Raw genomic sequence first — 114,447 nt, 5'->3', positions numbered from 1 at the left:
CTGGCCGTCACCGATCTCGTCGCCGATTTCCACGTCGGCCGCGGCATCGATGCGATGGTCCGTCGCCATGACGCCCCCCGTGAGGCGAAACTTGCCCCCGAACGGGTGCCAGTCCAGGAGTCCGTGCACCGTATCGAAGTCGATGCCAGCCTCGTAATCGAGATCATCCTCTTCCCAGTCACTGCTGGTCTTGAAGCGATTGAATCCGAACCGGAAACCGGTGTATGGACTGACCTGGGCATCAATTCCGAGACCGAGACCAAGGGTGCCGAAGTGGAAATCCACTCCGGTCCGGCTGGCCTGGGCCGCGGGCACGGCCAGCGCGCCGGCGAGCGCAAGGACTACGGTCCGGAACGCTACCTGTGCGAATCGACTGGACATCCCTTTTGCTCCCTTCCGTGCAGTGACGGTCGCTCACCGATTCATTCTACTCCGCATCGCGGGGGCATGCGGGCGCGAGTAACCAGCAGCAGCGCGAGCAGCAGCAAAGGCCCGCCGACACTGCCACCGCCACCGTCGCTTTGCACCTCCACCGTGACGCGATCGGAATCCGACAGACAGGCGGCGTCACCGACGCGCAATTCGAAGACGACCGTCGACGGCCTTGCGGGCGCGTCGAAGCGGGTCCGGGCGCCGGCCGGGCTGGTCAGGTCGACCCGCGGACCGGCGACCTGGCGCCATCGGTAGCTGTCGACGAAATTGTTGTCGGTGCTGTCACCGCCATCGAGCGTCACGGTGTCGCCGGCGTCCACGGACCGATCCCGCCCGGCATCGGCGCGTGGTGGGGCATCCCCGGAAAGCAGCGCGGCACCGGCATCCACGAGGCCGCTGCCGGTCACGGCGTCACAGCCCACAGCGGCGTTGCGGCCCGTCACGTCGACTGCAGCGGCCTGGAGCCGGCCGGCGATGCCCGGCGGCGTCAGCGTGCCATCGTCCTCGAGCAGGAGCGCGGCCACGGCCGCGGCATTCGGGGCCGCGGCGGAGGTGCCGAAGAAATTGGGGTGGGTATCATCCTCGCCACCTTCGTCCTCGAGCCCGGTGTTATCCCATGGCGTCCCGAAGAACGAGGTGTTGTTGCCATCGGTCGCGGCGATGACCGGCTGCGGGCCCTGGGTGGCGCGCCGGAAGGTGCCATCCGGGCGGAAATGCCGTTCGAGCGCGCCGCCGAGCGCGGTGTAGGACTGCGGATCGATCCGGCTGGCGCTCGGGCCGGTGTTGGGGGCAGCGAGATACCGCCCCGCGTCGTACCACGGCACCGCACCCACTCCGAATACGCCCGTGGCCACCGTGTGGCCGTACATCGTCGCCGCGGGATCAGGCCCGCCCATCGTGTCGAGGTACTGGATGGTGCTGGACCGCCGCCCGCTCTCATAGAACACGAGGCGGAACTCCAGGCGCGTGCCGCTACCCTGCGGGATCTCGTCCTGGGCCCCGGCCCAGTGGTCGACGGCCAGATAGAATGTGCGCCCGCCACTCCCCCCGTCGAGCCGCACGACTTCGACCGGATCCTGCCCGTCCCGCGCGGTCTCCGCCTTCTGGTCGATCACGCTGCTGAGCGTGGTGTTCACGCTGAATGGCGAGCGGTCGCTGAATGCGAGCAGATCCAGGTCGATGCGCGGACCGTTGCCGGTGTTCGCGGGCACGGACAACGCCGGCTGGTTCCACTGCAGCACGGCGGTAGCCGTCGAATCGGCCGGCACCTCCACTTCGAGATACGGATTGCCGCCCGCCCAGTCATGAAAATCCCGTTCACTGGGCGGAAACAGGGTCTCCCGACCGTCGTCGTCATCGGAGGCCAGCAGGTCGTCATACGTCTCGCGAAAGGCGCGCTGGCCGCTGTTGCCGGCCGCCGAGAAAAACGGAACCCCACGGGCAACGCATGCCTCGGCCGCGCGGCTGATCGGATCGCGCTGGTACATCAGCTCGGCGAGAAAGCCGATGTCGTCGACCACGACGTCGACGCCGCTTGCGGGCGCACACAGCGTATCGATGGCATCGGCGAACCCGGCGATACCGCCGGCCACCGCCGTGTGAAACGTGATACCCGCGCCGGGCGCGATGTCGTGGATGAGTTCCGCCATTGCGGCGCCCTCGTCGACCAATTCCCCGGATGCATCGTCACGCAGGATCTCGACCTCTGCCGGGAGTTCGCCGTCGTCCTGAGGCCGGCTGCCACGCATGGTAACGGGCGAGGACTTCGCTTCCGTGCTGCCGGTATCCTTGCCATCGAACGTGGTGTCCTCATCGACCACCCCCGGATCCCCGGGGGAATTGTCCTCGGTACGGGACATGCTGTCGGACAGGATGCCGACGGTGATCCCGCTGCCGTCGAGGTCCGCACGGCTGCCGTCACTGCCATTGATGGCGTCGACGTTCATGACCTCCACCGCCCGGCTCGGAACCAGGCCGGCGCGCCGGCGGTAGCCGAAGTCCTGCGCGACCATCCGCACGCCGGACATCTCGGCAAGACGGCGCAGGGACTCGCGATCGGATACCGCAACGGTGGCGCGCGCGTGCCCTCGCGACATCGCGATCACCCGGACACCCGCCGCCGCGAGATCGGTCCGTGTAACGGGCATGCCGGGATCGAGGATGACGTCGGCCCGCACTTCGCCGCGCGTATCCGTCGCGCGGCCGCCGCGCCATGCGACGCCGGCGGTCTCCATCTGCTGCAGGATGCCGCGGCTGACGCCGGGTGGCGTGTTCTGGCCTTTCGCCTTGCCCTTCGCGTCCGCGGCGAGGCCGTCGCCCGGCAGGAGCACGGCGAGCAGCAGGGCCGTCGTCATGGGGAGACCCGAACGCATCAGTGCGAAGCTCCGTTGTCGCTCCGTCCGGCGCTGCCGTATTCCGGGGTGATCGCGCGGACCGGGGAGAGCGCCGCCAGCGCATGCAGTGCATCGACATCCCGCACGCTGGCGGCGACGCGTTCGTATTTCACCGAGAAGTGATGCAATCGCACCCCGTCGAATTCGAACCGGACGCGGTCATCGGACCGCAGCCCCGCTGTCTGGATATCCACGCGGACGCCGTAGTCGTCGGTCTGCACGCCGGCCGCCCGGGCCCGTTGACGCAGCTCGGCGTGATCCGCAGCGCCCTGGAACAGATCGAGCAGGCGCCTGGCGATGGTGGCGTCACCGGATTTCCCGGCCTGCGTAGCGCCTGCGCTGCAACCGAGGCTCAGGGCGAGTGCACCGGCGCAGACGAGGAGATAACGGTGGAACATTCGCGTCTCGCGGGTGGGTGGCCGCGTCCCGGCGACCGCAGGATTTACTGTACCGATCCGCCGGTACAGGTCAATTCGGATCGGCCCGTTTGTGACGGCATCATCATCGACGGGCAAGCGGCAGCGGTCATCGCGACACGGTCACTCCCACCGGAACATGGATGCACCGATCGCGAGAAACACGGCCGCCATCGCCAGCAGCAGTGCAAGCTGCGGCGCGATCGCGGCGAGACCGGCACCGTCGATCATCACGGCGCGCGCCGCGTCGATGACATGCGTCAGCGGTAGCCCCTGGGCGACGATCTGCAGCCAGGGGTGCAGACCCTCGACGGAGAACCAAACCCCGGACAGGAACATCATCGGCCAGGTGAACAGATTCAGGAGCCCGCCGGCCAGTTCCTCGCTGGCGGTCCGTGCGGCGACGATCAGGCCGAGGGCGATCAGGCAGATGCCGCCGGCGACCAGGACGAGCAGGAGACCGAACGGGTTGCCGTGGATCGGGAAATCGAGGATCGCGTGGCTGCCGATAAAGATGGCGCTGGTGATGACGACGATGATCATCAGGCGCGAGCCGAGCTGGGCGATCAGGTATTCGGCCGGGCGCAGCGGTGTGGCCTTGAAGCGTTTCAGCACGCCGTTCTTGCGATACCGCACGATCACGAAGCCGACCCCGAACAGGGCCGTGAACATCATGTTCATCGCGAGTAGTCCCGGCACCAGCCAGTCGACATAGCGGATCACGCGCCCGGGCACGGACTGGCGGGTGTATGCACGCTGGTCGGCATTCACGCCACGCAGGACACGTTCGAGCATATAGCCTTTCGGCGACGCGTCGCTGACCCAGTAGCGCCGCTCCCGTGCATCGATCAACAGGTCGAGCTCGTGATGGCGCACCTGCTCGACACCGCGCGACCGGTCACGCACGCGGGCGTATTCGACATGGTCGATCCCCAGCGCACGCTCGGCCACCGCCGGATCGCCGAGCACACCGATGGTGTAGCGCTCGGGCGCGCTGCCCGAGAAGGCGAAGGCGAAACCGAACACGATGGCGACCGGCAGCAGCACACTCCAGGCCAGCGTCGCCCGATCGCGGAAGAACTCGCGATTGCGCGCGACGAAAACGGCCGCGATACGGCGGAGATCGAGGTGCGGACCGATCATGCGCGCATCGTCCGGCCGGTGAGTTCCAGGAAGAGATCCTCCAGCGTCCGCTCGCGGATGCGCAGCCGCTCCAGCGGCACCCCGCGTTCGATAAGCGCGGCGATGGTGTCGGCGACATCGTGGGTCAGCAGCTCAACGCGATCGCCGGCGTCGACAGCCGTGGCCGGCAGCCCGGCCACGTCGCCGAGATCGGCGCGCGGCAGTTCGAGCACGGTCTCACCAAAATGCTCGGACAGCAGTTGCCCCGGCGCACCGCGGGCAATGATCCGGCCGTGGTCGACGATCGCGATCTCACTGCACAGACGCGCGGCCTCTTCCATGTAATGCGTGGTGAGCAGAACCGTCTTGCCGCGTGTACGGATCCGCTCGATCAATGACCAGAAGTTGCGGCGGGCCTGCGGATCCAGCCCGGTGGTGGGCTCATCGAGAAAAACGACATCCGGGTCGTTCACCAGCGCGATCGCCAGCAGCAGGCGCTGGCGCTGGCCGCCGGAGATCCGGTTGCAGTACTGGCCGAGGAAGCCCTCCAGCGCGCACAGACCGATCAGCTCGTCGATGGCGAGCGTGCGCGGATAGAGGCTGGCGAACAGCTCGAGTGCCTCGCGCGCGGTCATGTAGTCGGGGAGCGCCGTTTTCTGGAACTGGATTCCGGCGCGGGCCCGAAAGGTATCGCCACGCGGCGCGCCGCGGAAACGGATGGTGCCGTCCGTGGGTTCGGTAAGCCCCTCGAGCATCTCCACGGTCGTGGTCTTGCCGGCCCCGTTGGGCCCGAGCAGGCCGAAGCAGGCGCCCGGCTGCAGACCGAAGCTCACGCCATCGACGGCGCGCAGCTCACCGTAGTGCTTGACCAGCCCGTCGGCCTCAAGGAGGTAGTCCATGGTCGATTCCGTCCGGCGGCGGCAGGCGGGAACACCCATGGTAGCCTGGACGAGGACCGGTCAGACGAGTCCCCGACGGGTCTCGGCCGCCGGGTTCAGGCGATCCGGATGCCCCTCAGGCGCCGACGAGTTCGGCGTGGAGTGCCCGTGCGCGCTCGAGCGCAGTGGCCGCGTCCATCGCCAGCACGTTGATGTGGCCCATCTTCCGCCCGGGTCGCGGTTCGCGTTTACCGTAGAGATGCAGGTAGGCGCCCGGCGTTGCGAAGACCCGCGACCAGTCGGGATCGCCGTCGTTCCACAGGTCGCCGAGGAGGTTCACCATCGCGACCGGCGACAGCAGATCGGTGGGCCCCGGCGTGAACCCGCAGAGCAGGCGCACCTGCTGCTCGAACTGCGTGGTCGCGGCGGCGTCCAGGGTGTAATGCCCCGAGTTGTGCGGCCGTGGCGCCAGTTCGTTCACCAGGATCTCGTCATCGCCGGTCACGAACAGCTCGACGCCGAGCACCCCGACATAACCAAGCGCCTCGGCGGTCGCGGCGGCCACCGCCCGGGCGCGCTCGGCCATGGCGGCATCGACCGCGGCCGGAAGCGCCGTTGTCGAGAGAATGCCGTCGACGTGTACGTTCTCGCCCGGCGGGTAACACGCGACCGTACCGTCCGCCGCCCGACAGACGATGACCGAGAGTTCCCGCGCCAGCGTCACCCGGCGTTCGAGGATGCACTCGGCCTCGCCGAGCGACGCGAAGGCGTCGGTCGCGGCCGCGGGCGAGTCGACCGGTGCCTGGCCCTTGCCGTCGTAGCCCCCGGAGGCATGCTTCAGCAGCGACGGCGTCCCCACGGCGGCCAGTGCCGACTTGAGATCGGCCGGCGAAGAGACTTCGGCCCAGGGCACGGTCGGCAGACCATGGCGATCGAAGAAGGCCTTTTCGCGCAGCCGGTTCTGGGTCGGCGCGACGGCCTCGCCGGCGGGCCGGACGATGCAGTGCCGGGTCAGCCGTGCCAGCGCCTCGGCAGGCACGTTCTCGAATTCGGTCGAGATCGCGTCACATTCGCCGGCGAGCCGATCCAGCGCGGCGGTGTCGAGGTAACCGGCATGGACGTGCTCGTCAGCCATCGCGCCCGCGGGGCTGAGCGGGTCCGGATCCAGTACGAGAACCCGGTATCCCATCGTGCGGGCGGCGACGGTGAACATACGCCCGAGCTGGCCACCACCGAGCATCCCCAGCGTGGAACCCGGCATGATCGGACGGCCTGCAGCCATCGCGTTTACTCCTCCGGCGGCACGCGCATCGCCATCGCTCGGTCGCGCTGCTTTTCGCGAAAGTCCGCGAGCTGTTGCGCGAGTGCCGGGTCGCCGTTGGCGATCAGCGCGGCCGCGAACAGGCCGGCGTTCGCGGCCCCCGACTCGCCGATCGCGAAAGTGGCCACCGGCACGCCCTTCGGCATCTGCACGATCGAGTAGAGCGAGTCCTGCCCCGAGAGATAGCGCGAGGGGACGGGCACACCGAGTACGGGGACCGTCGTCTTGGCGGCGAGCATCCCGGGCAGGTGTGCAGCCCCGCCGGCGCCCGCGATGATGCAGTGCAGACCGCGCGCGGCGGCCTGCTCCGCATACTCGAACATGAGATCCGGCGTCCGATGGGCGGAAACGACGCGCGCCTCGACCGGCACGCCGAAACCTTCGAGCTGTTCGACCGCATGGCGCATGACGGGCCAGTCGCTGTCGCTGCCCATGACCACGCCGACTTTCGGCTGGGACATGGCGTGCCCTCCCTTGGGCCGCGGAAAACCGGGCATTATGGCGAACGCGGCAGCGCCGTGCTACCCGCCATTCCAGACTGGACCCGGCTCCGGACTGCGATAAGGGGCCAGAAGCCGGAAGACCGGATTCACGCAGAGCCGCGGAGGCCGGGGAGAAAAACGGCCGGCTGTTGATGCAGATGATTCCGGAGATCTGCGCCGGCATCCGGAATACAATTAATGGCATACAGGCTCCGGTTGCCCGTCAGGGCCACCGTTCCGCCGTCCTCCGCGCTCTCCGCGGCTCTGCGTGATCCCGGTTTTGACGCGTCGGCCAAAGTCTCTCCGCCGCATGAATGCTGGCCGGCTCGGGCCACGATATGCGCGGATTCCGGTGAATCGAAATTTTCGGTTGCGAATCATTCGCAACCGCAAGTACACTGCATTTGCGGTCCCGCCGATTCCCCTGACCGCGCGGAGGCACAATTCATGTACGTCTGCATCTGCAACTCGGTGACCGATCACGCGATTCGCCGCGCGGTGCGCGGGGGAACGGTAAGCTTCGAGCAGCTCCGCTTCGAACTCGGCGTATCACGCAGCTGTGGCCGTTGCGAGCAGCACGCCCGCTCGGTGATGGCCGAGGCGATGGCGACCGAACTGCCCGCCCTGCCGAGGGGCGTGATCCTGCCGGACGCGGTCCCCGCCTGACCCCGGCCCTCGTGACTGGCCTGTATCCGGGCTATGCGCTACCATTAGACACAGTCTAAATCGCGGCAGCGTTTCAGGCTGCCCTCCGTCGCGAACACAGGGGACCCCCACCATGCAGGGTGATGCCAAAGTCATCGAATATCTCAACCGCGCGCTCAAGCACGAGCTGACGGCCATCAATCAATTCTTCCTGCATGCCCGGATGCTCGAGGACTGGGGACTCGAGAAGTACAACGAGAAGGAATACAACGAGTCCATCGAGGAGATGCAGCACGCGGACAAGCTGATCAAGCGGATCCTGTTCCTCGAGGGCCTGCCCAATCTCCAGGATCTCGGCAAGCTCCTGATCGGCGAGAACGTCGAGGAGATCATCCGCAACGACCGCCAGATCGAGATCGACGCGCTTGAGCTGTATCGCGAAGCGGTCGGCTACTGCGAGCAGGTGCAGGACTACGCGACGCGCGATCTCTTCTCCACGCTGCTCGCCGAGGAAGAGGAACACCTCGACTGGCTCGACACCCAGCTCGAGCGCCTGCAGTCGATGGGCCGCGAGAACTTCATCCAGTACTGGACGTAAGTTCCGGGCGTACGTTTCCGGGCATTCGGGCGGGCGCTCCCGGATTCCGACTTCGCCTGCATCCTGGCTACGGCCATGCGCATTGATGGCGCCTCTCTGTAGCCCGAAAGGAGCGTCAGCGGAATCCGGGACACGAGTGCCGATTACCGATCAGAAAAGTGCCGGCATCCCGAACAGCAGCAGGGCGGTAGAGGCCACGGTGCCGAGTGTCGCCCACAGTACCGAACGCATTTCCGCGCACCACCAGCCGGATTCACCAGGCGCCGTTTGAGAGACACGTCCGCGCCCATCACGCGTTCTCCGCACCTCCCGCCTTCGTGCGGCCCCTTCTGTCACTGCACCGGTCCGGCCGGCCGGCGAATCGAACGATGGTTCCGCGGTCAGCATGCTCGCACCTCCCTGCCAGTAGATTCCAATGATAACGATTCTCATTCGCATATCAATAGAGGCATAGAGATGCTTCGGGCCATGGACGCCGACGCCGCGAACGTCGACAATCGCCGCTCCACAAAGCCTGCACACACGCCATGCCGACCGAAGACTCGCTTTTCCGACCGCGGATCGAATCGCTGGAGCACCTGCACAGCGGCAAGGTCCGGGAACTCTATGCCATCGACGACGAGCGCATGCTGATCGTCGCCACGGACCGCCTGTCCGCGTTCGACGTGATCCTGCCCACCCCGATCCCGGGCAAAGGGCGGCTGCTGACGACGCTGTCCAATTTCTGGTTCGGGCGGCTCGGGCACGTCATCGGCAATCACCTGCTGGATGTCGATCTCGCGGAGGTCCTCCCGGACGCCGAAGAACGCGCGCAGGTTGAGGGACGTGCGGTCGTCGCGCGCCGGCTGCAGCCGCTGCCGGTCGAGGCGATCGTGCGGGGTTATCTGATCGGCTCGGGGCTCCGCGATTACGAGGCCACCGGCGGCATCGGCGGCATTCCACTGCCCGACGGCCTGCGGCGCGCCGATCGCCTGCCGGAGCCGATGTTTACCCCGTCGACGAAGGCGTCCGTCGGCGATCACGACGAGAACATCGACCTTGGGCGCATGGCGGAGCTGGCCGGTCCGGAATACGCCGAGCGGATCCGGGCGGCGAGCCTGCGCCTCTACGCCGAGGCGGCGGCGTACGCCGCCGAACGCGGCCTGATCATCGCCGACACGAAGTTCGAGTTCGGGATCGCTCCCGACGGCGAGCTGGTGCTGATCGACGAACTGCTGACGCCGGACTCCTCGCGCTTCTGGCCCGCCGACGGCTGGCGTCCCGGCGAGAACCCGCCGTCATTCGACAAGCAGTTCATCCGCGACTGGCTGGAGACCCTGGACTGGGACAAAACCGCCCCGGGACCGGAGGTACCGGACGCGATCGCACGGGAAACGGCCGACAAGTACCGGGAAGCGGTCGACCGCTTGACCGGGCCGCCTGATCGCCCATGACGACCCCGGTGGGCACGGCAAACATGCTTTTGACCACCGCCGCAGTAGCGTACTTCGAGAACCGCGGTTATAAGTTATAAGCAGGGTCAACGCGATCGCGCGCCCGCCGCCGTGCGCGCGACGGCGCAATTCGCGGAACGGTATCCAGCGAGTGCGCGATACATGACGAAAATCGTGAGTGGGAAACCGACATGAATGGGGTATTCATCACGGGGACCGATACGGGGGTCGGCAAAACGGTCGTCGGCTGCGCGCTGACCCGGGCGCTCGCCCGGGCCGGGCACGCCGTGGCCGTACGCAAACCGGTCGAGTCGGGTTGCGCCCGGCGCGCGGGCCAGCTCGAGCCCGCCGACGGCGCCGCCCTCGCGCGCGCGGCGGGCCATCGCGAGACGCTGGAGACCGTCACGCCCATGCGGCTCGCGCACGCACTCTCCCCCGAACGGGCGGCGTATCTCGAGGGCATGCAGTTGACCCTGCATGACCTGATCGCCGCCGTCCGGATCGGCAACGAATCCGACTTCTTCGTCGTCGAAGGGGCCGGCGGATTCCTCTCGCCGCTGGCGAGCGATGCCCTCAACGCGGACCTCGCCCTCGCGCTGGGCCTGCCCGTGCTGGTCGTGGCCGAAGACCGACTCGGATCGATCAATCACACGCTGCTGACGGTCGAGGCGATCGAACGGCGCGGCCTGCGTCTTGCCGGCATCGTGCTCAACGCCCGCGAGCCGGAGGCCGGCGGCGACATGGCCAATCGGGACGATCTGCTCAGCCGCCTCGGCGGCAACGTAATCCCGTTCCCGCACGGGCGCGAGGACCGCGAGACCGCGGACCTGCTCGCCGAGATCGTCGTGCGAGACTTTGAATCGACGACCTAGATCGAGGCAGATCGACGCAGATCAAGGCTTTTCGGGGAAATTAAAAGCGAATAATTGCAGTTAGCCGCTTGTTGGGCATCTGCACCTGGCAGCCGGACTTCGCTTATTCGGTAATGTCCGGCGGCAGGTCGATTTTGCCCTCCGGGCCCACCTCGATGATCTTCATCGAATTGGTCCCGCCGTGCACACCCATCAGGTCACCCTTGGTCACGATCACGCGGTCGCCAGGCGCGACCGCATCGCGCGCGAACAGCACGGCGATCGCCTCCTGGTTGGCCTCGGCCGGATTGACCTGGATGACCGGATAGGGGACCGGGTACACGCCGCGGAAGAGACTGACCTTGCGACGCGTGCGCTCATGACGCGTCAGTGCGTACACGGGGATACCGGAACTGATCCGGGACATCCACAGCGTCGTATCCCCGGACTCGGTGAGTGCAGCGATCGCTCGCAGACCGAGATGGTTGGCCGTGTACATCGTGGCCATGGCGATGGCCTCATCGGTGCGCTGGAACTGACCCTCCATGCGTCGATCGCCGGCCCGGGATCCCGTGTGGCGTTCCGCGCCCAGGCAGATTCGCGACATGGATGCGACCACCTCGACCGGGTACTCCCCGGACGCGGTCTCGGCCGAAAGCATCACGGCGTCGGTGCCGTCGAGCACCGCATTGGCCACGTCGAAGACCTCGGCCCGCGTCGGCAGCGGACTGGTGATCATCGACTCCATCATCTGGGTGGCGGTAATCACCGGCAGATTGGCCATGCGCGCGGAGCGGATCAGCGATTTCTGAACCGCGGGCAGTTCGGCATCACCGATCTCGACGCCGAGGTCGCCGCGCGCGATCATCACCGCATCGGTCGCGGCAAAGATCTCGTCGATCGCCTCCAGTGCTTCGGCGCGCTCGATCTTGGCGACGATCCCGCCCTGCCCGCCGGCCTCCTTGAACAGCCGGCGCGCGAAGTTCAGATCCTCGGCACTGCGCGGGAACGAAACGGCCAGGTAATCGACGTCGAGTTCCGCCGCCAGGACGATGTCTTCGCGATCCTTGTCCGTGATCGCGGGCGCCGACAACCCGCCGCCCTGACGGTTGATGCCCTTGTTGTTCGACAGGGTGCCGCCGACGCTAACCCGCGTGTGGATGCGCGTGCCCTCGACCGACTCGACCTGGAGCACCAGGCGGCCATCGTCGAGCAGGAGCGTATCGCCGGCGTGGACGTCGTTGGGTAATTCGGCGTAGGTGACGCCGACCGCGGTTGCGTCCCCGTCGTCCTGGCCGAGGGCCGTGTCGAGCGCAAACGCCGCACCGTCCTCGAGCTCCACCTCGCCGGCGGCGAACCGCTCGATCCGGATCTTCGGCCCCTGCAGATCACCGAGGATCGCGACGTCGCGCCCCGCATTCGTCGCGATCTCCCGCACCCGTCGCGCCTTTTCCCGGTGCTCGTCGTGCGTGCCGTGCGAGAAATTCAGACGCACGACATCGACGCCGCCGGCGATCAGGCGCTCGAGCACATCGGGGCCGTCACAAGCGGGACCGAGGGTCGCGACGATCTTGGTACGGCGCATGACCGGCCCCTGGCCGAGCTCATCGAGCTCGACGGGAAGGTTGGTGTTACTTGTCGTTGGCGCGCTGTTCAAGGATATCCACTGCGGGCAGATGCCCGTGCTCGACGAACTCGAGGAATGCGCCCCCGCCCGTACAGATATAGTCCATGCGGTCGGTCATCATGAACTGGCGCAGGGCCGCAAGCGTATCGCCGCCACCGGCGATGGAATAGGCACCGGAGGCCGCGATCGCTTCGGCGAGCGCGCGCGTGCCACCGGCAAACTGGTCGATCTCGAACATGCCCACGGGGCCGTTCCAGAAGATCGTACCGGCGTCCTCGAGCAGGCCCGCGTAGCGCGACCGGGTCTCGGGACCGACATCGAGGATCATGTCATCGTCGCTGACATCGGCGACCGGCTTGATCGTCGTCAGGGCGTCCGAATGGGCATAGGGGGCCACCACCACCTCGGTCGGAATCGGAATCGCCGCACCCCGCTCCTCGGCCTTCGCGATGAGCCGCTTCGCGGACTCCACCAGTTCCGGCTCGTAGAGCGACTTGCCGACCGGGTGGCCCTCGGCCGCGATGAAGGTGTTGGCGATGCCGCCCCCGACGATCAGGCGGTCCACCTTGTCCAGCAGGGCGTCGAGGACGCCGAGCTTGGTCGAGACCTTGGAACCGCCCACGATCGCCGTCAACGGGCGGCGGGGGTTCTCGAGCACATGCTTGAGCGTATCGACCTCGCGCGACAGCAGCGGGCCGGCGCATGCCAGCGGCGCATACTCCGCCACGCCGTGCGTCGACGCCTGGGCGCGGTGAGCCACGCCGAAGGCATCCATGACGTAGACGTCGCAGAGGGCGGCCATCTTTTTGGCGAGCTCCGGATCGTTGGCCTTCTCGCCCTCGAGCCAGCGCACGTTCTCGCACAGGACCATGTGACCCGGCTCGATTTCCGGCAGGCCGTCGATCCAGTCGCGGACCAGCTCGACCGGTTTGCCGAGCAGCGCCGAGAGGTGATCGGCCACCGGCTTCAGCGAGGAGGCATCGTCGGGCTGACCTTCCTTCGGCCGGCCGAGATGGGCCATCACGGCCACCCGGGCACCGGCGTCGAGGGCCGCCTGGATGGTCGGCAGCGACGCCTGGATGCGCTCATCGCTGGTGACGCGCCCGTCGGCGACCGGCGAGTTCAGGTCCTCGCGGATGAGCACCCGCTTGCCCGCGAGATCGATGTCCTCCATGCGCAGCATCGACGGCTCCTCAGCTCTTCGCCCAGGCGATCGCGACGTCGAGCATGCGGTTCGAGAAGCCCCACTCGTTGTCGTACCAGGCGACCGCCTTCACCAGCGTGCCGTCGGTCACCAGCGTCTGGGTCGAATCGAAGGTCGAGGACGCCGGGTCATGGTTGAAGTCGACCGATACCAGCGGCTGATCGTTGTAGGCCAGCACGCCCTTGAGCGGGCCCGCGGCCGCCTTGCGGCAGGCCTCGTTGATCTCCTCGATCGTGGTCTCGCGGTTGGCGATGAAGCTGAAGTCCACGAGCGATACGTTGATCGTCGGGACACGAACCGAGTAGCCCTGCAGCTTGCCGGCGAGTTCCGGCAGCACGAGGCCGACGGCCTTGGCGGCGCCGGTCGAGGTCGGGATCATCGAATGCGTCGCCGAGCGCGCGCGGCGCAGGTCGCTGTGATAGACGTCGGTGAGCACCTGGTCGTTGGTGTAGCTGTGGACCGTCGTCATCTGGCCGCAGCGCACACCCACCGTTTCGTTCAGTGCCTTGACCAGCGGCGCGAGGCAGTTGGTCGTGCAGGAGGCGTTGGAGACCACGGTCATGTCCTGCGTCAGGACCTCGTGATTCACGCCGTAGCACACGGTCGCGTCGACATTGCCCTTGGCGGGCGCCGAGATCAGCACCTTGTTCGCGCCGGCGGTGATATGGGCCCGCGCCTTGTCGGCGTCGGTGAACAGCCCGGTGCATTCCAGCACGACATCGACGCCGAGCTCGCCCCACGGCAGCTTCGACGGATCGCGCTCGGCGCAGACGCGGATGCGATCGCCGTTGACGACCATCGCGTCCTGCTCCACCGCCACCTCGCCCGGGAACCGCCCATGGGCGGTATCAAAACGGGTCAGATGCGCGTTGGTCTCGGCATCGCCGAGATCGTTGATGGCGACGATCTGGAGTTCGTCGGTCCGCCCGTACTCGTACAGCGAGCGCAGCACATTGCGCCCGATACGCCCGTAGCCGTTGATCGCAACCTTCGTGGCCATGGCCAGTTATCCTCCTGAGTGTCAGGTAATCAGGGGCGCCCGTCGGTGCCCCGCTAGCAGTGAATCTGATTCACGGAATCCGGCTCGGTGCCAATGGACCCGTGTTTTTGGGGTTCTCGCCAAGACGCCAAGTGCGCCAAGGAACAGAAAAACCGGGCGCGAACTGCCGGCATTGGCCTTCGGCCAAGGCCGGCCTACGATGTACTTTGCATTCCTTGGCGCACTTGGCGTCTTGGCGAGAGACCGCTTTTAAGCGTTCTCGGCCGTCCGGGCCTCGCCGACCACATTACGGGCGGTCTCGACGACGTGGTCGACGGTGAAGCCGAAGTGCGCCATCACGTCGCCGGAAGGCGCGGACTCGCCGAAGGTGTCGATGCCGACCACGGCGCCCTCCGGGCCGACCACGCCCCGCCAGCCACCGGTCACACCGGCCTCGATCGCGACCCGGCGGCCGCCGCGCGGCAGCACGGCATCCTGCCACGCGCGGTCCTGCGCCTCGAAACGATCAAGACAGGGCATCGAGACCACGCGGGCCTGAATGCCATCCGCCGCCAGCCGCTCGGCGGCGCCCGTCGCCAGGTGCACCTCGGAACCGGTCGCGATCAGCGTAACGTCCGGCTCGCCGTCGCAATCCACCAGCACATAGCCGCCGCGGGCGATCGCCGTCTTCTGGTCCGCATCGCGCTGCTGCGGCGGCAGCCCCTGGCGCGAGAAGGCCAGCGCCACCGGGCCGTCGGTCCGCTCCAGAGCGCGGCGCCAGGCGGCGACGGTCTCAACCGCGTCGCAGGGCCGCCAGACTTCCATGCGCGGAATCAGGCGCAACGTGGCGAGCTGCTCCACCGCCTGGTGCGTCGGACCGTCCTCGCCGAGACCGATCGAGTCGTGGGTATAGACGAAAATGCTCGGGATCTTCATCAACGCGGACATGCGGACTGCGTTGCGGGCGTACTCCGAGAACATCAGGAACGTCCCGCCGAACGGCTTGAACCCGCCATGCAGAACGATGCCGTTGACGATCGCGGACATGGCGAACTCGCGCACGCCGTAATACAGATAACCGCCGTCCGCGTGGCGTCGATCGATATCGGTTGCGCCCTTCCAGCGGGTGTTGTTCGAGCCGGTCAGGTCGGCCGAGCCGCCCAGCAGTTCCGGCAGGGCATCGGCGAAACCGCCGATCGCCGCCTGCGAGGCCTTGCGCGTGGCGACCTTCTCGGCCGCCTCGTCGGTGCGCTCGAGCAGTTGCTCGGCATGCTCGGCCCAGCCCTCCGGCAGCTCACCGGCCAGGCGTCGATCCAGCTCCGCGGCCAGCTCCGGACAGGCCTTGCGGTAAGCGGCCATGCGGGCGTTCCAGTCGGCCTCGCGGTCGGCTCCGGCCGTCCGCGCATCCCAGCCGGCGTAGATCTCTTCCGGGACCTCGAACGGCGCGTGCGACCAGCCGATGGTCTCGCGCACCAGGGCGATCTCGTCATCGCCCAGCGCCGCACCATGCGATTCCTCCTTGCCCTGCTTGTTGGGCGAACCCCAGCCGATCACGGTCTTGCAGCAGATGATGGACGGCCGATCGGTCTCGGCCCGGGCCGCCTCGATCGCGGCGCGCACCGCCGCCGGGTCGTGGCCGTCGACATCGGGCACGACGTGCCAGTTGTAGGCGGCGAAGCGGGTCGGGGTGTCGTCCGTGAACCAACCCTCGACCGGCCCGTCGATCGAGATCCCGTTGTCGTCGTAGAACACGACCAGCTTACCGAGGCCGAGCGTCCCGGCCAGCGAGCAGGCCTCGTGGGAAATGCCCTCCATCAGGCAGCCATCGCCGGCGAACGCGTACGTCCAGTGGTCAATGACCTCGTGACCATCGCGGTTGAAGCGCGCCGCCAAAGTCTTCTCGGCGAGCGCCATGCCGACGGCGTTGGCCAGCCCCTGGCCGAGCGGGCCGGTGGTGGTCTCGACACCGGGGGTGTAGCCGTATTCGGGATGCCCGGGCGTCATCGAGTGCAGCTGGCGGAAGCGCTTGATCTCGTCCAGCGGCAGCGCGTAGCCGGTCAGGTGCAGCAGCGAGTACAGCAGCATCGACCCGTGACCGTTGGACAGCACGAAACGGTCACGGTCGGGCCAGTCCGGATTGGCGGGGTTATGCCGGAGATAGTCGTTCCAGAGCACCTCGGCGATGTCCGCCATGCCCATGGGCATGCCGGGGTGGCCGGAATTGGCCTGCTGTACCGCGTCCATGGACAGCGCGCGGATGGCGTTGGCGAGATCGCGACGCGCGGGCATACTGGAACTCCCGGGGTGTTGCCGTATCTAATAAGGACAGGCGTGGGCCGGCGTGGCGGAAACGCGGCGCGGGCCTTGCAGAGCCACGGCGCCACCCCCACTTTCCAGTGAGGCCGAAGGCGGTAATTGACCGCTTTTCGAACTGTACCGACACGCCGCGACCAGACGCGGCGAGGCGCGATTGTCGCCTACCCGGCGGTTGACAGCAAGCCGCCGGGGGCGCACGCCCGGGCAGCCCGTAGTCTGGAACAACGGGCTATCGGCTGTTATACTGGAAGATTACCTTCGCTGCGTGAAATGCCTGCCGGCATCCGGAGACTATGGATCAGGAACAGCAATCCCGCCTGAAAGAGTTGATCGCCAAGGGCAAGGAGCAGGGTTACCTGACCTATGCCGAGGTAAACGATCACCTGCCCGACGGCGTCGTCGAGCCCGACCAGGTCGAAGACATCATCTCGATGATCAACGACATGGGCATCTCTGTGCACGAAGTCGCGCCCGACAACGACACATTGATGCTCGCGGACGAGCCCGTCAACACCGACGACGATGCCGCGGACGAGGCCGCCGCCGCGCTGGCCACTGTCGATGGCGAATTCGGCCGCACGACCGACCCCGTGCGCATGTACATGCGTGAAATGGGCACCGTCGAGCTGCTGACGCGCGAGGGCGAGATCGAGATCGCGAAGCGCATCGAGGACGGCACCTACAAGATGATGGCCGCGCTCGCCGATTACCCCGGCACCGCGGGCAAGATCATCGAGAAGTGGGACAAGATCGAAGCGGGCGAGGCGCGCCTTACGGAACTGATGAGCGGTTTCCAGGACCCCGAGGCCCCCGATACGGCCATGTCGCCGTCCGCCGACGACAGTGCCGACCGCAGCACGGACGAGGAAGAGGCACCGGACAACTCGATCGATATCGAACAGGTCCGCGCGCACATGGAAGAACTGCGGCAGATGCACAACCGTGTGGTGACCGCGCTCGACAAGGCGGCGCGTCAGCGCACGCATCCCAAGTCCGGCGTCCGCGCCCAGAAGCAGCGCGAAGAGATGGCCACGAAGGTCCTCGAAATCCAGCTCGTGCCGGCCTTCGTCGACCAGTGCGTGAAGAACCTGCGCGAACGTGCCGACTCGGTGCGCGCCCAGGAGCGGTCGATCATCCACGCCGTGACCACCCGCGCCAATATGTCGCGCAAGGCCTTCATCGCCTCGTTCACCGGGCGCGAGAGCGACCCGGCGTGGCTGCAGGAACTGATCGACGCCGGCGAACACTACTCGAAGAAGGTCGCCAATCAGAGCGAGACCATCGAGGGCGCGCAGACGCGACTGCAGCAGATCGAGCGGGACACGCACCTGCCCGTTTCCGAGATCAAGGAGTCGAAACGGCGCCTGTCCATCGGCGAGGCCAAGGCCCGCCGCGCCAAGAAGGAAATGGTCGAGGCGAACCTGCGGCTGGTGATCTCGATCGCCAAGAAATACACCAACCGCGGCCTGCAGTTCCTGGACCTCATTCAGGAGGGCAACATCGGCCTCATGAAGGCGGTCGACAAGTTCGAATACCGCCGCGGTTACAAGTTCTCGACCTACGCGACGTGGTGGATTCGCCAGGCCATCACGCGCTCGATCGCCGACCAGGCGCGGACCATCCGTATCCCGGTCCACATGATCGAGACGATCAACAAGCTCAACCGGATCTCCCGCCAGATGCTGCAGGAGATGGGCCGCGAGCCGACGCCGGAGGAGCTGGCCGAGCGCATGGAGATGCCCGAGGACAAGGTCCGCAAGGTGCTCAAGATCGCCAAGGAACCGATCTCCATGGAGACGCCCATCGGCGACGACGAAGACTCGCACCTCGGCGACTTCATCGAGGACGCCTCGGTCCAGTCGCCGGTCGAAGCGGCCACCACCGAGGGCCTGTCGGAGACCACCGAGGGCGTACTCGCGAGCCTGACGCCGCGCGAGGCCAAGGTCCTGCGGATGCGCTTCGGTATCGGCATGAACACCGACCACACGCTCGAAGAGGTCGGCAAGCAGTTCGACGTCACGCGCGAGCGCATCCGCCAGATCGAGGCCAAGGCCCTGCGCAAGCTGCGCCACCCGAGCCGCTCGGAACAGCTGCGCTCGTTCCTCGACGATTGATGACGGCGGACAAGCCGACGCGAAAAGGCCGCATCCGGACGCCGGGTGCGGCTTTTTTCATTTGAGAGATCGGCGTAGACGTGGGTTTGGGTTCTCGCCAAGGCGCGGAGGGCGCCAAGAGTCGCAAAGGAAACCATTGTAGGCGCGTCTTCGGGCGGCGCGGACGAGCGCCGTTCGAATGCGCGCGGCGCGCCCCGAAGATTGTATCCTCGCACTCGCACATCCGCGGCGGAGATCAGATCAACACGCGTACCCGCGCGCATCAGACCGAGTGCCCCGCGCTCCGGCGCTTTGCGGGAGCGTGCGCCGCTGGCCGCCACGGGACAGTACGATGAATCCCGTGCGGTGCAAGCGATGCGCGCGTTCGCCTTCGGCGAAAACGCGCCTACGGGCTTCGTCCGACCACGCGACCGCCATACCTTCGTTTTTCCTTCGCGACCTCTGCGCTCTTGGCGCCTTGGCGAGAACCCGAATGCACTGCCGACCAGAATTCCCCGCCCGGCCTGTGGCAATCTGACAGCGCTGGCGCTATAAATCACACGCGGGCCCCGGATTTCCGGGGCTCGCGTCCATTCCGAGGAGATGCCCATGGCGGGCAACCGCTACCCGCTCGAAGTCCGGCCCGTGATCCCGGAGGCGCTGGCGCGCCTGCACGATCTGTCCGGCAACCTGATCTATTCCTGGGACCGCCGCGTGCGCGGGCTGTTCCGGCGCATCGACAGCGACCTCTGGGATCGCTGCGGCCATAACCCGAAGGTATTCCTCCGGCGCGTGCCACAGGAGCGGTTCGAGGCGCTCGCCCAGGACGCGGACTTCCTCGCCGAGTACAACGCCGCGCTGATGGCGTTCGATCAGTATCACGAGGCGACCAATCCGAAAATCCGACGCGTCGATGGCTTGGATCCGGCCACCGACGCCATCGCCTATTTCTGCATGGAGTATGGGCTGCACGAGAGCCTGCATCTCTATTCCGGGGGGCTTGGCATCCTCGCCGGTGATCACTGCAAGGCGGCCGCGGACATCGGACTGCCCTTCACTGCCGTGGGCCTGATGTACCGCCAGGGGTACTTCACGCAGACGGTGGACGCCGAGGGCTGGCAGCAGGCCCATTACCTGCCGGTCGAGCTGGCCGATGAACCGATCACGCCCGCGCGGGACGCCGACGGCAACGACCTGCGGATCACGGTTCCGTTCCCGAAACGCGACGTCCATGTCCGCGTCTGGCAGGCGCTGGTCGGCCATGTCCGCATCCTGCTGCTGGACACGGAACTCGACGAAAACGCCACCGATGACCGCGCGATCACCTATCAGCTGTACGGCGGCGATACCGGCACCCGGATCGCGCAGGAGATCGTGCTCGGCATCGGCGGCGTACGCGCGCTGCGCGCCCTGGGCCTCGCCCCGAGCGTCTGGCACATCAACGAGGGGCACCCCGCGTTCTCGATCCTCGAACGCTGCCGCGAGCAGGTCGCCGCCGGTCTCGATTTCGACGCCGCGCTCGAGGCGGTCGCCGCGGCGACGGTGTTCACCACGCACACGCCGGTGCCGGCGGGCCACGATCTGTTCCCGCACGACCTGATGACGAAGCACTTCCGCGGCTACACGGACGCGCTCGGCATCAGCCTCGAACGGTTCCTCGATCTCGGCGATTCCCCCCAGGACGAAGGCCACTTCAACATGACCGCCCTCGCTCTGCGTGGCTCGCGGCGGCACAACGGCGTCAGCCGGATCCACGGCGACACCGCGGCGACCATGGAGCGTTACCTCTGGCCGGAGGTGCCGGCCAGCGAGAATCCGATTACCTACGTCACCAACGGGGTCCACATCCCGACCTTCCTCGCGCGCGACTGGGCCGACCTGTTCGACGGCACCCTTCCCGGCTGGCGCAGTCATCTATGCGACGAGTCGTTCTGGCGCGAGGGCATCGACGCCATTCCGAGCCAACGCTTCTGGTCCGTGCGTCAGCTCCTCAAGGGGCATCTGATGACGGCCCTCTCCGAGCGCCTGACCGCGGATTACACGCGGCGCCACGTCAGCCGCGCGCGGATCCGCTCGATGCAGCAGGCGCTATCGCCGGAGAACACCCAGACGCTCGTGATCGGCTTCGCACGGCGGTTCGCGACCTATAAGCGCGCGCTGCTGCTGTTCCGGGATCCGGAACGCCTTGCACGCCTGCTGGGCGATCCCGAGCGCCCGGTCATCATCCTGTTCGCCGGCAAGGCCCATCCGAAGGACGAACCCGGGCAGGGACTCATTCACGAAATCGTCCAGCGCAGCAGCGAACCGGCGTTCCGCGACCGCGTGTTCTTCCTCGAGGGCTACGGCATGACCCTGGCGCGACGCCTGGTCACGGGTGTCGACGTCTGGCTGAACAACCCCGAGTACCCGATGGAGGCCAGCGGCACATCGGGCCAGAAGGCGGCTGCCAACGGCGTACTCAACCTCAGCGTGCTCGACGGCTGGTGGGCGGAAGGCTTCAACGGAGAAAACGGCTGGGCCGTCGAACCGCACGCCGTCGGCATCGACCCCGAGGAACGCGATGACGTCGAGGCCGAGGAACTGCTGGATCTGCTCGAGTACGAGGTGATCCCAAGCTGGTTCAGTGGCGACGGCGGTGTACCGGAGGACTGGATCGCGCGGGCTCGCGCCTCGATCACCAGCATCCTGCCGCGCTTCAACGCCGAGCGCATGGTGTTCGAATACGCCCACCGCCTCTACCGCCCGGCGGCCGAACACGGCCGCCGGCTGGCCGCGAAAGACGGCGCCCGCGCCCGGGCACTGGGCGAGTGGAAACGCCGGATTCGCGAGCGCTGGCGCGGTGTCGGCCTGCACTGGGCGGAAGCGCCACCGGGTGCCGCGCGCACCAGTGAACCCGTGCGGCTCGCGGTCGCCGTACACCTCGGGGGTCTGGCGGCCGAGGATATCCGCGTGGAATGCGTGCTCGACCTGTCACACGATGGCACCGACGCCGAGCCGCGCATCGAACGGTTCACGCTCGCCCCGGACGCGAGTCACGAAACCCGCTTCGAACTGGAACTCGACGATCTGCCGAACGGGCTGCTGCACATGCGCGTGCGCGCCTATCCATGGCACGAGGACCTGGCACATCCCTTCGAGATGGGGTTGATGACCTGGCTGTAGAGGCGGAGGGCGGAGCAGGACCCCGTAGGCCGGCTTTTGCCGAAGGCAACAGCCGGCGCGTGCGCCTATCCAAGCCGCGGCTTTTCCGGGATGCGAAGCGGTAAGGGCAGCAGGCGTAGGCCGGCTTTGCCCGGCGTCCCCAACACGCCCGTTCTGCATCGCCATTCGCCGCCGGGGAATGCCGGCATTGCGCGGTGAGATGCCCGCGCCGATATCCATCTCCACGGACCGCGCAAAGCCGGCCTACTTCCGGCGGACCTCTGACTATGGGGGGTCCTGTAGGTCGGGCTTACAGCCCGACACTCGTCACCCCTTGATCTGTCGGGCTGTAAGCCCGACCTACACCGTCCCCAACGCGCTGCCTGGTTTTGTTCAGGGCTTCCCTGAGTCGGCCGGGTCTCGGTTCAATCCACCCGACCAAAGCGGGCCAGGCGCGCCCGCCATTGGGTGGTATCGGACCGGGTAAAGTCATCCGCTTCGAAGCGCCAGACCCAGTTGCCGTGGCGGCGGCCCGGGACGTTCATGCGGGCCTCGTTGCCCAAGGCGAGCAGATCCTGGAGCGGGATGATGGCGAGGCGTGCGCGTGATGCGAGGGCGGCATCGATCAGGGGCGCGGGCATGGTCTCCCCGGTCGTTTCCAGCACGCTTCGAACCGTATCGCGCGCGGCTTCGTCGAGACTGCGCCACCAGCCCAGTGTCGTGTCGTTGTCATGGGTGCCGGTGTAGGCCACGCACCATTCCGGGTGATTGTGCGGGCGATGCGGATTCTCCGGCCCGTCGTCGAACGCGAACTGCAGGACGCGCATACCGGGTAGCCCGAGCGCGTCGCGCAGCGCATGGACATCGTCGGTGATCACGCCGAGGTCCTCGGCCACCAGCGGCAGATGACCGAGCTGCGCGCGGATCGCGTCGAACGGTTCCCGGCCGGGCCCCGTGATCCAGCGCCCTTCGCGCGCGTCGGCCGCCCCCGCCGGGATCGACCATGCGGCGGCGAAGCCGCGGAAGTGGTCGATGCGTACCAGATCGAAACAGCCCGCCTGCACGCGCAGCCGCCGGCACCACCAGCGCCAGCCATCCGCCGCGTGGGCCGCCCAGTCGTGCAGTGGCTGCCCCCAGTGCTGGCCGGTATCGGAGAATGCGTCCGGCGGGACGCCGGCCTCACCGGTGACCGTGCCGTCGGCAGCGACGGCGAACAGGTGCGGCTCGGCCCAGACGTCGGCACTGTCGAGCGCGCAGTAGATCGGCACATCGCCGAACAGGCCAACGCCGCGCTCATGGGCGTACGCACGCAGGCGCCGCCACTGGCGCGCGAACTGCCACTGGGCCACTTTCTCGGCATGGATCGCACCGGCCAGTTCGGCTCGGGCATCGGCGAGCGCATCCACCGCCCGTTCACGCACGCCGACCGGCCATTCCGGCCATGGGCGTCCGATCTCTCGGCGCAGGGCGGCGAACAACGCCCAGTCCTCCAGCCAGTCGCTTTCCACCTCAACGAAGGCGTTCAGGGCTTCGTCCGAAGGCTCCGGACAATCGGATGGGTCCAGCAGATGGGTTCCGCCGGCGCAGGTCGACGGCGGCTGGTAGGGACAATCCGCCTCATCGACCGGCCCCACCGGCAGCATCTGCCAGTAGCGGAAACCGGCCGCCGCGAGCCAGTCGACGAAACGGTACGCCGAGGCGTCGAGACGCCCGTTCGCGCCCGGCCCGGGCAGCGAGGTCGGGTGCAGCAGCACGCCGGCGGAGCGATTCCCCAGGGCCGATTCATCGAATGCGCCGTCGCCGTTCAACGGATTCGCGAACCGATCGTTTCCGCTCGCGCCGAAGGATCGATCAACGCGATCCCATCCGGCGCAACGCGTTCAGAAGCAGCAGCGTCCCCAGCCCCCAGACACCATTGAGGACCATGCCGACCGGCACCATGCCGAGACCGACATCGATCCCCTTGAGCGGAAACACGACCAGCAGGGCGACCGCGGTCGGCCCGATCGCTCCCACGACGGCGGCCCAGACCCAGCGCTTGAGCCCGTGGCTCGCCCGCACCAGCAGCCAGAGCACGATGCCCCACACGCCGCCCCAGAACGCGAGCGAGATGACCGCCGGGACGCCCAGCGGCTCCGTGGGTGCCAGGTTGTAGGCACTCGCACCGATCACGCCCGTGGCGGACAGCAGTGCGACCAGACCCTGATGGAAAATCAGCGTTGCGAGGAAGCCGGCGATAAAGGATTTCAGGTGAATCATTGGGTTATTCCCGAGGCCTATTCAGAAGTCAAAAGAGCAGCCTCACGCAGAGGCTCGGAGCACGCAAAGAAAAGAAAAACCGGCGAAATGGCGATGATGTCGTATAGCGGGCCTACGAATCGTTTCCACAACAACCATCCTCCTCAGCCCTTGGCCCTTGGCCCTTGGCCCTGCCGCCTGAGTCCTCACTTCCCACCCCGCATCACCCCACCCGCCGCCGGCTGGCCGCTTCCGTGGGCGAAGGCGTGGGCGAGTTCTTCGGGGGGGTCGAGGCCGACGGCAGTGTAGAGGCCGGCGAGCTGGCGCCGGTAGAGGGCGTCGAAGGAGGCGACCGCCTCTTCCGGGTTGTACTCCCCCGGCCACCAGAACCAGTCCGAGCCCTCGCAGACGGCGAGCCGCCGTTCCAGATCGGCCGTACGCTCGGCCCCGTCGGCCAGGGCCTCGTCGACCGCCGCACGGGCGTGCAGCAGCAGTTCCCAGGCGCTGTTCTTCTGTGGATCGCCGATCCAGGTGTTGAAGTCACCGTACACCCAGGAGCCGGCGACGACATGATCCAGCACCGGCATGTCATCACCGTGTTCGTGCACGCACTCGGTAAACGTGCACAGACGCAGCCGTGGGTGCTCATCCAGCATGCGGTAGAGTGCCTCCAGGAAGTGCCAGCCGTTCGCCGGGTAATACTCCCAGGCGTTCTCGCCATCGAGGATGATCGAAACGACCCGACCGGGCTCCGCTTCCGGATCGTCGGCGATGGCCTCGAGATGCGCGACGAAATCCGCGGCGGCGTCGTCGGCGTGCCAGTCCTGGTAGACGAAGCCGATCCGGTCGGAGAGCGCGTCGTCGCGGAAGAAGGTCGGCAGACCCCGCTCACCGGTCCGGTAGGGGCGATGGACGGCGTCACCGGCGGGCTCATCGTCGCCGAGACTGTGGCGCAGGACCTGCTGGCCGGTTGCCGCCCAGGCGAAATCCGCATCGGCGATCGCGTCGAGCGCCGCGTCGGACACCCCGCCCTCCGAAGGCCAGCAGCCGGCCGGAGGCTGACCGAACCGCTCGGCGTGCGTCTCTTTGGCTCGAGCCAGATGCCAGTGGGCGCGTTCGAGCCCGTCGGGATAACCGTCGCCGGCCGGCAAAGCCGTGTCGGGCCGGGCTTCCTGCGCGCTCTCGAAATCGATCAGCAGCGGCAGTATCGGATGGGTGTAGGGATTGCAGGCGAGCTCGACCCGGCCACTTTCCGCCAGGGCGCGCCAGCGCGGCACGATGCCCGCCAACGTATCGCGAACCAGTTCCAGCAGTTCGCGACGATCATCCGGCGAGAGCCCCTCGGTACATTCACGCAGACGGGCCGCACGCGGATCGCTGTCGACCACGCTCTCACCCAGCCAGGCCAGCATGTACCAGGCGACAAGATCTTCGAGAAAGGACTCGCCCAGCCACACCTCCGCCCCCGGGCGCTCGATCGACGCGCGTGCCAGCGCGCTCAGACGGGCGAGCGGCGGGTGGCGCGAGACCATATGAATGGGGTGCGCACGCAGGCAGGCCTTCAGCAGTGCCTGCTGACCTTCCTGGTCCTGTGGAATCCCGTCGGGACACAGCGCCGCGAGGAGCGGATCGGCCGGCGGCGGACCGCCATCGAAATGCGCATCCAGCTGATCCACCAGCGCCTCGAGCTGGTCGAGGACCAGCGGCGAGAAGTTGACGACACTCACCGCCCCCGGGATCCGCTCGAGATGGGCCGCCATGTCGGTGTAGTCCTTGAGCGCATGCAGCAGCAGCCACGGCTCGACGAACGTTCCGTCACGGGGATCGCGATACTCGGGCTGATGCATGTGCCAGCACAGCACCACACGGAGGGTGTCATCGCTCATGGGTGTTGGTGTCTTCCCGGGTGGAGAGGATCAGGTGTCAGGCGTGGCGCGGGCGTCGGCGCCGCCGATCCTGGCCGAGATGCTCCCGCGTCACGAGGACAACGCCGCCACGGCTGACATGGAAACGCTCGGCATCGGCCACGGGATCCTCGCCGATGACCGTGCCGTCTTCGATCCGGCAGTTGGCGTCGATAATCGCCCGACGAATCCGGCAATTACGGCCGATGCGGACATTGGGCAGTGCGAGGGCATCATCAACGGTCGAGTGTTCGTCGACCCATACGTTGGTGAACAGCAGCGAGTGGCGGACGCTGGCACCGGCGACGATGCAGCCGCCGGAGAGCATGGAATCGATCGCCATGCCACGACGTCCATCCTCGTCGAACACGAACTTGGCGGGCGGCCACTGTTCCTGGTAGGTCCAGATCGGCCATTCCTGATCATAGAGATTCAGTTCCGGCGTCACGCCGATGAGTTCGAGATTGGCCGACCAGTAGGAATCGATGTCGCCGACATCGCGCCAGTAACCGGGTTTGTCCTCGGCGGGATCGCGGAAGGGGAAACCATACACTTCGCAGCCCGCCGCGACGGCGGCCGGGAGAATATCGCGCCCGAAATCATGGGCCGAGGTCTCATCGAGCGCGTCCTCCCGCAGGCGCTCCAGCAGCCATTCCGTGCGGAAGATGTAGATCCCCATCGACGCCAGCGCCATATCGGGCTGCCCCGGCATGGGCGGCGGGTCGACGGGCTTCTCGACGAAACCGTTTACGCGACCGTTGTCATCGACATCCAGTACGCCGAAACCGGTCGCCTGCTCACGCGGAACCGGCATGCAGCCGACGGTGACGTCGGCTTCGTGTTCGACATGGAAGCCGAGCATCGTGCCGTAGTCCATCTTGTAGACATGATCACCGCCCAGCACGAGCACGTACTCCGGATCGTGCATCTCGACGATGTCGGCGTTCTGGTACACGGCATCGGCGGTCCCCCGATACCAGATCTCCCCGACCCGCTGCTGCGCCGGCAGCAGTTCGACGAACTCGCCGAACTCACCCCGGAAGAACCCCCAGCCGTGCTGTACGTGCTGGATGAGTTCATGCGCCATGTACTGGGTCAGCACGCCGATCTGGCGAATACCGGAGTTCACGCAGTTCGACAGCGCGAAATCGATGATCCGGAATTTGCCACCGAATGGCACCGCGGGCTTGACCCGATCGGTCGTCAGACCGCCAAGCCGGGTTCCCCGCCCACCGGCCAATACCAGCGCCAGGGTCTCCCGCGTGATACGGCTGACGAAACGCTCCGGCTTACGCGGCCACATACTCTCCCTCCGGGCGATGTCACGCTCCCGCTCCGAGCATAGCTGACAGCGCAGGTGGCGCCCATGCGTGGCTGGGTATTCGGCTCAAAAAACCGATCTCTCGCCAAGACGCCAAGCGCGCCAAGAAAGAAAAATCAAAATCGGAAAGTGGCTTTTCTGAGGTCCAGACCGGATTCGACCATCACGCTCATTCGCGCTCGGCCAGCGTAACGAGGCGGGTTCCCAGTTTTTGTCTTTGCTTGGCGTGCTTGGCGTCTTGGCGAGAGATCGCCTGTACGCCGCGGCCCTCCCACACGCCTCCATGCAAGGGCAAAGTTTCACAAGTGCGCCGCACGCACTATGCTGGTGCACAGCCGGCAATGGATCGGCCCGGGAGTGCATTTGAGCGACCCGCTGGAACAGATCGCCGACGGCCGGCATCCACGGCCGCAGGACGTGCTCGGACGCCAGACGGCGGACGGCCGCGTACGCATCCGTGCATGGCGCCCGGATGCCATCGCGGGACGATTTGCACCGGACGGGCCCGCCCTGCAGCCGAGCCCGGTCGCGGGCGTCTTTGAATGGACCGGCAGCGCCGGCGTGGTGCGCCAGCCCTGGTCGATCGAGTGGCGTTTCCCGGACGGCTCGACCTACACCACGAACGACTTCGCCGCCTTCGCTCAGGAGTTGGACGCCGAAGAACGCCGTGCATTCCACGCAGGCGAACATACCAGCGCATGGCGCATGCTCGGCGCGCATGCGCGTCACCGCGAGGGCGTCGATGGCATCCGTTTTGCGCTCTGGGCGCCCAACGCGCAGCGCGTCAGCGTGGTCGGCGAGTTCAATGACTGGGACGGCCGCCGCCATCCGCTGACGCGGCACGAGGAAGGCATCTGGGAGGCCTTCATCCCCGAGGCCGGTATCGGCGACCTGTATAAGTTCGAACTGCTCGACGCCGCGGGCGTCCTGCGGACCAAGTCCGATCCCTTCGCTCGCTCGACCCAGACGCGCCCGGAAACGGCATCGCGCATCACGCCGGAGACGGTGTACCCCTGGGCGGACAGCCAGTGGATGAGCGCCCGGCCCGACTGGCGCGAGGGCCCGCTATCGGTCTACGAGGTCCATCTGGGGTCCTGGCTGCGGGACAGCGATGGCGGCTTTCTCGGCTATCGCGATCTGGCCGCGCGGCTGGCGCCGTATGTCAGCGAACTCGGCTTTACCCATATCGAGCTGCTGCCGGTGATGGAACACCCGTTCGACGGTTCCTGGGGCTATCAATGCACGGGCTGGTACGCGCCCACGCGCCGCTTTGGCGAGCCCGACGATTTCCGCGCGTTCGTCGACACGCTGCACCGCCATGGCATCGGCGTGATCCTCGACTGGGTGCCCGGCCACTTCCCGCGTGACGAACACGGCCTCACCTGGTTCGACGGCACCGCCCTGTTCGAGCCGGCGGACCCGCAGCGCGCGAGCATGCCCGACTGGGGCACCCTCGCCTTCGACCTCGGGCGCCCGGAGGTGCGCAGCTTCCTCATATCGAGCGCGCTCTACTGGCTGCACGAATTCCACATCGATGGTCTGCGCGTGGACGCCGTCGCCTCGATCCTCTATCTCGATTACGGGCGCAAGGCGGGCGAGTGGACGCCGAACCGCCACGGCGGGCGCGAGAGCCTGGAGGCCATCCATTTCCTCCAGCAGCTCAACGTTGCCACCCATGGCGAATGCCCGGACAGCTTTACCATCGCGGAGGAGTCCACCGCGTGGCCGGGCGTGACGCGACCGACCGATGTCGGCGGCCTCGGATTTTCCATGAAGTGGAACATGGGGTGGATGCACGACACCCTGACGTACCTTCGCAACGATCCGATCCATCGGCGCTTCCACCACGAGCATCTCACCTTCGGGCTCGTCTACGCCTTCAGCGAAAACTATGTCCTGCCGCTGTCGCATGACGAGGTCGTGCACGAAAAAGGCTCGCTGCTGGGCAAGATGCCCGGTGATGACTGGCAGCGGCGCGCCAACCTCCGCCTGCTGCTGTTGTGGCAGTTCACCTATCCGGGCCACAAACTGCTGTTCATGGGCGGCGAGTTCGGCCAGCCAGGCGAGTGGGATCACGACCGGGCACTCGACTGGGGCTGCCTGCAGGACGCCGGCCATACCGGCATCCTGCGACTGACCGCCGATCTCGCGCGGCTGTACCGGGATACACCGGCCCTCCACGCACGTGATTTCCGGCCCGACGGCTTTGCGTGGATCGACTGCGATGACGCGGAACAGTCGACCCTGGTCTTCCGGCGGCTCGACACGGGGAGCGAGGTGGTGATCGCGCTCAATTTCACGCCGGTGGTCCACGGCGATTTCCTGATCGGCCTTCCGGCTGCCGGCGGCTGGCGGGAGTGCATGAATACGGACAGCGAGTACTACGGCGGCAGCGGCCAGGGCAATCTCGGCCGCGTCGAGGCCGAACTCGGCGCCCATCAGGGGCAGCCCGCGTCGGCGACCATCACCCTGCCGCCGCTCGGCGGCGTCATCCTCGAGCGCGAGCCCGACGATGTCTGACCACCATCGTGTCCTGCACGTGGCCGCGGAAGTCCAGCCGCTGATCAAGACCGGCGGCCTCGCCGACGTGGCCGGCGCCCTGCCTGATGCCCTGCACACGCTCGGCGAAGACGTCCGCATCCTCATGCCCGGCTACGGCGGGGCGATCGAGCGCGCCCGCGCGACCGCCCGCCTCGACACCATCGCCGAATGGCCCGACGCGCGCCTGCTCGAGACCCGCCTGCCCGGGGGCTGCCGCATCTGGCTCTACGAGACAGCAGCGTTCCGGCGCCGCGCCGGCAACCCCTACGACGATCCGCAGGGCGTTCCCTGGCCGGACAACGCCGAACGCTTCGACGAATTCGCCCGGGTGGCCACGGCGATCGCCGACGACACCCTGGGGCTCGACTGGCGCCCCGACATCGTGCACGCGCACGACTGGCACACCGGCATGGTGCCGGTGCACATGCAGCTCGCGCGCGTACCCGCCGCGACCGTATTCACCATCCACAACCTGGCCTATCAGGGCCTGTTCCCGCTCGCCACGCGCCATGCGCTCGGCCTGCCCGGCTGGCTGGACCACTGGGAGGCTCTCGAGTTCGACGGGCGCATGTCGTTCATCAAGGGCGGCATCGGCTTCGCCGACCGGGTGACGACGGTGAGCGAGACCTACGCGCGCGAGATTACGACCCCGGCATTCGGGGCCGGGCTCGAGGGCCTGCTGGCGTGGCGTGGCGCGGATCTGGTCGGTATCGCGAACGGCATCGACACCCATCGCTGGAACCCGGCCCGGGACCCGGCGCTGCCCGCGCCGTACGACGCCGACCAACCGGAAGGGAAACGCGAGGCACGCAGCGCCCTGTTGCGCGAGACCGGCCTGCAGGCCGAGGAGACGATGCCGGTCATCGCCTACATCGGGCGGCTGGCGGAACAGAAAGGCGTGGATCTGCTGGTCGACGCACTGGCACGCATCATCGCCCAGCCCGCCGTGGTGATCGTCCTCGGCAGCGGCGACCCGGTGCTGCGGAACGCACTCCGGCGGGCCAGCAAGGCGCGGCCCGACCGCGTGTACGCGCGATTCGACTTCGACGAGGCCTTCGCGCATCGCATCTACGGCGGCGCCGACATGCTGCTGATGCCCTCACGCTTCGAGCCCTGCGGCCTCTCCCAGCTCAACGCGATGCGCTACGGCACCATCCCGATCGTCCGGCGCACCGGGGGCCTCGCCGAGACCGTGGTCGACACCGACCGCACCACCCTGGCGGACGGCACCGCGACCGGATTCCAGTTCGACGCCGACGACGCGGACCTGCTCGGCGAGACCGTCCAACGCGCCTGCGACTGCTTCGCGCAACCGGATACCTGGCGCACCCTCGTAGACCATGCCATGCGCCGCAATTCCGGGTGGGCGCGCAGCGCCGGCGCCTACCGCACCCTCTACCGCGACACCCTGAACGCCCGCCACCGCTACCTCCCCCCATACCTGTAGGAGCGAGCTTGCCCGCGAACCGCCACGATATGCGGCAGGCGACCAATCGGTACCGGGAACCGACAACAGAGGGCTACAACCGCTCCGGCAGATGCTTCCGGATCTCATCCGCGCGCATCCCCACGAAATCCTTGTCCCACGTCTCCACGATCCGCGCGGCCGTATCGGCATCGAGCTCCTGGCGCAACGCGCCGAGGAAATGCGGCGATGCCGCCAGATACAGCCTCCGGAAACGGTCTTCCTCTCGCGCCTTGCGCAGGAAGTCGGCGACCTCGGCAGCGAAGCGCCGCGCCTCGTTCTCATGCTTGCCGTCTTCGCCACCGAGTGCATGCTGTTGACCGCCGGGCCCCCGGACACGCCCGGGATCATCCGCGCCGAGTTTGCCCTCCGACAGCCGCTCCTCCGGGTGCACCAGGTCCGCCTCTTCAATCAGCGGCCCCCGCGGGCGCTCCACCCGAAACTGCCGCGCCCGGGCGGCATCAGCGATCAGGATCCACGTTGACTCCATCGCCATCTCCATCCACTCGTCCGATCCATCACCACAGTGGTAACCGTGCGCCGCTTCGACAAGAGCCACGCCGCCACGCCGCCACGGCGCCATCAGCGCAAACAAGGCAGCGGGACACGGGCAAAACACCCCGGCCGGACACCGCCGGCCGGGGACCGAAAGCCACCTCACAGACGGTACGGGAGATGCGCACGGATGCCTTCCGGCTGCTCGCGGACGACGTCCTTGGCATAACTCGCCACGACACAGTTGGCCGTGGGCGGATCCATCACGTGGCGCAGCGCGCCCAGGAAATTCGGCGCCGCCAGCACATACAGGCGAGCGAACTTACCGCCGGCTCGCCCCTTGCGGAGCACATCGGCGATCTGCTTGGCGAAGCGGTCGGCGTAATGGGCCTTGGTGCCGGTGTCGCCCCCCATGGCGTAGTGGCCGCCGCGGCCGGGGGCATCGGTCTCGAGATCCTGCTCGCGCAGGCGGTCGGCGGGGTTGGTGTAATCGGAATGCTCGGCCAGCGGGCCCCGCGGGCGGTCCACCCTGAACAGGCGGGCACGGGCGCTGTCGGCCACGAGAATCCAGGTCGGTTCCATCGCAGCCCTCCACAGAGGATTGGCGGCGCCTCCGGCGCCTGGGAATGGCGTCCTCAGCGGAGTGTAGGCAGCGATCGCGACGCCCTCTACGGCGCCGCGCCCCCATCCGACAGACGGTAACCACCGACCACCTGCCCGCAACCCGTGACGTCGCCCCACCGCCGCCGCTATAGTACGCGGGGCCTGCGCCGGACCCGGGCGCCGCCGCGACACGCGGCCGACGCCGACCGCCCGGACAGGCACCGGGGCCGCAGGGCCCGACCACCCCCGCCGGGCCCGTAGCTCAGTGGTTAGAGCAGGGAACTCATAATTCCTTGGTCGCTGGTTCGAATCCAGCCGGGCCTACCATTAATCCACAAGCTGATGCCCGCACCGCGTCGGGGAAGCTGTCCGGGTATTCCCCTGCGCCCGACCGTCACCGCCACATATCGCGCATAGTCGACTTGAGATCGACGGTTGCACCCGTCGCGGCTGATTCCGTCTCCGCTCGCGCTCCACCTTCCGCACATCGCTCGAAGTGGTCATTGATCGATTCGGGCAGGAATCGACTGACGGCGGCGGTAACATACGCATCGCCATGGCGGCGCTGGGCGGTGCGGTAGAAGCGGTGCGGGACCAGCAGGTGCAGGTGGTCGCGCGCCCGTGTCATGGCGACGTAGAGCGGGCGGCGTTCCTCCTCGATCTCCTCTTCCGAGCCGGTCGCCATGTCCGAGGGGATGCAGCCGTCGACGACGTTCATGAGGTAGACGGCGTGGTACTCCTGTCCTTTTGCTGAGTGGATCGTGGAGAGGATGAGATAGTCATCGTCGATCAGCGGGGCTCCAGCGTCGTCGCTGGCGGCCTCGGGCGGATCGAGTGCGACCTCGCCCAGGAAGCGCCCGCGGCTCGGGTAGGTCTGGGCGATGCGTTCGAACTGTTCGAGGTCGCGTTCGCGCGGCTGCGGGTTGTCGTACAGGCGTTCGAGATGGCGTGCGTACCAGCGTCGCGCGAGGTTGGGTTGCGTGCTCCAGTCGGTTCTGGCGTCCGTCAGCGCGGCCATCAGTTCCGCCAGGGCGGCGACCTCGTCGCGTGCATTCGCGGGCGCCCGGAAACGCTGCAGGGCCTCAGCCAGCGGGCCGCCGCGATCGACCTCGGTCAGTGCCCGGCGGGCATTGCCCGGGCCGATGCCCGGCAGGATCTGGAGCGCGCGGAAGCCGGCCACCTGGTCGCGCGGGTTCTCCGCCCAGCGCAGGACCGCCACCGTATCTTTGACGTGCGCGGCCTCGAGAAACTTGAGTCCGCCGTACTTCACGAAGGGGATGTTGCGGCGGGTGAGTTCGATCTCGAGCGACCCCGAGTGCCAGCCGGCGCGCATCAGCACGGCCTGGCGCTTGAGGTCGACGCCCTCCTCTAGCCGGACGAGTATCTCTCGAACGATATGATCCACCTGGGCGCGGTCGTCTTCGACCGTGACCAGCATGGGCCGCCCACCGCCCGTGCGTCGTGACCAGAGTTCTTTCTGGTAGCGTCGCGGCGAGTGCGCGATAACGGCGTTGGCCGCGGCGAGGATCGGCTGCGTGGAGCGGTAGTTCTCCTCCAGGCGCACGACCTCTACCGCTCGCGGAAAGCGCGACGGGAACTGCAGGATGTTCTCGATCGTCGCGGCGCGGAAGGCATAGATCGACTGTGCGTCGTCGCCGACGGCGGTCAGCCCCGCGCCGGATGGTGCAAGGCCGAGGAGGATGTCCTCCTGCACGGCGTTCGTGTCCTGGTACTCATCGACCAGAATGTGATCGAAGCGCCGCCGCATGTCTTCGGCGATCTGCGGTGCACGCAGCGCCTCGGCCCAGTACAGCAGGAGATCGTCGTAATCGAGCAGGTCGCGCTGCTGCTTCGCGTCGACGTAGCCCGCGAACAGGCGCTTGAGTTCCTCCTCGTAGTCCCCGTACTGCGGGAATTGCCGCTTGAGCACCTGTTCGAGCGGCTGGCGTGCGTTGACCGCCAGCGAGTAGATCGACAGGCAGGCGCCCTTGCGCGGGAAGCGCCGTCCACGCTGCCCGAGCTCGAGATCGTTGCGCACGATGTCGAGCAGATCCTCGGCGTCCGAGCGATCGAGTACCGTGAAATCGGGCGAGAGCCCGAGCTGCCGGGCGTGGAGGCGCAGCAGGCGCTGGCCGGTCGCGTGGAAGGTGCCGGACCAGTCGAGTTCGGTCTCGCCCGCGCCGCCGGAAGCGGTCGCGTCGGCGATCAGGGCCTGCGCGCGGCGCGTCATCTCGCGGGCCGCGCGCCGCGTGAAGGTCAGCAGGAGGATGCGGCGCGGGTCGGCGCCGTTGAGGATCAGGTTCGCGACGCGAGCGGTCAGCGTGCGCGTCTTGCCGGAGCCGGCGCCCGCGATCACCAGCAGGGGCCCAGGCGCCTCACCGGCACGCAGCGCATCCATGCCGTACTCGATGGCGGCGCGCTGCGCGGCGTTCAGCGTGGCGAAGGGGTCCCGGGAGCGGGGGGTGGCCTCGGACATGATCCCGGCACGATAGGTGATGTCGCCCGCCCTTGCCAGTGCCGTGAAGGCGCTCAGCGCCCGGGGCGCCTGCGTCCCGGGGCGCGGATTCCGATCATGCCCGGCGCTACGCCCCCCGAATCCTAGTCGATGACCTCCGACACCCGGTCACCGTCGAAACGCACCACGCGGGTATCGTTGCCGCTCTTCCAGTATCGCCACTCGTCCATACGGATCGACGGGGTCTCGTGCGCGGGCGGGAAGCCACGGGCGATCAGCAACGCGTCCTTGCTCATGCCGCGCTCGAGTTCGCCGGATTCGATCGCCGCGCGTTCGTCGGCGCTGAACGCGTCGAGGTCCTGTCGCTGATCGGCGAAGTAGCGATGGAATATGCCCGTGATGTCCTAGTCCGTGTACTGGGGCATATTGATGATCCGGAAGCGTTCTCCGGTCTCGGGCACGGAGACCTTGATCACGCGGTCGTTGGTGTCGCCGATGCGCACACGGGTGTTGACCGGGATCATGAAGTCGACGCGGTAGTTGGTCGTTTCGTGCACGCCGTCGGTGACCCAGAGATTGCGCTGGGTGTAGAGCGTCTCCCCTTCGAATTCCCGGATCGGGCTGAAGGCGCAGGCGGTCAGGAGCAGAAAGGTGGCGGCGAGCCACAGGGTTTTCGCGATGCGCGGGGTCATCGGGTTCTCCTCTTGTTATTGGGGTTCCGTGGTCCGCGGGCCGGCGATACCGCCCAGTATCCGGGCGCACGCCGCGCGCGTCATCGGGCGGCGGCGGTCCGGCGGCCCATAGTACCGGATCGGGTCGGCCATTCCAGGACGGGACGCTGCCGGCCCGGTTACGGTACAGTCTGTACATCGCGATTTCGGAGGCGCATGCGTGGCAAACCGTGAACAGTTCCGGCTCAGCGTCGAGATCCGGTTCGAGCAGGACAACCCCGCCGTGGATGCGATCCTGATGGTGATCGAGGACGGGTTCGGCCGTGAGGCCGTCAGCCGCTCGGCGGCGGATGAGAATGGCGTCGCGCGGGCGACGATCCGGTTCGAGTCGCCCAGTGTGGATGCACGTCGTGTGAACTGGCTGCACCGGCAGTTGGCGACGCTGGCGAAGTATCTGCTCGGACCGACGGATGTCGAGTGCGAGGATGCCGAGGGCCGGGAGGCTTCCTACCGGCTCGATCCGGCCGCAGCGGCGCCGGCGGCGCGCGACGCGGACACGGAACCGGGTGCCGAAGAACCGGAGACCACGACGGCCGATGCGTCGCACGCCGAGGGAGAATCCATGGAACCTGAGGAGGAGTACGTGGAGACGGTAGCGGGCGACAGGGACCATGGCTGACGAAGATCCCGAGAAGGCGCGGGCCCGTCACCGGATGTTCTATCGGCTCGGCCGGGCGGCGGGCAAGCAGTTCCGCAAGGGCGGCGCCGGACGTCAGGTGGCTCGCCGGGTCGGCGGATCGGTCCTGAAACGCGGCCTGTGGAAGTTCCTGCGATAGCAGGGTGGCCGGGGGCCCGGCCACCCTGTTCCACGCCTGGATCCGCTGACGGATCCCCGCCATTCACTCCGTGATCGATGCGACCCGACCGTTCTCGAAGCGGACCACCATGGTGTTGTGCCGACCCTTCCAGTAACGCCAGCTGTTCATCTCGGTGGACGCCGTGCGGTGCGCCGGCGGGTACCCGCGGGCGACGAGTACCGCGTCCTTGCTCATCCCCTTCTCGATTTCACCGGCCTTGATCGCCTCTTGTTCGGCGGCGCGGAAGCGGCCGAGATCCCGGGGGCTGCCGTCGAAATACCGGTTATAGATGCCCTCGATATCTTCTTTGCTGTATTCAGCGACATTGATGATCGCGAACCGCCGCCCGTTGTCGACGACCTCGCCAGTGATCGTGGTCCCGGTCGTATCGACGATCCGGACTTCGGCGTTCACCGGTATCATCGAGCCCATGTGATAGTTCGTGGTCTCGTGCTCGCCCTCCAGGACCCAGAAATTCAGTTGGGTGTGAACGGTCTTGCCCTCGACCTCGGGAATCGGGCTCTTGCCGGATTTCACGGCGGCGCAGGCGCCCAACAGGATCGCCAGGACCGCCACGGAGAGAATCCTCACGCTTCGTGTCATCGCAATCCCCATTTCCACTCGACTCAGGGAAGTGTCACGGCGAGCCTAACGCCGGAGCAGCGATCCACGCCATAGCACCACGGAGCGACACACTCGGGGCTGCCGGGGCACCCGGGTTTGGAGACGGAGACGGACGACCGAGACGTCAGTACGTGCGGCTGAGCACCGGGTTGCCGGCGTCGAGCACGGCCGGGCCGTGGTCCAGCTCGACGGCCTTTGCGATCTGCAGCACCTGCTGGTCGGCGAAACGCTGGCCGACGATCTGCAGCCCCACCGGCAGGCCGTGCGCAGTCCCGATCGGGACGGAGATCGCCGGACACTGCGGAACGAGATTGAACGGGCAGCACATGTCCAGGCCGGCGAAGCGGCCATCGGGGAGATCGACTTCGAAATCCTTGTCGGCGGTGTCGAGGCCGGGGGCGACGTTCGCGCAGGTGGGCGTGAGCAACGCATCATGTCCAGCGAGGATCGCGCGCAGTTCGCGCCAGAGCTGGGTGCGGTAGTTCTCGATCCGCTTGAAGTCGATGGCGCGCATGTCGCGCGCGCCTTCGATCAAGGCGACCACATTGGGGTCCATCCGGTCACGAAACGCGGGCAGACTTTCCCCCCAGGCGGCGGCGAGCGTGACGCCCCAGATCTCCAGCCAAGTGTCGTTGATCTTCCGCGACCAGGGCGGGTCGACGCGCTCGACATGCGCACCGCGCCGCTCGAGGGCTTCCGCGGCCGCCTCGACGCGCGCGGCGACTTCGGGATCGACGGCGTAGTAGCCGAGATCGGTCGACAGGGCGAAGCGCAGTCCTTCGACGGCGGGCTGAACGGGGACTTCTATCGGCTCGGGATGCGGCTGCGACTGGATGTCGGCGTCGTCGGGGCCCTGGGTGACCGAGAGGAACAACGCGGCATCATCGACACAGCTGGCCAGCGGCCCGAAATGCGAGATGTTGTCGAACACGGTCGGGAGGATGTCCATCGGGATCCGGCCCAGGCTCGGTTTCAACCCGACTACGCCGGACAGCGCCGCGGGAATCCGCACGGAACCGCCCATATCCGTCCCCTCCGCCAGCGGCACGCAACCGGTGGCGACGGCGCAGGCGGAGCCGCCGGAGGAGCCGCCCGGCGTGCGCTGCGGATCATGCGGATTGCGCGTGACGCCCCAGCGCGGACTGTGCGTGTAACTGGAGTAAGCGAACTCGGGTGTGGTCGTTTTACCGATGATGACCGCGCCCGCCGCCTTCAGACGCCGGACGATGACCGGGTCGGCATCGGGAACGTGATCGCCCGTGCTCCAGGACCCCCGCGTGGTCAGGTGCCCGCGGGTCGGGGTGAAGTCCTTGATCGCGATGGGGACACCTTCGAGGGGGCCGGCATGACCCGCCGCCGCACGGGCATCCGAATCGACCCCGGCAGAGCGGGCGCCTTCGTGATCCACGAGCACAAAGGCATTGAGCCCGGCGATCTCGGTCATGCGGGCAAGCGCGCGTTTGACCAGTGCCGAGGGCCGTAGCGTACCCGCGCGTACCTCAGCGGCAATCATCACCGCGCTGCGCGGCTGCCCGTTCGCTTTGGCCATCGCCTAGCCCGGATTGCGATGGATGCGGCGTTTGGCGGCGGCGCCCCGAGGTACGAGCCTCGCGAAGAACGACCCGCAATCGGTCCACGAAAACAGGGTTCTCATACGGCATCCAGTGCGTGACGGCACCCGGGCATCTGTATGAACACGGGGTCGGCATGTTGATTTACGGTGGTCGTCCGCATCCCTGCCTATCCATACACGGATGCCGGCTTGAGCAGGCCACGCACCGTTCAGTGTAGCGAACAGATTACATCAGATCGGATTCCGGCTGGCAAAAGTTCATCCACCCGATCAAGGCCGTCACCCTTGCTCGTCCTATCCCAGACCATCCACGCGAACGACACCCGGGGGGCATGATCATGAGGTGGTGAACACACGCGCATCCGGCAGAAGATCAGGCCGGCCACCCGTCCGGATAACCCGAGGCTTGGCGTCGTCGGGGCGCGCCGCAGCTGCGGGCGTTCAATCCCAATTGCCCTGATCCTGCCTCTCTTCCTGCAGCTCGCCTCTTCCATCCGCGCCGCATCCCAGGTTCCATGGTTTCCCCGTGAGCAGGCGCACGAGATCGACCTGTTTTCGCGTGTTGGTTTTGGAAAGTACGCGTTTGAGATGTGTCCGCAGGGTTTCGCGCGAAATTCCCCAGGCGTTCGAAAGACCATTCAGATCCTGACCGCATGCAAGCTCACATGCCAGCCACGCCTCCGTCTCGGTGAGCGCGTAGAGTGTCATCAGCACGTCGCGATCGAGGAATCCCGCATCGGCGAGACTGCTGATAAATACGGCTGACGTTATTGGGGAGGAGCACGTCAGAACGTGCGGCTGGCGCGACAATACCGGACGGGCGACCAGTAACCACTGCGGCTCACCCTTCACGGCAGACAGGAGTATTGCATCCGGGTCCGACCATTGCCTTTCGCGGCCATAGATACTCATGGCCGCAAGCAGATCGCGCAGATGAACGGCATCCGCGGGATTGGAAGCCGTAAGTCGCCCGTTCACCCGCTTGATCCCGCTATTCCGGTCAAGCATGCGCTCCGCCCTTCTGTTCGCATGCCGTATAGCGTAGCTGTCATCAAGCAAAACGATACCGACGGATAGCGATTCAAGTGCCTTGCCCGCAACAGTCGCCTGCTGTTCGCGGGCCGTGAGCATATGCCCTATCCGGGTCGCACGCCGTATATGGGGAACAAGGAGTCGAAGCAGACTCGCATCCGCGTCCGAGAAAGGGCCCGCCGATGGTGACCTTTCCAGGCTTATCAAGATGATCAGCGGGTCGTCGCGAACGACCACACCACCACACATAAACCAGGATTCTCTCGGCTGGAGGTAACCCGTGAAGAATTCGGTATCGCGGATGTCACGACCATTGAGGATCTGCTCACCGGTCGCGACATAGCTTTGCCGGCAACTCCGAAACGCCTCGAGATAGACATCAGTACTGACGTAATAACTGCGATAGGCGTCACGAAACCCGGATTCCAGATTGTAATCCACACTGGCGCGAACAGACGATTCCTCTTCGTCGATCACGCGCAACGAGGCGGATTCGGCATCCAGTCGGCAGGCCAGATGTTCGAGAAACACTTCCCACGTAGCGGGATCGATCGCCGCGTCATAGATATTGCCGACAGCTTCGGCAAGGAAACCGCGATCAGGGTCGCCGTCAGGCATCCTCCCCCCGCACCCCATTGCTTATGGGGACAGCAGTCACCCGTGCAGGGTACGACCGGCTTCAAGAAAATCAAAGACTGGACGGGAGCGTCCCTGCTCCCGCCCCCGACACTCCCGAGACGGACTCGGCTACAGCCTGGCATCACTGCCAGACTGCATCGCCCCAGTTGAAGTCGTCCCAGACTGCGGCCGTGTCGGCATCGGGATCGGTCGGGAAGTCATCCTCTCCGTCATCGACGCCGTCCCCGTCAGTGTCCGGATCCTGTGGGTCCGTACCGAGGTCTTCGGTCTCTTCGATGTTGCTTACACCGTCACCGTCGGTATCGTTTTCCGGGTCACGGAAGTCGGGAATACCACTGTTGTTGGTATCTTCGGTGCCTTCAACACTGTCGTCGACGCCATCGCCGTCGGAATCGGCATCGCGACGGTTGGGCGTACCATTGCCATCGGTGTCGATATCCTCCCGGAAACCGTCGTCGTTGACGTCCACGGCCTCTTCAGCGTCCGGGATACCGTCGTCATCGGAGTCGAGATCCAGACGATCAACCTTCCCATCATTGTCGGTATCGACATCCACCAGCGTTCCACTGCCATCGTCCACCATCTCGGTCGTATCGAGCACCCCATCGCCGTCGTCGTCACGATCGGCATTGTTGCCGATGCCATCGCCATCGGTATCGAGGGTCTCGTCAGGATCGAGTGGGAAGGCGTCTTGATCGTTGTCGACGCCGTCACCATCGATATCGTCGTCACTCGAATCGGGCGTACCGTCGCCATCGATATCCGACACTGAATCCCCGGGCTCGGTTGTGGTGTCGGTCTCGTCGACGCTCGAATCGTCGGCGGAGTCGTTACCGGTAGCGTCCTTTTCTTCACGAACGATATCTTTGGTATCGGCGACGGTGCGCCCATCAGGGTCGTTCGGGATCGGCAGGGTCTGCGGATCCGTGTTTTCGACCGTACTCGAGGTGGCCGCCGCACCGGCGGTGCCGTAGGTATCGATCGAATCGCCGCTGGCATTATTGCCGTCCACCGCGCCATCACTGGCATCGTCCGCCAGTGCCTCGAAGGCGGCATCCGCGGATGTGGTGCCCTCATCCTCACCGTTCGCCTCGTCGATGTCTTCGGCGATCCGCTGCGACAGGGCTCCGACACCTTCGACGGCGGTCCGGTACTTCGCGACAACGTCCTGCCGATCGTCGGTCTCTCCCGCCAGCAACAGCGGTGGTGTCGTAAACAGATCGACACCGTCGAGCAGACCGAAACCGAACATGCTCCGCACTCGTCGCTGGGCCGCGGACAAGGCGTTGTCGACCTCCGCATCGGTGATGGTGCCGTCATCATTCCCACCGAAGTCGGCGGTATCGATATTGGCCAATGCGATCCGGACGGCCATGCTCGTCAGCGGCGTGGCGAACACGCGCTCGCTGTCCTCGATCACCGATTCGGCCGAGCGAACGGTGGTCAACCGGCCGATGATCGGCGCTTCACCCGTCGTGAGGTCGGTGGTCTCGTCAACGGCGCGGAACTCGATCAGCAACTGCCCGGTCGTGTCATCCGCCAATTCCAGCCCGGTCACCTGGGCCTGGTCATTGGTTTCGCCCTGTGCAAGGGCCTCACCCTTGCCATCGGCGGCGGACGGGTCCAGTGCGAACACCTCGACCTCGGCGTTCTGCAGCGGTCCCTTGGTGGAGGCGCCCGACACCGATGTGGTCGACGTGTCGTCACCACCGTTATCGTCACCACCATCGCCCGAACCGCCACTGCCACCGCCGCTGCCACCGCCGCCACAGGCGGTCAGCAGGAACGCGATGGCCGCAGCCATCGGTAGTTTTCTGATATCCATGATTCCCCCTTCGCGTAAGACGCGTGTTGCGGATCAACCCGATAACCGGCGATTCCGCTTACTGCTGGAACCACTGGTTGATCAGGAGCCCGCTGGTCGCGAAGGGCGTGCCGCTGAGATCGCCGCTGGTCTGGCCGTCTACACGATAGAAAATGGCCCCGCGACGACTTTGCTCGCTATTGAAAAGCGGATCGCTAATGGCGCCTCCGGTCAGTGTGAGGACCGTACCGATCCCTTCGGCCTTGAAACGCAAGCGCTCGAAGCCGAGGAAATTCTCGACCACGACGTTTTGGAATGTCTCGCCGTTCACGGTCAGCGGTTGTCCAAGCTCGCTGACCACGCGTGTGAAGTTGCCCGAGGCCTGGAGTTCGCCGGAAGCGTTGAAGAAGAGTTCGTTACTGCTGACAAGCTGCGCGTTCGTCAATGGATTGCTCACGAACGTCGAGCGATAGTCCCATGCCTGCTCTGTTTCGAATGCCCCGTCGCCGTCTTCATCCTCGTTGATCTCGGCGCCATGGGCCTGGTCGAACCCACCCGATGACGGGATGGCATAGACATATTCCTGCTCGTAGGTCACCTCGCTGGTATCCCCGCAGACGTACTGGAATACGAATACCTCATCAGGCGTTACAGTGCCGCTGCTGGCGGTCTCAACCGTGACGTCCCCGGGATTGGTGAACCACCCCCTGGCCACATAACAGTTGTTCCCTTCCACGGCCAAAACGGTCACGTTGCGCTCGCCCAGGGCCCCGCTGGCAGAAGGCCCCATTGAGTAGTTGCTGAACGCCGTCGAGGTGGCATTCTGGACCGAGTTCTCCACGGCCTCGATATCACTGATCAGCGCACTGAAGTTGGCGTTGACGTCCGCGGCGACGGCCGGGTCACCGCTGGAAAAAGTATTAGGCACCGAAGCCGCTCCGGCTGGAGTCGACATCAGGAGTCCGATGGCTGCAAACGGGATTGTGCGGCGCATGGCTGTTCCCCCATATGGCATTATCGTCGTCGTAGTCGGGATCACTCCGAGGCGGACTGTGTCCACCGGTGAGCAATCCGCGGGCCCAACGATCGCGAAACCGCAAACGCGGGTCGTCACCCGTTTGGGGGCTACGTTGTAAATAAGAATCGGGCGATCACTGCGGGAGCAGGCGCGCACATGCCCTCTCCCGGACACCAGGCGTCTATCAGACCACCTGTCCCGCCGCATGGCCCGAGGCCCAGGCCCACTGGAAGTTGTAGCCGCCGAGGTGCCCGGTGACGTCCACCGCTTCGCCGATGAAGTACAGCCCCGGAATCTTCTTCGATTCCATGGTGCTCGACGACAATTCATCGGTACTCACACCGCCGAGCGTCACTTCCGCCGTCCGGTATCCCTCGGTGTCTTCGGGCAGGAAAGCCCACGCGTTGAGGCGCTGCCCCAGGGCGTTGAGATCGCGGTCCCGCAGATGGCGGACCGGACCACCGAGCGACATGAGGTCGCACAGGCGCTGGGCAAGGCGTTTCGGCAGGCGCGTGGCGAGCACGTTATGGAGCTCGCTGTCCGGGCGCCCGGTCTTCATCTCCAGCAACCACGCCGGTGCGTCGAGACCGGGGAGCAGGTCGACCGTGACCGCTTCACCGGGCTCCCAGTAGGACGAGACCTGCAGGATGGCCGGGCCACTGATCCCGCGGTGCGTGAAGAGCATGCCCGCAGCGAATCCGCGTCGCTCGCAGGCGGCGGTCACGGGCAGAGAGACGCCCTTGAGTTCACGGAAGGCAGCGAGCGTCTCGCTGTCGAGGGTCAACGGGACCAGTCCCGCCCGGGTCGGCAGGACCTCATGGCCGAACCGACGGGCGATGCGATAGCCGAAACCGGTCGCCCCCATTTTCGGGATGGAGAGTCCGCCGCTGGCGATCACGAGCGATTCGCAGCGCATCGGCCCGAGCGTGGTTTCGAGCTTGAAGCCCGGGGCCGTGCGCTCGATGCGCTCCACCTCGCTGCGGACCTCGATACGCACGCCAACCCGCTCGCACTCGTCCAGCAGCATCGCGACGATCTGCTTCGAGGACCCATCGCAGAAAAGCTGTCCGAGTTCCTTTTCGTGGTAGGCGATACCGTGCGCCTCGACCAGCGCGATGAAATCCCACTGGGTGTACCGCGCGAGTGCGGATTTGTGGAAATGCGGATTGGCCGAGAGGTACCGTTCCGGCTCGACATAGAGGTTGGTGAAGTTGCAGCGCCCGCCGCCCGACATGAGGATTTTCTTGCCGCAGCGCTCCGCGCGTTCAAGCACGAGCACGCGCCGGCCGCGCCGCCCCGCCTCGATCGCGCACATCAGGCCCGCTGCACCGCCACCGGCGATGACTGTGTCAAAGGTGTCCATACGGGATTCGGGTCAGTCGTTCGGGAACAGTGCAGCCGGGAACGGGCCCGGCAGCCGGAGCCGGGAGCGTGCCGCTTCCCGGCGGCGGGCGCAACGCCCGGCGATCAATCCCGGGTAGAACGGATGGGCTGACCGCCCTCGCGTTTGGCCCGGTACATGACCTGATCCGCCGCGCGGATCAACCGGGCGGCGGTGAACCCGTCTTCGGGGAAGAAGCTGATGCCGACGCTGCAGGTGACCGGGTGGGTCTCGCCGCGGGCCCGCACCGGCCACGCGACGATCCGGCGCACGCGTTCGGCCAGGCGCCAGGCACCGGCGGTGTCGCAGTCCTCGGCCAGCAGCACGAACTCGTCGCCGCCGATCCGGGCCACGGCGTCAACGGTGCGCAACTCACGCCGCAGGCGTTCGCCGATGGCGCGCAGCACGACGTCGCCGGTATCGTGCCCGGCGGTGTCGTTGACGCGTTTGAAGGCATCGAGATCGACGAACAGTACGGCGCCGCGGTGTCCGACGCCTTCCCCGCGTTCCGCGCGCGCCAGCGCCTGACGCAGGCGCTCACCGAACGCGCGCCGGTTGAGCAGCCCCGTCAGCGAATCGCGATCCGCCCGGCGCTCGGCGATGTAGCGGCGCGAAATCTCGGTGTGCGTAACCAGCGCCATCGGCGCCCCATCGCTGAGATACCCCTGGGCGCGCAGGGCGAACCAGCGGTGGCGCCGCGGGGACGGACACGGGTACTCATGCTCGAACACGGGGCTGCGACCCTCGAATACGCCGCCAAGCGACTCGCGAAGGACATCCATCCCGGGCTCATCGCATCGGCACGCGTCGAGATAGTTCCAGTCGAGATAGCCGGCAGGATCCCCGCCATTGGCCGCGGCGAATTCACGCCAGGCGCGGTTTACGGCCACGATGCGGCCCGACCGATCGAGGATCGCCGACTCGACCGCGCTCTCCTCGAATGCCCCTCGAAAGATCGCGTCGTACCCTGCCACGGGAATCGGATCGGACATACGGATTGTGCCTCGAATGCAACGCCCGGTTCCGCGCCGTATCCGGGAGAACAGACGTCATCTTCCCATCACCGGTGGAGCCTTCTTCAAGCATAGCAGCGCCGCCCCGAAGCGGTAGGGCTTCCGCTCAAGCGCCAGTGGGCCATGCGTGCGTTAGCGCGCGCCCTCATCCTCATGCGTCCCGCTGCGCGCACGGTCGCGCAGGAAGCGGATGTCGCGGGTACGACCATCGGTCAGCAGCTCCACTGGCGTGCGCCCGTCGGTATCGGGCGCACGCAGCCACTCGCGCTGTCCGGCCGCATCCGGATGGATCCGGCGCAGCGCCTTGTGCAGCGCCAGCAGACTGGACAGTCGGTGGCGCAGCACGGTGTCGATGGCGGCGATTTCGGGGTGCTCGCGCCAGTGAAACAGCGTGCGCAGGGGCACCCCGCCGAGAATGGGGGCGACCTCGCGCACACTCAGCCCCCACACGCCAAACAGGATGTGCAGCACGGCGCGCAGGAGCGCGGTCTCCGCGCGACCCGCCCGCCCCTGCCCGCCCGCATCCGAAGGGGCCGCCGCTGGCGGGGCGTTACGGTTCATTCGGCGTAGATCATGCGCCGGGTCATGCCCCCGTCGACCGTCCATTCCTGCCCGGTGACGAATCCGGCCGCATCCGACAAGAGCCAGGCGACGAGTTCGGCGACGTCCTCCGGCCGCCCGACCCGACCGACGGGATGCTGGTCGTGGTCTTCTGCGCTCAGATCGAGCCGATCCTGGGGCTGGGCGATCCAGCCGGGACTGACGGCATTCACGCGGATGGCGGGGCCGAGGCTGACGGCGAGGGCGTGCGTCAGTGCGACCAGTCCACCCTTGCTGGCCGCATAGGCCTCGGTATGGGCTTCGGACTGATGAGCGCGGGTCGACGCGATGTTGATGATGGCGCCGCCGGCCAGCCGCAGATACGGGACCGCGGCACGGACACAATGGAACGCGCCGGTGAGATTGGTCCGCAGGCGGCGCTCCCATTCGGCGGGGTCGAGGTCCTCGATGGGGCCATTTTCGGGGTTGGCGATCGCTGCGTTGTTGACCAGCCCGTGCAGCGTACCGAAATGCTCGACCGCTTCGTGGATGGTCCGTGTCACCTGAGCCGCGTCGGTGACGTCCATGACGCGCACCTCGAGCGCCTCGCTCGAGACCTCGTGATGCAGGCGCTCCAGACCAACGTGGTCGATGTCCGTGGCGAGCACGTGCATGCCGTGACGGACCAGGGTGGTCGCGATCGCCGCCCCGATGCCATGGGCGGCGCCGGTCACAAGCACCAGTCGCCCGGCGAGCCCGGCCGCAGTGCCGCGCCTCTCGCGCACGGCATGATTGTTCGTGTTCATCGGCTCTCCCTATAGCAGCCGCCGACAATGACCGCACCCCAGCCGAGGAGGAAGGCGACGCCTCCGATCGGCGTGACCGCTCCCAGCCAGCCGATACCGGTGATCGCGAGGAGATACAGGGAGCCGCTGAAGACGACGATGCCGAACGACCATGCGAGGCCGGCCAGGACCAGCGGCGCGCGCGGGAGACCGGCGGCCGGCGCAATGGCCACCAGAAGCAACGCCAGGGTGTGAACGAAATGATAGTGCCCGGCCGTTTCGAACACCGCCCGCATATCGGCGCCCAGCGCGTCGCGCAGGGCATGGGCGCCAAAGGCCCCGATTGCGACCGCGAGCAGGCCCGATATGCCGGCGGCGATGAAGGCCCAGCGGATCAAAGCCGCAGCGACCGCCTCAGCGGTCGACCCGCTCCAGTACGAGGCGCGGCACGTCGCCACGGCGCGAATACAGGTGCTCGCGCTGCATTTCCTTCAGCGCGGCATCGCGGTCGCGTTCGTCCTCGTACCACTCGAAGGCCTCCCAGTCGTCGCCCAGTAGATGCGACTGCCGCCGCGGATGGTCCGGCGCGAGCGTCTTGCGGATACCGAATCGCTTCATGATGTTCTTCCGGCGGTTGAATGGGTGCCGCCAACCCGTACCGGCATCGACGCTGCAATGCCCGGACGCGGGGACGGCCGGGAGACCAGCCGGGCAAGGCTGTCGGGCGCGCGGGGCGACCCGGTTCCGTGGATCCCCTGTGGCCGGCATGGATCGCGTATCATTTTAGGCTACCGCCCCGCGATGATCCACGGGCGCCGGTCGCTGCTATAGCCGCATCAGGCGCGACACGGACCGCACCGTAACCGAAGGAGCCCCGCATGAGCAGCTCGGAACGCTGGATGGTTTTCGCCGGTATCGTGTTCGCCGGGTTCCTGGTCTGGCTGCTGCAGCCGGTCCTGACGCCGTTTCTGGCCGCCGCCCTGCTCGCCTACCTTGGCGACCCCCTCGTCGACCGACTGGAGACCTTCCGCCTCCCGCGCACGGGGGCCGTGCTGGTGGTGTTCACCGTGCTCCTGCTGGTCATCCTCGGGATTGTGCTGTTACTCGTTCCCATGGTCGGGACACAGATCGAATACCTGCGCGAAGTCCTGCCCGCGATGTTCGCCTGGGCGCAGGACACCGCGCTCCCATGGGTCGAGCGCGAGTTCGAGGTCGACCTGAGCGCGCACCTGCGCCTCGACCGGATCGGGACCGAGCTGGCCGCGCACTGGCGCCAGACCGGTGATATCGCCACCCTGATCCTGCAGCGCGTGTCCAGTTCCGGGCTGGCCCTGATCGGCTGGGTGGCGACCGCAGCGCTCATCCCGGTTGTAACGTTCTACCTCCTGCGGGACTGGGACACGCTGGTCGCCCGCGTGCGCGATCTGCTACCGCGGCGCATCGAGCCGGTCGCCAGCGGGCTCACGCGCGAGTGCGATGAAGTGCTCGGCGCGTTTCTGCGCGGCCAGCTGCTGGTCATGCTGAGCCTTGGCGTGATCTACGCTATCGGTCTATGGGCGCTGGGGCTGGATCTGGCGCTGCTGATCGGCATGGTGGCCGGTGTCGCCAGCATCGTGCCGTATCTGGGCACCATCGTGGGTATCGGCGCCGCGCTGGTGGCGGCGGTATTCCAGTTCGGCGATGTCTGGCACCTGGTCGGCGTGGCCATCGTCTTCGGGGTCGGCCAGATGCTCGAGGGTATGGTCCTCACGCCACTGCTGGTCGGTGACCGCATCGGGATGCACCCCGTCGCCGTGATTTTCGCCGTCCTCGCCGGCGGCCAGCTGTTCGGTTTCGTCGGCGTCCTGCTGGCGCTGCCGGTCGCCGCGGTCATCATGGTCCTGCTCCGGCATGTGCATGACCTGTACAAGGGAAGCGAGTTGTACGGGACCGACGGCAGCGGCGCCGAAGGCTGATCGGCGGGCGATTCCCGGTCGATCCCGGCGACCGACCCCGGCCCCGGATGCCGGGCGCATGAATGCGGCGGCATGCGTGTTATGGTTCGCGGGCGGGCTGGGCCACGAACGGTACCGGGGGCAGGGAATGCAGGGGGAATCGCGCATCACGTCGGGGGACGTGAGCGGCACGGGGGAACTGGTTGAACTGTCGCCGGATGGCGTCGTTGTCAGCGAGTACACCCGGATCCGCTTCGTCAACACGGCCGGGATACGCCTGGTCGGCGCCAGCGGCGTTGATGAACTCGTCGGCCGTTCCCTGCTCGACTTCGTCGATCCGCAAATGTACCCGGTCGTCCAGGAACGGCTCGAGGCGGTCATGCAGGGACGAGCGGTCTCCCCGCTCGAATATGCACTGCGGCGTCTGGACGGCGAGACCTGCTGGATCGAGGCGCAGGCGCGCGCGATCCACTACGAGGGGCGTCGCGCGATCCTCACCGTGGCCCGCGACATCAGCGGACGCAAACGGGCCGAGGAGCGTTACCGCGCGCTGTTCGAGGGCGCCCCCGAGGCGATCGTGATCAGCGATGCGCACTCCGGTACCGTCGTGGACGTGAACAGCCGTACGGAATCCCTGCTCGGGTATCAGCGCGCCCAGCTGCTGGGCCAGCCCCTGGACCGGTTTTTCCCGATGGCGGGAGATTCCAGCCCTGAAGCCGATACGCCCCGGATCACGACCCTCGCAAGCGCGCGTGGGGACCCCATACCGGTTGAAGTGCACGGCACTCGGGTGCGTGATGACGCCGGGCGCCTGCTGACACAGACGCAGTTCCGTGACCTGACGGAACGGCATCAGCGCGAACGCGAAACCACGGACCGGTACCGCGTCCTGGAGCGGATCGCCCGCGCAGCGCCGCTCAACGAACTCGCCCACGAAATCGCGTCCATGGTCGAGCGCCAGTGCGAGGGCCTGCGCGTGGCCGTGCTCGTCCGCTCGGGCCGGTTCCTGATCGGCCCCGACGATCACGACACCGCGATCGACACCGCGCTGTTCGAGAACGCCGACGCCTCCGCGATCACCGGGGCTACCGATGTCCTGTTGCCCGACAGCATCGCCGCCGTGTGGCACGACCCGCCGCGTCCAGCCCCGCTGCACGGCGCCTCGATCACCGATGCCAACGGCAGCCTGCTCGGTGCCATCATCTACGGTCCTGCCGATCATGAACGGGCACCCGCCCACGACGAGCGGACCCGTGCCAGTCTCGCCGAGGCCATCAAACTCGCGGCGATCGCGATTGAACAGGACCAACTCGCGAATCGACTGAGCCACCAAGCGCACCACGATGCCCTGACCGGCCTGCCGAACCGCACCCTGCTGATGGACCGGATCGAACAGGCGCTGGCCCGAGCGGTACGTCACGGCGATGAGGTCGCGCTGGTGATGCTCGATCTCGACGAATTCAAGCGGATCAACGACAGCCTGGGGCACGCCACCGGCGACCAGCTGCTCGAGGCGGTCGGGCTCCACCTGCAGGACTGCCTGCGGGCGGACGACACGGTCGCCCGACTGGGGGGTGACGAATTCGTGCTCGTGCTCCCGCGCGCCGGCATGGATCAGGCCGCGCGCGTGGCGCAGAAGGTCCTGGAGGTGCTGGATACACCGACCCGGATCGCCAATCAGGATCTGGCCACTGGCGCCAGTATTGGCATTTCCCTGTTTCCCGATGACGGCAGCGCCCCCGAGGCGCTGCTGCAGGCGGCCGACACCGCGATGTACGCGGCCAAGACCGCCGGCCGGAACGGTTATCGATTCTTCGCCGAGACCATGAACACGGCCGTCACCGAGCGCCTCCGGCTGGAAAACGACCTGCGGGCGGCGCTCGATGAGGGCCATCTGGCGATCCGCTACCAGCCCTGGGTGTCACTCGCCGACGGGCGTGTGCGCGGCGCCGAGGCACTCGTGCGCTGGGAGCATCCGATCCACGGGCTGCTGCACCCGCGCGATTTCATGGGGATCTGCGAACAGGCGCGCCTGCACCGGCGCCTCGACGCGTGGGTGCTGCATCAGGTCGGCCTCCAGGCGGCGGCATGGCGGGCACTCGGGCGGGACTGGCGGATCGCGCTGAACATATCGGCGGTGGAACTGCACGACCCCGGCTTCGTGGATATGCTGCTCCGCACGATTGAACGCGCCGACGTCTCGCCGGCCGCACTGGAGATCGAGATCACGGAACACGCCGTCATGCGCAACAGCGCCCACACACGCAGACAACTGGAGCGCCTGCGCTCGGGCGCCCCGGGAATGCGGATCGCACTGGACAACTTCGGACGTGGTTACTCCTCGTTCACCCAGCTGCGCGCGCTGCCGATCGACACGCTGAAAATCGACCGGACATTCACTCACGAGCTGACGCGCACCGGCCCTGTCGACAGCGCCCGGGCCATGCTCGGATCCCTCGCCGATCTTGGCCACAGCCTGGGCATGGAAGTGATCGCCGAGGGCATCGAACAGTACGGCCAGCATCAGGCGGCTATCGAGGCCCGCTGCGACGGCGCCCAGGGGTTTTATTTCAGCGCGCCCGTGAGCGCGGAGGGGCTGGAGGCCTACGCCGACCGGGGCGCGTGATCGCGCGTGCGCACCGTCAACCCTTCGATTTTCCCTGGCGGCTCACGGCCTCCATCGCCTTCGCGACGGCCTCCGGGTCGCCGAGGTAACGGCGGTCGATCGGGCGCAGGTCCGCATCGAGCGTATACACCAGCGGCATGCCGGTCGGGATATTGACCCCCGTTATTTCCTCATCGCCCATGCCCTCGAGGTGCTTGACCAGGGCCCGCAGCGAGTTGCCATGGGCCACGACCAGCACGCGCTTACCGCTCCGGATCACCGGCGCGATCTCCTGTTCCCAGTACGGCATGAAGCGCTCGACGGTATCCGCCAAACACTCCGTCAACGGGATCTCGTCGGACGCCAGATCCCGATAGCGACGGTCATGGGCCGGATTGCGTTCGTCGTCGGGCTCGAGTTCGGGCGGTCGCGTGGCGTAGCTGCGGCGCCAGGTGTGGACCTGGTCGTCGCCGTATTTCGCTGCCGTCTCGGCCTTGTTGAGGCCCTGCAGTGCGCCGTAATGGCGCTCGTTCAGCCGCCAGTGGCGCTGGACCGGCAGCCACATGCGATCGAGTTCGTCGAGGGTGATCCACAGCGTGCGGATGGCGCGCTTGAGCAGCGAGGTGTAACAGCGATCGAAATCGAAGCCCTCCTCGCGCAGCGCCTCGGCGCCCTGCCGGGCCTCATCCCGCCCCGTATCGGTCAGATCGACGTCGGCCCAGCCGGTGAACCGGTTCTCCCGGTTCCATTCACTCTCTCCGTGTCGCAAAAGCACGACGGTATACATGGTGCAGATCTCCGCTACAGGCTCAGGGTTCGGGGTCGTCGTCGCCCGCGGCCATCTCTGCCTGCCGCCGGCGCATCAACCGCGACATGGCGAGGCCGACCTCGAACAGCAGCCACATCGGCAGCGCCAGCAGGGTCTGCGAGATCACGTCCGGCGGCGTCAGGAACATGCCGACCACGAAGGCGATGACGATGAAATACGGACGCTTCTGCGCGAGGCTCTCGGGCGTGGTAACGCCCGCCATCACGAGCAGGATGGTCGCCACCGGGACCTCGAACGCGATCCCGAAGGCGAAGAACAGGGTGATCACGAAATCGAGATAGCGCGCGATATCCGTCATCACGTTCACGCCGGCCGGCGCGACACTCGTGAAGAAGCCGAACACGATGGGGAACACGGCGAAGTAGGCGAACGCCACGCCGGCGTAAAAAAGCAGCGTGGCGGAGAGCAGCAGCGGCCGTGCGAGCTTGCGCTCGTTCATGTACAGGCCGGGCGCCACGAAACACCAGATTTCGTACAGGATATAGGGGACCGACAGGAAGATCGCCAGCATCAACGTCAGTTTGAACGGGATCAGGAACGGCGATGCGACATCGATCGCGATCATGCTCGTGCCCTCCGGCATATGCACGAGCAGCGGGCCGGCGAGCCAGTTGTAAAGCGTGTCCGAGAACGGGAACAACACCCCGAAGATCACCGCCACGCACAGAACGACGCGCAGCAGGCGCGTGCGCAGTTCGAACAGGTGCGACAGGAATCCGCCGCCCTCCTGGTCCGCCTCTTCGCCGCGATCGGTCTCCGGCGTGCTCATCGCGGCCCCTCTTCGCGCTCGTCGGTCACATCCCTGTCCTGGTTGCCGGCCCGAGTGGATGCGCGCGTCGATGAATCCGTGTCGGCTTCCTCTCCGGAATCACGGTCGGCCGGCGCTCCGGACCCGCTGCCCGCCGAGCCTTCGCCGGCCCCGGTGGTTGCGGCACCACCGTCGACCTCCGCACTGGAAGGATCCGCCTCGCGCACCTGATCCTCGGCCTGACGAACCGACTCACCGGCCTCGCGAACCGAACGCTCCGTGTCTCCGCGCACCGCGTCGACATCCTTCCGGAGTTCGCTGATCTCGCGATTCTGTTCGGCCAACAGGCTCTTGAGGTGCTCGGTCTCGAGTTCTTCGTTGATCTCATCGCGCATGTTGCGCACGAAACGCCGGATTCGACCGATCCAGTGACCGGCGAATACGGCCACGCCCGGCAGGCGCTGCGGGCCGACCACCAGCAGCGTCACGACGCCGATGAGCAGGATTTCCCAGAAACCGATATCGAACATGAGTGTATGCGGACCAGGCCCGGATCAGTGGCCGCGGAGATCGGCGTATGGGTCGAATGCGGTAAACCGGCACGATCGCAAAGTCATCATCGGCGTTCCGATGTTCCCGCAGCGGACACGATCGGTGAAACGGCGGCGGACCACGACCGGGCCGTCGACACGCCGGTCACGGCCGTGCGGATTACTTGCGCGAGCCGGCGTCTTCGCTTTCACGCTCGCCCTCGAAGCGATGGTCGCCCGAGGTGTCGTCCTTGCTGCCGAGCCGTCCCGACTCGGTCTCCCCGTCGTCCTTGTGCTCGTCCTTCGGCTCGTCTTCCTCACCGTCGCGCATCGACTGCTTGAAACCCTTGACCGCCCCCCCCAGGTCGGTCCCGAGGCTGCGCAGGCGTTTCGCACCAAACAGCACCAGCACGATGGCCAGCACGATCAACAGTTGCCAGATACTCGGAGACATAACTTTCGCTCCAGCGCTTCAACCCTTGCGGGCCGCTTTTTCGGTGTGACCGGATACGCCGGCGCGGCGTTCCAGTTCTGCCAGTACATCCTCGGGCCCAAGCCCGCGCGCGGCGAGCAGGACCAGGGTGTGGTACCACAGGTCGGCCACTTCGTGGACCAGCGCCGCGTCGTCATCGCCACCGCCGGCGATCACGACTTCGGTGGCCTCTTCGCCAACCTTCTTCAGGATGCGCTCCGTGCCGCCCTGCACCAGTGCCGCCGTATACGAATCGCCGGGATCGGCATTCCTGCGCTCGGCCAGCGTCGCCCCGAGCCTCTGCAGCGTGTCCTCAGTCATGGGGTCGACTCTATCACAGCGTCGGGCACGGGTCGGACGGGGATTCCCTGGCGCGCCATCTCCACCTTCGCCTCGGCGATGGTGTATTCGGCGAAATGGAAAATGCTCGCGGCCAGCACGGCATCCGCGTGCCCCTCGGTCACGCCATCGCAGAGGTGCTGCAGCGTACCGACGCCGCCGGACGCGATCACGGGGACACTCACGGCATCGCTCACCGCGCGCGTCAGTGCATTGTCGAACCCCGCTTTGGTCCCGTCGCGATCCATGCTGGTGAGCAGGAGTTCACCGGCGCCCAGCGCCACCATCTTCTGCGCCCACTCGACCGCATCCAGCCCGGTGGTGCGCCGACCGCCATGGGTGAACACCTCCCAGCGGGCCGGGTTCTCGCCAACCTGCTTGGCGTCGATGGCCACCACGATGCATTGGGAACCGACCCACTCGGCCGCGCGCCGCACGAGCTCCGGCTCATGAACGGCAGCGGTATTGATCGAGACCTTGTCGGCCCCGGCGTTCAGCATCGTACGAACGTCGTCGACGCTGCGGATGCCGCCACCGACGGTCAGCGGGATAAACACCTCGGCGGCGACCTGCTCGACGACATGCACCAGTGTCGCGCGCTCATCGCTCGAGGCGGTGATGTCGAGGAAACACAGCTCATCGGCGCCGGCGGCATCGTAGCGCCGCGCGATCTCGACCGGATCCCCCGCATCCCGGATCGACTCGAACTTCACCCCCTTCACGACCCGGCCGGCGTCGATATCCATACAGGGAATAATCCGCTTCGCCAGTGCCATTACTCCGGGCCTCCGGGGGAGCACGGAAAGAACCACGAATGAACACGAATGGACACGAATGGATCTCGTGGGGACCTAGCTGTTCGGGGAGCTTCGCTGATAGGCCTGTGGGGCCGAGCCCGTTCATTAGAACCACAAAATGAACACGAAATGGACACAAAATAATTCTTGCCCCGTCGAAACACCGGGGCTGCCAAGGCCCATTTTGTGTTCATCTTGTGTCCATTTTGTGGTTCATATTCGGCCTCGATGCGGGGACTCGGTGTCAGCGAAGCTCCCCGAAGCCGTCTGACCCACGGGAACCATTCGTGTCCATTGCTCGGCGCATCCTTGCGCCTCGCCCCTTCGGGGCTGGCGCGAAGATTTGCTCCGGGCAAATCTTTCGTGTTCATTCGTGGTTCCCGACTTTTCATCAAACGGCCTGCAACGCCAGGGCATCGGCGAGTTGTTGGGCCTCCGCGAGGTCGATGGTGCCTTCGTAGATGGAGCGGCCCAGTATGGCGCCGGCGATGCCCGGTTCGCGGGTCTCGGCGAGGGCGCGGACGTCGTCGAGGCTTTTCATGCCGCCCGAGGCGATGACGGGCACGCCGGCCGCGCGGGCGATGCGGACGGTGGCATCGACGTTCACACCCTGGAGCATGCCGTCGCGGCCGATGTCCGTATAGATGATCGCGCTGACACCGGCATTGGCGAAACGCCGGGCGAAGTCGACCGCGTCGAGCTTCGACGCCTCGGCCCAGCCCTCGACCGCCACACGGCCATCGCGCGCATCGAGACCGACGATGATATGGCCCGGGAAACGCTGGCAGGCCTGGCGGACGAAATCAGGATCGCGTACCGCCTGGGTACCGATGATCGCCCAGCTGACGCCGGCATCCAGATAGGTCTCGATCGTCGCCATGTCGCGGATACCGCCCCCCACCTCCAGCGGCAGTTCGGGCAGGGCCGCAGCGATCTCCGAGATCACTTCCGCGTGGCATGGAGAACCGGCGAATGCGCCGTCGAGATCGACGAGATGCAGGCGGCGCGCCCCCGCCTCATACCAGCGGCGCGCGACCGCGACGGGGTCGTTGGAGAACACGGTGTCCTCGTTCATGCGCCCCTGGCGCAGGCGCACGCAGCGGCCTTCCTTGAGATCGATCGCGGGGATCATCAGCATCGTTCACTGCCTCCGGACAGCCACGGTGTCTTCACGGCGACCATTCAACGAAATTCTTCAGCAGTCGCAGGCCGTCCCGCGAACTCTTCTCGGGGTGGAACTGGCATGCGAACAGATTGGCGTCTGCGAGTACGGAACAGAAGCGCCGCCCATAGTCGGTCGTACCCGCGACGACATCGGGCTCCTCCGGCGCGGCGTGGTAGCCGTGCACGAAGTAGAAACACGCCGTCTCCGCGATCCCGTTCCAGAGTGGATGCGCGCGCGTGCGGTGCACGGTATTCCAGCCCATGTGCGGGATCTTGAGCCGGTGCCCGTGGCCATCGTGCAGGTCCCGCGGGAACGCCCGCACGTTGCCCGGAAACAGCCCGAGGCAATCCGTGCCCCCGTTCTCCTCGCTGTGCGCGAGCAGCACCTGAAGGCCCATGCACATGCCGAAAAACGGCCGGCTCCGGGCGGCCTCCAGCAGCGGTTCGCGCAGACCGTGCGCGTCGATCGCGCGCATACAGTCGCGCGCCGCGCCCTGCCCCGGGAAGACCACCCGCTCGGCGCCCGTGATGTCGTCCGCGCGATCGGTGATGCGCACGCTCGCGCCTTTCGGGGCGACATGCTCGAGCGCCTTGGCCACGGAGCGCAGGTTGCCCATGCCATAGTCGACGACCGCGATCGTGCCCATATCAGCGCACCGCCCGCAGTGGCATCACCGATTCAGCCAGCATGGAACTCATCACCGCGTCAGAGGCTGCCTTTGGTGGAGGGCATCGCGTCACCCAGGCGCGGGTCCGGCTCGACGGCATTGCGCAGTGCCCGGCCAAAGGCCTTGAAGATCGTCTCGATCATGTGGTGCACGTTGTCGCCGCGCAGATTGTCGACATGCACCGTCGCGCGCGCATGATTGACGAATCCCTGGAAGAACTCGCGCACGAGATCGACGTCGAAATCGCCCACGCGCGGGCGATGGAACGTCGCGTTGAAGAACAGACCGGGCCGCCCGGAGAAATCGAGTACCACCCGGGAGAGCGATTCGTCGAGTGGCACGTAGGCATGACCGTAACGAGCGATACCCCGGCGCTCGCCGAGCGCCTGCGCCACTGCCTGGCCGATGACGATGCCGACGTCCTCGACCGTGTGGTGCGCATCGATCTCCAGATCGCCCTCGGCCTCGACGGTCAAATCGACCAGCCCATGACGCGCGATCTGGGCGAGCATGTGCTCAAGGAAAGGGACACCGATCCGCAGATCCTGCTCCCCCGTGCCATCGAGGTCGACACGCACGCGGATCCGCGTCTCCAGGGTGTCGCGGCTGACTTCGGCGATTCGTTCGGACATGACCCGGTTCCGGCAGCAGGGGGCGCAATGATACTGCCCCACGGCTACGAAAGGCCACCGGTCAGGCGCAAGGGCCAAGGGCCAAGGGCCAAGGGCCAAGGGCCAAGGGCCAAGGGCCAAGGGCCAAGGGCCAAGGATCGTAGGCCGGCTTTTGCCGAAGGCAACAGCCGGCATGCACTTGTCCACCGCCTGCGCCCCGGAACAGGCACTCCGGGGCGCAGGCAGAGTCGTACCGAACCGGGGACGAAGCGTCAGGCGGCGTCGTCCCACGCCAGCGACGAGAGTTCCGCGTTGAGGGGCGTGCCGGCGATGTGGTTGGTGTAGTTCGACAGGGTCTTCAGCGACACGCCGAGGACCACCTCGAGCACCTGCCCCTGCGTGAACCCGGCATCGATAAAGGCCTGCACCGCGGCATCACCGGCCCAGCCGCGCTCGCGCACCACGGTTCGCGTGAACGTGGCCAGCGCATCGAGGCGTGCGTCCGGCAGGGTGTCGCCGGCGCGCAGGGAATTGAGAACGGCGTCGTCCATGCCAGCCTGTTTGGCGCGCCCGGAATGGGCGGCGACGCAGAAATGGCAGCGGTTCTCGACGCTGGTCGCCAGCAGCACAACCTCGCGCTCCACCGGTGACAGGGACGTTTTGGCGAAGATACCGTCCAGCGTCTGATAGGCCTCCAGGCTCGCCGGCGCCTCGGCCATGTTGGCAAACAGGTTGGGGACAAAACCCATCGCCTGCTGCGCCTTTTCGAGCCGCTCGCGGGCCTCGGCGGGTGCGGTTGTCGTATCGTGCAGGGTAAATTCGGCCATGGGACAGACCTCCTTTCAGGTGGATGTATGCATCGTTTGCGGGTACGTACACACTGAAGGAAGCGCCGCACCGGGCCCATGGCCACTCGACCCGGTTTTCTGTCCAACCGTCCGGAATCGCCAATGGATGCCGTCACGCCCGTACTCGACGCCTTTCATCTGCATGCCAGCGTATTCGAAAGGTCCCGCTTCTGCGGTCACTGGGCGCTGACCCACGCCGGCGGCCAGCACGCCAGCTTCCACCTGGTGAGCAGCGGGCGCTGCTGGCTCGATCGCATGGACGGCGAAGCCCCGCTGGAGCTCGGGCCGGGCGACCTGCTCGTGATGCCGCGCGACGCCCCGCACCGGCTAGGCCCCGGACAGGACATCGGCCCGGACCGTGAACCGGAGCGCCGGCCTCTGGACGCCGAGGGCGATGGTCCCGGGCTGGTTTGTGGTTACTTCGCGTTCGATGAGGGCATGCACAACCCCATTCTCGACGCCCTGCCGGACTATCTCGTGATCAGTGCCGGCGAAATGCGCGATGACCGCAGTCTGCAAAGGCTGGTCGATCTGTTGATCGACGAGTCGGCACGGGAAGCCATGGGGGGCGAAGCCATGGTCAACCACCTCGCCGACGCGTTGTTCATCGGCGTCGTCCGGCACTACCTGGCCACCGCCGAGCAGCCCGTCGGGCTGCTGGCTGCACTGGCCGATCCGGCACTGCACCGCGCGCTGGCGGCACTGCATTCACGGCCGGCCGAGCACTGGACACTCGATACGCTGGCCCGGACCGCCGCGGTGTCCCGCTCCGTACTCGCCGAGCGTTTCACCCGCACACTCGGCGTGGCGCCCATGACCTGGCTCTTCCGCTGGCGCATGCAGATCGCCCTGCGCCGACTGCGCGGCGGCGAGGCCGTCGCGAGCGTCGCCACGACCAGTGGGTACGCAACGGAATCGGGTTTTGCCAAGGCGTTCGCGCGCCACTTCGGCTACGGTCCCGGGGCCGCCCGCCGGAGCGATCGCCTCAACTCGCGGCGGGCGGCACCCGCAGATGAAAGGTCACCGGACCATCGTTGATCAGTTGCACCTGCATGTGCGCACCGAACACCCCCGTCTCCACAGGCACGCCGCCGGCACGCGCGCAGCCGACCAGTTCGTCGAAGCGGGCCGCCCCGGTGTCCGGGTCGGCCGCCGCGCCGAATCCCGGCCGCATGCCCTTGGCGGTATCGGCGGCCAGGGTGAACTGCGGCACCAGCAGCAGTGCGCCGCCGATGTCGCGCACGCCGAGGTTCATGCGGCCTTCGTCGTCCGGGAATACCCGATAACCGAGCAAGCGCTCGGCGAGCCGCTGTACCTGGGCGCCCGTATCGCCGCGCTCGACCCCGACGAGCACGAGCAGGCCGGTGCCGATACGCGCGACCGTGGCCTCACCGACGGTTACCGAGGCCTCGGTAACCCGTTGCAGCAAACCGATCATGAACTCCCTCCGGAACGGCGCTGGCCCGCATACCAGCGCATCTGCGGGGCATCGTCCGCAGACGAGCGGCCGCTTGCAACTATTGCGCGTTGTAGGACATGTCCTACAACAGATGTCCGCAATGCGGACGGCGGATTATGGTCCATCAGGACATGACGCCCAGCGCCGGGCATGGGATCGTGTACACCGTCAGCGGACGACTCGAAGGAAACGAAGAAAATGGGGCCGGATGCCCCCGAAGGGACGCAGACCCGCAGGGTTGAGGAATCCGCGGCCAGGACGGCCGACCGAGGGAACCGATCAGCGGATGATCGCGCGGGACAGGGATGTCCCCCATGGAGGGAACGTACGGGCAGTACGGCATGTGGACAACGTCACCGCTTCACCTCGCGCCATCGGATGGCGCTGGCCCGGCTCATCGCCGGGCTTTTTTTGTCCGGCTTCACCGCATTCGGACGCGAACGGATATTGCCGTCCGGGGCCCCGGCGTCTACGGTAACGCCCCATGTCCCCCCTGCTCCCCCATTGGCGCGGCCATCGATGAAAGCGCAACTCGCCCGCGCGTTGCTGTGGTGTATGGGTGCGCTGCCTTTCCGGCTGAACCGGGCCGTGGGGACCGGCATCGGCCTGCTGCTCTGGCATCTGCCCAATCGCAGCCGCACCCACTCCGAGGCGAATATCGAACGCTGCTACGCGGATCGGAGCCCCGAGTGGCGGCGACGACTGCTCCGCGCCAGCCTGATCGAGACCGGCCGTACCTTTGCCGAGGCGGCCTGGTTCTGGCAGCGCTCCCAGCAGCGGGTGCTGCGGCTGGTGCGCGAGGTGCACGGCCTCGAGCATGTCGATCGGGCCCGGCGCGGGGGCCGGGGCATCATCTTCGCCACCCCGCATATCGGCGCGTGGGAACTCGCGGGCTCGTATGTCGCCAGTTGCGCCCCGCTCACGGTGCTGTATCGGCCACCGCGGATCGAGGCGCTGGACCGGGCGATCCGCCGCGGCCGGGAACGCCTCGGCTCGATCCCCGTGCCGACCGATGGCAGCGGTGTCCGTGCGCTCCACCGCGCCCTGCGCAAAGGCGAGGCGATCGGCGTGCTGCCGGACCAGCAGCCGCATGGCGGCCAGGGTGTCTATGCCCCGTTCATGGGGCAGCCGGCACTGACCATGACCCTGCTCTCGCGGCTCGCCGCACGCAGTAGCGCAGACGTGCTGTTCGTGGCGATGCTGCGACGCCCGGAGGGCGGTTTCAGCATGCATATCTGGCCGGCGGGTGCGGATATCGCGGACGACGACCCGGAAGTGGCCGCGGCCCGGATCAATCGTGAAACCGAGCGGGCCATCGCGCTGGCGCCCGCCCAATACATGTGGAATTACCAGCGGTTCCGCCAGCGGGGCACGGCCAGGCCGGCCGAACCGGCCGTCGCCACGGACTGAACGGGATCGGCGGGGCCGTTGGCCGGGTCAACGCCGGCGGGGCCGCTTCGGGTACGCCATGCGGCTGCCATCAGGCCGGCTGAGAAACAGGCGCTGGTTCCACAGATACTGCGCCGGGCACCGCCGGATACTCTCTTCCAGTGCCGCGTTCATCGCGCGCGCATCCGTCTGATCGTCGCCGCTCGGGAAATCGGCGAGCGGCGCCCGCAGTTCCACCTCATAGCGCCGCCGCTCGAGGCTGTAGCACACCATGATGGGTACGACCTTCGCCCGGGCGAGGCGCGCGAGGCGGCCGAGCGAGGTCAGCGTCGCCTTCTCCACGCCGAAAAAAGTGACAAAGACGCTGTCGCGCGGCCCCAGATCCTCGTCCGGCATGTAATAGAACACCGTCCCCGCCCGCAAAGCGCGGACCACCGGCCGCAGACCGTCCTCGCGCAGGAACACGTTGCCGTGGCGGGCGCGGGCACGATGGACGGCCCACTGCAGGATCGGATCATCCAGACGGTTCGCCATGGTCGACAGCTCGGCGTACGGGGTCAGCCCGAGGCCGCCGAAGTCCACCGCCGTGGTATGCGGACTCAGCAGAATCACCGGGGCGCCGTCCGCACGCGCCGCCTGCAGATGTTCCAGCCCCGTCACGCTGCAGTGGCGCGGGACACGCCGCCCGGAACGATCCCACCATGACAGCGGTTGATCCGCGATGACCCGCGCGTAGGCCCGGAAGTGCTCGCGCGCGACCCGCCGGCGCTCGTCCGCGCTCCAGTCGGGGAAGCACCACGCGAGATTGAGCTCGACGGTCTCGCGCGCTTTGACATGGCGCCGGTACTGCAGATCGCCGAAGCGGGCCGCGATACCGTCGCGCCACCGTCGCGGCAACAACAGCCCGAGGCTCAGCAGCGCAAGGCCCAGCCAGCTGGGCCAGTAACGCGGCCGCAGCAGCTCGCGCGGTGGCCCGCTCATTGCCCGCGTTTTTCCAGCCGCCGGTGGAAAACACGCATCTCTTTGGCCGCCTGTTTGTCGCCGCGCCGCTCGGCGGCCTCGACGCCGTCCCGCCAGGCCGCCATCGCCGCCGCGCTGTCACCGGCACGATCCAGTGCCGTGCCGAGCGCTTTCCAGGCGGCCGAGTAGTCCGGATCATGGTTGACCGCCGCGCGCAGATGCTCCGCCGCCCGCGCCGGATCGTCCGCCGCCAGGTATTCGTTCCCCAGCGAAAACCGTAACAAGGCGCCGTCCTGGCCACCCGCCAGCATTTTCTCGAACTGTTCGATTCGACTCATCGTACGACTCCTCGTGCGCGCTCGCGGCCACCGAACGCACTCGCCGAATACAACGCGAGACCGATCCAGATGCAACCGAACGTAATCGCGTGCTGCGGCGTAAAGACCTCGCCGAAGGCGAACACGGCCAGCAGCATCTGCATGGTCGGGACGATGTACTGGAACAACCCGACCGATGCGAGGCGCAGCCGGCGCGTCGCCTGCGCGAACAGGATCAGCGGGGTCGCCGTCACAAGCCCGGCGGCGATCAGGAGCCCATCGAAGCCGACACCTCGGGCACCGAACTCGCCGGCGCCCTCCAGACCCAGCCACAGCAGGTAGGCAAGCGCCGGCGGCCCGACGATCAGCGTCTCGACGAACAGGCCCGGGATCGCCGGCACGTCCGCGAGCTTGCGGACCAGACCATAGCTGCCGAACGTCGCCGCCAGCCCCAGCGCGACCCAGGGGACCACCCCGACGCCCACCAGCATCCAGGTTACGCCGACGGCGGCAAGGCCAACCGCCAGCCACTGCACGCGAAAGAGGCGCTCGCCCAGTACCACCCGGCCGAGCAATACGCTGACCAGGGGCGTGATGAAGTACCCGAGGCTCGCCTCCAGCACGCGATCGTGAGCGACGGCCCAGATAAAGATCAGCCAGTTCGCCGAGATCAGCAGCGAAGAGGCGATGAGGCGGTAGCGTCGGCGGCGGTCGGCGAGGATCGCACCGACCGTGCCCCATTGCCGTACCAGCAACAGCAGCACCCCGACGAAGACCACCGACCAGACGACCCGGTGCGCGAGCACCTCCGGCGCCGGCACCGAAGAGACCGCCTTGAAATACAGCGGGAACAGGCCCCAGAGGCCGAACGACCCGAGCGCATAGGCCACTCCCGGGAGCGCCGACGGCATCCCCTCGATCGGTCGCGCGCCACTCACGGCCGCGCCCCGCCACCACTGGATTCCCGGCCCACGCTGCTCACCGGCGCCAGAAGTCCGGGGTCAACAGCACCAGGAAGGTGAAGATCTCCAGCCGCCCGAGCAGCATCGCCGCGCACAGCACCCACTTGGAAAACGCGTCCAGGGAACGGAAGTTGGAGGCGACCTCTCCAAGGCCCGGCCCCAGGTTGTTGAGCGTCGCGGCCATCGCCGAGAACGCGGTCACCTGACCGTGGCCCGCCGCCATCAGCAACAGCATGCCGACCGCGAAACAAAGGATATAGGTGGCGAAGAATCCCCACACGCCCTGGACGAGCTGGTCGTCGAGTGCCTTGTTGCCGATCTTCACGGCCACCCGCGCGCGCGGATGCACCAGGCGGGTCAATTCGCGCCGGCCCTGTTTGAACAGCAGCAGCACCCGGATGACCTTGAGGCCGCCGCCGGTCGAACTGGCGCAGGCACCGATAAAGCTGGCGAAGATCAGGAGTACGGGCAGGAAATCCGGCCAGTCGGCGAACGAAGCGGAGGTGAAACCGGTCGTCGTCGCGATCGACACGACCTGGAAGATCCCGTGGTGCAGGGTCTCGGGGAAGGTGTCGAAGGTATTCTCGATCGTCAGGTAACCGACCGTGATCACCGCCACGACGATCAGCAGCCTGAGGTACGTGCGGAACTCCGGGTCCAGCGCATAGGGCTTCAGACTGCGGCGGCGCATCGCAGCGAAGTGGAGCGCGAAGTTGGTCCCGCCCAGCACCATGAACACGACCGCGATCATCTCGATCAGGGCGCTGTCGAAGTGCCCCATACTCGCGTCGTACGTCGAGAATCCCCCGATCGCGACGGTCGAAAAACTGTGCCCGAGCGCATCGAACGGCGTCATGCCCGCGAGCCAGTAGGCGATCGCGCAGAGCCCGGTCAGACCGACATAGATGACCCAGAGGGCCTTGGCGGTCTCGGCGATCCGCGGCGTCAGCTTGTTGTCCTTCACGGGCCCCGGCATCTCGGCCCGGTACAGCTGCATACCGCCGATGCCGAGCATCGGCAGGATGGCGACCGCGAGCACGATGATGCCCATGCCCCCGAGCCACTGCAGTTGCTGGCGATAGAACAGGATCGAGCGCGGCAGGTTGTCGAGACCGACGATCACGGTCGACCCGGTGGTCGTGAGTCCGGATATCGCCTCGAACGCGGCGTCCGTGACCGAAAGGTCGGTCGCCGTCGACAGGATCAGCGGGAATGACCCCGCCAGACCGAGCGCGGTCCAGAACAGCGCCACCACGATGAACCCTTCGCGCAGACGCAGCCCCTGCCGCGCCCGCGACGCCGGCAACCAGACGGCGAGACCGAGCAGGAGAATGATCCCGAACGACTGCAGGAACGGCAGCCACGAACCGTCGCCGTCGATGAGTGCCACCAGCACCGGCGGCAGCATGGTGATACTGAACAGGATCAGCAGACCACCAAGGATTTTCTGGACGACGGCAAAATGCATCGGTGCGGACCGGAGTCAGACGAACGTCACGCTGACCTGGAACAGACGTTCCACATCCGGGATGCGGGTCTTGTCGATCAGGAACAGAATCACGTGATCCTCGGTGTGGATGATGACGTCGTCGTGCGCGATGATGACTTCGTTACCCCGCACCAGCGCACCGATGGTGGCACCCTTCGGCAACGGCACCTCGCAGATGCGCCGGCCGACGACCTTCGAGGTATGGCGGTCGCCATGCGCGATCGCCTCGATGGCCTCGGCGGCACCCCGCCGCAGCGAGTGCACGGCCACGACATCGCCGCGGCGGACATGGGCCAGCAGCGAACCGATCGTCACCTGCTGTGGCGAGATCGCGATATCGATGATGCCGGACTCGACCAGATCGACGTAGGCCGGGCGGTTGATCAGGGCCATGACCTTGGTCGCGCCCATGCGCTTCGCCAGCATCGCCGAGAGGATATTGGCCTCGTCGTCGTTGGTCAGCGCGCAGTACACGTCCATGTCATCGACGTTTTCCTCCAGCAGCAGTTCACGGTCGGCCGCATCGCCGTGCAGGACGATCGTGCGCTCCAGGTTTTCCGCCAGGTGGCGGGCCCGATCGGGGTTCGACTCGATCAGCTTGACCCGGAACTCCTTTTCCAGGCGCTCGGCCAGATTGCGGCCGATATTGCCGCCGCCGGCCAGCATGACCCGTTTGACCGGTTTGTCGAGGCGGCGCAGTTCCGACATGACCGCGCGGATATTCTTGCGCGCCGCGACGAAGAACACCTCGTCGTCGGCTTCGATCACGGTATCGCCGGTCGGGATGATGGCCCGGCCCTGCCGATAGATCGCCGCGACGCGATTGTCCACGTTGGGCATGTGCTCTTTCAGCGTGCGCAGTTCGTGGCCGACCAGCGGCCCGCCGTAGAACGCCTTCACGCCGACAAGCCGCACGGCCCCTTCGGCGAAATCAAGAACCTGCAGGGCCCCGGGGTATTCGATCAGGCGCCGGACATAGTTGGTGACCAGCAGTTCCGGCGTGATGCGCACGTCGATCGGGATCGCCTCCTGGGCGAACAGTTTGGGCTCCACCTGGTACTCGGCACTGCGCAGACGGGCGATCTTGGTCGGCGTATGGAACAGCGTATACGCGACCTGACAGGCGATCATGTTGACCTCGTCGCTGTTGGTCACGGCGAGGATCAGGTCGGCATCGTCCGCACCCGCCTGGCGCAGCACCCCCGGGTGCGAGGCGACCCCGGTCACCGTGCGCAGATCGAGCTTGTCCTGCAGCCCCTGCAGGATCTGGGGATTGATATCCACCAGCGTGATGTCGTTGTCCTCACTGGCGAGGTTGTGGGCGACCGAGGCCCCTACCTGACCTGCACCGAGGATGATGATCTTCATGGCTACCGCCTGGATTCCGATCGCCGCCGCCGCGGATGGCGCGGGATTGTACCTGTTTGTGGCCGCTGCGACGTTACCAGTGGTCGGAATGAAAGTCGCGCCGGGGTGCGGCGGGAGTCAAAACCGGTTTCTCGCCAAGACGCGGAGCACGCCAAGAAAGGCGAGATTGAGAGTGACGTCGGCCAGTTTGCGGCCGAAGGGAGCCAGCCGGTTTCAATACCCGTAGCGCTCTCGGCGCCGTTGGTTTCTACCGCAGAGGCGCGGCAACAACCGATGATTATCGGACGCTGAATACTCGTCCGCGGCACGAGACGTACGCGAGGCGTAACCGTCGACGCCCGTGTTTTTTTATCTCGCTTTTCTTGGCGCGCTCCGCGTCTTGGCGAGATACCGCTTTTGACTTTCTCCGCGCTCTTCGCGAACTCCGCGCCTCTGCGAGAAAAACGGACAGCGCCCGAAACCACCCGGAGTCTAGCTCTTGTCCCTGGCCCCGTACTCGATACCCAGGCTCTTGAGCTTGCGGTAGAGATGGGTGCGTTCCATGCCGACGCGCTGGGCGAGTTCCCCGATGCGTCCGCCGACGGCGCGGAGCTGATGCTGGAGGTAGGCGCGCTCGAACTGTTCACGCGCCTCGCGCAGGGGCAGATCCAGGGGCAGCGGCATGGTCGTCGCGGCGACGCCCACGCGCGGGCGCAGTTCAGCAAGGGCTTCGTCGACGGCCTTGGTATCGATATCGGTGCTCTCGCCGCGGGTGAGCAGGTGCCGGACCAGGCTGGCGAGTTCAGCGACGTTGCCCGGCCAGTCGTAGTGACGCAGCCGGTTCTGGGCGGCGACGGTGAAGCGGCGGTAGACGAGACCGTCGCGGGCGACCATCCGGTCGACGAAATGACTGAGCAGTTCCGGCAGATCCTCGGCGTGATCACGCAGCGCCGGCACGTGGACCACGGTCGCATTCAAGCTGTGGTAGAGATCCGCCCGGAAACGCCCCGCATCGACCAGCGTCGGCAGATCCTCGGCCGTCAGGGCCACGAGGCGCGGCGCTCCCGCCCCGCCACCCGGTTCAAGCCGCTCGAACAGGGCCGCCTGACCCGCCAGCGGGAGCTCGGCCAGATCATTGATCACCAGCGTGCCGCCCGCGGCGCGCTGCCATGCACCGTTGTCGCCGAACAGCGCGTCGACCGCCGCCGCACTGCCGACGGCCCCCAGGTCGAGTTCGATCCGGGGCTGCCGCGCCCGCTCCCCCTGCTCATGCAGGAGTGCGGCGGCCGTGCGTTTCCCGGTGCCGGGCTCGCCGCGCACGAGCACCGGCGTGGAACCGTGTGCCAGCCGCGCGATCCGATCGCGCAGGTCGACGACGCTCCGGCTCGTGCCGATCAGGTCGCGGCGCGGCGCGAGCGGAGCGCGTCCACCATCGCCCCCGCGCGCACTCACGCTCCCGAGGGCGTTGCGAACCGTGACCAGCAGCTTGGCCAGTGAGAGCGGCTTCTCGACGAAGTCGAATGCCCCGAGGCGAGTCGCCTCGACGGCCGTCTCTATGGTCCCGTGACCGGACATCATGATGACCGGGAATCCGGGCGCCTCCCCGCCGTGCCACTCGTTCAGCAACGTGATGCCGTCGACATCGGGCATCCAGATGTCGAGCAGGGCGATATCAGGATGATCCTCCCGGCGTGCGATCCGCGCGTGCTCCGCGTCCCCGGCCACGGTGACCGTGTAGCCTTCATCCTCGAGGATCTCGCGCAGCAGATCGCGGATGTCCGGTTCGTCATCGACAACGAGGACGCGTGCAGGGCTCATACGATCGCTCCATCGGCGGTGTGCGCGACTCGGGCGGGCAACCGGATACGGATCGATGCCCCGCCCTCCGGTCGGTTCTCGGCCTCGATCGACCCACCGTGTTCCTCGACGATGCGGCGCACGATCGACAGCCCCAGACCGCTGCCGCGTGATTTGCCGGTCATGTACGGCTCGAACAGACGAGTGATCATCTGGGCGGGGATGCCCTGCCCGGTATCGCTGACCCGCAGTTCGATGGCCGGACCGTCGTGTCCGTCCGCCGGCAGAAGCCGCGTCGCCACGGTGACCGGGCCCGTCGATTCGGCAGCACTCTGCGCCTCGAGTGCGTTCTTGATGAGATTATGGAGCACCTGACGCAGGCGCGATCGATCCGCATCGATCGGCGGCAACGGGTCGTCCACGGACAGCATGACACGGGCCCCATCCCCGGTGTCATAGAGGTCCACCACCTCGCGCACCAGCTCATTCAGGTCGACGACCGTGAAGTCCGCCGCCGGTGTGGACGCATAATCCGCGAAGGCGCGGACCATGGCCTTGAGCGCCTCGACCTGCTGCACGATGGTCCATGTGGAACGGTCGAGGAGCTCGGCATCTTCCTGCGGCAGGGTAGAGAGGAATCGATGGCGCAGGCGTTCGGCCGACAGCTGGATCGGCGTGAGGGGGTTCTTGATCTCATGCGCCAGGCGCCGCGCGACCTCGCTCCAGGCGGCCTCGCGCTGGGCCTGGACCAGCGCGGTGATGTCATCGAACACCACCACCCAGCCGCCCGCCAGGTCCTGCTGGTCCGGCAGCCGGGTGCCGCGGCAGACGATGATCTTGCGCCCCCGCTGGCCCGGCAGCTCGAACTCCTCGCGCCACTCGCCGCCGCCCCGCTCAACGTGCGGCATGACGACGTTCAGGAATTGCCCGAGCGCGGCGTGCTCGGCCGCCAGCCCGCTCAGCGGTTGCCCCGACAGGGGCGCGAGATCGACACCCAGGATCCGTGTCGAGGCCGCGTTTGCGGTCCGTAGCGCGCCCTCGGCATCAAGGGTCAGCACGCCGGTGGAGATCCGTTCGAGCACGGCCTCGAGGTACGCACGCTGGCTTTCCACCTCGAGGCGGCTGAGACGGGTCTGGTCGCGGGCGTCCGAGAGCCGCCGCGTCATTTCATTGAACGATTCGACGAGAAAGCCGAGTTCGTCACGGCCCGATGGCGGCAGGCGCGTGGCGTAGTTGCCCTGGGCCACTGCGCGGGTGCCTTCGCCCAGATTATGGATCGGCAGCATGAGCCGGCGCGCGGAATAGAAGGCGGCCCAGATCGCCGTGAGCACGGAGAGCCCCAGCGCCAGGGTCAGGGTCCCGATGTAGCTCGTCTTCAGCGGCTCGCGGAGATAGGTCAGCTGGCGGTATTTGCCGACGGCGGCCTGGACGTTTTCCGCCAGTGCATCGATCTCGTCGGGGACCGGATACAGCGCCTGCAGCACGCGCGGGTCGCCACCGGGGCTGCCGGCCGCCACCGGCACCACCACCCGCACATGCAGCCCCGCGCCGCGCACCGGATCGAGACCGATATACGGCTGGTTCTGGCGCAGCTGGGCAAGGATATCCGGCGTCGGACGCACCGGCACGACCTGGGCCATGTCATCGCTGCTGGTCGCGATCACGCGGTTGCCGTCGGAGAGCAGGGTCAATTGATTCGCGGTGGACCCGGCCTGGATATTCGACAGCAGCGGCACGGTCTGTTCATTCGTTACGTCATCCAGCCGCCCCGCCATCTGCTCGGTGACGCGCTGCAGCGTGCGCATCTGCAGACCGAGCGATTCCTTGGAGAGCGTCAACGCGTCGTCCAGAGCGCGCTCGACCTCGACATCGAACCAGGAGTCGATCCCGGAATTGATGAACTTCAGGGAGAACGAGAAAACGATCGTGACGGGCACCAGCGTCAGCACGATGAACATGGTCACCAGCTTGCCGGTCAGGCGCGCCCCGGCGGCACGCTCACGGAACTGGCGGGTCAGGTTCCAGATATTGACGCCGACCAGCAGACCGATGAACGCGAGCCCGACAATGTTGATGAACAGGATCAGGACATAAAAGCGGCCGAAGCGCTCATAGCTCTGGGCGAAGTTGCCGAGGACATACAGTGACAGCAGCAGCAGGACGAAGAGGCCGACCATCGGCCAGAACCCGGTCGCCAGCCGCTGGATTACTCGAATGACCATTCGCGCCAGTCCGTCTCCAGATACCAGGCGGCCGAGAACAGGGCGGCCGGCCGCAGCGGCAACGGGAGGGTATTGTGCTCGAGTCGCAGGCGCACATACCCGGTGTACCGGCCCGGATCGTCGAGCAGGACACGGTCCACGATCGGGAAGCCGATCAACTGGCCGATGAAGTCGAGCGCGGTGGGCAGGCGCGTAAAGCTGCGCCGCTCGCCGGTATTCAGATTGGTGACCAGGTACTGCAGACTCAGGGCGTGATATTCGAGCCGGTAGCGCTGCGTGACGTAGGCGACCTCGGCCTCCGGCCACCACCACGCGCGCTCACGCCCGATCTCGACCTCCCAGGCAAAGGTCAGCGCCACCCCGCTGTGGAGTGCGGTCACGACGGGCTCCGTGAGCTGGATCCGGGCCACGGAATCGAGCAGATAGACACCATCGACGACACGAACGCTCGCGCTGGGGCGACTGATGTCGCCCTCCGCCGCCCGGGCAGACGTCAGCTGCGTTCCGGCCACGGCGGCCAGCAGGGCGACATACGACAGCAGACGTCGGGATGCACTCATGGTTCGGCGCCGCCGCTCGCTACGCCACCGGCCCCGCTCGCCTGCAGACACGCATAGAAGAACCCATCCATCCCGGACTCCCCCGGCAGGATCTGTCGACCCGGGCCATCCGCTCGCCCCGCGCCGGGATCGATGGCGACCGGGACGGCGTCATCGTGACGCCGAAGAAACGCCTCGACCTGGTGCGCGTTTTCGCGCCGCAGGATGGAACAAGTCGCGTACAACAGCATACCGCCGGGGGCCAACAGCGGCCACAGCGCGTCCAGCAGGCGCGCCTGGGTCTGTACGAGGGCATCAATGTCCCGCGAGCGGCGCAGGAGTTTGATATCGGGGTGGCGGCGGATTACGCCGGTCCCCGAGCAGGGCGCATCGAGCAGGATCCGGTCGAAGGGGCGACCATCCCACCACGCGGCGGTCTCGGTGGCGTCCGCAACGATCACCTCGGCGGCGGCGGACAACCGCGCGAGCCCCTCCTGCAGACGCTCGGTGCGCGCGGGATCAGACTCGACGGCGACAATGTGGTCGGGCGCGGGCCGGATTTCGGCGAGATGGCCCGTTTTGCCACCGGGCGCGGCGCAGGCATCGAGCACGCGCCCGCCCGGCGGCACCGCGAGCAACAGGGTCGCCCACTGGGCCGCTTCGTCCTGGACCGAGACCAGCCCATCGGCAAACCCGGGCAGGCGCTCGACGGCGACCGGCGATTCGAGCGTCAAGGCGGCCGGGGCCCGTCCCGGTCGCGCCTCGATCCCGGCGGTGTGCAGACGCTCGATGTACGCATCACGCGTTACCCGGGCGAGATTCACGCGCAGGGTCATGGGCGGGCGAGCGGTGCCGCTGACGGCGATGTCGGGCCACTCCCGTGGCCAGTCATGCGCCAGTTCCTCCGCCAGCCATTCGGGCCAGCCGTGCGCTTCGCGCGGGTCATCGGGCACCGACAACGCATCGGGATCGCGGAGCACACCCCGCAGCACGCCATTGATCAGGCCACGCGCCCACCCCTTGCCGAGGGCGCCAGCGGCCTCCACCGCGCCATTGACCGCGGCATGCGAAGGGGTGCGCATCATGGCGATTTCGTACAGGGCTGCCAGCAGCAGGGCCTCGAGGTCACGATCGCGCGGCTTGAACGGCCGACGCAGGCGCGCCCGCAACAGGGGTTCGAAACGCAGTCGGAAACGGACGGCCCCGTAGGCCAGTTCCTGCAGCAGCGCGCGCTCACCCTCCTCGACCCGCGGCCGGATCCGTTCCAGCGCAGCGTCCAGTGAGCGGCCGTCCGCGATGCCCGCCAGCACCTGCGCGGCGCCGGCGCGCGCGGGGATCAGTCGCTGTCGAGCCGGCATCCCTGCAGCCTCCGCGCGTTGGCGAAATCAGCCGCCGGCATGGCCCGCCGACCGGCGGGCTGGACACGCAGCAGGCGCAGCACACCGTCGCCCGTGGCGACGTCGATGCCATCGCGGCCAGCGGCCACCACCGTGCCGGGCGCCTGATCGGTTTTCTGGTCTGCCAGAACCTCGGCCGCATGGATGCGCAGCGGCCCCTCTTCCAGCGGGGCCCAGGCCCATGGCCACGGCTGCAGGGCGCGCACCGCACGCGCGATCGCCGCGGCCGACAATGACCAGTCGATCCGCCCTTCGGCTCGGCTCAACTTGGCCGCATACGTTACCCGCGCCGGATCCTGTTCGCGCGCGGCGGCCAGGTATACCGGCGGGTCCTGCAGGACTTTCGCCAGCGCCTCCGCGCCGAGCAACGCGAGACGATCGTGCAGGGTCGCCGCGGTCTCTTCATCCGCGATCGCACAGCGCTGCTCGAGCACCACCGGCCCCGCGTCCATGGCCGGCACCATCCGGATCACGGACACGCCGCTTTCGTCGTCTCCGGCGAGCAGCGCACGGGCGATGGGTGCCGCGCCGCGCCAACGCGGCAACAGCGAGCCGTGGACATTGATCGCGCCCTGACGCGGGTAGTCCAGTACTTCGCGCGGGAGGATCTGCCCGAAGGCGACGACGATCAGCAGATCGAGCCCGGCCGGGCCGGCGACCGCTTCCAGATCGGGCACCGTCAGGTTATCGGGCTGGCGCACCGGGACGCCCGCTTCGACCGCGGCCTCTTTGACCGGCGGCGGGGTCAGCCGGCGGCCCCGGCCGGCCGGACGGTCGGGCTGGGTGAAAACGGCCACGAGTTCATGCCCCGAGTCGAGTACCGCCCGGAAAGCGGGCATGGCGAACTCGGGGGTGCCGGCGAATGCGATCCGCAGGGGTCGATTCATACCTGGCGGGCCAAACCCGTCAGCCCGCGGCGCGGCGGCTGTCGCCGTCGCGCCGCCGCTGTTTCAGCAGGCGCTTCTCAATGCGCTGACGCTTGAGCATGGACAGGCGATCGATGAACAGGCGGCCATCCAGATGATCCACTTCGTGCTGGATACAGACCGCCAGCAGACCGTCCGCCTGCAGTTCGTATGCGTTGCCGTCCCGATCCAGCGCGCGCAGGGTCACGCACTCGGGACGGGTCACTTTCTCGAACACGCCCGGGATCGACAGGCACCCCTCCTCGGAGGTTTCGCTGCCCTCCGGGGCGAGAATCTCCGGATTGATCAGCACCAGCGGATCATCCTTCGACTCGGATACGTCGATGACGGCGATCCGACGGTCGCTACCGACCTGGGTCGCAGCCAAACCGATTCCCGGCGCCGCGTACATCGTCTCCAGCATGTCGTCGACGAGCGCCCGCACCTCGTCATCAACGGCATCCACGGGAGCCGCCTTGTGACGCAGGTACGGATCCGGGTACTGCAAAATATCCAGTGTGGCCATGGGTTCCGAGCCGAATTTCAGGTAGATTTACAGGTCAAAGACTTAACTGCAGGATACCGCAGCGGCTTACTATGGGCACACCATGCCCGGTCGCGCGCCTACACCCGCAGCGGGTATTCTGGACAATAATGCGCTCGAATTCACGGCGCGAGGGAGAGACCGGTGACCGATCGACCGTCCATCGATGCGTTGCGTACCGCCCTGATTGCGCTGGCACTGGCACTGATTGCCGGCTGCGCATCGCAGAAACCGGAGCCGACCGACGAACCGGCGGCCGAACCCGCCCAATCGGAACCGGAGCCTGCTCTCAAAACCGAGCCCAAGGTCACCCGCGAGGACGTAAAACCCTCGCACCCCGTGCGTTATACCGTGAAACGCGGCGACACGCTCTGGGATATCGCGGCCATGTTCCTCCGCGATCCATGGGTATGGCCGGAGATCTGGAGTGTCAACCCGCAGATCGAGAACCCGCATCTGATTTACCCCGGCGACATCATCACGCTGGCCTTCCGCGACGGCGAGCCACGCCTGATCGTCGAACGCCCGGGCATGCCCGAGGGCGGCGACGGGTACGAGAAACTGGAACCGCAGGTCCGGGAGCGCTCGCTCGACGAAGCGATCCCGAGCATCCCCGCTGACGCCATCCGCCAGTTCCTGAACCGCCCGCGGGTGGTCACCGCCGAAGAGCTCGAGCGCGCGCCCTATATCGTCGGCAACTACGAAGGGCGCCTGATCAGCGGTGAGGGCAACGACGTGTTCGCGCGTGGATTCGAGGGCAGTGAGCCGGATGCCGACCGGTACAACGTCTATCGCCCGGGCGACCCGCTGCGCGAACCGGATACCGGTGAAATCCTCGGCTACGAAGCGCTCTATGTCGGCAAGGCGGCGGTGCGCCAGGGCGGCGACCCCGCGCGCCTGCACCTGACCGAGTCCACCCGCGAGATCCTGCGCGGTGACCGCCTGATGCCGGCGGACCGCCAGTTCGCACGCGGCGAATACATCCCGCGGCTGCCCGACGAGCGCGTCGACGCGCAGATCATCCAGCTCTTCGACGCCATCTCCCAGGTGGCGACCAACCAGGTCGTCGTCCTCAACCATGGCGAGACGGACGGGGCCGAGGTCGCCGACGTCCTCGCGGTCATGCAGAGCGGCGGCACCGTGCAGGACCCGTACGCCAGCGCTGAGGGCACGGAGACCGTCGAACTGCCGCCGCAGCGGGTCGGGACGCTCATGATCTTCCGGACCTTCGAGCGCGTGAGTTACGGACTCATCCTCGACGCCACCCAGTCGATCCGGCTCAACGACACCGCCACCAATCCCTGATCCCGGAGACTCCATGGAAGGTGTCGACGGCTGGCTGCGGATCGTCCATGCGCCGGGCGTGGAGCCCGTACGCGCGCGCGAACTGCTGGAACGATTCGGCTCGCCCGCCGGGATCGCCACGGCCTCGGGCGATCAGCTCGCGGCCGCTCGCATACCCGCCCCGGCGATCGAGGTGCTGCAGCGGCGCACCACGCCCGCCGGCATCGAGCGCGACCTGGAGTGGGCCGCGGCCGATCACGCCCGCTACCTGATCCCGCTCGACGACCCGCGCTACCCGGGCGCGCTCGCCGGTATCGGCGATCCGCCCCCGGTGCTGTACGTGCTCGGGGACCCCGAGGTCCTCAATATGCCGGGCCTCGCGGTCGTGGGTTCACGCCACCCCACCCCGTCCGGTCGCGAGACCGCATACGACTTTGCGCGCCACCTGGCCGGCGCCGGCCTCGTCATCGCCAGCGGCCTCGCACTCGGCATCGACGGCGCCGCCCACGAGGGGGCGCTGGCCGGCGGCGGGATCACCTGCGCCGTGGCCGGCACCGGCCTCGACCGGATCTATCCCGCCCGCCACGCCGATCTCGCGCGTCGCATCGCCGTCGAGGGGGCTCTCGTCTCGGAGCTGCCGATCGGCACCCGCCCCTCGCGCGAGGCCTTCCCGCGCCGCAACCGGATTCTGGCCGGGAACAGCATCGGTACGCTCGTGGTCGAGGCGGCCGTGCGCAGCGGCTCGCTGATCACGGCGCGACTCGCGCTGGAGCAGGGTCGCGAGGTATTCGCCATCCCGGGCTCGATCCACAATCCGGTAGCGCGGGGCTGTCACCGGCTGATCCGCCAGGGGGCAAAACTGGTCGAGACCGGGGATGACGTGCTGGAAGAAATCGCCAACCTGCTGGGCGACCATTGGCGCCTTGCGTCGCCCGCGGCCGCTGACGAGGATGTTCAGGAGAAAGGAGCCGGCGGGAGCGCGCCCTCCCATGCACAAGACCCGGAATACGGCCGCCTGCTCGCCTGCGTCGACTGGGAACCGCGCGGCGTGGATGAGCTCGCGGCGGCCAGCGGACTGGATACTTCGGCGGTCGCGTCCATGCTGCTGCGGCTGGAACTGGAGGGGGCCATACGGGTCGCGCCGGGCGGGCTGTATCAGCGGGCGTGAATGCCCCGTCATGCGGTCGGGATTGGAAATCCGCATCCACGCCTCTAGACTGACCCCCACTTCCGGCCCCGCCTCATCCCATGCGTGTCCGGATCCGCGCCCGCGCGCCGACTATTGAACGGTATCCATGGCCAGCAATCTCGTCATCGTCGAATCGCCCGCCAAGGGCAAGACCATCAAGAAGTACCTCGGCAAGGATTTCGAGGTCATGGCGTCCTATGGGCATGTGCGCGACCTCGTGCCGAAAGAGGGCGCGGTCGATCCCGAGCACGGCTTCGAGATGCACTACCAGGTCATCGAGCGCAACGAACGCCACGTGCAGGCGATCGAGCGGGCGCTGAAAAAGGCGGACCGGCTGGTACTGGCGACTGACCCGGACCGCGAAGGCGAGGCCATTTCCTGGCATCTGACCGAACTGCTGCGCGAGCGCAACAGCCTCGGCGACAAGGCCGTCGACCGGGTCGTCTTCCACGAGATCACCAAGGGCGCCATCCAGCAGGCCGTCGAGCATCCGCGCGGCCTCTCCATGGAGCTGGTCAACGCGCAGCAGGCGCGGCGCGCGCTCGATTATCTGGTCGGCTTCAAGCTCTCGCCGCTGCTGTGGAAGAAGATCCGCCGCGGCCTCTCCGCCGGCCGCGTGCAGAGCCCCGCGCTGCGCATGATCACCGAGCGCGAGACCGAGATCGAGGCGTTCGTGCCGCAGGAGTACTGGTCGGTCGAGGCCGCGCTCGCGAAAGGCGAGGAGCCCGTCAGCGCCAAACTGGTACGCCTGGACGGACGCAAATTCGAGCAGTTCACGCTGACGGACGAGGATGGCGCCACGGCGGCGAAGGGCCGTATCCTCGACGCCGCGGATGGCGCGCTGATCGCGCAGTCGGTCGACAAGAAGCAGCGCAAGCGCAATCCCGCACCGCCGTTCACGACCTCCACCCTGCAGCAGGAGGCCTCCCGCAAGCTGGGCTTCTCGGCCTCGCGCACGATGCGCGTCGCCCAGTCGCTGTATGAGGGCGTCGATACCGGCGAGGGCCAGGTCGGCCTGATCACCTACATGCGGACCGACTCGGTCACATTGGCCGAAGATGCGCTCAATGAATTGCGCGAACTGATCGCCGGCCGCTATGGCGCGGACAACCTCCCCGAGAAGGCGCGCCGGTACAAGACCAAATCCAAGAACGCCCAGGAGGCGCACGAGGCGATCCGCCCGACCTCCGCGAAACGTCTCCCGGAGAGTATCCGCAACCGGCTGACCTCCGATCAGGCGCGCCTCTATGACCTGATCTGGAAGCGCACGGTCGCCTGCCAGATGATCCACGCCACCATGGACACGGTCGCGGTCGAACTGATCCCCGCCGGCAATGCCGTGGGAGCGAGCATAGCGCCCGACCGCGATCACGCCTTCCGCGCCACCGGCTCGGTCGTCCGTCACGCGGGCTTCATGACGGTCTATCGCGAGGACCGCGACGACAGTAAATCCGATCCCGACGCCGAACGGCGACTGCCGGAAATCGCCGAGGGCGATCGGCTGCCGCTGAACGACGTCGTGCTCGAGCAGCACTTCACGGAACCACCGCCGCGCTACACCGAGGCGAGCCTGGTCAAGGCACTCGAGGAATACGGCATCGGTCGGCCGTCGACCTATGCCAGCATTATCTCGACGCTGCAGGACCGCGAGTACGTCGAGATCGAGAGCCGGCGGTTTTTCCCGACCGATGTCGGCCGCGTGGTCGCGCGGTTCCTGACGAACCATTTCCACGATTATGTCGATTACGAGTTCACCGCTCGCCTGGAAGATGAGCTCGACGCGGTAGCCCGGGGCGAGCAGGACTGGGTGCCGCTGCTGGAAAGCTTCTGGGAACCGCTGCAGGAACGGATCGCGGAGAAACAGGAAACGGTCAGTCGCGAGGAGGCCATCCAGGCACGCGAACTCGGCACCGACCCGAAGACCGGACGGCCGGTGAGCGCGCGCATGGGCCGCTATGGCCCGATCGTGCAGCTCGGCACGCGCGACGACGAGGAGAAACCGAAGTTCGCCGGCCTGCGCCCCGGCCAGAAAATGGACACCATCACCCTGGAGGAGGCGCTGCCGCTGTTTGATCTCCCCCGCGACCTCGGCGAGACCGAGGACGGTGAAGAGATGCAGGCGAGCATCGGCCGCTTCGGCCCGTACGTGCGTTTCGGCAGCCGCTTCGTTTCGCTCAAGGGCGACGACGACCCCTATACGGTCACGCCGGAACGGGCCCGTGAACTCGTGCGCGAGAAGAAAATCGCGGACGCCAATCGCATCATCAACACGTTCGAGACCGACGATGGCACCACCGTCCAGGTCCTCAACGGGCGGTTCGGCCCCTACGTCACGAATGGTCAGAAGAACGCCAGCGTGCCGAAAGAAGAAGTGCCGGCGGAGCTCACCCTGGAACGCTGCCAGGAATTGATCGCCGCCGCACCCGATCGCAAACGCGGCAAAAAGAAAGCGGCGGCCAAAAAGGCCGCGGCGAAGAAGACGGCCTCGAAGAAAAAGAGCGCATCAAAGAAAAAAGCGGCCTCGAAAAAGAAGTCGAGTGCGAAGAAGAAGTCGGCCGCCAAAAAGAAGAGTGCCTCTAAGAAAAAGGCTGCCGCCAAGAAGAAAACGGCGGCGAATGCCGGCGGCACCAGCGTGGCGGCCGCTCGCAAACAGGCCTCCGGCGGCTGAGCACGGGCTTTGACGGACGCACCGGCGTACGATCGTGCAGTAGCGGCACTCCGCCGCGGCGGCATCGTCGCCTACCCCACCGAAGCGGTGTACGGCCTTGGCTGCGACCCGGCCAATGCCGCGGCGGTCGCCCGTCTGCTGGATCTCAAACAGCGTCCGCAGAGCAAGGGTCTGATCCTGATCGCCGCCGATGAAGCGGCGCTGCAGCCCTGGCTGGCGCCAATCGACGTGACGACCGAGGCGCGTATCGGCCCCACCTGGCCGGGACCGACGACCTGGCTGCTCCCGACCGCCGCGGATTGCCCGGAATTCCTGCGCGGTGAACACGAAACCCTGGCCGTGCGGGTGACCGCGCATCCGATCGCCGCTGCACTCTGTCGGGCGTGGGGCGGCGCCCTGGTATCGACCAGCGCCAACCGGAGCGGGGGCGAGCCGGTACGCGACGCCACGTCCGCCCGGGAACTGTTCGGCGCCGGTGTCGATGCCGTGGTTGAAGGCGCGGTCGGTGACCTTGACCGCCCAACCCCGATCCGCGACGCCCGCACCGGGCGAACCCTGCGCGAGTAAACCCATGAGCGAAACCATTCCGCGGGCCGCGATCCACGCGTGGCTGCTGGACCTGCAGGATCGTATCTGCGACGCCCTCGGTGGGCGCGATGGCACCCCGTTCGATCAGGATGAATGGCAGCGCGAAGCCGGTGGCGGCGGACGCAGCCGTGTCCTGAGTGACGGGCCCCTGTTCGAACGGGCCGGGGTGAATTTCTCCCATGTAATGGGTGACGCCCTGCCGCCGTCGGCCAGCGCGCAGCGCCCCGAGCTGGCCGATCGCCCGTTCGAGGTCATGGGCGTATCGCTGGTCGTGCATCCGCGCAGCCCGTACGTGCCGACCTCGCACATGAACGTGCGCGTATTCATCGTCGGCGATCCGGATGCGCCCGATGCCTGGTGGTTCGGCGGCGGTTTCGACCTGACGCCGTATTACCCCTTCGAGGCCGACTGCATGCACTGGCACGCCACCGCCCGCCGTGCATGCCGTGCCCTGGGCGACGACGCGTACCGTGAATACAAGCGCTGGTGTGACGAGTACTTCCATATCCGCCACCGCGGCGAGGCACGCGGGATCGGCGGCCTGTTCTTCGATGACCTGAACAGCCCCGACTTCGCCACCTGCCATCGCTTCTGGCAGGACGTCGGCGAGGGCTACCTCGATGCCTATCTGCCGATCGTCGACGCCCGCCGCATGTACACGTGGGGCGAACGCGAGCGCGACTTCCAGCTCTACCGCCGGGGGCGCTACGTGGAATTCAACCTCGTATACGACCGCGGCACGCTGTTCGGCCTGCAATCCAACGGCCGCACCGAATCGATCCTGATGTCGCTGCCGCCAGAGGTGCGCTGGCGCTACGACTGGCATCCCCAGCCCGGCACGCCCGAAGCCGAGCTGTACGACCGTTTCCTGCCGCCACGGGATTGGCTCGGGTTAGAGGAAAGCTGAAACGCTCGTCCGTCGGTTCTCGCCAAGGCGCCAAGGGCGCAAAGGAACGCAAAGGCAAGGAAAAGGCGGGATCACGCAGAGTCGCGGAGGTCGCAGAGCAAATCGGTGAAAGAGCAAGCCGAGGCCGTCACGCCTTTGTACTTCTCCGCGATCTCCGCGATCCCTGCGGCTCTGCGTGAGATCGTTTTTCCTTTTCAATGTGCCTTGGCGTTCCTTTGCGCCCTTGGCGCCTTGGCGAGAACCCCGGACGTGCATCCGCAGGAATCCATAACGCGGGGACGCGGAAGGCTGTCCCGGATACCCGATCCCACGGCAACGTACAGGGGTAAGGCATGCCCTCGGTTCAGGGCACCAATTGTCCCCGTGCATGGCGCTTGCGGGAACCGTATTGCGCCCCGGCACGCCACGGCTCACCATGGCGCGCCGGCTCGCGGCCGCCCGCCGCCGTAGCCCGATCGCAGCCAACATGAGGAGCCCCGCATGCAGCCCGTCGTCATCGTCGGTACCGGCCACGCCGGCTACGCCGCAGCCCGTGAATTCCGCAAACACGACACCACCACGCCGCTGGTGATGGTCACGGCGGACGACGGTACGAGCTATACGAAACCGATGCTCTCGAATGCGATGGCGCGCGGGAAGACGCCGGCGGAACTCGCCCAGGCCAGCGCCGAAGAAATGGGGCAACAGCTCGACGCCCGCATGATCACGCACGCGCGCGTCGCCTCGATCGACGCCCCGAACCGCCGCCTGCATCTCAGCGACGGCAGTGAACTGGAAGCGGCGAAGATCGTTCTGGGTATCGGTGCGAACCAGATCGATCCCCACCTGCCAGGCGAGGGCGCCGACGATGTCCTGGCGGTCAACGATCTGGACAGCTATGCGCAGGCGCGAGAAGCGCTCGAACAGGGGCACCGGGTGGTGCTGATCGGGGGTGGCCTGATCGGCTGCGAGTTCGCCAACGACTGGGTAAACGCGGGCTATGAGGTCACCATCATCGAGGCACTCGACTACCCGATGGGCCGGGCGCTCCCGCCGCAGGCGGGTACCGCCCTGCGCTCGGCGCTGACCGGGGCCGGCGTGAACGTGGTGACCGGCCGCAAGGTCACGGCGGTCGAGCGCGACGGCGATACCCTGGTGGTCGTCGATGACGCCGGCGAACGCCACCCGGCGGACGTCGCCGTGCGCGCCCTCGGCCTGCGCCCGCGCACCCGCCTTGCCGAGGACGCCGGTATCGAGGTCGGCAACGGGATCCGCACGGACCGCCAACTGGAAACCTCGGCGAGCGGGATCTACGCCCTCGGGGACTGCGCCGAGGTCGACGGCCTCGTCCTGCCGTTCGTGATGCCGATCAGCAACGCCGCGCGTGCGCTCGGCCCCACACTGGCGGGCACGGACACCGAGGTGCATTACCCGGTTATGCCGGTCATCGTGAAGACGCCGTGTTGCCCGATCCAGTTCTACGCGCCACCGACCGGCGTCGCGGGCGAGTGGCATGAGGAAGAGGCCGATGGCGGGGGAATCCGCGGCCTGTTCCACGATCACGAGGGGCAGGCGCGCGGGTTCGTGCTCACCGGTCCAGCCGTCGCCCAGAAGGCGGAGCTGGTAAAACAGGTCCCGGGCTGGTTCGATAACCGGTACTGATTACCGCGCGACCGGGGTGTTGCAGCCCCGGCCCGCATCCATGGGCGTTCGGAGACATTCAGGGGCCGGGGGCGTTACGGCACCGGTTCACCGATGATCCAGCTGATCCGATAGCGTCCGATATAGCCCCGCGCGGAGGTCGAGCCGGTCCGCCAGCGGTACCCCTCCCGGTCGAGCGAGGCCGCGAGGGTCGCCAGTTCCGCGGGGGTGTAGGTCCGCCAGCACGAAACGAAGGTATCCCAGGCGAAACACAGCGGCGCCAGCGGCAGGACATACGTGAAAAACAGCCGCCGCGCCGAACAGCGGGGAAGAAACGGCGTCAGCACGAAACTCGACAGGAGCATCGCCAGCGGCAGGGTCACCAGGCTCAGGGGCGTTCGCTCCTGGACTTCGAACGCGGCGATCGGGACGTTGCGCGCCGCGGCATCTCCGAGGATCCCACGCACCTCATCCGGATTGAAGTGGTGCAATGCGGTGAACAGCGTCCTGTATCCCGAGGGCGAATCGGGGCATGCCAGGGCGTCGACCGGCTCCTCGAGATAATCGATCGCCTCGCCCGAGCAGGCCCGCGCTCGCCGCAGCGCTGCCGGATCGGGGTGCAGATCCGTCAGCGTGACGTGATGGGGATGCCCGGCCGTCTCGTCGAGTATCGGCAACAATGCCGGGAACGGCCCACCGCCGCCGGAACACAGATCGACGATGTGCTCGTAGCCCGTGCGCCGCAGCGATTCACCCAGCACCGGGGCCACCGGCGGGAATGCCCAGCGGGCATGGAACGCGAGATGATCCGTCATGAAGCGGCGCAACACGGCCGGCAGCCAGCGCGCATCACCCCATTCGAACAGGTGCCGCCGCCGCAGGGATGGAATCCCTCGAACCCGGTCACCGGCTATCGCGATCGAAACGGTCATCTGACCCAACCCTCGGGCACGGTCACCCGGCGGCCGATGCACGGCCCCCAGGGGCCTGCTGTATCACCTGCGTACCCGCCGCGGCGATCAGACGCTGCGATCGCCTTCGAGACGATGCAGCCGCCGCCGCAGTTCCGCGAGTTCCTCGATCAGATCGAGTGCCAGCGCGGCACCGGCCGGCTCTACGCTGAGGTCCCGATGCAGGCGCACGGCGCGTTGCAACCGTATAAGCGAGTGCGGCGGAAACCGCCACTCGTTCGGTCGACGCCCCGCATGCGGTTCGATCACGCCTACCTCGACGAGTTCAATCACGTAGTCCGCTTCGATATCGCAGGCCTGGCAGAGTTCCCGCAGACCCACCGACTCGAGCGCCTCGAGCAGTTCCGCTTCGATTGGCGGTTCATCCCGTGTCATGCGGCCCTCCCGAACAGTCCGGCGCGGGGATCGAATGCCATCTGGTCGCGCATGCGTTCGTACAGCTCGCGATCTTCGTCGGACTCCGGTTTCGGCGCCACGATCCGCAGATGCAGATACTGGTCACCGGGCGGCGAACCGGGCAGTCCGCGGCCCTTGAGGCGCAGTCGCTGCCCGCTGCGGGCGCCGGCCGGGATACGCATATCCACCTCCCCGCCCAGGGTCGGCACCTTGACGGTCGCCCCGAGCGCCGCCTCCCATGGTGCGATGGGCAGATCGAGATGGATATCCCGCCCATCCGGCCGGAACAGCGCATGTGGACGCAGATGGATCTCGAGGTAGAGATCGCCGGCCGCGCCGCTGCCGACACCGCTACCGCCCTGACCGGACAGGCGGATCTGCTGGCCATCGGTGACCCCGGCCGGGATGCGGACATTCAGGCTGCGCGGACGTGCCTGCACGTTGCCACGGGCCGTCGTCTCCGACGATTGCAGGGTGATCGTGTGTTTACCACCGGTGTAGGCCGTCTCCAGCGGGATTTCCACCCGCGCGGTGTGGTCCTGTCCGCGCCCATGAAAACCGCCGGCGGGGCCACCGCCACGGAAGCCGCGCGCGCCACCACCGGCGGCGGCACGGCCGAACAGGCTCTCAAAGAAATCCGAGAACGCCCCGGCATCACCGCCGGTGAAACCGCCGCCACCGAAATCGAAATGCTGCTCCCAGTCAGGCGGCGGCCGGAAGTCCTGCCCCTGGTGGTGGCCCTGGCCGAGCTGGTCATAGGCGGCCCGTTTCTCCGGATCCTTCAGGACCTCGTAGGCTTCCTGCAGTTCCTGGAATTTCGACTCGGCGTCCGTCTCGCTGCTGACGTCGGGATGATATTTGCGCGCCAGCTTGCGATAGGCGCGTTTGATGTCATCGGCCGATGCATCGCGCTCGACGCCAAGGATGCTGTAGTAGTCCTTGTATTCCACGAGTACCCCGGACCTCCCTCGCTGGTATTCCGTGCGGATCGATTCGATAGTCTTCCCTGTAGATAGGTGCGGGTGGGGTTTGGTTCAAGCGGGAGGGAAGAAAGGGCTGAGGGCCAAGGGCCAAGGGCCAAGGGCCAAGGGCCAAGGATTGTGTAGACCTGCTTTGTCCGGCGCCCGTCATATTTCAGATGTGCACCGGCCTCCGCCGCCGGGGAATGCCGGCATTGCGCGGTGACATTGTCCGGGCCGGGATCCAACGTCGCGGACCGCGCAAAGCCGGCCTACGTCCTCGGTCCTCGGTCCTCGGTCCTCGGTCCTCGGCCCTTCGCCCTTGGCCCTTCGCCCTTGGCCCTTGGCCCTTGGCCCTTGGCCCTTGGCCCTTGGCCCTTCGCCCTTGGCCCTTGGCCCTTGGCCCTTGGCCCTTATTCGTTCAACCACCGCGCCGCATCGAGCGCGAAGTACGTCAGGATCCCATCGGCCCCGGCGCGCTTGAACGCCGTCAGGGCCTCCAGCGTGCAGGCGCGTTCTTCAAGCCAGCCGTGGCCGAAGGCGGCCTTGAGCATCGCGTATTCGCCGCTGACCTGGTAGGCGAACGTGGGGACGCCGAAGCCCTCCTTCACGCGGCGGATGACATCGAGGTAGGGCATGCCGGGTTTGATCATGACCATATCGGCGCCCTCTTCCAGGTCGAGAGCGACCTCGTGCAGTGCCTCGTCGGAATTGGCCGGGTCCATCTGATAGCTGTGCTTGCCGCCGCCGCCGAGGTTGCCGGCGGAACCGACGGCATCGCGGAACGGCCCATAGAAGTCGGAGGCGTATTTGGCCGAGTAGGCCAAGATCCGCGTATTGCGATGACCATCCGCCTCGAGTGCGGCGCGGATGCTGCCGATACGGCCATCCATCATGTCCGAGGGGCCCACCACATCGGCCCCGGCCTCGGCGTGCGAGCGGGCCTGACGGACGAGCGCTTCGACGGTCTCGTCATTGACGACGTACCCCTCGGCATCGGTCAGGCCGTCCTGGCCGCTGGCCGTGTACGGATCCAGGGCCACGTCGGTCATCACGCCGAGGGCGGGCAAGGCCTCCTTGAGCGCGCGCACCGCGCGCTGGACCAGTCCCTCGGGATCCCACGCGGCCTCGGCGCCAGGGCTCTTGCCTTCCGGCCCGACGACCGGGAACAGCATGATCGCAGGAATGCCGAGCCGCTCCGCCTCCCGTGCCGCCTCGACCAGACAGTCGATCGACAGCCGCTCGACACCCGGCATCGAGGGCACCGGCTCACGTTCGCCCTCGCCCTCGCGCACGAACACCGGCCAGATAAAGTCCGCCGGCGTCAGCGTATGCTCGCGCATCAGGCGTCGCGAGAAGGCGTCACGCCGCATCCGGCGCATGCGCGTATGGGGGAACGGGCCGCGCTGGCTGGGATAATCGGTCACGACGGCAACTCCCGCGGCACAATGGATGTGCCAGTGTAACCGCGCGCTGCCGGGACTGCCCATGCGGGCGCTGGACATCGCGCCGGACCGCTGCAACGATCCGGCCTCTACCCATCGCCCCGGAGTCGTCGCGATGCCCAGTGACCGTTACGCGGTGATCGGCCACCCGGTCAGCCACAGCCTCTCGCCGACGATCCATACACGGTTCGCCCGACAGACCGGCGAAGATCTGGAATACGGCCGGCTCGAGCCGCCGGAGGACGGCTTCGCCGAGGCGGCGACGGCTTTCTTCGCGGACGGCGGCCTCGGCCTCAACGTGACCGTCCCCTTCAAGGCGGAGGCCCGCGCCTGGTGCGACCGCGTGAGCGACCGCGCCCACCGCGCCGGCGTGGTCAATACACTGACCCTTCAGCCAAACGGCTGGGTGGCCGGCGACAACACGGACGGTGTCGGGCTGGTGCGCGATTTGACGGTCAATCTCGATATCGGACTCGCCGGCGCGCGGATCCTGCTGATCGGCGCCGGCGGCGCGGCCCGGGGCGTGCTCGAGCCGCTGCTCGGGGAAACGCCGGCCGACATCGTGATCGCCAACCGCACGCCCGCGCGGGCCGAGGATCTTGCCGGCGAGTTCGAGGCCGACGGCCCCGTGCGTGGCTGCGGATTCGAAGCGCTGGATCACGAACCCGCGTTCGACGTTATCATCAATGCCAGCGCGGCCAGTCTTGGCGGCGCCGTGCCCCCGATCCCGGCTACGGCGGTCGCCCGTGGCGGCAGCGTGTATGACATGATGTACGGAGCGAAGGCCGAGCCGTTTCTTTCGTGGGGCCGCGAGTCCGGTGCCACAACGGCCGCCGACGGTCTCGGGATGCTGGTCGAGCAGGCGGCCGAGTCGTTCCTTGTCTGGCGCGGCATCCGGCCGGAGACCACGGCCGTTCTGGCGGCCCTGCGGGCCGATGCCGGGGCTTGATCCCGCGGCAGACTCGACGCTGGGCGGCCGATCATTCGTGACCGCAAGGTGCAATACATTGCGCGTATTTTTGCCGTATTCGTCATTGCAAACCCCCGGGACCGTCCCTATACTCCCGCGATTCGATAGCCGGGGCGGGTTGCAAGCCCCGCCCGCGACGCCATCCATACGGAATGCATCATGAGCAACACTGCTGAATCCAAAGGCGATACCACCGATCTCCCGACCGAGGAAGAACTCCTCAACTCGTCGGAAGAGGAATACATGGACGAGCGCCAACTGGAATACTTCCGACGGGTGCTGCTGGCCCAGCGCGCGGAAATCGAGGCCGATATCGAACGCGCCCGAGGCGAATTGTCGACCGGTGAAAACGAACCGGACGAACTCGACCGTGCGTCGGCCGAGGAAGAGCGGTGGCTGAGCCTGCGTATCAGCGAGCGTGAGGGTAAGCTGCTGAAAAAGATCGACGAGACCCTGCAGCGGATCGACGAAGGCGAGTACGGCTATTGTGAGGACACCGGGGAGCCGATCGGCATCCCCCGCCTGCTGGCGCGACCGACCGCGACTCTGTCCGCGGAGGCGAAGACACGCCGCGAACAGCTCGAGAAGACCCACCGCCAGCAGGGCTGACGGCCTCGTAGTCACACGGTGGCGGAACCGTTCGGGTCCGCCACCGTGTCATCCGCGCCGGTCCCGAGGGTCGAGCGGCCCGCCGCTCGAGTCCCCTGAAGCGGTTACCTGCCGATGCACACGGGTGAGCGTGGGCCGTTGCAATAACGGGCCGGGAACACCCTCAGCCCGCGTAATCCGGCTCGTTCCCCGGCTTCCACTTGATGTTGCAGCCCATGCTGGGCAACTGTTCCTGCGGCATCGGCGTATCCTCGAGAATCGCATCGACCGCCCCCCGCAGATCGGCCCCGGTGACCGGCTCATCGTTCCCCGGCGTCGCGCCATCGAAGCGCCCCCGATACACGAGTTCGTGGTCGGCGTTGTAGAGGAAGAAATCCGGGGTGCAGGCCGCTCCGTAGGCCCGGGCGACCTCCTGCGTTTCGTCATAGAGATAGGGGAAAGTGAACCCCGTCTTCTTCACGAGTTCCGTCATTTTCTCGGGATGATCCTCACTGTATTTGGTCACGTCGTTCGAGTTGATCGCGACGACGGCCAGGCCACGCTCCTGATATTCGTGCGCGAACGTGGCGAACACGTCCTTGATATGCAGTACGAACGGGCAGTGATTGCAGATGAACGCGACGAGCAGCGGCTGACCCTCATAATCGCTGCGCGAAACCATGCGGAACGTGGCCGGTTCCAGCAGCGTGAAGTCGGGCGCGGGGGTGCCGAGTTCGACCATCGTCGATGGGGTTTTCGCCATGGGTTGCACTCCGGAATGGGTGTGTTACTAAGCTTCCATGAAGTATTGTCAGGCCTCAGAGCCATTGCGCTGTTGGCTGGCAAGGCGCGCGAGCGAAAGCGTGCTGCCGGCACGTTGAGCGAGCGCAACGCCGCCAGCCGGCAGCGCAATGGCTCCCTGCGGGCGCGTGCCCGGGCCGCCGTGCCGGCGTTACTCGTCGGTCATGTGGTAGCGCCACACTCCCTCCTCGTGCCTTGTCACGGCGGCCCGGGCACGCGCTGAGACCTCACAATACTTCATGGAAGCTTAGCAAGGATGATGTGGGGCCCGGCGGGCCCGGACGCAATGCCGCGCCACGCCGGCCTGCGACCGTCCGGGTCCACCGGCCGCTCAGTTGCTCAGGATGATCCCGAAGCCGAAGTTCACCCCGGAGCCGCGTTCGCGGCGGGTCTGCTCGGGCCAGAGTTCGAATGCCTCGGCCTCGACCACCGGAAACGTATACTCGGCCTCGTCGATCCGGCCCGTTTCCGTGCCCTGGACACGGCCACGCACGGTGAAGCGCCGACCGGCACCGTAGACGGCGGTCTCGAGGTACCCGTCGACATAGGCCCGGAAACGCCCCAGCGACGCCGCGTCGGTGTCGGGCCTCTGCGTGCGTTCCGATACCGGATACGCCACGATCTCCAGGCGCGTGCGTTCGGGCAGATTGCGGGCATCCGCGATCACGCCACCCCAGAGCACGGTGCGGCCCGTGGTCGCTTCGGGATCCTCTCTCACGGCCGCCGGGCGCAACTCGGCATCGACGCCCTCGGTCGCCAGGGGCGCACTCGCGCAGCCGGCCAGTGCCAGTAACAATACGATGGAATACAGCGTGCGTACGACCATGCGTCATGGCCTCCGGCCGCCATGCGGCCGCCTGATGGATTCGCCCTGCGGTGTGCGGACGGTATAGTGACGCTCCGCGAACGGGGGATTCGATTTGATGGGATGGTACCGGAACTGGCGGCGGAACCGTATCCTGCGCCGCGATGGCCTCAGCGACCGCGACTGGGAGATGTTGATCCAGCGGGTCCCGGCCGTCGCGCGATACGACCCGCACACGCGCGGCCGGCTGCGCGAACTGGTGGTCCTGTTCCTCCACGAGAAATCGATCGAGGCGGCCGGCGGGCTGGAAATCGGCGACGACACGCGCCGCCTGATCGCGTTGCAGGCCTGCATCCCGATCCTCGGCCTCGGTCTCGAGTGGTACCGCGGCTGGCGCTCGGTCATCGTCTACCCGGGCGACTTCTTCGTCCACGATCGCTACACCGATGACAGCGGCGTCGTCCACGAGGTGGAGGAGGCGCGCTCGGGTGAGGCCTGGCCGGACGGACCGGTGATCCTGTCCTGGACGGACACCGACGAGGACGCGAATGTCGTGATCCATGAGTTCGCGCATAAACTGGATATGGTGAATGGCAGCGCCAATGGCATGCCACCGCTGCACGCCGACATGGAACGCGGCGAATGGACGACCGTTTTCACCCGGGCGTACGACGATTTCCGCGCGCGGTTCGAGCACGATGAGCCACTGCCGTTCGACGAGTACGCGGCCACCGACCCGGCCGAGTTCTTCGCCGTCGTGAGCGAGGTGTTCCTGTTGACGCCGGACCGTGTGCGCGATGCGTATCCACGCGTCTACACGCAGTTGTGCGCCTTCTACCGTCAGCACCCTCGGACCCTGTAAACGGGGCGTGGGCGCCTCCGTATGGCCGAAACAGTGTGCCGGCACGAAACACGCATGGACCACGGGAACCGCGATGCGACGCCATAACCTCGCCGCCCTGATGCTCCTCGCCCTGCTGCCCGCCGGTGCCGCGCACGCCGGCCTGGTGGTCGAGAGCACGAGCTCCGTGAACGGACCACAGACGTTGACGGTCGCCGACGAACGGGTGCGGATCGAGCCGGCCCGGGCGGGCGCACCCGCCATGCTGTTCGATGCGGGGCGCGGGCGGCTCGTGCTGCTGAACCGCCCGGCGAGCCAGTACAACGTGATCACCGTCGAACGCCTGGACGCGCTCGAGAAGCGGGTCACTGAGCAGCGGGAGCGCATGCGGCGCAGGATCGAGGAAACCGAAGGCGAGGACCGGCAACGCCTGCAACGGCGGCTCGAACGCCTGCCGCGGGTCGATGGCCCCGCCGCGATCCGGATCGAGAGGGGCGGCGAGCGCACGCGGATCAACGGTTTCGACTGTGAACAGGCCAGCGCAACGGAGGCCGGGGAAGACACGCATCGCCTGTGCATCAGCCGCGTAAGCGAGCTCGGGCTGACCGAAACGACCACCGCTACGCTGCGGGCCCTGTTCGATTTCCTCGCGCGCATGCGCAACCTGCTCGGCAGCGGCACGGCACCGTTCGACGCCCGCGTGCTGCAGGCGACGCTCGGACAGACCAACGCCTTCCCGGTGCGTATCGAGCGCAGCGTTGACGGCTCGAACTGGACGGTTCGCGAGATCGAAACGGCCGACATCCCGGCCGAGCGTTTCGAAGTGCCCGCGGATTTCACGGAAGGCGCCCGCCTGGGCGGGGAGTGACGGCAGTTCAGTCCGTGGCGCCCGTTCCGTCGCCAGCCGGGGGCGCACCCAGCCACGCCGCTATGACGTCCACCGTATAACGGATCTCGTCTTCCGTGAGCGCCCGCCCCGCCGGGATGCCATGCCATTTGCGCAGGCAGCCCCGGCAACAGGTCGCGGTCGCGTGCTGGGCGACGAAGACCGGGTGCCCACGCATGGGGGTCTGACGGCCGTCGTTCTTCGGCGCCGCCGGGGCGAGACGGGCACCGACGAACTCGTACGCGTGGGTGCGCAGCGTCGGGATCCCCCGGTCGGCCGCATACGCCGCGTCGCGTTCGTTCAGCCGGAACCGGCTGCGAAAACGCGAACGCGCCAGCCGCGTGCGCAACTCGTCCCACGCCTCGCGGTCGAGCCCGGATGAGCCTGCATCGTGATCGTTCATTGCCGTACGATGCTGCGATGATCCTCCCGACGTGACAAGGCAGGCTGATGGAGACACTCCCCGATTACCTCGACCACGCTCTGGACCTCGTCGTCATCGGCCAGAATCCCTCACCGGCCTCGATCGCGCGCCAGTGCTATTACGGCAACCCGCGCAACCGCTTCTGGCCGGCGATGCGCGGCGCCGGCCTCGTGCCGGAAGACTTCACGCCGGACGCGGACGGCTTCCGCTGGCTGCTGGATCACGAACGGATCGGTTTCACCGACGTGGTGAAGAAACCGACGCCCGGTGCCGGAGATCTCAAGGCGAGGGACTTCCGCGAGTGGGCCCCCGTGCTCGACGGACACCTGAACCGGTACCGGCCACGCATCGCCTGGTTCAACGGCAAGGGCGTCTACCAGAGCTACCTGCGCTACGGCCACGGCGTGAAACCCGACGCCATCGAACTCGGCGAACAGCCCGAAACGCTCGACGGCATCCATGTCTTCGTCACCCCCAATCCCAGCCCGGCCAACGCCGCCTTCAGCCTCGACGTCCTGACCGAGTGGTACCGGGGTGTGGAGCGGTTACGCCGGCGCGTGAAAGACGGGAACCACGAATGAACACGAATGCACACGAATGGGGCTTGAGGGGCATTACGCGCTATGGAGCTTCGCTGACAGCGGTGGGAACGGGATCCCCGGATAAAGAACCACAGATGAACACAGATGAAAGTCAGAAGCGATCGGCTGGAAATCGCTGTTGCGTGAACTCAATCGACCGCCCTGCTTTTGATCTTATCTGTGTTTATCTGTGGTGCTCGAACCCCACGTCAGTGCCCTCGCGCTTTCAGCGAAGCTCCTGATACCTCACCGGGCCCTGCGGCAGCATTCGTGTGCATTCGTGTTCATTCGTGGTTCCGGTCTTTCATTCGTGGTTCTTCCCTTCGCCAGCGTGGCGCGCGGCCACTTCGGTGTAGTGGTTGGCGGAGTATTTCAGGAGGCGGTATTCATCCTCGGTGAGTTCGCGGTGGGCCTTGGCCGGGGTGCCGACGTAGAGCCAGCCGGATTCGAGTTCTTTCCCCGGCGGCACCAGGGCGCCGGCGCCGATGATGACGTCATTGCGCACGACAGCGCCGTCCATGATGATCGCGCCCATGCCGACCAGGACGCGGTCCTCGATCGTGCAGGCGTGGACGATGGCGCGGTGGCCGACGGTGACATCGTCGCCGATGGTGGTGGCATGGCCACCCGGGCTGAATTCGCCGTCGTGCGCAACGTGGACGATTGTGCCGTCCTGGATGTTCGTGCGTTCACCGATGCGGATGATGTTGACGTCGCCGCGCAGCACACACTGCGGCCAGACCGAACTCTGCGCGCCGATCGTGACATCGCCGATGACGGTCGCGTCGGGGTCGACATACGCGTCGTCGGCGATGAACGGGTCGATGTCTTCGAAGGTGCGTAGCGTCATGGGGTGATCACGACCGCTCATTTGAGCGTGACGAGCTCCTCGCTGCTGGTCGGGTGGATGGCCACGGTGGCATCGAAGTCCGCCTTGGTGGCGCCCATGCGCACGGCGACGGCGAAGCCCTGCATCATCTCGTCGGCGCCGTGCCCGAAGATGTGGCAGCCGACCACGCGTTCCTCCGCGCCGACACAGACGAGTTTCATGACGGCCGGCGTCTTGTGCGCGGTGAGCGCGTGGTACATCGGCGTGAACCGCGTGCGGTAGATGCGCAGGTTCTCTTCGCCGTGCGCCTCGCCGGCCTCGGCCTCGGTCATCCCGACCGTGCCGATCGGCGGGTGCGTGAACACCACCGTGGGGATGTTTTCGTATTCGAGCCGGGCCTCGGGCTGGCCACCGTACAGGCGATCGGCGAGTTTGCGGCCGGCGGCGATGGCGACCGGGGTCAACTCGAAGCGCCCACAGACATCACCGAGCGCATGGATGCCGTCGATGTTCGTGTCCTGCCAGTCGTCGACCGGGATGGTGCCGTTATCGGCGAGTTCCACGCCTGTATGCTCGAGACCCAGATTCGCCGTCCGCGGGCGCCGGCCCACGGCCCAAATGACCTCGTCCAGTCCCGCGATGCTCGCATCGTCGCCCTGCAGGCGCAGGCCATCGCCCTCGCGCTCGATCGATTTCGGCGGCATCCGCTTGTGGATCTCGATGCCGTCCTCCGCGAGCGTTTCCATCAGCGCGCTGCCGAGATCGGCATCGAAGGAGCGCAGCGCGGCATCCCGGCGCAGGACCAGATGGGTCTCGGCGCCAAGCGCGCGCAGCATGCCGGCGAGTTCGACGGCGATATACCCGGCACCGATCACGGCGACGCGTCGCGGGCATTCGGTAAGCTCGAAGAAACCATCCGAGGTGATACCGAGATCGGCCCCCGGGATGTCCGGGACGACCGGCTCACCGCCGACGGCGATGACTATACGATCGGCGTCGTAACGCGAACCATTGACCTCCACGGTCCGACGATCGACGAAGCGGGCGCGGCCACGGATATGCGTGACGCCATCCTTGTCGAGATTGCTCGCGTAAATGCCGTTGAGGCGTTCGATGTAGGTCGCCCGCTTCTCGACCAGCGCGGACCAGTCGTGACTGCGGACATCGATATCGAAACCGTACTCGGCCGCATCACCCAACCCGTGTGCGAGGGAGGCGGCATACCACATCACCTTCTTCGGCACGCAGCCGCGATTGACGCAGGTGCCGCCGAGGCAGTCGAACTCGACCACAGCCGTGCGAGCGCCGTGCTGGGCGGCCCGCCGCGCGGTCGCCAGACCGCCGCTGCCACCGCCGATGACGAGCAGATCGTAGTGTTCGGTCATGCGTGTCTCCGAGGCCGGATTGCAGGTGCGAGGCGCCCGGGATCGACCCCTCCGGGCGAGCCCGAGAGGGTACCTCCAAGTGGCGTTCGGTGACAGTGGTGCGGCGGGGGCATACCGATTACCGTGCGTCACCGACCCGCAATGCGGTCACGATCGCGAGCAAGCTCGCGATGCAATCCGCACGACCGATCGTTCGCCCTGACGCTCGAGAGAATCCCCGGCACCCCGGTCCGCCGCCCTGCCCGCCCCTGCTAGACTGACGCCCCGCTCCCGGAGGTGAAGGTGAACCATGGCATTGCGCGCGCGACTCGCGGAATTCGGTCAACACCCGACGTTCGGGCCGATGCTCGAACGCCTGCGCCAGTACGCATTGCTCACCCGTATCGATCGGCCGATCGGCACCTATCTGCTGCTCTGGCCGACCCTCTGGGCGCTTTGGCTGGCGGCGGAGGGCGTACCCGACCTCTACGTGCTGTTCGTCTTCGTCCTCGGTACGTTCCTGACCCGGGCGGCCGGCTGTGCGATCAACGATTTCGCCGACCGCGGCATCGACGCGCACGTGCAGCGAACCTCGGGCCGACCGCTGGCGACCGGCGCGATCCGCAGCTGGGAGGCGCCCGCGCTGGCCGCGGTTCTGCTGCTGATCGCATTCGCACTGGTGCTGACGCTGAACCGCCTGACAATCTACCTCGCGTTCGGGGCGGCGATCCTGGCCGCGATCTATCCGTTCTCCAAACGCTTCACCCACCTGCCCCAGGTATTCCTCGGCGCCGCCTTCTCGTGGGCGGTCCCCATGGCCTTCGCCGCCCAGACCGGCAGCGTGCCGCCGATTGCCTGGCTGGTGTTTACCGTCAATCTGCTCTGGACGGTGATGTACGACACGATCTATGCGATGGCGGACAAGCCCGAGGATCTGAAAATCGGCGTGAAATCGACGGCCATCCTGTTCGGCGACTACGACCGCCATATGGTCGGCGTGCTGCAACTCCTGACCGCGGTCGGCCTCGCCATGATCGGCCTGCGGTTCGAGCTCGGCGGCTTCTATTCTGCAGGCGTGGTGGTCGCGGTCGCGCTGTTCGGGTATCAGCAGTTCATCATGCACGACCGCGTGCCGGCGCACTGCTTCCGCGCGTTCCTGAACAACGCGTGGGTCGGGTTTGCGGTTCTGCTGGGCATCGTCCTGGACTACGCCGTCAGCGCCGCCTGAAGGGGTGTCTCCGTCGCCGTCAGGCGAATGCCGGCATTGCGCGGTAAATCGCCCCGGCTGGTAGCCAGCGCAGCGGACCGCGCAAGGCCGGCCTACGTCTACACCTTCGCCTGAGCGCCCAGTGGCCCGTTACGCCCGGGCCACCGCCAGCACCCGGACGCCGTCGGCGCCGGCGCGGAGCAGTGTCCGGCTGGCTTCGCGCACGGTGCTCGCGGTCGTCACCACGTCATCGACGAGCAGCACGGTGCCGGTCACCGGCTCATGCCCCGGCGCGAACACGCCACGGACATTCGCGCGACGTCGATCGGCCGGCAGATCCATCTGGGCCGGGGTGGCCCGGGCGCGGCACAGACCATCGGCGACCAGCGGCACCGCCAGCGCCCGCGCGACCGGCCGCGCGATCTCCACGGCCTGATTGAATCCGCGCTCCAGCAGCCGCCCGCCGTGCAGGGGGACCGGCACCACCGCACTCACGGGCGGCGGGGCCTGGGCGATGTTATCCGCGAGCAGTTCCCCGAGCAGGCGCCCGGCGGCGAGATCCCGGTGGAATTTCAGACGGCGTACACACCAGTCGATGGGGGCCGCATAAGCGAACGGGACCTCGATGGCCGTGAACGGCGGTGGACGCCACAGACAGGCGCCGCAGACGGTCAGATCGGGTAGTCCGGACGCCGTCGCCGGCAGCGCCTCGCCGCAGCGCCGGCATGCCGCCACGATCCGTGGCAGGTCCGCATCGCATCCGGGGCAGAGCGCCCGGCCGCGCCATCCCCGATTACCGCACAGCAGGCAGCGCGGCGGGAACCAGCGTGTCATCCATGACATGGTCAACCCCTGACTTGGCCCCGAGGTTGACAGTGACGGGGCCGCCCTCAATCATTACACGTATTGTTGCGGCCGGCCCCCGGCGGGGCAAGCGCCTCCTCCGCAACCATCCCGATCAAGCATCCATGGAGTCACGCATGTCCGAACCGGCCGCCCTCCGTCACGACTGGACCCGCGAGGAAGTCGAGGCGCTCTATGCGCGCCCGCTCAACGATCTGCTGTTCGAGGCGCAGAGCGTCCACCGCCAGCATTTCGATCCCAACCGCGTGCAGATCTCCACGCTGCTGTCGGTAAAAACGGGCGCATGCCCGGAGGATTGCGCCTACTGCCCGCAGAGCGTCCATCACAACACCGGGCTGGAGCGCGAGCGTCTGCTGCCGGTCGAGGAGGTCGTCGAAGCGGCGCGGGCGGCGAAGGATCAGGGCGCGACACGTTTCTGCATGGGCGCCGCCTGGCGCAACCCGACCGACCGCAATCTCGAGCGCGTGATCGAGATGATCCAGGCGGTGCGCGATCTCGGCATGGAGACCTGCGTCACGCTCGGCATGCTGCGCGAGGAACAGGCCAAACGCCTCGCCGAGGCCGGCCTCGACTACTACAACCACAATCTCGACAGTTCGCCCGAGTACTACGAACGCGTGATCTCCACCCGCAGCTACGCCGACCGCCAGCAGACGCTGAAGAACGTGCGCGACGCCGGCGTGAACGTGTGCTGCGGCGGCATCGTCGGCATGGGCGAGGACCAGAACGACCGCGCGGGCCTGCTGGTGGAACTGGCCAACCAGGAAGTCCATCCCGGCTCGGTGCCGATCAACATGCTGGTGCAGGTCCCGGGCACGCCGCTCTACGGGGTCGAGCGCCTCGATCCGCTCGAATTCGTCCGCACCATCGCCATCGCGCGGATCATGATGCCGCAGTCGTACGTGCGCCTGTCCGCGGGGCGCAACGAGATGTCAGATGAGACCCAGGCGATGTGTTTCTTCGCCGGCGCCAACTCGATCTTCTATGGCGAGCAGCTGCTGACCACCGAGAACCCGGAAACGGAACACGACCAGGCCCTGTTCGCGCGCCTGGGGATCGAGGCCGAGACGGTCGAGCGTGAACGCGCCGATGGGCCATCGTGCCCGGCCGCGACGGCCGAAGCCGAGCCGGCGTCCTGAGGACGGCGCTCCAGGGGCCATTGTCAGTGGATGTGGTTGATCCGGGCTCGACGTTTTTCACGCAGAGCGCGCGGAGCGACGCAAAGGCGCGAAGACGGCAAAGGAAGGACCGCACAGGTCGGGATGCAAGCAAGGAGAGGCGCAGAATCCCGGCACATCGCAGGCCCGGTGGGCATCATGGCGTGAGCACCCGTGGGAACGGCGCCATCGCGAGCAAGCTCGCTCCTACAGGAGAATTTGCACCGCGGTGGCAGGATTCATGCAGGAGCGAGCTTGCTCGCGATGAACATCCCCGGCGTCCGAGGCCGATACCACATCAACAAGGCCCCACGCGGATCACGCAGTCCCCACAGGAATCGGCCACCGGTTTCCCCTCCCCCGTCTGGCGCGCCGAGCATCGCAGCGAGCGCCGGACCAGGCCGCGAAGCGGGACTCGCCAGGACGGCGAGTCCGCGCAGTCGGCACACGGACGTGCCGTCTGCGCGCCCCGGCTGTCGCGAGAAGCACAGGGGCACCCCGCTGTGATCGGCCCGGTTACTGGTGCGGCATGGCCGAGCGGTGAGGCATCACGGTCTTCCCGAAGCAATCAGGATTCCCGGCCGATCGCAGCGGGGCGCGCCAGCCAGGGCACGCTTTCTTTGCTTCCTTTCTTTTCGTGCAAAAGAAAGGAAGTCGCCCGCGGCCAGCGGGCGAAACCCGAACCACATCGCCAGCCGGCACGAGCCGGAAACGATACCGCCGTGGGGGCGGTAGAAAGGCTGTTCACGCCGACACCGTGTGTCGGGCTAAAGCCCGACCTACGCCCGTATCAATGCCCGTGTCAGCGCCCTGGACAGCCGCCCGGCCACGCTGACCAAAACCACCATGCGTGACCTCAAACCCGCTCTCGACAAGCGCCGGGAAGACCGCCTGTACCGGGCCCGACGGGTTGCAGAGTCCGCCCAGGGCCCGGAAATGGTCCTGGACGGCGAACGCGTCATCACCTTCTGCAGCAACAACTACCTCGGCCTCGCCGGCGACGAGCGGATCGCCAATGCGCTGGCCGAAGCCGCCCGGCAGTGGGGCGCGGGCAGCGGCGCGGCCCATCTGGTCAACGGCCATGCACGGCCGCATCACGAACTCGAGGACGCCCTGGCGGCCTTCACCGGCCGCGAGCGCGCCCTGCTGTTCTCGACCGGTTACATGGCGAATCTGGGCGTCGGCACGGCGCTGCTGGCGCGCGGGGACTGCGCCTTCGAGGACCGCCTGAACCACGCCTCCCTGATCGACGCCGGGTACCGGCCGCATGTCGGCTTCCAGCGCTACCGCCATAACGATGCCGCCGATCTCGACCGGCGGCTCGCACGCGTGGAGTCCGAGGAAAAACTGGTCCTCACCGACGGCGTGTTCAGCATGGACGGCGACATCGCCCCGTTGCGCGACCTCGCGGGCGTCTGCGGGCGTCACGATGCCCGCCTGGCGGTCGACGACGCCCACGGGATCGGCGTGCTCGGTGAAGGTGGGCGCGGCAGCGTGGCCGCGGCCGGCCTGTCGGCGGCCGAGGTCCCGGTGCTGGTGGGCACCCTCGGCAAGGCCTTCGGCACGGCGGGCGCCTTCGTGGCCGGCGACAACGACCTGATCGAGACGCTGATCCAGTCCGCGCGCACGTATATCTACACCACGGCAACCCCGCCGGCCGTCGCCGCGGCGACGCTCGAAAGTCTCCGCATCGTCGAGGCGGCGGACGACCGCCGGGCGCGGCTGACCGGTCTGATCGATCGTTTCCGCGCCGGAATCGCCGAGCTCGACGCCGAGCCGATCGACTCGCGCACGCCGATTCAGCCCCTCATCGTCGGCTCGGCCGAACGCGCACTGGCGGTATCCGAGGCCCTGCTGGCCGAGGGGCTGCTGGTCACCGCGATCCGCCCGCCCACGGTGCCCCCGAACACCGCCCGCCTGCGCGTCACGCTTTCGGCAGCCCATGAGGAGGCGCACGTCGACCGGCTGCTGGAGGCGCTGCAGCGCCACCTGGCGGGCCATGCGGGGAGTTCGGTTACTCTCTGAGCGAACTGCCCGCCCGGCCCACCAGCAATGCCATTGTCATAAAACGTCCATCTCGCGCGCGCTATACTGGTGGCGTACGCCACAGGAGTTCCCCGATGGGAGAGGCCCCCGCCCGCATTGAACAGCCACCCGCGACCGAGTGGGATCCCCAGGACCCCGCTCTCTTTATCAATCGTGAACTGAGTCTGCTCGAGTTCAATCACCGGGTGCTGGAACAGGCCAAGGACACGACCAACCCGCTGCTCGAGCGGCTTCGGTTCCTGTGTATCTCCAGCACCAACCTCGACGAATTCTTCGAGATCCGGGTCGCCGGGCTGATGCAGAAGGCCGAAGTCGGCGCGATCCAGGTCGGCGCCGACCAGATGCAGCCAACGGAGGTCCTCGCGGCGATCGGCGAGCGCGCCCATGAGCTGGTCGACGAGCAGTATCGGGTGCTCAACGACATCCTGATCCCGCAGCTCGCCGACGAGGGTATTCGCTTCGTCCGCCGCAGCGAGTGGACCGAAGATCAGGAGCGGTGGCTGCGCAATTATTTCGAGAACGAACTGCTGCCGGTGATCAGCCCAATGGGACTCGACCCGGCGCACCCGTTCCCGCGCATCCTGAACAAGTCGCTGAATTTCATCGTTTCGCTGCGGGGGAAGGACGCCTTCGGGCGCAGCGGCGGCACCGCCATCGTGCAGGCGCCCCGCGCCCTGCCCCGCGTCATCCAGCTGCCGCCCGGCGAGGAGGGCAACGGCTGCCACGACTTCGTCTTCCTGACCTCCGTCATCCACACCTTCGTCGAGCAGCTCTTCCCCGGCATGCGCGTGCGCGGGTGCTACCAGTTCCGCGTGACGCGCAACTCCGACCTGTTCGTCGATGAGGAAGAGGTGGACGATCTGCTGCTGGCGCTGGAAGGCGAGCTCGCCTCGCGGCGCTACGGCGACGGCGTGCGCCTGGAGATCGCCGACAACTGCCCGGACGACATGGCGGACTTCCTGCTGCGCAAGTTCGAGCTGGGGCGGGACTCGCTGTACCAGGTCAACGGGCCGGTCAATCTCAACCGCCTGCTCGCGGTGTACGACCTGGTCGACCGTGCGGACCTGAAGTACCCGCCGTTCCAGCAGTCGGTGCCGACCGGCATGCACCCGAACGCCAGCATCTTCGACACGATCGCCCGGCGGGACGTCCTGCTGCACCACCCGTTCGACTCATTCACGCCGGTACTGGACTTCCTGCGCCAGGCAGCGGCCGATTCGAAGGTGCTGGCGGTCAAACAGACCCTGTACCGTACCGGTCCGGACTCGCCCGTCGTGGATCAGCTCGTGGCGGCCGCGAAGGCCGGCAAGGAGGTCACGGTCGTGGTCGAACTGCGGGCGCGCTTCGACGAGCAGGAGAACATCACGCTCGCCAACCGCCTGCAGGAGGCCGGCGCGCATGTCGTCTACGGCATCGTCGGCTACAAGACCCACGCCAAGATGATCCTCGTCGTGCGCCGCGAGAAACGCGGACTGCGCAACTACATCCATCTCGGCACCGGCAACTACCACACGAAAACGGCCCGCGCGTATACCGATTACGGCCTGCTCTCCTCGAACCGGGCCCTCGGCCAGGACGTGCACAACATGTTCCTGCAGCTCACCAGCCTGGGCCGGGTACCGGAGATGAACCGGCTGCTGCACGCGCCGTTCACGCTGCAGTCGGGCCTCCTGGATCGGATCGCCGCCGAGCGCGACCGGGCGGTCGCGGGCGAATCCGCGCGCATCATCGCCAAGCTGAACGCGCTGGTGGAGCCGAAGATCATCACCGCGCTGTATGAGGCGGCCGCCGCCGGCGTGTCGATCGATCTGATCGTGCGCGGAATGTGCTGCCTGCGTCCCGGGGTCGAAGGCATCTCGGAGAACATCCGGGTGCGTTCGATCGTCGGCCGGTTCCTGGAACACACCCGCGTCTACTATTTCGATAATGGCGGCCAACCGCAGGTCTGGCTCTCCAGCGCCGACTGGATGGAACGCAACTTCTTCCGCCGGGTCGAGACCTGCTTCCCGATCGAGAACCGGCGCATCCGTGAACGCCTGGTGCGGGAACTGGAATCCTACCTCGCGGACAACACCCAGGCATGGCTGCTGGCCTCGGACGGCCGCTATGAACGCGCCGTCCCGGCCGCCGGCGAAGAACCCTACGGCGTCCAGCAGGCCCTGCTGGCCGAAGCCGCCGAGAGCCTGCAGAACCCGTAGGCGAATTCCATTTGAACGCGTCCCGGGCGGCCGGGCGACGTCGAAAAAGTCTGTCTCACGCAGAGCCGCGGAGCGCGCGGAGAACGACAGGGCATAGCACCAAGCCTTACGCGAGTGTAGGTCGGACTTCCAGTCCGACACGTCAACGCCTCCGTTCTGTCGGACTGGAAGTCCGACCTACACCTGAAAATCCGCCCTGCAGCTTCTTCCTTCTTCTTTCTCTGTGCGCTCCGCGGCTCTGCGTGAGGCCGAATTTTCTTTATGTTCACTGACCACCCGGCATCTCGGCGGGATACCGCTTATCAGTCTGCATCAATCCCCATTATCCCAATCGAGCGTAAAGCCACCATTCTTCAGCAGTCCGGCCTCTTCAGCGAGATCGGCGCGCGTCAGTGGATGCTCGGCGAGCCAGCCCGGCGGGAAGCGCAGGTGGACGTCCGTGCCGTCGACCTCGATACCGATCGGCGGCAGCGGTGTCGCGCGGCGGCCGCGATGGAGCACCGCGGCGATGCGCAACAGGACCGCCAGGCGCGCCAGACGCTCGCCGTCCTCCTCGCCGAAGGCGGCGAACTGGCCGACGGGAAACTTGCGCCGCCACGCACGAATCAGCGTGGCGAGCTGCAGCTGCTCGGCGCGTGCAAAACCGGCGAGATCCGTGTTCGCGGCGATGTAGGCGGCATGCTTGTGGCAGGAGGAATGCGCGATATCGAGCCCGATCTCGTGCAAGCGCGCGGCCCACTGGAGCAACCATCCGGCTTCATCGTCGAGCGCCCACGCGCCGCGGGCCTGATCGAAGAGTTCGGCCGCCACCGCGAGGACGCGCTCGGCCTGGGCGGGATCGGCATGAAAACGCGCGGCCAGGCGTTCGACGCTGGCCGCGCGCGGATCCACATGGTCGAGGCGCCCGGGCAGGTCGACGAGGATGCCTTCACGCATCGCGCCGTCGGCCACGCGCATCTCTTCGATGCCCAGTGACTCCATCGCGGCCCGGAGGATGGCCACCCCACCGGGGAAGACCGGGTGACGTTCCGGCTTGACGCCGGGGAGTTCGAGCCGGTCGATCGAGCCGGCCTTGAGCATCGATTTGCGCAACCCCTCCAGGCCGTCACGGGTGATCGTGCCATCCGTCCAGCCCGACTCTTTGAGGGTCGTCGCGACCGCCTTGATGGTCCCCGAGGCCCCGAGTGCCGCCTCCCAGGCGAGGTCGCGGAAGCGACTCTCGATCGGCTCGATCTCGATCCGCGCGGCCATCTCCGAACGATCGAAGGCCTTGCGCGTCAATTTTCCGTCGGCGAACCAGGCATGGCTGTGGCCAACACAGCCGATATGCAGACTGGCTTTGTGCAGCGGTTCCAGGCCTTCGCCGACAATGAACTCGGTGGAACCGCCGCCGATATCGATCACCAGACGCCGGCCATCCTGAGCGAGGCTGTGCGAGACGCCCAGGTAGATCAGGCGCGCCTCTTCCATGCCTGAGACGATCTCGATGCGATGGTTCAGCGCCGCCTCGGCCGCCCGGATGAAATCGCCGCTGTCGCGCGCCTTGCGCAGCGTATTCGTTCCTACCACCCGCACGTTGCGCGCGGGTATCTCGCGCAGGCGCTCGCCGATCTTCGCCAGACAGTCGAGCGCCCGTTCGCGCGCATCCGCGGACAGGTGATTGTCCGCGTCCAGCCCCGCCGCCAGCCGAACCATCTCGCGCAGGCGGTCGACCACGACGAGTGAGCCGTTCGATTCCCGCCGCGCGATCACGAGATGGAAACTGTTCGAACCGAGATCCAGGGCCGCGAAGGTATCGGCGTGCTCGACGGAATCCAAAGCGCCTCCAGACGGCGGGTCGGTTGCGCCAGTATACCGCTATGGAGCGACCATCGGTGGAAGCCCGGCGATGGGCCGTCGGTCAGGCGGCAGGTGTCAGGATCCCTCGACGCCGAAGCGTTCGATAATCTCGTCGTAGCGCCCGTTCTCGCGGATGGCTTCAAGGCCTTCGTTGAATTCCTCGATCAGGGTCTCCGGATTCTCGATCGCGCGCGAGGCCATAAGATACAGGCCACTGGATTGCAGCGGTGGATCGAGAAATACCGCCTGGTCCGGATCGAAGCCTTCGTCCGCGGCGATCTGACTGAAGCGGTCGAAATTCATCGCGATCATGTCGATACGCCCCGCGTACAGCTTGCGGACGTTCAGTACGTTGTTGTCGGCGGCCTCCTTATCGAGGTAGTCGGCATTATCGAACTCGTCCGTGGTCGCCCAGCCTCGTCCATAACCGATGGTGTACTCCGACAGATCCCGCAGTTCTCCGTACGAGTTGACGTCCAGATCCTTCAGGGCGACCAGGCCAACGCTGGTCGTGTAGATGCGATCACTGGCAATGTAGGTTTCGGCGCGCTCGTCGGTGTAATACGCGCCCATCAGCACATGCCGGTCACCCTGACGGACCTCGAGCATGGCTCGCGCCCAGGGCATGAACTCGAGTTTCGCCTCATGCCCGGCGGCCCTGAAGGCCGCCCTCGAAATCTCGCTGATGAACCCGTCGTCCTCGAGCCCCGGATCGTAGAACGGGGCCCACGGGACCGTGCACATGACGACGCGTCGGGCCTCCGCGGCGGTAGCCGCAAAGGCCAGAGTCAGCGCGACCAACAGGGCCGTCCAGACGGACGTTCCACTTTTCGCAGAAATCATTCGACACTCCCTTGCTTTCAGTCCCCCGGTACCGGCCGCGCGAATCACGACCGCGGTTGACGGACGACCACATCGGGTTGTGCTTTGCATTATTTCCAGGCTAGCGGACTCTGTACATGGCCACAATCATTGATCGATTGGTTTTTCTGCTTTTTCGATCAATTTTCCTTATCGATAAGATCGATTAAAGGCGGGGCACGCGGTACACAAGGTCGGATCAGCGGTCAGATCAATCCACGTTCGGCAAAGGAAACGGGCTCGCCGTCACCGATGATCAGGTGATCGAGAATCCGTATGTCCACGAGGCCAAGTGCATCGCGCAGCCGCTCGGTAAGGCGTCGGTCGGCGCCGCTCGGCTCGGCCACGCCGGAGGGATGATTGTGCGTCAGGATCACGGCCGCGGCGTTGTGGCCCAGCGCGGCCTTGACCACCTCGCGCGGATAGACGCTCGCGCCATCGATCGTGCCGCGGAAGAGTTCCTCGAAGGCGATGACGCGATGACGGTTGTCGAGGAACAGGCAGGCGAACACCTCGTACGGCCGATCACGCAGTCGCGCGGCCAGGTAGCGCCGGGTCGCCGCTGTGGAGGTGAGCGCCTCGCCGCGCAGCAGCTCCTCGTCGAGATGACGCCGGCCCATCTCGAGCGTCGCCTGCAGCTGGGCGTACTTGGCGTCCCCCAGGCCAGGCCGCTCGCAGAAGCTCAGGCGGTCCGCCGCCAGCAGCGGTCGCAGACCGCCGAAGGCCTCCAGCAGTTCACGCGCCAGATCGATCGCCGTGCGCCCGGCTCTGCCGGTGCGCAGGAAGATCGCAAGGAGTTCGGCATCGGAGAGCGCGGCGGAACCGCGTGCCAGCATTTTCTCCCGCGGACGCTCGGCCGCGGGCCAGTCCGTGATCGCCATGGTGACATCCTGTCGTTGTTGATCCCGGGCGCAGTATAGCCGGTTGGATCCGTGCATCACACGGTGATTGGTGGCGCTTCTGGATGCCGTGCAATAGCGGTTCTCGCCAAGGCGCAAAGGACGCAAAGGAGCGCAAAGGAATGACAAAAAACGACAAAGGCGATATCACGCAGAGCCGCGGAGTTCGCTGAGAAAGGCAGGGAATAACGCGGGATGTTTTCTGCAGGCACGCGGCCTCAAGCGGGTGTGGGTCGGACTTCCAGTCCGACAGGGCGGAGCCTTCGACGCGTCGGACTGGAAGTCCGACCTACACCAGCTGCTCCTTGGCCCTTGGCCCTTGGCCCTTGGCCCTTGGCCCTTGGCCCTTGGCCCTTGGCCCTTGGCCCTTGGCCCTTGGCCCTTGGCCCTTGGCCCTTGGCCCTTGGCCCTTGGCCCTTGGCCCTTGGCCCTTGGCCCTTGGCCCTTTGCGCGCTCCGCGGCTCTGCGTGATCTCGCCTTTTCTTCGCGCCCCTTTGTGCCCTTCGCGCCCTGGCGAGAACCCCAACCCACCTTCACAACCGCCGCGAGAGGTCGCGCTGCGAGAAGCCGGTCAGGGTGTGGTCGAGGCCCTTCGAGAAGCCGATGACGTTGAATTTCTCGCCCATCTCGCCGGGCAGGGTGAGCCGTTTGATGGCCTGCGAGGCCAGCATGCGTTCGCGGTCGTCTTCGGACGCGAGCGCGCTTTCGGCGACGGATTCGAGGCCCGTGGCGAACAGGAACTGGGCCTGGGGCGTGAATCCCTCCAGTTCGAAACCGGCCGCCGTGGCGGCCTCGGTCACGGCCGTGAAATCGACGAAGGCGGTGATATCGTCGAGCCCGGGCCAGTCGTAGGGATCGTCGTGCGCCCGATGCGCGCGGGTGCACACGAGCGTGCCCATGTGCCGTTCGGGCAGATAGTACTCACTGCGGACGTAGCCGTAATCGACGAGCAGTACGGCGCCCCGCTGGACACTGCCCGCCAGCCCGTCGAACCAGCCGCCATAGGCGGTCTGGATCTCGGAGACATAGCCGTGCGGCAACGGGCGGCCCAGATCGGCCTCGACGCGCGCGATCGATTGCGCCAGTTCGCCGGGTGCGGGACGCCAGCTGTCGGCGAAGCCGGAATCGTTCACGACCGTGCAGCGCTGCTCCGGTCCGCGTTCACCGATCCGGAAGCCCTCGACCGGCAGCGCATCGAGCAGTTCGTTGGCGATCACCACGCCCTCGAACGGCTCGGGCCACGCCTGCAGCCACTCGACGCGGTCCGTAAGGGCCGGCACCCGCTGCCGGATCGTTTCGTACTGGGCCTGCTGCAGCGCGGGACTCGGCTCCAGGATCCGGTAGCGACCGGGCAGCGCCGCGAGGCGGTCCAGCTCGGCGAGGATCTCGGCGGCGAGCACGCCGCTGCCCGCACCCGGCTCGAACACATCGCCGCCGCCGAGCTCCGCGAGGACTTCGGCGCATTGGCGCGCCAGGCAACGTGCGAACAGCGGCGACACGGTCGGCGCGGTGATGAAATCGGCGGCCTCGGTCAGCTGATCGCTCCCGGCGGCGGCGTAGTAGCCGAGGCCGGGCGCATAGAGCGCGAGTTCCATGTAACGCCGGAACGGGATGTTCCCGCCAGCGCCCTCGATCTCGGTGCGGATGACTTCCGCAAGGCGTGCGCTGTGTTGCTGTGCCGCGGCCGAAGGCGTCGGCATCCCTTCGTCGGCATCACGCGAAGACATCATCGTTTTCCCATGGTGTGACTGTACCCGCAGGCAGTATGGTCGTGCCTCGAAACCGGCATGTGGCGGGCAGCCAGGAACGGAGGAGTACGGGATGGCGCAGAATAACGGGGCCGCGCTCGCGGGCCAAACGGCACTGATCACGGGCGGCGCGCGCCGCATCGGCGCGCGCCTGGTACGGGCGCTCCATACGGCCGGCGCCGACGTCGTGATCCACTGCCGCCGGTCCCGCGAGGCGGCCGATGAACTCGCGGCGGCGCTCGACGCCGAACGTCCCGGCTCCGCGGCCGTGGTGACCGGTGACCTGCTCGATCCCGATGCCTGCGAACAGGTGGTCGAGGCGGCCCGGGCCACGCATGGGCGTCTGGACATCGTCGTGAACAACGCCTCGACTTTTTATCCGACCCCGGTGGGCACGATCACCGCCGCCGCGTTCGATGATCTGATCGGCAGCAACCTGCGCGCGCCCACCTTCGTCGCACAGGCCGCCGCACCGGCGCTGCGCGAGACGGGCGGCTGCATCGTCAATATGGCCGATATCCATGGTCAGCGGCCCCTGGCCGACCACCCCGTCTACTGCGCGGCGAAGGCGGGGCTGATCATGCTGACGCGGACACTGGCGCGGGACCTTGCCCCCGAGGTCCGGGTCAACGCGATCGCGCCGGGGTCCATCCTGTGGCCGGAAGGCCCCGGGGGCGACGATCCCGGGACCCGCGCAGCCGTGCTCGCGGCGACCCCGCTCGCCCGCCAGGGCGATCCCGATGATATCGCCGCCGCCCTGCGTTACCTCGTCGGCGACGCGCCCTTCGTAACCGGCCAGATCCTCGCGGTCGATGGCGGCCGCGGCCTGTGAGCCGGATCCGCGCATACCGGGCAGTTGACGCACCGGCACTCGCGCGGATGTTCCGCGCCGCGATCCACTCGACGGCGGCGGGCATCTACCGGCCCGAGGCCCTTGCCGCGTGGGCCACGGCCGCCGACGAGGAAACCGCATTCGGCGCTCGGTTCGCCCGCGGCGTCACGCGGGTGGCGGAACGCGCCGACCGGACACCGGTCGCCTTCGGTCAGCTGGACCCCGAGGACCGGATCGCGATGCTCTACACCGACCCGGATTCCGGCCGGCACGGCTGGGCGTCCGCGATCTGCGATGAACTCGAAGCGAGTGCGCGGCGCGCCGGTACCACTTGCCTGTACACGGAGGCGAGCCGCGCGGCCAGGGCGTTTTTCGAGGCGCGTGGATTCGAATCGACGGGTGTCGAACGGGTCGAGCGCGACGGCGTCGTCATCGAGCGCTATCGGATGCGCCTCATCCTCTGAGGGGGCTGGCCGCCGCTACCGGCCCACCTCGGGCGGCACCAGGCCGTCAGGCGCGACCGGCTGGAGGTCATCGGCACCGATGCCGTCGAAACGGGCCCATTGGGCCGTCAGTGGGTCGCCATGGACGGGATGTTCCAGATCGCCGGCGAGTTCCGCCAGCGGGGCGAGGACAAACGCGACGCGGTCGATCTCCGGGCGGGGCAGCACCAGCTTGCCTTCGCGCAGGATCCTTGAACCGAACAGGAGCAGATCGAGATCGAGCGTTCGCGGCGAGAATTTCGGCTGGCTGCGATCGCGCCCGAACGCGTCCTCGATGCCGTGCAGCGCCGCGTAGACGTCGAGCACGGGTTCATCGCTGTCGAACGCGGCGACACAGTTGTAGAAATCTTCGCCCTCGAAGCCCACCGCCGGGCACTCGTAGATCGTGGATACCGCCAGCGGGCCGAAGCGTTCGCGCAGGGCGCGCAGGCCACCGGGCAGATTGCGCTCGCGGTCCACGTTGGTGCCGACGGAGATGTAGACGCGCTCGATCACCAGGTCAGCCCCGCTCGCCACGCTCGATGACGACGCCGACATCCCGAGCGCCACGGATCGCGCCCGGTTTGGAGACGGTCACCTTGACCCAGGACACGCCGAACTCCCCACGCACGATGCCCGCGATCTCCTCGGCGAGGGTCTCGACCAGCTGGTAGGAACTCGCACTGACGAAGTCGATCAGCCGCTTGGAGATGCTCTTGTAGTCGAGCGCGTCCTCGATCGAATCGCTCGCGGCGGCGCGCGCGATGTCGGCGGCCATCTCGAGATCGATGTTCACGACCTGGCGGGTCGTTCGCTCCCACTCGAATATGCCGATGATGGTCTCGACCCGCAGGTCGCGCAGGAATACCGTACCCATGTGCCCCCCTTCGCAGCGCGCGTAACTATACTGCCCCGGACGGGCTGCAGGCCAGCCTGGGGCGCCGATTCCGGCAACCCCGCGGGCCGCCGATCCGGAATGCCGTTCGAACGCGCATCCGCCACCGATTCAGCCGGATTCGAAATGGCGCTACCCCTTGTCGCAGGGCGGCCAATCGGCTATATTGCGCGGCTTCGCGTCAAACGGACCGAACGGAGTTTCCGATGTCCCGCGTCTGTCAGGTTACGGGCAAGCGGCCGATCACCGGCCACCATGTGTCCCATTCGAATATCAAGACCAAGCGCCGGTTCCTGCCGAACCTGCACAAGCATCGCTTCTGGGTCGAGAGCGAGCAGCGTTACGTGACGCTCCGTCTGTCCCCGAAGGGCATGCGCATCATCGACAAGAAGGGTATCGATACCGTTCTGGCCGATCTGCGCAGCCGCGGCGAGAAGGTCTGAGGAGGCCATCATGCGCGAAAAAATCAAACTGGTGTCGAGCGCCGGGACCGGCCACTTCTACACGACGACCAAGAACAAGCGGAACATGCCGGACAAGATGTCGATCAAGAAGTTCGACCCGGTGGTTCGCAAGCACGTTACCTACAAGGAGACGAAGCTCAAGTAAGCTTCGCCTCCCGTCCGCCTGCGCGGACAGCGATCAAAAAAACCCGGCCTTGTGCCGGGTTTTTTGTGGATATGTGTCACGACCGCTGGTCCGCGGCCCGGTCGCAATACCGAACGACCTTCGGATCGGTGACGCCGTGCAGATAAGGGTTCTCGCCAAGGCGCGAAGGGCGCCAAGGTACGCGAAGGAAGACAGTGGCGGGAAATGGCGAGTAATCGGATTCCGTGTCCGCAAACGGGCGGAAACGAAGGGCACGCAGCCGTGAAGCGAGTGTAGGTCGGACTTCCAGTCCGACACGCCGAAGCCTCCGATCTGTCGGACTGGAAGTCCGACCTACGGCCGATACGGTTCTCTTCGCATGACTCCGAATTTCCTTCGCGCCCCTTGGCGCCCTTAGCGCCTTGGCGAGAACCCTACTGGCACTGAGCCGACAAACGACAAAAGCCGGTGGCCGCCCGCAAGCGGACGGCCACCGGTGTTTTACCCCATCAATAGGCGTATTCGCGGCCTTCGGCCCGGGCGCGTTCGCGGGCGCTCGGGTTCACGGACTCGCGGAAGGGCATCTCGGCGACTACCGCCGGGACCGGATGCCCCGGCATCGGCTGGTACTCCTCGGGCAGCCAAGCGACAAACTCCGTGCCCAGCGCCGCCGATTCGACCGGAACATACGCCATCCCGATATTCGTATTCAGCTCCGGCGAGTACCAGGGCGAGGTGATCCAGCCGCAGGGCTCGCTGTCGGCGTCATGCCCGACCAGCCAGAAATCCGGTGCGTAGTCCTCGATCGGCTTGCCCTCGATCTTCAGCCCCACGAGCTGGTGCGTGAACGGCGGGTTGCCGTTATTCACCTTCTCGCGCGTGGCTTCCAGCGCCTGCTTGCCGATGTAATCCGCCTCCTTGGTCTTCGGCACCATGTGACCGAGATTGCACTGAAAGGGATTGGTCTCGTGATCGAGATCCTGGCCGTAGGACAGGATACCGGCCGCGATCCGACGATGATGGGCCGGCGCGATCACCATCAGGTTGTGCTTCTCACCGGCGGCGCGGATCGCGTTCCAGACCGCCTCGGCATTGAGCGTGGAGTCATAGGCGTAGACCTCATACCCCTTCTCGCCGGAGAACCCGGTCTGCGAGATGATCACGTCCACCCCGTCGATCTGTGCCGCCATGAGCCCGTAATACGGCACTTCGCGCACACCCTCGCCGACCAGATCGGCCATCAGGTCCTCGGACTTGGGGCCTTGGATCTGCAGCGGCGCGACGTCGATCTCCTCAATCGTGACGTCGTAGCGCGCGCCGACGTTGATGCCCTTGAACCAATACGCGAGATCGGAGTCGCTGATCGTGAACCAGAACTCGTCCTGCGAGAGCCGGAGCATGACCGGATCATTGAGGACATGGCCCTCCTCGTCGCAGAGGATGACGTAGCGCCCCTTCATCGAAGGCACACGGGTCATATCCCGCGTACAGACATAGTTGCAGAAGGCCTCGGCATCGGGGCCTTTCACGCGAATGGGACGCTCCACCGCGACGTTCCAGAGCGTGACGTCGTTGACGAGCGCGCGGTACTCGACCATGGCGCCGCCGTCTTCCGGACGGACGTAGCCACGCGGGTGATACATGCGGTTGTAGACCGTCGCGCGCCAGCAACCCGCCTCGACGGAAAGGTGCCAGTAGGCGGACTTGCGCACGCGGTTGGAGATCAGCATGCGGATACCGGGATCGCCGGTCTGGCGCAGGTTGATCGGGACATTGCGATCGCTCTGGTCGATCGAATGCTGGTAATTGACGTTGGACTGACTGGACATGATGCAGGACTCCTCGCCCGTTGCCTGTGACCCGGATGCGGGCTGCGGGAGAGAAGGGTCGAACAGCGCAGTGTTGCGAATGACGGACCTACCGGTCTACCGGATCAACGGGCTGGAGTCCCGTTGCGCCGCCGGCCGAGCCGATTGCCATTGCACGCTGCGCAGACGCCGCCGGGACACCCCGCCCGCTCGGACTTGCACTGCCGGATACCCGCCTGGGCACCCCTGATCGATGGCAGGTTTCCTGGCTCGCGGGTCGTCGCTTTCCGTCCGCCTTCCCGGGGATATCCCAGTGGCACGTAGACGGGAAACTCACCGCATACAGTTGCGGGGGCAGCTCCGGCCGGGCCATATAGCCTTCCGGATTCCCTATTCCCGCGCCTTGACGCGGGCACCATCGACAATCAAACGGTACGCCGACCGGCGCCCGTGCCTGCGTTCCACGCACGACGCCGCATTTATCGCCTGCGACATCGCCTCATAACCGTGCGACCAGCACTGTCATCGAAAGTTCACGCCGGTGTCATCGACGCTTCAAGGGCGGCTGTTTCCCTGCGTCCCATGAACAGCACCGCCGACACCGTACTGCGGGAAGTCCTTTCGGAACCGGATGCCGTCGATGCATCAACCCGATCGACCGGAACGGCTGACAACACCGGCAGCGGCCGCGAGCGGGTACGCACCATCTGGCTGTCGGATCTCCATCTGGGCACGAAGGGCTGCCGTGCCGACGCCCTGATCGCGTTCCTCAAGCAGCACGACTGCGAAACCCTGTACCTCGTCGGGGACATCGTCGATGGATGGCGCCTGAAATCCCGGATCTACTGGCCGCAGTCGCACACCAACGTGATCCGCCGGGTCCTGACCAAGGCCAAACGCGGTGCCCGGGTCATTGTGGTGACGGGCAACCACGACGAGTTCCTGCGCCGGTACACCGACCTGGAACTGGGCAACATCTCGGTACGCGACGAGGTCGAGCACCGAACCGCTGACGGCCGCCGCCTATTGGTGATCCACGGCGATCAATACGACGGCGTCGTGCAGGCACATCGCTGGCTGGCCTTTCTCGGCGATCGGGGCTATGCCCTGCTGCTGGTGCTCAACCGCTGGTTCAACCGCTTCCGCGAGCGCTTCGGTTACGGCTACTGGTCGTTGTCCGCGCATGTGAAGCACAAGGTGAAGGGCGCGGTGAACTTCATCTTCGAATTCGAGAACGCGGTCGCCTGGGACTGCCGCCGGCGCGGCTTCGAGGGCGTGGTCTGCGGCCACATCCATCACGCCGAGATCCGGGAGGTCCAGGGGATCACCTACCACAACTGCGGTGACTGGGTGGAATCATGCACGGCCCTGGTCGAGCATTTCGACGGCCGTATCGAGGTCCGCCAATGGCTGCAGGTCGACCACGCGACGGAGCACGACGCCGGGGCCGTCAGCGGATGAGGTTCAGTATCATCACCGACGCGTGGTATCCGCAGGTCAACGGTGTGGTCACGACGCTGGCCGCGGTCATCGAATGGCTGCGTGGCGAAGGCCACAGCGTCGACGTGATCGAGCCCGGCGACTTCCGCACGATTCCCTGCCCCGGTTACCCGGAGATCCGGCTCGCGCTCGGCACCCGGGCGTTGCGGCGCCGCCTCGACCGATTCGCCCCGGAGCGCGTGCATGTCGTCACCGAGGGCCCGCTGGGCCACGCGGCCATACGCCACCTGCGCCGCAGGGGCTGGCGGCACACGACGTCATTCCATACCCGCTTCCCCGAATACGTCCAGGCGCGCCTGCCGTTCATCCCCCTCTCCTGGGGATATGCGCTGCTGCGCCGCTTCCACCGCGACGCCGCGGCCACGCTGGTGCCCACCGCGGGCATGGCGCGCGAACTCTCTGGCCGCGGTTTCGGCCACCTGGTCGTCTGGAATCGCGGTGTCGATACGCGTGTATTTTCCCCGGACGCCGCGTTCGAGACGGATCTCAAGAGGCCAATTCACCTGTTCGTGGGGCGCGTCTCGCGCGAGAAAAACATCGAGGCATTCCTCGCCATGGATACCCCGGGCACCAAGGTGGTCGTTGGCGACGGTCCGGACCGCGAGCGCCTGCAAAACACCTGGCCGGATGCGGTATTCCCCGGCTACTGCCACGGCCGTGATCTGGCGGCGTGGTTCGCCAGTGCCGATGTATTCGTCTTTCCGTCGCGCACGGATACCTATGGCGTGGTGATGCTGGAAGCGATGGCGTGTGGCACCCCCGTCGCCGCCTACCCGGTGACCGGACCGATCGACGTGGTGCAGCAGCGCGTTACCGGTTACCTGGACGAGGATCTGGCCCGCGCGGCGCGCAACTGCCTCGACCTCGATGAAGCGGACTGTATCGCCCAGGCACGAGCGAACGACTGGCGGGCTACGGCGCGGTTCTTCCTCGAACACACCGTGCCGGTCAAAGACGCGCTTACTCCCGGCGTGACGGGTGCGCCTGCCGACATCTGAACGCTGGAATCCTGCCGAGCGAACATCGGTTCTCGCCAAGACGCCAAGCGCGCCAAGGGACGCAAAGGAATCGACAAATCAGTAGGAGCGAGCTTGCTCGCGATGGTGCCCGCAGTGCGCCCAAGGGTTCAGATGAGTCGGCTGAAACCACGATGGTCACCGATGATCAATTTTGCAGTCAGCTGCCGTGCGGGCACTATCGCGAGCAAGCTCGCTCCTACAGACTCGCTGCCGTATTGCGCAGTGGCGGTTCTTTGCGTCCCTTGGTGCGCTTGGCGTCTTGGCGAGAACCGATTTTCCTTCCCATCCGCCAAAGCGCATCCATCCGGGGGATCAGTCCGTCTTGAGACGATAGCCGCGCAGGTGCGAGGCGAAGTCCTCCAGCGCCTGGATGCCGGTCTGTTCGGCGCTCGCGCACCAGGCCTGCAGCGACTGAACCAGCTGCTCCTGGGTCACGCGCTTCGAGGCGAACAGCTCCTGTAGACGGCGGCGGTATTCGTACACCGTGTGCAGGCGCTCGTTGGCGCGCAGCGCGCGGTCACGCCGTGCCTTCGCCTGCGCGTCCATCCGTGACTCGTCACGGATCAGGGCACCCTTGGCGCGTTTGAGCAGCGCACGGGTCCCGCCGTCCACGCGCTCGAGTTCGG

At 66.9% G+C, this 114,447-nt stretch carries 105 protein-coding genes, 1 tRNA gene, 1 pseudogene and 1 riboswitch (2 of these 108 only partly in view); of the genes and pseudogenes, 36 read left to right on the top strand and 71 right to left on the bottom strand.

Features of this window, described 5'->3' with window-relative positions:
• The 7 genes from A0W70_RS11865 to purE form a co-directional block, all read right to left on the bottom strand.
• Positions 1-381: the 5' portion of an autotransporter outer membrane beta-barrel domain-containing protein gene (locus tag A0W70_RS11865; RefSeq protein ID WP_070989348.1), read on the bottom strand. It extends 279 nt beyond the left edge of the window; the window shows 381 of its 660 coding nt (coding positions 1-381); its start codon is at positions 379-381; its stop codon lies beyond the left edge, outside the window.
• Between the two features lie 41 nt (positions 382-422).
• Entirely contained in the window at positions 423-2,804 is a 2,382-nt protein-coding gene (locus tag A0W70_RS11860) for a PKD domain-containing protein (protein ID WP_139150851.1), read from the bottom strand.
• A complete protein-coding gene (locus tag A0W70_RS11855) occupies positions 2,804-3,223 on the bottom strand; it encodes a hypothetical protein (RefSeq protein ID WP_139150850.1) in 420 nt (139 codons plus the stop codon). The genes A0W70_RS11860 and A0W70_RS11855 overlap by 1 nt, the downstream gene beginning before the upstream one ends.
• Positions 3,224-3,364: 141 nt before the next feature.
• Complete coding sequence (locus tag A0W70_RS11850; protein WP_070989345.1) at positions 3,365-4,384, bottom strand: ABC transporter permease; 1,020 nt, start codon at positions 4,382-4,384, stop codon at positions 3,365-3,367.
• Positions 4,381-5,262 (bottom strand): ABC transporter ATP-binding protein, encoded by an 882-nt coding sequence (locus A0W70_RS11845; RefSeq protein WP_070989344.1) that lies wholly within the window; start codon positions 5,260-5,262, stop codon positions 4,381-4,383. Before A0W70_RS11845 ends, A0W70_RS11850 begins: the two co-directional genes overlap by 4 nt.
• A gap of 115 nt (positions 5,263-5,377) precedes the next feature.
• Positions 5,378-6,523 (bottom strand): 5-(carboxyamino)imidazole ribonucleotide synthase, encoded by a 1,146-nt coding sequence (locus A0W70_RS11840; protein WP_070989343.1) that lies wholly within the window; start codon positions 6,521-6,523, stop codon positions 5,378-5,380.
• A 5-nt stretch (positions 6,524-6,528) separates the two neighbouring features.
• A complete protein-coding gene (gene purE / locus A0W70_RS11835; protein ID WP_070989342.1) occupies positions 6,529-7,023 on the bottom strand; it encodes a 5-(carboxyamino)imidazole ribonucleotide mutase in 495 nt (164 codons plus the stop codon).
• A 468-nt stretch (positions 7,024-7,491) separates the two neighbouring features.
• On the opposite strand from purE, the gene A0W70_RS11830 reads away from it, so the two are divergent.
• From A0W70_RS11830 to bioD, 4 genes are all read left to right on the top strand, one after another.
• On the top strand, positions 7,492-7,710 hold the full coding sequence (locus A0W70_RS11830) for a (2Fe-2S)-binding protein (protein ID WP_070989341.1): 219 nt from the start codon (positions 7,492-7,494) through the stop codon (positions 7,708-7,710).
• Between the two features lie 112 nt (positions 7,711-7,822).
• Positions 7,823-8,287, top strand: a complete 465-nt coding sequence (bfr, locus tag A0W70_RS11825; RefSeq protein ID WP_070989340.1) for a bacterioferritin — start codon at positions 7,823-7,825, stop codon at positions 8,285-8,287.
• 527 nt (positions 8,288-8,814) lie between these two features.
• On the top strand, positions 8,815-9,720 hold the full coding sequence (locus A0W70_RS11820; RefSeq protein ID WP_070989339.1) for a phosphoribosylaminoimidazolesuccinocarboxamide synthase: 906 nt from the start codon (positions 8,815-8,817) through the stop codon (positions 9,718-9,720).
• A gap of 191 nt (positions 9,721-9,911) precedes the next feature.
• Entirely contained in the window at positions 9,912-10,592 is a 681-nt protein-coding gene (bioD, locus tag A0W70_RS11815; protein ID WP_070989338.1) for a dethiobiotin synthase, read from the top strand.
• Between the two features lie 103 nt (positions 10,593-10,695).
• Here the strand turns inward: bioD and pyk are convergent, their stop codons facing one another.
• From pyk to tkt, 4 genes are all read right to left on the bottom strand, one after another.
• Positions 10,696-12,156, bottom strand: a complete 1,461-nt coding sequence (gene pyk / locus A0W70_RS11810; protein ID WP_070989394.1) for a pyruvate kinase — start codon at positions 12,154-12,156, stop codon at positions 10,696-10,698.
• A 46-nt stretch (positions 12,157-12,202) separates the two neighbouring features.
• Entirely contained in the window at positions 12,203-13,381 is a 1,179-nt protein-coding gene (locus A0W70_RS11805) for a phosphoglycerate kinase (protein ID WP_070989337.1), read from the bottom strand.
• Between the two features lie 10 nt (positions 13,382-13,391).
• Positions 13,392-14,402, bottom strand: coding sequence for a type I glyceraldehyde-3-phosphate dehydrogenase (gene gap / locus A0W70_RS11800; protein ID WP_070989336.1), 1,011 nt, complete (start codon positions 14,400-14,402; stop codon positions 13,392-13,394).
• A gap of 249 nt (positions 14,403-14,651) precedes the next feature.
• Positions 14,652-16,670, bottom strand: a complete 2,019-nt coding sequence (gene tkt / locus A0W70_RS11795; protein WP_070989335.1) for a transketolase — start codon at positions 16,668-16,670, stop codon at positions 14,652-14,654.
• 320 nt (positions 16,671-16,990) lie between these two features.
• Between tkt and rpoD the strand changes: the two genes are divergently transcribed.
• Both rpoD and glgP read left to right on the top strand, forming a co-directional pair.
• A complete protein-coding gene (gene rpoD, locus A0W70_RS11790; protein ID WP_070989334.1) occupies positions 16,991-18,811 on the top strand; it encodes an RNA polymerase sigma factor RpoD in 1,821 nt (606 codons plus the stop codon).
• Between the two features lie 588 nt (positions 18,812-19,399).
• On the top strand, positions 19,400-21,952 hold the full coding sequence (glgP, locus tag A0W70_RS11785) for an alpha-glucan family phosphorylase (RefSeq protein WP_070989333.1): 2,553 nt from the start codon (positions 19,400-19,402) through the stop codon (positions 21,950-21,952).
• Positions 21,953-22,356: 404 nt separating this feature from the next.
• On the opposite strand, the gene malQ is transcribed toward glgP, so the two are convergent.
• From malQ to glgC, 4 genes are all read right to left on the bottom strand, one after another.
• Positions 22,357-23,739 (bottom strand): 4-alpha-glucanotransferase, encoded by a 1,383-nt coding sequence (malQ, locus tag A0W70_RS11780; RefSeq protein WP_070989332.1) that lies wholly within the window; start codon positions 23,737-23,739, stop codon positions 22,357-22,359.
• 43 nt (positions 23,740-23,782) lie between these two features.
• Positions 23,783-24,190 carry a hypothetical protein gene (locus A0W70_RS11775; RefSeq protein ID WP_070989331.1) on the bottom strand — a complete coding sequence of 136 codons (408 nt, stop codon included), beginning with the start codon at positions 24,188-24,190 and terminating at the stop codon, positions 23,783-23,785.
• A gap of 185 nt (positions 24,191-24,375) precedes the next feature.
• Positions 24,376-26,055, bottom strand: a complete 1,680-nt coding sequence (locus A0W70_RS11770) for a glycoside hydrolase family 57 protein (RefSeq protein WP_070989330.1) — start codon at positions 26,053-26,055, stop codon at positions 24,376-24,378.
• Positions 26,056-26,092: 37 nt separating this feature from the next.
• Positions 26,093-27,376 (bottom strand): glucose-1-phosphate adenylyltransferase, encoded by a 1,284-nt coding sequence (gene glgC, locus A0W70_RS11765; RefSeq protein WP_070989329.1) that lies wholly within the window; start codon positions 27,374-27,376, stop codon positions 26,093-26,095.
• 381 nt (positions 27,377-27,757) lie between these two features.
• Between glgC and glgB the strand changes: the two genes are divergently transcribed.
• Complete coding sequence (gene glgB, locus A0W70_RS11760) at positions 27,758-29,914, top strand: 1,4-alpha-glucan branching protein GlgB (RefSeq protein ID WP_245675874.1); 2,157 nt, start codon at positions 27,758-27,760, stop codon at positions 29,912-29,914.
• Entirely contained in the window at positions 29,907-31,382 is a 1,476-nt protein-coding gene (gene glgA, locus A0W70_RS11755; RefSeq protein WP_070989327.1) for a glycogen synthase GlgA, read from the top strand. Before glgB ends, glgA begins: the two co-directional genes overlap by 8 nt.
• A 73-nt stretch (positions 31,383-31,455) precedes the next feature.
• On the opposite strand, the gene A0W70_RS11750 is transcribed toward glgA, so the two are convergent.
• Together A0W70_RS11750 and A0W70_RS11745 are read right to left on the bottom strand one after the other, a co-directional pair.
• The gene (locus tag A0W70_RS11750) at positions 31,456-31,890 is read right to left on the bottom strand and encodes a host attachment protein (RefSeq protein ID WP_070989393.1); all 435 of its coding nucleotides are present in this window, start codon (positions 31,888-31,890) and stop codon (positions 31,456-31,458) included.
• A gap of 167 nt (positions 31,891-32,057) precedes the next feature.
• Positions 32,058-32,477 carry a host attachment protein gene (locus tag A0W70_RS11745; protein ID WP_070989326.1) on the bottom strand — a complete coding sequence of 140 codons (420 nt, stop codon included), beginning with the start codon at positions 32,475-32,477 and terminating at the stop codon, positions 32,058-32,060.
• A gap of 272 nt (positions 32,478-32,749) precedes the next feature.
• Here A0W70_RS11745 and A0W70_RS11740 point away from each other — a divergent pair.
• A tRNA-Ile gene (locus A0W70_RS11740) sits at positions 32,750-32,825 on the top strand.
• Positions 32,826-32,892: 67 nt separating this feature from the next.
• Here A0W70_RS11740 and A0W70_RS11735 read toward each other — a convergent pair.
• The 3 genes from A0W70_RS11735 to A0W70_RS11730 all read right to left on the bottom strand — a co-directional run bounded on the left by A0W70_RS11735 (position 32,893) and on the right by A0W70_RS11730 (position 35,645).
• Positions 32,893-34,974, bottom strand: a complete 2,082-nt coding sequence (locus A0W70_RS11735; protein ID WP_070989325.1) for an ATP-dependent helicase — start codon at positions 34,972-34,974, stop codon at positions 32,893-32,895.
• 122 nt (positions 34,975-35,096) lie between these two features.
• Positions 35,097-35,249, bottom strand: coding sequence for a hypothetical protein (locus tag A0W70_RS17020; protein ID WP_175443113.1), 153 nt, complete (start codon positions 35,247-35,249; stop codon positions 35,097-35,099).
• 108 nt (positions 35,250-35,357) lie between these two features.
• Positions 35,358-35,645, bottom strand: coding sequence for a hypothetical protein (locus A0W70_RS11730; protein ID WP_070989324.1), 288 nt, complete (start codon positions 35,643-35,645; stop codon positions 35,358-35,360).
• A gap of 199 nt (positions 35,646-35,844) precedes the next feature.
• Between A0W70_RS11730 and A0W70_RS11725 the strand changes: the two genes are divergently transcribed.
• Positions 35,845-36,303: a hypothetical protein gene (locus tag A0W70_RS11725; RefSeq protein ID WP_070989323.1), complete on the top strand. Its 459-nt coding sequence runs from the start codon at positions 35,845-35,847 to the stop codon at positions 36,301-36,303.
• A complete protein-coding gene (locus tag A0W70_RS17015) occupies positions 36,296-36,460 on the top strand; it encodes a hypothetical protein (protein WP_175443112.1) in 165 nt (54 codons plus the stop codon). Before A0W70_RS11725 ends, A0W70_RS17015 begins: the two co-directional genes overlap by 8 nt.
• Before the next feature lie 63 nt (positions 36,461-36,523).
• Here A0W70_RS17015 and A0W70_RS11720 read toward each other — a convergent pair whose 3' ends face one another.
• From A0W70_RS11720 to A0W70_RS11670, 11 genes are all read right to left on the bottom strand, one after another.
• A complete protein-coding gene (locus A0W70_RS11720) occupies positions 36,524-37,084 on the bottom strand; it encodes a hypothetical protein (protein ID WP_139150848.1) in 561 nt (186 codons plus the stop codon).
• Between the two features lie 145 nt (positions 37,085-37,229).
• Positions 37,230-38,654, bottom strand: coding sequence for an amidase (locus tag A0W70_RS11715; protein WP_070989321.1), 1,425 nt, complete (start codon positions 38,652-38,654; stop codon positions 37,230-37,232).
• A 465-nt stretch (positions 38,655-39,119) separates the two neighbouring features.
• Positions 39,120-40,328 (bottom strand): helix-turn-helix transcriptional regulator, encoded by a 1,209-nt coding sequence (locus tag A0W70_RS11710; protein ID WP_070989320.1) that lies wholly within the window; start codon positions 40,326-40,328, stop codon positions 39,120-39,122.
• Positions 40,329-40,470: 142 nt separating this feature from the next.
• Positions 40,471-42,174, bottom strand: a complete 1,704-nt coding sequence (locus A0W70_RS11705) for a hypothetical protein (RefSeq protein WP_139150847.1) — start codon at positions 42,172-42,174, stop codon at positions 40,471-40,473.
• 58 nt (positions 42,175-42,232) lie between these two features.
• Positions 42,233-43,147 carry a hypothetical protein gene (locus tag A0W70_RS11700; RefSeq protein WP_070989318.1) on the bottom strand — a complete coding sequence of 305 codons (915 nt, stop codon included), beginning with the start codon at positions 43,145-43,147 and terminating at the stop codon, positions 42,233-42,235.
• A gap of 208 nt (positions 43,148-43,355) precedes the next feature.
• Positions 43,356-44,534, bottom strand: a complete 1,179-nt coding sequence (locus tag A0W70_RS11695; RefSeq protein ID WP_070989317.1) for a BaiN/RdsA family NAD(P)/FAD-dependent oxidoreductase — start codon at positions 44,532-44,534, stop codon at positions 43,356-43,358.
• Positions 44,535-44,638: 104 nt separating this feature from the next.
• Complete coding sequence (locus tag A0W70_RS11690; RefSeq protein ID WP_070989316.1) at positions 44,639-45,544, bottom strand: GGDEF domain-containing protein; 906 nt, start codon at positions 45,542-45,544, stop codon at positions 44,639-44,641.
• A gap of 153 nt (positions 45,545-45,697) precedes the next feature.
• Positions 45,698-46,126 (bottom strand): hypothetical protein, encoded by a 429-nt coding sequence (locus A0W70_RS11685; RefSeq protein ID WP_070989315.1) that lies wholly within the window; start codon positions 46,124-46,126, stop codon positions 45,698-45,700.
• Positions 46,123-46,911, bottom strand: coding sequence for an SDR family oxidoreductase (locus tag A0W70_RS11680; protein WP_070989314.1), 789 nt, complete (start codon positions 46,909-46,911; stop codon positions 46,123-46,125). Before A0W70_RS11680 ends, A0W70_RS11685 begins: the two co-directional genes overlap by 4 nt.
• Positions 46,908-47,288 (bottom strand): DUF423 domain-containing protein, encoded by a 381-nt coding sequence (locus A0W70_RS11675; RefSeq protein ID WP_070989313.1) that lies wholly within the window; start codon positions 47,286-47,288, stop codon positions 46,908-46,910. The genes A0W70_RS11680 and A0W70_RS11675 overlap by 4 nt, the downstream gene beginning before the upstream one ends.
• 16 nt (positions 47,289-47,304) lie before the next feature.
• Complete coding sequence (locus A0W70_RS11670) at positions 47,305-47,508, bottom strand: hypothetical protein (RefSeq protein ID WP_070989312.1); 204 nt, start codon at positions 47,506-47,508, stop codon at positions 47,305-47,307.
• A 260-nt stretch (positions 47,509-47,768) separates the two neighbouring features.
• Here A0W70_RS11670 and A0W70_RS11665 point away from each other — a divergent pair, with 260 nt between their 5' ends.
• Together A0W70_RS11665 and A0W70_RS11660 are read left to right on the top strand one after the other, a co-directional pair.
• Positions 47,769-48,845 (top strand): AI-2E family transporter, encoded by a 1,077-nt coding sequence (locus A0W70_RS11665; protein ID WP_070989311.1) that lies wholly within the window; start codon positions 47,769-47,771, stop codon positions 48,843-48,845.
• Between the two features lie 58 nt (positions 48,846-48,903).
• Positions 48,904-51,450, top strand: a complete 2,547-nt coding sequence (locus A0W70_RS11660) for a sensor domain-containing protein (RefSeq protein WP_070989310.1) — start codon at positions 48,904-48,906, stop codon at positions 51,448-51,450.
• 16 nt (positions 51,451-51,466) lie between these two features.
• Here the strand turns inward: A0W70_RS11660 and gpmA are convergent, their stop codons facing one another.
• The 10 genes and pseudogenes from gpmA to A0W70_RS11610 all read right to left on the bottom strand — a co-directional run bounded on the left by gpmA (position 51,467) and on the right by A0W70_RS11610 (position 58,414).
• A complete protein-coding gene (gpmA, locus tag A0W70_RS11655; RefSeq protein WP_070989309.1) occupies positions 51,467-52,216 on the bottom strand; it encodes a 2,3-diphosphoglycerate-dependent phosphoglycerate mutase in 750 nt (249 codons plus the stop codon).
• 28 nt (positions 52,217-52,244) lie between these two features.
• Positions 52,245-53,027: pseudogene (gene tatC / locus A0W70_RS11650) on the bottom strand (twin-arginine translocase subunit TatC); the annotation flags it as partial.
• A complete protein-coding gene (gene tatB / locus A0W70_RS11645; RefSeq protein ID WP_070989308.1) occupies positions 53,024-53,536 on the bottom strand; it encodes a Sec-independent protein translocase protein TatB in 513 nt (170 codons plus the stop codon). The pseudogene tatC and the gene tatB, both read right to left, overlap by 4 nt.
• Before the next feature lie 181 nt (positions 53,537-53,717).
• Positions 53,718-53,990 (bottom strand): Sec-independent protein translocase subunit TatA, encoded by a 273-nt coding sequence (locus A0W70_RS11640; protein ID WP_070989307.1) that lies wholly within the window; start codon positions 53,988-53,990, stop codon positions 53,718-53,720.
• An 18-nt stretch (positions 53,991-54,008) separates the two neighbouring features.
• Positions 54,009-54,329 carry a phosphoribosyl-ATP diphosphatase gene (locus A0W70_RS11635; protein ID WP_070989306.1) on the bottom strand — a complete coding sequence of 107 codons (321 nt, stop codon included), beginning with the start codon at positions 54,327-54,329 and terminating at the stop codon, positions 54,009-54,011.
• Entirely contained in the window at positions 54,326-55,123 is a 798-nt protein-coding gene (hisF, locus tag A0W70_RS11630; protein ID WP_070989305.1) for an imidazole glycerol phosphate synthase subunit HisF, read from the bottom strand. Before hisF ends, A0W70_RS11635 begins: the two co-directional genes overlap by 4 nt.
• A 412-nt stretch (positions 55,124-55,535) precedes the next feature.
• Positions 55,536-56,282 carry a 1-(5-phosphoribosyl)-5-[(5-phosphoribosylamino)methylideneamino]imidazole-4-carboxamide isomerase gene (hisA, locus tag A0W70_RS11625; protein ID WP_070989304.1) on the bottom strand — a complete coding sequence of 249 codons (747 nt, stop codon included), beginning with the start codon at positions 56,280-56,282 and terminating at the stop codon, positions 55,536-55,538.
• A gap of 31 nt (positions 56,283-56,313) precedes the next feature.
• Entirely contained in the window at positions 56,314-56,955 is a 642-nt protein-coding gene (hisH, locus tag A0W70_RS11620; protein WP_070989303.1) for an imidazole glycerol phosphate synthase subunit HisH, read from the bottom strand.
• Positions 56,956-57,014: 59 nt separating this feature from the next.
• Positions 57,015-57,608, bottom strand: a complete 594-nt coding sequence (gene hisB / locus A0W70_RS11615; RefSeq protein WP_070989302.1) for an imidazoleglycerol-phosphate dehydratase HisB — start codon at positions 57,606-57,608, stop codon at positions 57,015-57,017.
• 251 nt (positions 57,609-57,859) lie between these two features.
• Positions 57,860-58,414, bottom strand: coding sequence for a carboxymuconolactone decarboxylase family protein (locus A0W70_RS11610; RefSeq protein WP_070989301.1), 555 nt, complete (start codon positions 58,412-58,414; stop codon positions 57,860-57,862).
• 123 nt (positions 58,415-58,537) lie between these two features.
• Here A0W70_RS11610 and A0W70_RS11605 point away from each other — a divergent pair, with 123 nt between their 5' ends.
• Positions 58,538-59,473 (top strand): AraC family transcriptional regulator, encoded by a 936-nt coding sequence (locus tag A0W70_RS11605; RefSeq protein WP_175443111.1) that lies wholly within the window; start codon positions 58,538-58,540, stop codon positions 59,471-59,473.
• Here the strand turns inward: A0W70_RS11605 and dtd are convergent.
• Positions 59,421-59,873, bottom strand: a complete 453-nt coding sequence (dtd, locus tag A0W70_RS11600; protein ID WP_070989299.1) for a D-aminoacyl-tRNA deacylase — start codon at positions 59,871-59,873, stop codon at positions 59,421-59,423. The two genes, A0W70_RS11605 and dtd, sit on opposite strands and share 53 nt — an antisense overlap.
• 540 nt (positions 59,874-60,413) lie before the next feature.
• Between dtd and A0W70_RS11595 the strand changes: the two genes are divergently transcribed.
• Positions 60,414-61,304 (top strand): lysophospholipid acyltransferase family protein, encoded by an 891-nt coding sequence (locus tag A0W70_RS11595; RefSeq protein WP_070989298.1) that lies wholly within the window; start codon positions 60,414-60,416, stop codon positions 61,302-61,304.
• A gap of 27 nt (positions 61,305-61,331) precedes the next feature.
• Here A0W70_RS11595 and A0W70_RS11590 read toward each other — a convergent pair whose 3' ends face one another.
• From A0W70_RS11590 to def, 11 genes are all read right to left on the bottom strand, one after another.
• Positions 61,332-62,264, bottom strand: coding sequence for an LpxL/LpxP family acyltransferase (locus tag A0W70_RS11590; RefSeq protein ID WP_070989297.1), 933 nt, complete (start codon positions 62,262-62,264; stop codon positions 61,332-61,334).
• Positions 62,261-62,581: a tetratricopeptide repeat protein gene (locus A0W70_RS11585; RefSeq protein ID WP_070989296.1), complete on the bottom strand. Its 321-nt coding sequence runs from the start codon at positions 62,579-62,581 to the stop codon at positions 62,261-62,263. The genes A0W70_RS11590 and A0W70_RS11585 overlap by 4 nt, the downstream gene beginning before the upstream one ends.
• The gene (rarD, locus tag A0W70_RS11580) at positions 62,578-63,498 is read right to left on the bottom strand and encodes an EamA family transporter RarD (protein WP_217495435.1); all 921 of its coding nucleotides are present in this window, start codon (positions 63,496-63,498) and stop codon (positions 62,578-62,580) included. Before rarD ends, A0W70_RS11585 begins: the two co-directional genes overlap by 4 nt.
• Before the next feature lie 40 nt (positions 63,499-63,538).
• Positions 63,539-64,990 (bottom strand): TrkH family potassium uptake protein, encoded by a 1,452-nt coding sequence (locus A0W70_RS11575; RefSeq protein WP_070989295.1) that lies wholly within the window; start codon positions 64,988-64,990, stop codon positions 63,539-63,541.
• Positions 64,991-65,005: 15 nt separating this feature from the next.
• Positions 65,006-66,379, bottom strand: a complete 1,374-nt coding sequence (gene trkA / locus A0W70_RS11570) for a Trk system potassium transporter TrkA (protein WP_070989294.1) — start codon at positions 66,377-66,379, stop codon at positions 65,006-65,008.
• Between the two features lie 471 nt (positions 66,380-66,850).
• The gene (locus tag A0W70_RS11565; RefSeq protein ID WP_070989293.1) at positions 66,851-68,176 is read right to left on the bottom strand and encodes a sigma-54-dependent transcriptional regulator; all 1,326 of its coding nucleotides are present in this window, start codon (positions 68,174-68,176) and stop codon (positions 66,851-66,853) included.
• Complete coding sequence (locus A0W70_RS11560; RefSeq protein WP_083330973.1) at positions 68,173-70,377, bottom strand: sensor histidine kinase; 2,205 nt, start codon at positions 70,375-70,377, stop codon at positions 68,173-68,175. Before A0W70_RS11560 ends, A0W70_RS11565 begins: the two co-directional genes overlap by 4 nt.
• A complete protein-coding gene (locus A0W70_RS11555) occupies positions 70,362-70,937 on the bottom strand; it encodes a DUF4390 domain-containing protein (RefSeq protein ID WP_083330972.1) in 576 nt (191 codons plus the stop codon). Before A0W70_RS11555 ends, A0W70_RS11560 begins: the two co-directional genes overlap by 16 nt.
• On the bottom strand, positions 70,934-72,274 hold the full coding sequence (gene rsmB, locus A0W70_RS11550) for a 16S rRNA (cytosine(967)-C(5))-methyltransferase RsmB (protein WP_070989292.1): 1,341 nt from the start codon (positions 72,272-72,274) through the stop codon (positions 70,934-70,936). The genes A0W70_RS11555 and rsmB overlap by 4 nt, the downstream gene beginning before the upstream one ends.
• On the bottom strand, positions 72,253-73,200 hold the full coding sequence (fmt, locus tag A0W70_RS11545; RefSeq protein WP_070989291.1) for a methionyl-tRNA formyltransferase: 948 nt from the start codon (positions 73,198-73,200) through the stop codon (positions 72,253-72,255). Before fmt ends, rsmB begins: the two co-directional genes overlap by 22 nt.
• 19 nt (positions 73,201-73,219) lie before the next feature.
• Positions 73,220-73,744, bottom strand: a complete 525-nt coding sequence (gene def, locus A0W70_RS11540) for a peptide deformylase (RefSeq protein WP_070989290.1) — start codon at positions 73,742-73,744, stop codon at positions 73,220-73,222.
• Positions 73,745-73,906: 162 nt separating this feature from the next.
• Here def and A0W70_RS11535 point away from each other — a divergent pair, with 162 nt between their 5' ends.
• The 6 genes from A0W70_RS11535 (at position 73,907) to A0W70_RS11510 (ending at position 82,039) form a co-directional block, all read left to right on the top strand.
• Positions 73,907-75,067: a LysM peptidoglycan-binding domain-containing protein gene (locus A0W70_RS11535; RefSeq protein ID WP_217495434.1), complete on the top strand. Its 1,161-nt coding sequence runs from the start codon at positions 73,907-73,909 to the stop codon at positions 75,065-75,067.
• A 13-nt stretch (positions 75,068-75,080) separates the two neighbouring features.
• Positions 75,081-76,214, top strand: a complete 1,134-nt coding sequence (gene dprA / locus A0W70_RS11530) for a DNA-processing protein DprA (RefSeq protein WP_070989289.1) — start codon at positions 75,081-75,083, stop codon at positions 76,212-76,214.
• A 127-nt stretch (positions 76,215-76,341) separates the two neighbouring features.
• On the top strand, positions 76,342-78,903 hold the full coding sequence (locus A0W70_RS11525) for a DNA topoisomerase I (RefSeq protein WP_070989288.1): 2,562 nt from the start codon (positions 76,342-76,344) through the stop codon (positions 78,901-78,903).
• 9 nt (positions 78,904-78,912) lie between these two features.
• On the top strand, positions 78,913-79,470 hold the full coding sequence (gene tsaC / locus A0W70_RS11520) for an L-threonylcarbamoyladenylate synthase type 1 TsaC (RefSeq protein ID WP_070989287.1): 558 nt from the start codon (positions 78,913-78,915) through the stop codon (positions 79,468-79,470).
• A gap of 4 nt (positions 79,471-79,474) precedes the next feature.
• A complete protein-coding gene (hemF, locus tag A0W70_RS11515) occupies positions 79,475-80,398 on the top strand; it encodes an oxygen-dependent coproporphyrinogen oxidase (RefSeq protein WP_070989286.1) in 924 nt (307 codons plus the stop codon).
• Between the two features lie 480 nt (positions 80,399-80,878).
• A complete protein-coding gene (locus A0W70_RS11510) occupies positions 80,879-82,039 on the top strand; it encodes an NAD(P)/FAD-dependent oxidoreductase (protein ID WP_070989285.1) in 1,161 nt (386 codons plus the stop codon).
• A 74-nt stretch (positions 82,040-82,113) separates the two neighbouring features.
• On the opposite strand, the gene A0W70_RS11505 is transcribed toward A0W70_RS11510, so the two are convergent.
• From A0W70_RS11505 to hemB, 4 genes are all read right to left on the bottom strand, one after another.
• On the bottom strand, positions 82,114-82,950 hold the full coding sequence (locus A0W70_RS11505; RefSeq protein ID WP_070989284.1) for a class I SAM-dependent methyltransferase: 837 nt from the start codon (positions 82,948-82,950) through the stop codon (positions 82,114-82,116).
• Between the two features lie 87 nt (positions 82,951-83,037).
• Positions 83,038-83,364 carry a chaperone modulator CbpM gene (locus A0W70_RS11500; protein ID WP_139150846.1) on the bottom strand — a complete coding sequence of 109 codons (327 nt, stop codon included), beginning with the start codon at positions 83,362-83,364 and terminating at the stop codon, positions 83,038-83,040.
• Positions 83,361-84,335: a DnaJ C-terminal domain-containing protein gene (locus tag A0W70_RS11495; protein ID WP_070989283.1), complete on the bottom strand. Its 975-nt coding sequence runs from the start codon at positions 84,333-84,335 to the stop codon at positions 83,361-83,363. Before A0W70_RS11495 ends, A0W70_RS11500 begins: the two co-directional genes overlap by 4 nt.
• Positions 84,336-84,757: 422 nt before the next feature.
• A complete protein-coding gene (gene hemB, locus A0W70_RS11490) occupies positions 84,758-85,771 on the bottom strand; it encodes a porphobilinogen synthase (RefSeq protein ID WP_070989387.1) in 1,014 nt (337 codons plus the stop codon).
• A 133-nt stretch (positions 85,772-85,904) separates the two neighbouring features.
• On the opposite strand from hemB, the gene aroE reads away from it, so the two are divergent.
• Together aroE and dksA are read left to right on the top strand one after the other, a co-directional pair.
• Complete coding sequence (gene aroE / locus A0W70_RS11485) at positions 85,905-86,738, top strand: shikimate dehydrogenase (RefSeq protein WP_070989386.1); 834 nt, start codon at positions 85,905-85,907, stop codon at positions 86,736-86,738.
• 180 nt (positions 86,739-86,918) lie between these two features.
• The gene (gene dksA / locus A0W70_RS11480) at positions 86,919-87,368 is read left to right on the top strand and encodes an RNA polymerase-binding protein DksA (protein WP_070989282.1); all 450 of its coding nucleotides are present in this window, start codon (positions 86,919-86,921) and stop codon (positions 87,366-87,368) included.
• A gap of 163 nt (positions 87,369-87,531) precedes the next feature.
• Here dksA and A0W70_RS11475 read toward each other — a convergent pair whose 3' ends face one another.
• Entirely contained in the window at positions 87,532-88,110 is a 579-nt protein-coding gene (locus tag A0W70_RS11475; protein ID WP_070989281.1) for a thioredoxin family protein, read from the bottom strand.
• A gap of 369 nt (positions 88,111-88,479) precedes the next feature.
• Positions 88,480-88,974: a Slp family lipoprotein gene (locus A0W70_RS11470; RefSeq protein WP_070989280.1), complete on the bottom strand. Its 495-nt coding sequence runs from the start codon at positions 88,972-88,974 to the stop codon at positions 88,480-88,482.
• A gap of 97 nt (positions 88,975-89,071) precedes the next feature.
• Here A0W70_RS11470 and A0W70_RS11465 point away from each other — a divergent pair, with 97 nt between their 5' ends.
• Both A0W70_RS11465 and A0W70_RS11460 read left to right on the top strand, forming a co-directional pair.
• Positions 89,072-89,815, top strand: coding sequence for a M90 family metallopeptidase (locus tag A0W70_RS11465; RefSeq protein ID WP_070989279.1), 744 nt, complete (start codon positions 89,072-89,074; stop codon positions 89,813-89,815).
• A 73-nt stretch (positions 89,816-89,888) separates the two neighbouring features.
• Positions 89,889-90,662 (top strand): DUF4412 domain-containing protein, encoded by a 774-nt coding sequence (locus A0W70_RS11460; RefSeq protein ID WP_070989278.1) that lies wholly within the window; start codon positions 89,889-89,891, stop codon positions 90,660-90,662.
• A 7-nt stretch (positions 90,663-90,669) separates the two neighbouring features.
• Here the strand turns inward: A0W70_RS11460 and A0W70_RS11455 are convergent, their stop codons facing one another.
• Positions 90,670-91,083, bottom strand: coding sequence for a DUF4186 domain-containing protein (locus A0W70_RS11455; RefSeq protein WP_070989277.1), 414 nt, complete (start codon positions 91,081-91,083; stop codon positions 90,670-90,672).
• Between the two features lie 47 nt (positions 91,084-91,130).
• Between A0W70_RS11455 and A0W70_RS11450 the strand changes: the two genes are divergently transcribed.
• Positions 91,131-91,685 carry a mismatch-specific DNA-glycosylase gene (locus A0W70_RS11450; protein WP_070989276.1) on the top strand — a complete coding sequence of 185 codons (555 nt, stop codon included), beginning with the start codon at positions 91,131-91,133 and terminating at the stop codon, positions 91,683-91,685.
• A gap of 304 nt (positions 91,686-91,989) precedes the next feature.
• Here the strand turns inward: A0W70_RS11450 and A0W70_RS11445 are convergent, their stop codons facing one another.
• Together A0W70_RS11445 and gorA are read right to left on the bottom strand one after the other, a co-directional pair.
• Entirely contained in the window at positions 91,990-92,535 is a 546-nt protein-coding gene (locus tag A0W70_RS11445) for a gamma carbonic anhydrase family protein (protein WP_070989275.1), read from the bottom strand.
• Between the two features lie 17 nt (positions 92,536-92,552).
• Complete coding sequence (gene gorA, locus A0W70_RS11440; RefSeq protein ID WP_070989274.1) at positions 92,553-93,899, bottom strand: glutathione-disulfide reductase; 1,347 nt, start codon at positions 93,897-93,899, stop codon at positions 92,553-92,555.
• 289 nt (positions 93,900-94,188) lie between these two features.
• Here gorA and ubiA point away from each other — a divergent pair, with 289 nt between their 5' ends.
• Entirely contained in the window at positions 94,189-95,106 is a 918-nt protein-coding gene (gene ubiA, locus A0W70_RS11435; RefSeq protein WP_083330970.1) for a 4-hydroxybenzoate octaprenyltransferase, read from the top strand.
• A gap of 129 nt (positions 95,107-95,235) precedes the next feature.
• Here the strand turns inward: ubiA and A0W70_RS11430 are convergent, their stop codons facing one another.
• Positions 95,236-95,928: a ComF family protein gene (locus tag A0W70_RS11430; RefSeq protein WP_070989273.1), complete on the bottom strand. Its 693-nt coding sequence runs from the start codon at positions 95,926-95,928 to the stop codon at positions 95,236-95,238.
• A gap of 137 nt (positions 95,929-96,065) precedes the next feature.
• Between A0W70_RS11430 and bioB the strand changes: the two genes are divergently transcribed.
• The 3 genes from bioB (at position 96,066) to ppk1 (ending at position 101,350) form a co-directional block, all read left to right on the top strand.
• Complete coding sequence (gene bioB / locus A0W70_RS11425) at positions 96,066-97,088, top strand: biotin synthase BioB (RefSeq protein WP_070989384.1); 1,023 nt, start codon at positions 96,066-96,068, stop codon at positions 97,086-97,088.
• A gap of 864 nt (positions 97,089-97,952) precedes the next feature.
• Entirely contained in the window at positions 97,953-99,131 is a 1,179-nt protein-coding gene (bioF, locus tag A0W70_RS11420; RefSeq protein ID WP_070989272.1) for an 8-amino-7-oxononanoate synthase, read from the top strand.
• A 95-nt stretch (positions 99,132-99,226) separates the two neighbouring features.
• Complete coding sequence (gene ppk1, locus A0W70_RS11415) at positions 99,227-101,350, top strand: polyphosphate kinase 1 (protein WP_070989271.1); 2,124 nt, start codon at positions 99,227-99,229, stop codon at positions 101,348-101,350.
• 312 nt (positions 101,351-101,662) lie between these two features.
• On the opposite strand, the gene A0W70_RS11410 is transcribed toward ppk1, so the two are convergent.
• The 4 genes from A0W70_RS11410 to A0W70_RS11395 form a co-directional block, all read right to left on the bottom strand.
• Positions 101,663-103,168, bottom strand: a complete 1,506-nt coding sequence (locus A0W70_RS11410) for a Ppx/GppA phosphatase family protein (protein WP_070989270.1) — start codon at positions 103,166-103,168, stop codon at positions 101,663-101,665.
• A gap of 96 nt (positions 103,169-103,264) precedes the next feature.
• Positions 103,265-104,032, bottom strand: coding sequence for a substrate-binding periplasmic protein (locus A0W70_RS11405; RefSeq protein WP_175443110.1), 768 nt, complete (start codon positions 104,030-104,032; stop codon positions 103,265-103,267).
• Between the two features lie 224 nt (positions 104,033-104,256).
• Complete coding sequence (radC, locus tag A0W70_RS11400; protein WP_070989269.1) at positions 104,257-104,931, bottom strand: RadC family protein; 675 nt, start codon at positions 104,929-104,931, stop codon at positions 104,257-104,259.
• 551 nt (positions 104,932-105,482) lie between these two features.
• A complete protein-coding gene (locus A0W70_RS11395) occupies positions 105,483-106,676 on the bottom strand; it encodes a class I SAM-dependent methyltransferase (protein ID WP_070989382.1) in 1,194 nt (397 codons plus the stop codon).
• Between the two features lie 94 nt (positions 106,677-106,770).
• On the opposite strand from A0W70_RS11395, the gene A0W70_RS11390 reads away from it, so the two are divergent.
• Both A0W70_RS11390 and A0W70_RS11385 read left to right on the top strand, forming a co-directional pair.
• A complete protein-coding gene (locus tag A0W70_RS11390) occupies positions 106,771-107,529 on the top strand; it encodes a pteridine reductase (RefSeq protein WP_070989268.1) in 759 nt (252 codons plus the stop codon).
• On the top strand, positions 107,526-107,993 hold the full coding sequence (locus tag A0W70_RS11385; protein WP_070989267.1) for a GNAT family N-acetyltransferase: 468 nt from the start codon (positions 107,526-107,528) through the stop codon (positions 107,991-107,993). Before A0W70_RS11390 ends, A0W70_RS11385 begins: the two co-directional genes overlap by 4 nt.
• A 15-nt stretch (positions 107,994-108,008) precedes the next feature.
• Here A0W70_RS11385 and folK read toward each other — a convergent pair whose 3' ends face one another.
• Both folK and folB read right to left on the bottom strand, forming a co-directional pair.
• Complete coding sequence (gene folK, locus A0W70_RS11380; RefSeq protein WP_245675873.1) at positions 108,009-108,548, bottom strand: 2-amino-4-hydroxy-6-hydroxymethyldihydropteridine diphosphokinase; 540 nt, start codon at positions 108,546-108,548, stop codon at positions 108,009-108,011.
• Positions 108,532-108,888 (bottom strand): dihydroneopterin aldolase, encoded by a 357-nt coding sequence (gene folB / locus A0W70_RS11375; protein WP_070989265.1) that lies wholly within the window; start codon positions 108,886-108,888, stop codon positions 108,532-108,534. Before folB ends, folK begins: the two co-directional genes overlap by 17 nt.
• A 224-nt stretch (positions 108,889-109,112) precedes the next feature.
• On the opposite strand from folB, the gene rpmB reads away from it, so the two are divergent.
• Together rpmB and rpmG are read left to right on the top strand one after the other, a co-directional pair.
• Positions 109,113-109,349 (top strand): 50S ribosomal protein L28, encoded by a 237-nt coding sequence (rpmB, locus tag A0W70_RS11370; protein ID WP_070989264.1) that lies wholly within the window; start codon positions 109,113-109,115, stop codon positions 109,347-109,349.
• Positions 109,350-109,359: 10 nt separating this feature from the next.
• Positions 109,360-109,515 carry a 50S ribosomal protein L33 gene (gene rpmG, locus A0W70_RS11365; RefSeq protein ID WP_070989263.1) on the top strand — a complete coding sequence of 52 codons (156 nt, stop codon included), beginning with the start codon at positions 109,360-109,362 and terminating at the stop codon, positions 109,513-109,515.
• A gap of 488 nt (positions 109,516-110,003) precedes the next feature.
• Here the strand turns inward: rpmG and A0W70_RS11360 are convergent, their stop codons facing one another.
• A complete protein-coding gene (locus A0W70_RS11360; protein ID WP_070989262.1) occupies positions 110,004-111,323 on the bottom strand; it encodes a glycine cleavage T C-terminal barrel domain-containing protein in 1,320 nt (439 codons plus the stop codon).
• Between the two features lie 217 nt (positions 111,324-111,540).
• Positions 111,541-111,737, bottom strand: a riboswitch (cobalamin riboswitch).
• 147 nt (positions 111,738-111,884) lie between these two features.
• On the opposite strand from A0W70_RS11360, the gene A0W70_RS11355 reads away from it, so the two are divergent.
• Together A0W70_RS11355 and A0W70_RS11350 are read left to right on the top strand one after the other, a co-directional pair.
• The gene (locus A0W70_RS11355) at positions 111,885-112,763 is read left to right on the top strand and encodes a UDP-2,3-diacylglucosamine diphosphatase (RefSeq protein WP_083330968.1); all 879 of its coding nucleotides are present in this window, start codon (positions 111,885-111,887) and stop codon (positions 112,761-112,763) included.
• Positions 112,760-113,800: a glycosyltransferase family 4 protein gene (locus A0W70_RS11350; protein ID WP_070989261.1), complete on the top strand. Its 1,041-nt coding sequence runs from the start codon at positions 112,760-112,762 to the stop codon at positions 113,798-113,800. The genes A0W70_RS11355 and A0W70_RS11350 overlap by 4 nt, the downstream gene beginning before the upstream one ends.
• A 333-nt stretch (positions 113,801-114,133) precedes the next feature.
• On the opposite strand, the gene A0W70_RS11345 is transcribed toward A0W70_RS11350, so the two are convergent.
• Positions 114,134-114,447: the final stretch of a DesA family fatty acid desaturase gene (locus tag A0W70_RS11345; RefSeq protein ID WP_175443109.1), read on the bottom strand. It continues 883 nt past the right edge of the window; the window shows 314 of its 1,197 coding nt (coding positions 884-1,197); the start codon falls outside the window, past its right edge — the gene reads right to left on this strand; its stop codon occupies positions 114,134-114,136.

The organism is Halofilum ochraceum (assembly GCF_001614315.2).
GTDB classification, from domain to species: Bacteria; Pseudomonadota; Gammaproteobacteria; order XJ16; family Halofilaceae; genus Halofilum; species Halofilum ochraceum.
The sequence above is the reverse complement of the archived record's forward strand: the minus strand, read 5'-3'. Positions and strand labels throughout refer to the sequence as shown.

Bases quoted from the DNA above. Each gene is read 5' to 3' on its own strand.
- tatB (WP_070989308.1), bottom strand. From the start codon at position 53,536: ATGTTCGATATCGGTTTCTGGGAAATCCTGCTCATCGGCGTCGTGACG.
- glgP (WP_070989333.1), top strand. From the start codon at position 19,400: ATGGCGGGCAACCGCTACCCGCTCGAAGTCCGGCCCGTGATCCCGGAG.
- A0W70_RS11610 (WP_070989301.1), bottom strand. From the start codon at position 58,414: ATGGCCGAATTTACCCTGCACGATACGACAACCGCACCCGCCGAGGCC.
- A0W70_RS11350 (WP_070989261.1), top strand. From the start codon at position 112,760: ATGAGGTTCAGTATCATCACCGACGCGTGGTATCCGCAGGTCAACGGT.
- A0W70_RS11860 (WP_139150851.1), bottom strand. From the start codon at position 2,804: ATGCGTTCGGGTCTCCCCATGACGACGGCCCTGCTGCTCGCCGTGCTC.
- A0W70_RS11445 (WP_070989275.1), bottom strand. From the start codon at position 92,535: ATGACGCTACGCACCTTCGAAGACATCGACCCGTTCATCGCCGACGAC.
- A0W70_RS11745 (WP_070989326.1), bottom strand. From the start codon at position 32,477: ATGGAACCGACCTGGATTCTCGTGGCCGACAGCGCCCGTGCCCGCCTG.
- A0W70_RS11670 (WP_070989312.1), bottom strand. From the start codon at position 47,508: ATGAAGCGATTCGGTATCCGCAAGACGCTCGCGCCGGACCATCCGCGG.
- A0W70_RS11775 (WP_070989331.1), bottom strand. From the start codon at position 24,190: ATGATTCACCTGAAATCCTTTATCGCCGGCTTCCTCGCAACGCTGATT.
- A0W70_RS11805 (WP_070989337.1), bottom strand. From the start codon at position 13,381: ATGCTGCGCATGGAGGACATCGATCTCGCGGGCAAGCGGGTGCTCATC.
- A0W70_RS11605 (WP_175443111.1), top strand. From the start codon at position 58,538: ATGGATGCCGTCACGCCCGTACTCGACGCCTTTCATCTGCATGCCAGC.
- A0W70_RS11635 (WP_070989306.1), bottom strand. From the start codon at position 54,329: ATGACTGAGGACACGCTGCAGAGGCTCGGGGCGACGCTGGCCGAGCGC.
- A0W70_RS11430 (WP_070989273.1), bottom strand. From the start codon at position 95,928: ATGTCATGGATGACACGCTGGTTCCCGCCGCGCTGCCTGCTGTGCGGT.
- A0W70_RS11500 (WP_139150846.1), bottom strand. From the start codon at position 83,364: ATGACACGGGATGAACCGCCAATCGAAGCGGAACTGCTCGAGGCGCTC.
- gpmA (WP_070989309.1), bottom strand. From the start codon at position 52,216: ATGTATACCGTCGTGCTTTTGCGACACGGAGAGAGTGAATGGAACCGG.
- A0W70_RS11700 (WP_070989318.1), bottom strand. From the start codon at position 43,147: ATGCGCCGCACAATCCCGTTTGCAGCCATCGGACTCCTGATGTCGACT.
- A0W70_RS11555 (WP_083330972.1), bottom strand. From the start codon at position 70,937: ATGAGTGCATCCCGACGTCTGCTGTCGTATGTCGCCCTGCTGGCCGCC.
- ubiA (WP_083330970.1), top strand. From the start codon at position 94,189: ATGGCATTGCGCGCGCGACTCGCGGAATTCGGTCAACACCCGACGTTC.
- A0W70_RS11820 (WP_070989339.1), top strand. From the start codon at position 8,815: ATGCCGACCGAAGACTCGCTTTTCCGACCGCGGATCGAATCGCTGGAG.
- aroE (WP_070989386.1), top strand. From the start codon at position 85,905: ATGCCCAGTGACCGTTACGCGGTGATCGGCCACCCGGTCAGCCACAGC.
- dksA (WP_070989282.1), top strand. From the start codon at position 86,919: ATGAGCAACACTGCTGAATCCAAAGGCGATACCACCGATCTCCCGACC.
- A0W70_RS11505 (WP_070989284.1), bottom strand. From the start codon at position 82,950: ATGACCGTTTCGATCGCGATAGCCGGTGACCGGGTTCGAGGGATTCCA.
- A0W70_RS11680 (WP_070989314.1), bottom strand. From the start codon at position 46,911: ATGAACACGAACAATCATGCCGTGCGCGAGAGGCGCGGCACTGCGGCC.
- A0W70_RS11585 (WP_070989296.1), bottom strand. From the start codon at position 62,581: ATGAGTCGAATCGAACAGTTCGAGAAAATGCTGGCGGGTGGCCAGGAC.
- dtd (WP_070989299.1), bottom strand. From the start codon at position 59,873: ATGATCGGTTTGCTGCAACGGGTTACCGAGGCCTCGGTAACCGTCGGT.
- A0W70_RS11470 (WP_070989280.1), bottom strand. From the start codon at position 88,974: ATGGTCGTACGCACGCTGTATTCCATCGTATTGTTACTGGCACTGGCC.
- purE (WP_070989342.1), bottom strand. From the start codon at position 7,023: ATGTCCCAGCCGAAAGTCGGCGTGGTCATGGGCAGCGACAGCGACTGG.
- A0W70_RS11455 (WP_070989277.1), bottom strand. From the start codon at position 91,083: ATGAACGATCACGATGCAGGCTCATCCGGGCTCGACCGCGAGGCGTGG.
- A0W70_RS11355 (WP_083330968.1), top strand. From the start codon at position 111,885: ATGAACAGCACCGCCGACACCGTACTGCGGGAAGTCCTTTCGGAACCG.
- rpmB (WP_070989264.1), top strand. From the start codon at position 109,113: ATGTCCCGCGTCTGTCAGGTTACGGGCAAGCGGCCGATCACCGGCCAC.
- dprA (WP_070989289.1), top strand. From the start codon at position 75,081: ATGGAAGGTGTCGACGGCTGGCTGCGGATCGTCCATGCGCCGGGCGTG.
- hisH (WP_070989303.1), bottom strand. From the start codon at position 56,955: ATGGGCACGATCGCGGTCGTCGACTATGGCATGGGCAACCTGCGCTCC.
- A0W70_RS11770 (WP_070989330.1), bottom strand. From the start codon at position 26,055: ATGAGCGATGACACCCTCCGTGTGGTGCTGTGCTGGCACATGCATCAG.
- tkt (WP_070989335.1), bottom strand. From the start codon at position 16,670: ATGCCCGCGCGTCGCGATCTCGCCAACGCCATCCGCGCGCTGTCCATG.
- pyk (WP_070989394.1), bottom strand. From the start codon at position 12,156: ATGCGCCGTACCAAGATCGTCGCGACCCTCGGTCCCGCTTGTGACGGC.
- hisA (WP_070989304.1), bottom strand. From the start codon at position 56,282: ATGCTGATGATCCCCGCGATCGATCTCAAGGAAGGCCGCTGCGTGCGC.
- A0W70_RS11360 (WP_070989262.1), bottom strand. From the start codon at position 111,323: ATGTCCAGTCAGTCCAACGTCAATTACCAGCATTCGATCGACCAGAGC.
- A0W70_RS11460 (WP_070989278.1), top strand. From the start codon at position 89,889: ATGCGACGCCATAACCTCGCCGCCCTGATGCTCCTCGCCCTGCTGCCC.
- gorA (WP_070989274.1), bottom strand. From the start codon at position 93,899: ATGACCGAACACTACGATCTGCTCGTCATCGGCGGTGGCAGCGGCGGT.
- A0W70_RS11750 (WP_070989393.1), bottom strand. From the start codon at position 31,890: ATGGAGTCAACGTGGATCCTGATCGCTGATGCCGCCCGGGCGCGGCAG.
- A0W70_RS17015 (WP_175443112.1), top strand. From the start codon at position 36,296: ATGGCTGACGAAGATCCCGAGAAGGCGCGGGCCCGTCACCGGATGTTC.
- A0W70_RS11730 (WP_070989324.1), bottom strand. From the start codon at position 35,645: ATGACCCCGCGCATCGCGAAAACCCTGTGGCTCGCCGCCACCTTTCTG.
- radC (WP_070989269.1), bottom strand. From the start codon at position 104,931: ATGGCGATCACGGACTGGCCCGCGGCCGAGCGTCCGCGGGAGAAAATG.
- A0W70_RS11590 (WP_070989297.1), bottom strand. From the start codon at position 62,264: ATGAGCGGGCCACCGCGCGAGCTGCTGCGGCCGCGTTACTGGCCCAGC.
- A0W70_RS11840 (WP_070989343.1), bottom strand. From the start codon at position 6,523: ATGGCTGCAGGCCGTCCGATCATGCCGGGTTCCACGCTGGGGATGCTC.
- hisB (WP_070989302.1), bottom strand. From the start codon at position 57,608: ATGTCCGAACGAATCGCCGAAGTCAGCCGCGACACCCTGGAGACGCGG.
- A0W70_RS11465 (WP_070989279.1), top strand. From the start codon at position 89,072: ATGGGATGGTACCGGAACTGGCGGCGGAACCGTATCCTGCGCCGCGAT.
- def (WP_070989290.1), bottom strand. From the start codon at position 73,744: ATGGCCACACTGGATATTTTGCAGTACCCGGATCCGTACCTGCGTCAC.
- A0W70_RS11575 (WP_070989295.1), bottom strand. From the start codon at position 64,990: ATGCATTTTGCCGTCGTCCAGAAAATCCTTGGTGGTCTGCTGATCCTG.
- A0W70_RS11660 (WP_070989310.1), top strand. From the start codon at position 48,904: ATGAATGCGGCGGCATGCGTGTTATGGTTCGCGGGCGGGCTGGGCCAC.
- A0W70_RS11735 (WP_070989325.1), bottom strand. From the start codon at position 34,974: ATGTCCGAGGCCACCCCCCGCTCCCGGGACCCCTTCGCCACGCTGAAC.
- A0W70_RS11665 (WP_070989311.1), top strand. From the start codon at position 47,769: ATGAGCAGCTCGGAACGCTGGATGGTTTTCGCCGGTATCGTGTTCGCC.
- bioB (WP_070989384.1), top strand. From the start codon at position 96,066: ATGTCCGAACCGGCCGCCCTCCGTCACGACTGGACCCGCGAGGAAGTC.
- A0W70_RS11855 (WP_139150850.1), bottom strand. From the start codon at position 3,223: ATGTTCCACCGTTATCTCCTCGTCTGCGCCGGTGCACTCGCCCTGAGC.
- hemF (WP_070989286.1), top strand. From the start codon at position 79,475: ATGAGCGAAACCATTCCGCGGGCCGCGATCCACGCGTGGCTGCTGGAC.
- rpmG (WP_070989263.1), top strand. From the start codon at position 109,360: ATGCGCGAAAAAATCAAACTGGTGTCGAGCGCCGGGACCGGCCACTTC.
- A0W70_RS11715 (WP_070989321.1), bottom strand. From the start codon at position 38,654: ATGGCCAAAGCGAACGGGCAGCCGCGCAGCGCGGTGATGATTGCCGCT.
- ppk1 (WP_070989271.1), top strand. From the start codon at position 99,227: ATGGGAGAGGCCCCCGCCCGCATTGAACAGCCACCCGCGACCGAGTGG.
- trkA (WP_070989294.1), bottom strand. From the start codon at position 66,379: ATGAAGATCATCATCCTCGGTGCAGGTCAGGTAGGGGCCTCGGTCGCC.
- A0W70_RS17020 (WP_175443113.1), bottom strand. From the start codon at position 35,249: ATGAGCAAGGACGCGTTGCTGATCGCCCGTGGCTTCCCGCCCGCGCAC.
- A0W70_RS11565 (WP_070989293.1), bottom strand. From the start codon at position 68,176: ATGAGCCCTGCACGCGTCCTCGTTGTCGATGACGAACCGGACATCCGC.
- A0W70_RS11510 (WP_070989285.1), top strand. From the start codon at position 80,879: ATGCAGCCCGTCGTCATCGTCGGTACCGGCCACGCCGGCTACGCCGCA.
- A0W70_RS11560 (WP_083330973.1), bottom strand. From the start codon at position 70,377: ATGGTCATTCGAGTAATCCAGCGGCTGGCGACCGGGTTCTGGCCGATG.
- fmt (WP_070989291.1), bottom strand. From the start codon at position 73,200: ATGAATCGACCCCTGCGGATCGCATTCGCCGGCACCCCCGAGTTCGCC.
- glgA (WP_070989327.1), top strand. From the start codon at position 29,907: ATGTCTGACCACCATCGTGTCCTGCACGTGGCCGCGGAAGTCCAGCCG.
- bioF (WP_070989272.1), top strand. From the start codon at position 97,953: ATGCGTGACCTCAAACCCGCTCTCGACAAGCGCCGGGAAGACCGCCTG.
- A0W70_RS11475 (WP_070989281.1), bottom strand. From the start codon at position 88,110: ATGGCGAAAACCCCATCGACGATGGTCGAACTCGGCACCCCCGCGCCC.
- A0W70_RS11450 (WP_070989276.1), top strand. From the start codon at position 91,131: ATGGAGACACTCCCCGATTACCTCGACCACGCTCTGGACCTCGTCGTC.
- glgC (WP_070989329.1), bottom strand. From the start codon at position 27,376: ATGTGGCCGCGTAAGCCGGAGCGTTTCGTCAGCCGTATCACGCGGGAG.
- A0W70_RS11595 (WP_070989298.1), top strand. From the start codon at position 60,414: ATGAAAGCGCAACTCGCCCGCGCGTTGCTGTGGTGTATGGGTGCGCTG.
- A0W70_RS11850 (WP_070989345.1), bottom strand. From the start codon at position 4,384: ATGATCGGTCCGCACCTCGATCTCCGCCGTATCGCGGCCGTTTTCGTC.
- A0W70_RS11525 (WP_070989288.1), top strand. From the start codon at position 76,342: ATGGCCAGCAATCTCGTCATCGTCGAATCGCCCGCCAAGGGCAAGACC.
- folB (WP_070989265.1), bottom strand. From the start codon at position 108,888: ATGGGTACGGTATTCCTGCGCGACCTGCGGGTCGAGACCATCATCGGC.
- A0W70_RS11695 (WP_070989317.1), bottom strand. From the start codon at position 44,534: ATGGACACCTTTGACACAGTCATCGCCGGTGGCGGTGCAGCGGGCCTG.
- hisF (WP_070989305.1), bottom strand. From the start codon at position 55,123: ATGGCACTGGCGAAGCGGATTATTCCCTGTATGGATATCGACGCCGGC.
- A0W70_RS11845 (WP_070989344.1), bottom strand. From the start codon at position 5,262: ATGGACTACCTCCTTGAGGCCGACGGGCTGGTCAAGCACTACGGTGAG.
- gap (WP_070989336.1), bottom strand. From the start codon at position 14,402: ATGGCCACGAAGGTTGCGATCAACGGCTACGGGCGTATCGGGCGCAAT.
- A0W70_RS11395 (WP_070989382.1), bottom strand. From the start codon at position 106,676: ATGTCTTCGCGTGATGCCGACGAAGGGATGCCGACGCCTTCGGCCGCG.
- A0W70_RS11720 (WP_139150848.1), bottom strand. From the start codon at position 37,084: ATGACACGAAGCGTGAGGATTCTCTCCGTGGCGGTCCTGGCGATCCTG.
- A0W70_RS11405 (WP_175443110.1), bottom strand. From the start codon at position 104,032: ATGATTTCTGCGAAAAGTGGAACGTCCGTCTGGACGGCCCTGTTGGTC.
- bfr (WP_070989340.1), top strand. From the start codon at position 7,823: ATGCAGGGTGATGCCAAAGTCATCGAATATCTCAACCGCGCGCTCAAG.
- A0W70_RS11705 (WP_139150847.1), bottom strand. From the start codon at position 42,174: ATGGATATCAGAAAACTACCGATGGCTGCGGCCATCGCGTTCCTGCTG.
- A0W70_RS11390 (WP_070989268.1), top strand. From the start codon at position 106,771: ATGGCGCAGAATAACGGGGCCGCGCTCGCGGGCCAAACGGCACTGATC.
- rsmB (WP_070989292.1), bottom strand. From the start codon at position 72,274: ATGCCGGCTCGACAGCGACTGATCCCCGCGCGCGCCGGCGCCGCGCAG.
- A0W70_RS11685 (WP_070989315.1), bottom strand. From the start codon at position 46,126: ATGAACCGTAACGCCCCGCCAGCGGCGGCCCCTTCGGATGCGGGCGGG.
- A0W70_RS11690 (WP_070989316.1), bottom strand. From the start codon at position 45,544: ATGTCCGATCCGATTCCCGTGGCAGGGTACGACGCGATCTTTCGAGGG.
- rpoD (WP_070989334.1), top strand. From the start codon at position 16,991: ATGGATCAGGAACAGCAATCCCGCCTGAAAGAGTTGATCGCCAAGGGC.
- A0W70_RS11640 (WP_070989307.1), bottom strand. From the start codon at position 53,990: ATGTCTCCGAGTATCTGGCAACTGTTGATCGTGCTGGCCATCGTGCTG.
- A0W70_RS11830 (WP_070989341.1), top strand. From the start codon at position 7,492: ATGTACGTCTGCATCTGCAACTCGGTGACCGATCACGCGATTCGCCGC.
- A0W70_RS11710 (WP_070989320.1), bottom strand. From the start codon at position 40,328: ATGCCTGACGGCGACCCTGATCGCGGTTTCCTTGCCGAAGCTGTCGGC.
- bioD (WP_070989338.1), top strand. From the start codon at position 9,912: ATGAATGGGGTATTCATCACGGGGACCGATACGGGGGTCGGCAAAACG.